Raw genomic sequence first — 115,343 nt, 5'->3', positions numbered from 1 at the left:
CGTCAGCAGCAATCATTTATAGAAGTTTTTCTATTCGTTTTGTTTTTTTATTAGCTGTATTTGCCATTGTTTTAACATTTTTATTGCGAGCTTTATGGCGCTTAACAATGGACCGTAGAGAAAACCTACCAAACGGTGAAGGGGTCTTTGAACCAACTTTACTTGTAGGTGCAGGTCGAGGTGGGAATACTTTCCTTAAACAATTTAAAAATGATGGAGCTTACCGATTCGTTGGCTTTGTAGATGATGATAAAGAGTTACTACATAAGAAAATGGATACTTTGAGTATCTTAGGTTGCATTAAAGATATTCCAAGTATTATCGAACAATATCACTTACAAAACATCATTATTACGGCACCAACCTTACCAAGTGAAAAGATTGAGCAAATCTTAGACTGGGGTATTGAATACGACGTGGATGTTCGTCAAATGCCTTCAGTTGAAAAAACGCTATTAGGTTATCAAATGGATACAGTATCTGGACCTAAAGAAATTGAAATTTCTGATCTTTTGGGGCGTGATGAGGTTGAGTTAGATGATGAAGATGCCTTCCGTCAAATTTCTGGTAAAGATATCTTAGTAACAGGTGCTGGCGGGTCAATTGGTTCTGAAATTTGTCGCCAGGTAGCTAAATTTGCGCCTCAAACGATTTATCTTTTAGGTCACGGGGAAAACTCAATCTACTTGATCAACCAAGAGTTCGCTCAAAAAGACTTACCAAATACTCGGATTATTCCAATCATTGCGGACGTTCAAGATAAAGAACATATTGAACAAATCATGCAAACCTACAAACCAGATATCGTTTACCATGCAGCAGCACACAAACATGTGCCGTTAATGGAAGCTAACCCAACTGAAGCAGTGAAGAACAATGTCTTCGGAACAATGAATGTTGCTCATGCGGCTAAAAATGCTGATGTAGATGTCTTCGTTATGGTATCAACAGATAAAGCAAATAATCCACCAAATGTAATGGGTGCTTCAAAACGAATTGCAGAGATGCTAGTTACTGGAATGGATAAAGTTTCAACGCATACAAAATTTGCAGCTGTACGATTTGGTAACGTGCTAGGCTCACGAGGATCTGTTATACCTGTCTTCAAGAAACAAATTGAAAAAGGTGGACCAGTTACAGTCACTGACTTTAGAATGCGTCGTTACTTTATGACGATTCCTGAAGCTAGTCGCTTAGTTATCCAGGCTGGCGCTAAAGCAGAAGGTGGGGAATTATTTATCTTAGATATGGGTAAAGAAGTCCTGATCCTAGATCTTGCTAAGAAAATGATTAAACTATCTGGATTTACTGAAAAGGAAATTCCAATTGTTGAAAGTGGTATTCGTCCTGGAGAGAAATTATATGAAGAATTACTGCTAACAGACGAAACAACTGGTCAAAAAGTTGATGATAAGATTTTTGTGGGTAAAATTAAGAGTCAACCAATTGAAGAAATCTATGAATTTGTTGAATCCTTAGATTTAACTGTTGTAGATGATGATCGTTTAAATAAAAAATTAGTTGAATTTGTTCATCGTGATGCTAAAACGTCGGAAAATGGATAATGAGAATCAAGTAAAAAATAATAAATATTAAATAAATCAATATCTTATTGAAAACTTAAAAACTGATATGGTAGACTGACATAGTTATGATAATATATTCAAATAGGAAGTAAATACTATAAATTATATTTGCTCGAGGAGGACGAGATGAACGACACCCAAGAAATCTCTTTAATTGAGATACTGAATATTCTTACTGCGAATATTTGGAAGATTATTTCAACCACTGTTATTGGGATTGTATTAGCAGCTTTAGTGACATTTTTCTTAATGACACCAAAATATACATCTACAACTGATATTGTTGTGAATAACACTGCTACCGCTACTACAGAAAATACAATCACTCAATCTGGCCTACAAGCGAACTTGACACTTTTAAACACTTATCAATCATTGGTAAGCCGTCCATTAGTGCTTGATCCTGCTATTGCAGCGGTACCTGAAGCAGAAGGCATGACTGCTAGTGAATTAGCAGAAAACGTCACAGTTTCTATGGATTCAGATTCATTACTATTTACAATCTCAGTAGAGAATGAATCACCTTATTTAGCTGCTAATTTAGCCAACGCAATTGCTGTATCTTTCTCTGAAATTGTACAACAAGTATTACAAGTAGAGAACGTTTCGATTGTAACCCCAGCTGAACCTGGTCAATCGCCAACTTCACCAAACGTGATTTTAAACATCATCATTGGTGCATTATTAGGATTGATTGTCGGTGTTGTATTGCAATTAGTCAATGCAATGTTAGATAATTCAGTTAAGAGCAGTGATATCGTTGAAGAGCTTGGTTGGACTTTATTAGGATCTATTCCACAAATGGATAAAAGTAAAGTTGAAGATACGCGCTTCAAAGGTAATGTAGTTAAAGATGGTTCTAGAAACCGTCGTCGTGTCTAGGAGGTTCAATTTTGTTTAAGAATAATAGAAAACATTTTGACAAGATGAATGCAGAACAACGCCGAGGCGCTAGTTTAATTACTGTTACGCAACCAAATGACGTCATTTCTGAATCTTTCCGTCAAATCCGTACGAATATCCAATTCTCAATGGTTGACCATGATTTTAAATCAATCATGTTCACATCATCTGGTGTTTGGGAAGGTAAATCAACTGTTACAGCCAATACTGCTGCTGTAATGGCGCAACAAGGCTTGCGTGTCTTATTAGTAGACGCTGATTTACGTAAACCAACAGTAGCCAAAACATTTAATATCAACACAACTGTTGGTTTGACTAGTTTACTAACAGATCGTGATGCAAACATCATGGATACTGTAAACTATGTTGCGGATGCAAATATTTACATTTTAGCAGCTGGTCCAATTCCGCCAAACCCATCTGAATTACTAGGTTCAAACCGTATGGCTGAATTAATCGGCGAATTAGAAGAAATGTTTGACTTAGTTATTTTTGATACACCACCGATCCTAGCTGTTACCGATGCACAAGTTGTTGCCACGCGTGTAGATGGCGTGATTGTGGTTGTTCGTTCAGGAATTGCTAACAAAAACGAAGTACGCAAAACGAAAGATTTATTGGACGTGGTAAATGCCAACGTGATTGGTGCCATATATAACGGGGAAGATGCCAATAAATTGGGTTATGGTTATGGATATGGCTACGGTTATGGCTATGGTCAAAGCGAAACAAGCAAATAATAGATTTCAAATTAAGGGATAGGGTTTCGGCTCTATCTTTTTTTTGCGCTTGCGCATCGGAGTAGTCCAGATGGCTAGGGATTTCGATTGCTTTTTGGACGGCTTTTGATAATGGTTTTGATTCTGGGTGTGTTATTCTAGTCAAAGAAGTAAAATAACTTGTGAATTTTGACAAAGGAGAATAAGCAAATGGATTATAGACGATTTGGCGATGTGTTAGTTGTACGACTTGATAGAGGCGAAGAGGTTATTTCTACGTTAGCAGAATTAGCTAAGCGTGAGAAAATCTCTTTAGCAACGGTTCAAGGGATTGGCGCTTGTGACCAGGTGAAATACAGCCAATACAATGTGGCAGAGCGTTCATACAGTCCCAACGAATTAAGTGAAGAGTTAGAGCTAACTTCATTGAACGGCAATATGTCGATGATGGACGGCGAACAATATAACCACCTACATGCTACATTTGGCCGTGCAGATGGGTCAGTAGTTGGTGGCCACTTGAACGAAGCCATCATTTCAGGTACTGGAGAAATTTTTGTTCATATGATTTCTGGTGAAGTGGAACGGTCAAAAGACCAAGCAGAAACCGGTTTGAACTTGTTCGATTTCAATAAATAAGGTCTTTATTCGTTTGATTGTAAAATGAAGAGTATCTGACTAACAGAAATTCCCTTAACTAACAAATTGTAAGCTAAAATCTTGTATGAATTCGAATTTGAAATTATAATAGAACAATGTAAAAATATATTCAAAAATGAACGGAGAATAACGATGACAACAATGAAAGAGAAGTTTGGTTTTAAACCAAATGAAGGCTTGCAATTTGGCCTGTATTCTTTAGGTGACTATGCCCCAAACCCACATACCAACCAAGGGGTAGGGGAACAAAGAAGAATTCAAGAATTAATCGAAACAGCTCAGCACGCTGAACAAGCAGGCTTAGATATATTTGCCCTTGGTGAATCTCACCAAGAACACTTTGTCTCTCAAGCACATGCAGTCATTTTAGGGGCCATTGCCCAAGCGACGAATAAGATTAAATTATCCTCTTCATCAACTGTTGTATCGACATCTGACCCGGTTCGAATTTACGAAAACTTTGCTACTTTGGATTTAATTTCTGACGGGCGGGTTGAATTAGTAGGTGGTCGTGCCTCTCGAATTGGTTTATTTGAACTATTAGGTTATGAATTACGCGACTATGAAGAATTGTTCGAAGAAAAATTTGAGTTATTAAATTACATCAACCAGCAAGTTGAAAAGGGTGAAAAAATCACTTGGGAAGGGCAATTCCGCCACCGTTTAAACCAAGCAGAAATTTTCCCTAAACCAAAAGACAACTTCATTCCAATTTGGCGGGGTGTAGGCGGCCCCTCAGCGTCAGCAGTGAAAGCTGGCCGGGCTGGTATTCCTATGGTTCTCACTACACTAGCTGGGCCGGCTATGGCCTTTTATCCGGCTGTGGAGGCCTACCACGAAGAGCTAGCGAATCTTGGTATAGACCCAACAACCTATCCGTTAACAACAGCTAGCCCTATGTATATTGCCCCTACAGGTCAAGAAGCATTGGCAGAGTTTTACCCACATGTGAAATCATCATTCTTACATTCAAATGGCTCTATTTTTCCTAAGCAACAATTCGCTCAATCAAGATCTGTTCAAGATACAATGATGGCGGGTAGTCCAGAAATGATTGTTGATAAATTGATTTACCAATATGAAGTCTATGGTATGGACCGGTATATCGGCCAAATTGATATGGGTGGCGTTCCGATAGATAAAATCAAACGAACCATTGATTTACTAGGTGAAAAGGTTATTCCTGAAGTGAAAAAATACACCAAAAACAACTAGTGTAAATCAACAATTGCAATATAAAATAACATGGAGCTGAATATCCCCAATTCAGCTCTTTTTCTTTGTTTAAAAGAATACAAACCACTATAAAGACAGATGTTTTTTGTCGTTTAATTATCATCGTAAGAACTTACAACAATATTTGCCAAGTAAATATTGAGATAAGATTGACGAAAATGAGATTTGCGCGTCACCCAATAATATGCCAGGTTACGACAAGGAATTATACAGGGACCGTCCATATACTTATCAAGATAATTAGGGCAACAAATATTCATACAGCTTTGGCTTAACCACTCATAAAGCTACTTTAATCAAAAACACTTAAATAAAAAGAGCAGGTGCACCCACTTAGTCTAAAAGGGTACACCTGCTTTATTTTTTTACTTGAGGTAATCATAATCAACAGTTGTTTGAATCATGGCCTTAAACTGGTTAAAATCTTCCGAATTCCCAAGCGCCCACATAGCCTTCATGACTAGGGCTTCGCTGGTGATATTCGCTGTTTCGATAATATGCTTTTTCCCTAGAATTGACTGACCAACTGCATAGACCTCATAATCAGATCCTTCCATTGGCACTTGAGTGGTTAAAATCACATATTTTCCATGGTTAACGGCTGCCCGAATTTGCCCTGCATAATCAAGAGATGTCAATTGTGGAATCCCGCCGATCCCAAAACCTTCAATAATGATGACATCCATCAACTGACAATAGGCTTCAATGACTTGAGCAGGAAGGCCGGGCGTTAATTTAATTAAGCCCACGCGCGGATTCAATTGGTTGTAGAATTCAACTGGCCCTAAATCACTAGATTGATTTAAGATAGGCAAAACCCTTTGTGACCGGACAACTGCACGGTTGGCGAAATCAATGGTTTGAAAGGCTTGGTAGGACCTAGACCGTACTTTGCGCGCCCGGGTGCCCAGTAAAACTTCCCCATGGAATACAATTGATACAGCGTAAGCTTGGTCAGAAATGGCGTAGGTTACAGCGTCTAGGATATTTTTCACGCCATCATTACCAATTTTTGATAGGGGCACTTGGGACCCAGTAAAGACAATCGGTTTGGCGCTATTTTGAACCAAGTAAGATAGGGCAGCAGCGCCGTAAGCCATGGTGTCCGTTCCATGCACCACAATAAAGCCATCATAAGCATCATATTGATCCTGGATTACTTGGGCCATCTGTAGCCAGTTTTCTGGTTGCATATTGGTTGAATCGATAGACAATAGGTTGACTGCATCATAAGTAAAGTCTAGTCCAGAAGATGCTAAGATTTCGGTTAGTTCTTGGTTGATGGTCCCGGCAACGAGGCCGTGGTCAGAATCTTGTGCCGAAATCGTCCCACCAGTTAGTATAAATAAAATGCGCTTGGTCATGTCATACTCCTCATAAAAATCATTTAGACCCATTATACCACGAAAAAACCTAGCAGACAGGTGTATCCGCTAGGGTCTCCTTACCGTATTACAATCGAATTGAATCTTATTGACGGATTTGCCCGTCGCCATAAATCACATATTTATAAGTCGTTAAAGCCTCAATCCCCATTGGTCCGCGGGCATGCAATTTCTGAGTGGAAATCCCAATTTCGCCACCGAAACCAAATTTATCGCCATCTGTAAAGCGAGAAGAGGCGTTAACAACCACCGCAGCAGCATCAATATCATCCACGAATTGACGGGCTACCGAGTAGTCCTGAGTTACAATCACTTCTGTGTGGGCAGATGAATAAGTTTGGATATGTTCAATCGCTTCATCATAGCCAGAAGTCACCTTGACCGCAATTTCATAAGCCAAGAATTCCGTCGCATAATCTTCGTCACTAACAGGTAAGATCTCGATCTTTCCTTGCAAGATTTCCTGCGTTCTTTGATCTCCGTGCACCACAACCTTGTCCGCCTTAAAGGATTCAACAATTTGTGGCAAAAAGGCTTCCGCAACTTTTTCGTCGACTAGTAGGTTTTCTAAAGCGTTACATACTGAAACCCGCTGTAGCTTGCCATTTTTCAAAATGTCTAAAGCCTTATCTAAATCAGCCGCTTCATGCACGTACAGGTGGTCGTTTCCGATACCTGTCTCAATTGTTGGCACAGTCGCACTTTTCACGACATTTTGAATCAAGGCTGCACCACCACGTGGAATTAAGACATCCAAATATTGATTCATCTGCATAAATTGAGTTGCTAAGTCCCGGTCAGGATTGTCGATCAAGTTGACCGCATCTGTTGTTACGCCAGCTTCAGATAATCCAGCTTTAATGGCTTCAATAATGGCCAAGTTGGATTGAATCGTTTCGCTACCCCCACGTAAAATGACCGCATTACCGGCTTTAAAGGTTAGGGCAGTAGCGTCTGCTGTTACATTTGGACGTGATTCAAAAATAATCCCGATAACCCCAAGAGGTACACGTTTCTTCCCAATCTCAATGCCATCTTCTGTAAACCACATTTCATCCGTTTGCCCGATAATATCCGGCAAATTCGCCACCTTTTCAAAACCAGCGGCCATATCGTCAATCCGGCTTTCAGTTAAGGTCATGCGCTCAATAAAGCTTTCGGGGCGTCGACCAGCCTCTCGTGTATTTTCAATATCGGCCTGGTTCGCCGCTAAAATAGCCGCTTGCTTAGCCCGCAAGGACTTAGCCATTGCTAATAAAGCCGCATTTTTTTGTTGGCTTGGCAACTTACCTAATTCCCGGGATGCTAACTTTGCAGCTTTACCAAGGGCGAGTAAACCTTGTGCATCAATCATGTTTGTACCTCCATTACATTAGAATTATGAGTATTTTCTCATGTTGTTCATTTATTATAACCATTGATCTTAAGAAAGGCTATTAGATTCGCTTATTTTGGCATGAAAAGAGTTCCAATTGATTCGCCCTTAACTAAGTCTAAAATCTGCATAGGATCTTCAGATGACATAATCACCGTCATTTGTCCGGATTTTAAAGACTCGTTAGCAGCCGTCAATTTCGTTTCCATTCCTCCAGTTGAAAAGGCCGAAACATCACCCTTAGCCATATCCATTAAGCCGTCAGTCACCTCATGCAAGACATCAAAGCGAACTGCACCAGGGTTTCGCTTCGGATTGTCATCATAAAAGCCGTCCACATCTGTTAGGAATATCAACAAGTCCGCGTCCATCGTTGAAGCAACCAAGGCAGATAGGGTATCGTTATCACCAAAACGGGTTTGGTGGTCCATTTCATCAACTGCTACCGCATCGTTTTCATTGATAATCGGTAAGATTTTTTGTCCTAATAAGGCATTCATGGCATTCTTGTAGTTGTTGTAAGAATCCGGGAAGTCGATAATGTCCCGTGTTAACAAGATTTGCCCGATAAATTGGCTGTAGTAGTTAAATGACCGACTATATAAATTCATCAAAGCAACTTGTCCAACAGCGGCAGTTGCTTGCTGCGACGCCATATCGGTAGGTCGGCTAGTTAAGCCCATTTTGACAGAACCAACACCAATCGCACCCGAGGTTACAAGAATCACTTCCTTACCTTCTTGAATTAAGGTAGAAAGGGCCAAAGCTAGGCGGTCAATCCGGTTATAATTGATTTGATTTTGACTATTCAAAAGAGAATGTGTCCCAATTTTCACAACAATTCTCTCTGCGCTTAAAATTCCTTCACGATTCATCTCATTCATCCTCATCTAAAAATTTTGTATATTAAAATTAGTTTTACTCTTTTTTAATCGAATTGAAATCTCACTCTGTTATTATAGCATAGAGGACCTGTGATTTTTAGGCAGGGATATAGACAAATGGGGAAAACAAGGAGTGACTTAAGTGTCAAAAATTAACATGAACCACTTTAACAAGGCCTACATCGCCATCGTACTGGCCTTTATTTTAGCGCTTGCTGCCTATGATATCAACTACAGCAAGACCAACGCCGAAACAGAAACCACCACAAACCAGCCCACAGATACAAAAACCACCGAAGAAAGTGCCTCTTCAGATGATGAGGAAAAGGCTGAAGCACGTAAAGCTGAGTTGGCAGAAACCATCACCACACCGGTTGCATCAAACGCCACAACTGATGAAGAAGCCAGTCAAATGGCCGAATTTTCAGCCGACTATGCAGATGACATCCAAACTTATTTTGTGAAGGATATCGCAACAAATGTAGCTGCTACGCTGGAGATGGACGAAACTGCAGCCTTGGCCCAGTTGCTGACAGACCTACCTAAAGAAGTTGATGTAGATTCAGCACAATATCAATTAGTCAATAAGCTTAACCCATTACTTACCGAACCAGTGATGGATTTTGCTTATGCAAGTTCAGGTAAACCCTATAACGCAGCGATTACAGATGCTTATACTGCTTTGATTGATGCAGCAGCAAGTGCCGGGTATACCTTGTCGACAATTTCTGCTCACCGGACCATTGCTTATCAAGCACAAAATGTGGAGAATGGTTTTCAAGATTACTTAGCTCAAGGCTATTCAGAATCAGAAGCGCGTGACCTAACAAATGCTTATTTTGCACCAGCAGAAGCCAGTGAACATTCAACTGGACTAGCCTTTGACTGGTTAGGAACTGAATGGACAAGTATCGGTGGCAGTTTAGATGAGGCGTATGCAGACCAACCATCAGCTCAATGGCTCTCAGAAAATGCCCAAGATTATGGTTTTATTATACGGTACCCACAAGGAAAAGGGCAGGTAACGGGGTATAGCTTTGAGCCATGGCACTACCGTTATGTCGGTGTAGAAGCTGCGCAATATATCACTAAGTATGACATCACATTAGAAGAATTCTTAGCCCTAGTAAACTATCAAACAGCATTAACAGAAGAAGGATTAGTTTAAAGTGCTGACTTAATTGTGAACAAATTAAAAGAATCCAGCAAAAAGCGCCCGAACATCATGATCGAGCGCCTTTTGCTGGATATTATTTTTAGAAATTAAAGTCCATAGTTGCGAAGTAGTCTTCTGGTGTTTCTGGGCGACGGATTTGTTTGAATGTGCCGTCTTCTTTTAACATGACTTCTGCTGAACGTAATTTAGCGTTGTATTGGTAACCCATTGAGGCACCGTGGGCACCTGCGTCGTGGATCCAGATGTAGTCGCCAATGTTTGTTTTGGGTAATTGACGGTCGATAGCGAATTTATCGTTGTTTTCACATAGACCACCTGTTACATCGTATGTTTGGTCGGCAGTTTCGTCTTCTTTGCCTAAAACAGAGATGTGGTGGTAAGCGCCGTACATTGCTGGACGTAATAGGTCAGAGGCTGATGCGTCTAATCCTAGGTAGTCTTTATAAGTGATTTTTTCATGTAGGACTTTGGCTACTAAACCACCGTTTTCAGCTAACATCCAACGACCTAATTCGGTAAAGATGGCGACGTCGCCTAGGCCAGCTGGTTGCATGATGTCTTCGTAAGCTTGGCGCACACCGTCACCGATGATATCGATGTCTGCTGGTGTTTCTTCTGGTTTGTAAGCCACCCCAACACCACCTGATAGGTTGATGAAGGCGATGTTTAAATCAGTTTGGTCTTTTAATTCAACCGCTAATTCAAATAATGTACGAGCTAATTTTGGATAGTATTCGTTTGATGTCGAACCTGAAACTAAGAATGAGTGGATACCAATGTTTTTCACGCCGTAGTCTGCTAATTTTTGGAAGGCTTGGCGGGTTTGTTCTGGTGTCATACCGTACTTAGCGTCACCAGGATTATCCATGATGCCATTCGCAACTTCGAATGTCCCACCTGGATTGTAACGAATACAAACAGTTTCTGGGAATTCACCTACATGTTCTTTGAAGAAATCGATATGGGTGATGTCATCAAAGTTAATGATTGCACCAAGTTCAGCGGCTTTCTTGAAGTCGGCTGCTGGCGTAACGTTAGATGAAAACATAATGTCGTGGCCAGAGAAACCAACTTTGTCAGCTAATACAAGTTCTGTATAAGATGCACAGTCGACGCCCATACCTTCTTCTTGCATAATTTTCAATACGTGTGGATTCGGTGTGGCTTTAACAGCGAAATATTCATGGAAGTTAGGGTTCCATGAGAAAGCTTTTTTTAGACGGCGGCAGCGGTCTCTAATACCGGATTCGTCGTATAAATGGAATGGTGTAGGGATTTCAGCGGCAATTTCTTCAACTTTTGCCAGGCTAGTAAATGGACGTTTATTTTGCATGAATTGTTGTCTCCTTTAAATTTAATCTTACTCTCATTATGAAGAAAAAAGGTAGTTTATGCAAGCCTAGAATCTTTGTCTGATAATGACCTTATAAAAATACAACTATATGAAAAATCTATGTGAATTGGCTTGACAATTTTTTTAATTAAATCTATGATAATGCTATTGAAAGACGCAACTAGATGAATGGTAGCCGTATTCGAGGGGATTTATTGATGAAAATGAACAGCCTACATACGAATAATCGCTTTTACTTTAGCTATTTTAGGTAGTTTGTATTTATGAAATCTGTTTTAGATCATAGATACAAACGTCAGTAAACAACTGAACCGTATCTATGATGGCTAAACATTTTGTTGCGTAACAAGTGGCCACGTAGAGATAAAATCTATTGTGGCATAGCTAGATATTTTAGCGCTATAAGCACCTATTTAGATTTTATCTGGATAGGTGCTTTTTTCTTTGGATTGATTATAAAGGGGAGTAAATAATGAAAAGATTAAGCTTAAAGAAAAGCTTGGTAGCTTTACTAGCCAGTTTGGCTATTTTTGTGGCTGGCTGTGAGAATTCTGAAGATAATGGCATTATAGATATCGGTATTTTGTCGATTATGGACCACAATTCCTTAAATGATGCGGAGCAAGGTTTTATTGATGGGATGACCGAACTGGGGTATGAAGAGGGCGTTGACGTGGTTTACCACCGGATGAATGCCCAAGGTCAGCAAGCCAACTTGTATCCAATGGCAGGACAACTGTTGAAGAATTCTGAGCTAGTTTTAGGTATCGGAACACCAACGATTCAGGCACTGGCCGTGACGGAAGAGGAGAAACCACTCCTTTTTACAGCCGTAACTGATCCTTTAACAGCAGGTTTGGCGGAATCACTAGAGGGTTCGGGCCGAAATGTGACGGGAACAAGCGACCAGATGCCGGTTGAGCAGCAAGTTGAGCTCTTAATGTCGATTAAACCTGAAGCGGAAAAAGTTGGCATCATCTACAACACGGGTGAGGTCAACTCGCAGATTCAAGCAGAACAAGCTGAAGCAGCTATTGTAGCGGCTGGTAAAATTCCAGTCATTCGTACGGTCACCTCAACTAATGATGTACAACAAGCCTTGAATTCTGTGATGTCTGAAGCGGAACTATTATATATTCCAACAGATAATATCATGGCAGGGGCAGCGTCAACGGTTGGTGCAGTTTCTGAACAATACCAAGTGCCGGTAGTTGCTGGATCAATTGACCAAGTGGAAGATGGTGGACTAGCGACTTACTCATTAAACTACTATGAATTGGGCCGTCAAACAGCTGTAATGGCAGCACGTGTAATTGAAGGTGAAGATCCTTCGACCATGCCGATTGAGCAAGCTGAAGAATTAGAATTATACGTAAATGAAGACATGGCGGAAGCGCTGGGCATTGATCCTGATAGCATCCAAGTGGCAGAATAAAGGGAAGAGAGAGGATTTTAACATGAGTGTTATTTTAGGCAGTATATCAGAAGGATTGTTATGGGGGTTATTGGCGATGGGGGTTTACTTGACTTACCGGATCCTAAACGTAGCCGATATGACCGTTGAAGGGTCGTTTTCTTTAGGGGCAGCTTTGGTATCACGGTTAATTTTTGAATTTGCCATGGAACCTTGGATGGCCACCTTACTATCATTTGTCATTGGGGCAGGTGCTGGACTAATCACTGGTTTATTACACACAAAATTAAAAGTGCCAGCTTTGATTGCGTCAATCATTACCATGACAGGTTTATACTCTATTAATCTACGTATTTTAGGTCAAGCTAACTTACCATTATTAAGTCAAAATACTTTGGTGACGCAAATGCGTCAATTGATTGAAGACAAGACTTCAGCAGTTATCGTTATTGGGTTAATCGTTGTTATAGCTATTATCGCCTTACTTAAATGGTTCTTCGATACGCAAATCGGTTTAGCCATCCGTGCAACAGGTGATAACTATATGATGAGTGAAGCCAACGGAATCAATACAGACTGGACAAAGATTATCGGCTTCATGGTAGCCAACGGATTAGTTGGTTTATCAGGTGGTTTATTAGCGCAAAACAACGGCTATGCAGATGTCAACATGGGTGTTGGGGCAATGGTTATCGGTTTAGCCTCAGTAGTCATTGGCGAAGCCATCGGGAAAAACATCACCTTTGTAAAACGCTTATTAGCGATTGTATTAGGGTCAATCATTTACCGGTTACTATTACTATTGGTATTAGAATTAAACTTCAATCCAAATGACGTCCGTTTATTCTCAGCCTTAATCCTAGCCGTAGCGCTTGGGGTGCCAGCTGTTCGTCAACACGGTAAAAAAGTTGTGAAAAATTCAATCACAAGTAAAGAAGCGTAGAAAGGAGTTTGACCAATGACTAGCGTATTAACATTACAAAGTGTACATAAAACATTTGAAGCTAAAACACCAAACGAAAACCACGTATTAAAAGGGATCGACCTAAAGGTGGAAAAAGGGGATTTCATCACCATTATTGGGGGTAACGGGGCTGGAAAATCGACTTTCCTAAATGCCATTGCCGGTTCGCTATTGGTAGACCAAGGGACTATTAAAATTGAAGATAAAGATGTGACTAACCTAAATGCCAACAAACGTGCAGGCCTAGTATCACGCGTATTCCAAGACACACGGATGGGGACTGCTAGCCGCTTAACTATCGAAGAAAACATGGCTATTGCAGACCGTCGCGGACACTCATTTGGATTTGGACGAGGGGTCAACAACAAGCAACGTGAACAATTTAAAGAAGCCTTGAAACTATTGGACTTAGGCTTGGAGAATAGATTAACTGCTGAAGTTGGCTTGCTTTCTGGTGGACAACGTCAAGCATTAACATTATTGATGGCGACTTTGAAAAAGCCAAAAGTCTTACTATTAGATGAGCATACAGCAGCCTTAGACCCTAAAACATCGGACATGGTTTTAAAATTAACTGAAGAAGTAATCCAACGAGATCAATTAACAGCCTTGATGATTACACATGATATGGAACAAGCCATACAAATGGGTAACCGCTTGTTGATGATGGACAATGGCCGCATCTTGATTGATATCTCTGGTGAAGAGAAGAAGCAATTAACCGTACAACAATTATTAGACATGTTCAAAAAACAATCAGGACGTGCATTAAACGATGACGCTTTAATACTAGGGTGAGAGCGAGACCGTATATAAAATGATATTCCATAAATGATTATTTTTGATACAAGAATAATAAATAGAAAAATAGAACCTCTTCTGATTTTACGACCCAGAAGAGGTTCTATTTTTTTTCTTAGTTATTTCTTTTTGATTTAATACGATAAGGCAGACATTCCTCTAGTGATGTTATCTCTCTATAAACTTTTTTCAAAATCAATCGCTCCAGCAGGAAAATATCCAATTGTCTATAAGTTTGCCTTCTCGTATAAGGCATAGATTTGATTAAGAGCGTAACAAGCCAGAGATTATGTAGTTTTTTAATCGGGTTAATTAGTTTTCGCTTTTAGCATGCAATGGTTCAGTCTTTTCTTGGTGAGTAGTGACCAATTTTGAATAGGTTTCATTATTCAACTTATTTACTATTTGTGACAAATCGGTTATTTTTTTTAGTGCTTCTATTGCTTGGTCTCTTTCTTTCTTGTCATAAAGACGGATTAAGTTTTTTAAAAATAAATAAGCCAGTTCATTCCGCTCACTGGTATATAAATTTTGTCGACTTATCCGCATGTCTTCAATAGCTATTTTTGCTCTATTGAGTTCTTTTTCTTCCAAAGTTAAATGGATAAAATTGACATAAAGATGAGAATGCCAGTTTGAAAATTCACTATTAACGGCTGCTAGTCCTTTGCTGTTGTCGAAAAAAAATTGTGCTTTTTTGAAATATTGGTTTCTTTTCTTAGAAGGGACTATAGACATAATATTATTAAATAATTTTGTTTCAAAAAAGGTCCAGCTGCTTATTCTGTCTAGATAGTTAAAGATAAAGTCGAAACTTAAATCACCATCTGACTCTTTAGATAAAATAAGTTTGAATAATAGTGCAACTCTGCTCAAAAAGACTTCTGTTTGATTGGACGAAAAGCGTAATTTGTTATGGAGGTTGGTTAAAGAATGTGGATCTTGATTCCAGTAAGCGTTAAAAATAGTCACTAAAAAATCATCTGTGGTAAAGAGTTTCCCATGATGTTTATACATAAATTCATCGTAAGATACATTTATCCTATTTAATAATTCTTGAAATTTTTCTACAGAAATAGAGTGTAGTCCTTTCTCAAATTTTTGAAAGAAAGATCTAGAAACAATGCCTGTGTAAACTTCTTTTTGTGAAATGTTTTTCTGCATACGTATTTTTCTAAACGTTAATCCTATCAACTGATGTACCTCCGTATTTTTTGGGTAGTTTATGACCCATATCATAACATAAAGAGTGCTCGAAATAAGATAAAATAACAGTACAAACGGATACGGAGGGATACAAATGATTAAATTTTATAATAAACAGTACCTAGCTGCAGCTTTTATTTTCATTGGACTTGCAGCAGTAGAGACTACTTTTAATGCCGCTACTTATGCGTATATTTTTAAGGTTATTGAGGAAAAAGACACCTCTCTATTATTAAAGTACATTATTCTTGTTGTCTTGGGTTACATATTGTTTTCTATTATTACTTATTTAAAAGATTTTTGGACAAATAAGAATATTGCTTTTTTTAACACGTCTTTAAAGACTGAATTAATAAGGAAAATTTTAGAAAAAGAGACTTCTTTAAGTAAAACCGAAGGAGTATCAAGTAATACATCATTTTTTATGAACGATCTCAAGTTACTTGAAGAAAATTACGTAAAGCAACTATTCAATGTCGTCAGCTATTTAGTTACTCTAGTTGTTATTTTGACTTTTTCTATGAGCAATAGTTTTTTAATGACCGTTATCTTTTTAGTGTTTACATCAGTAACACCACTGTTTACAAACATTTATAAAGAAAAAATAGAAGAAAGTAATAGTCATTGGACAAAAGAGAATAAATCCTTTTGTTCTATGCTAAAGGATATCTTAAGTGGGGCTGAAACAATAGCTTCATATAAATCCGAAAATTATTTCATTAAAAAATTTTATCAGAAAGTAAAAGGTTTAGAAGAGAGTACTAAAGATATGAATAATGCCATCTCATTGTCGAATGCATTGGTCATCGCTTTATCATATTTATTTATGTATTTTCCGATTGGCATGGGTATCTACTTTACTATTCAAGGGCGAATTTCGTTAGCGTCTTTTGTAGCTGTTCAATACTCCAGTAGTTGGATCATAAATAATTTTTTAGGATTATCGCAGTGTATAAACAAGTTAAACAGTATAGGAGAAATCAAGAAGACGATAATTAATACATTGGAATTCAAACAGCCAGATGATACCAATGTATTAAGGAACCAGAAGATTGATTCGGTTGTTTTTCAAAATGTTTCATTCAATTATGAGGACAAGAAAATTTTTGAGCATTTAGATTTAACATTAAATTCAAACGATGATGTACTTTTAGAAGGAGCTTCAGGTAGTGGTAAATCGACATTTTTAAAATTACTGACAAAAGAATTAACCCCAACTAATGGTAAAATTTTCATTAATGGCGAAGATATGAAAAGCATTAGCAAAAATGAATTATACAATTATGTAAGTTTAATTCCCCAAACGGTTGCTATATTTAATGACACACTGAGAAACAATATTACATTAGGAAAAGAAGTAAGCGAAGAAAAGTTAAGTGAAGCAATTAAAAAAGCAGGGTTAGAAGAATTAATACAGCAAGTAGGTTTAAATTATCTAATCGGAGAAGATGGAGAAGGATTATCAGGAGGACAATTGAAAAGAGTAGAAATTGCAAGAGCAATTCTGTTTGATAAACCAATACTCTTAATTGATGAAGGAAATGCTTCACTAGATAAACAGAATGCTTTAGCCATAAACAAAACAGTGGCTAATTTAAATAAGTTAGTTATAGACGTCGAACATTATGTCCCGGAAGAGAGTATGAAAAATTACACTAGAAAATACTATTTAGAAAGTAGAAGAGTACAACCAAGTTGATATCAATTTGCAAAGAAGGGACGCAAAAAGACCGCCAGGGTTTTCCTAGCGGTCTTTTGATTTCTAAATTATGCTTCTACGGTTAGTTCTTCACCGATTGCTGCTAAACGTGCAACGATTTCATCGTGAGACCAACCTTTAGCTTGTACGTAACGGTTGCGTGGGTGAACACGGCATTCGTGTGTACAACCACCAAGATGTTTTTCTTGGTTTTCTTCTGAAGCTAAGATTTGTTTGTTACATTCAGGGTTACCACAGTTTACGTAACGTTCACATGGTGTACCGTCGAAGTAGTCTTTACCAACGATTGATGGGTCAACATGGTTGATTGGTACAGAGATGCGGTCGTCAAACACGTACATTTTACCTTCCCATAAGTCGCCACGAGTTTCATCGTCTTGACCGTAGTTTTCAATACCACCGTTTAATTGGCTAACGTTTTCGATACCTTCACGAATCATCCAACCTGAGAATTTCTCACAACGTACGCCACCAGTACAGTAAACAAGGACTTTTTTGTCCATGAATTTTTCTTTGTTTTCGCGTACCCATTCAGGTAATTCACGGAAGTTACGGATATCAGGGCGGATAGCGCCTTTGAAGTGACCAAGATCATACTCATAGTCGTTTCGTGTATCTAATAAAACAGTATCTTCATCTAACATTGCTTCACGGAAATCAGCTGGATCTAAGTGGGTACCAGATAATTCGTTAGGGTTTAAATCTTCTTCTAAGTTTAAAGAAACGATTTCTTCACGGTAACGTACGAACATTTTTTTGTGTGCGTAGTCATCCGCTTCGTTAATTTTAAACCATAGGTCAGAAAATTCTTCCATAGCATGCATGTGTTCCATGTAGCGTTCAGTCGCTTCTTTTGGCCCAGATACAGTACCATTGATCCCTTCATCACCAATTAAAATACGGCCTTTTAAGCCGAGTGATTTACAGAATTGTAATTCGTCTTTGGCGAATTGTTCTGCATCTTTAATAGGTACATATTTATAGTAAAGTAGTACCTGGAATTCGTTATTATTCATTTATTATTCCTCCATCATATTGCAGGTATGACTGCGAGTTTTTACGGATTACATTATAAGGCATAAACCAGGGATAAACAAGTACTAAATTTGTTTCGAATGTTTAAAAAGTTCACAATCCTATTTTTACATTAGAAAAACATGCTATAATAGATTGTGAAATATGAATCGATTACATGAATTTTCAAGTAAATCGTTAGTAGGGGTTAGTTATGAATCATAAAGGAACCAAGACAATAGAAACGCAACATCTATTGTTACGTAAGTTCAAAACAAGTGATGCCAAGGACATGTTCAAGAATTGGGCAGGGAATACGGCAGATACAGAATTTGTTACATGGGACAAGCACCAATCCGTTTCTGATAGTAAAAGCATTTTAGAGAAGTGGGATAAACGCAAGGACAGAAGTAAAACCTACAGATGGTGTGTGGAAGACAAATCTTCTGGAGAAGCGGTAGGAGAAATCGTAGTGACTGAAGTGCATAAAGATACTCAGGCTGCAGACTTAACCTTCTGTATGGGTCAAGCCTATAAAGACCAAGGTTTGGCGAAGGAAGCTTTAGAAAATATTGTGCATTTCTTGTTTAAAGAAGTGCAAATGAACCGTTTGTCTTTTGATCAAGATAGTCGAAATGAAGCTGACAGACAACTGGCTTTAGCCTTAAACTTCGAATATGAAGGGCTACGAAAAGCAGCTTTAGCCAATAATTCAGGTATTTCGGACAAAGCCTTGTATGGTGCTGTAAGATAGAATTTGAAGTGAATAAAGAAAAAGGTATGTGATAGAAAACATCACATACCTTTTCTGTCGTTATTTATTATAAAACTTTGTCTAAGAATTCTTTTGTACGGTTGTGTTGTGGGTTACTGAAGATGTCTTCAGGTTTACCTTCTTCGACAACGTATCCGCCGTCCATGAAGATTACGCGGTCAGCTACTTCACGGGCAAAGCCCATCTCATGTGTTACAACGACCATGGTCATACCTTCTTTAGCAAGGTCTTTCATTACGTTTAATACGTCACCAACCATCTCTGGGTCAAGTGCTGATGTTGGTTCATCAAACAACATGATATCAGGATTCATTGCTAAAGCGCGGGCGATGGCCACACGTTGTTTTTGTCCACCAGATAAAGAGTTTGGAAAAGCTTCTGCTTTATCCGCTAAGCCTACTTGTTCTAATAAAGACAAAGCTTGTTCTTTGCTGGCATCTTTTTGTGTCTTACCTAATTCAGTTGGCGCTAAGGTAATATTCTCCAAAACGCTTAAATGTGGGAATAGGTTAAAGTGTTGGAATACCATGCCGATATTTTGACGTGCTTTATTAATATCAATAGATTTGTCGGCAATATTTGTGCCATCTACTAAAACTTCACCACCGTTAATGTCTTCTAAACGGTTTAAACAACGTAAGAATGTTGATTTACCAGACCCTGATGGTCCGATGATACAAACTACCTCACCTTGGTTAATGGTTAAGTCGATCCCTTTAAGGACCTCATTTTTACCGAAGCTTTTCTTTAAATCATTTACAATAACTTTTGCAGTTGCTGTTGTTTCAGCCATTTTCTCATCCCTCTCGGATTTCATTCTTATTCATCTACTCGTATATATTCGATTGATAAATTTAATGGTATTTTAATTTGAAATGGTCACTTTGTCAACTTTTATCACAAGCTTTAATTATAATGTAAACTCTGAGGGGCACTGATTGATTGCCCTAGGGTATTTTGTTATATTTTGTGTATTAGATTGGACAAGAAAGAGAGGTAGTAAATTGAAAAAAGTATTAGCTGCTTTAGATATTCAGCAATTATTCATCATCACTTTAGGGACTTTAAGCATGACCATCGGTTTGTATTTCTTCTTAGTACCTGATTCCCTTGTCGGTGGGGGCGCTGGAGGTATGGCCCAGGTGTTGGCACCCTTTATTCCGCTACCTTATTCAGTGATCCTTTTTGCCATTAATATAGTCTTACTGGTCATTGGGATTAAAGTGATTGGTAAGGAGTTTGGTGGGACAACCCTGTACTCTGTCATCCTCTATTCAGGCTTTTATGCCGTATTTGAACGGTTTGCGCCTGTGACAGGGGCAGTTGCAGATGATCCATTGGTCAACTTGATTTTGGGACAAGTCCTCCTTTCAACTGGTGTCGGTCTAGTTTTTAATGCCGGTGCCACAACGGGTGGGGTAGATATTATTGCCAAAATAATGAACATGTACCTACCTGTCACCTTTGCGACAGGGGTTATGATTTCTGATATGACCATCTTGTTTGCGAATATGCTAGTGTTTGGGATTGAACGTGGTTTATATGCCGCAATTGGGGTCCTCCTAGCCAATGTCGTTGTTGACCGCGTAATCACTGGGGGTTCCGCACGTTACAACGTGAATATTACGTCAGAAATTGCAGGGGAAATCAACGATTTTATTTTGACAGAATTGGCTCGTGCGACAACCATCTATACGGCTAAGGGTGGCTATACCAAGAAATCACGTGCTGTGATTACAACAGTTGTTGACCGGGAAGACTTACTGCGGCTGAAAAACCAAGTAACTGAAATGGATGCGAATGCTTTTATGTATGTGTCGCCAGTATCTGAAGTGACTGGACGCGGATTCTCCTTTGAAGTCAGGAGAAAGCAGTCTCGAATTGCTAAACTAAGAGAGCGTGCATTGAAAGGAAAAAATTCTAGTATCAAGAATTAGCCTTTTTGTTCCAATAATCATGTATAATAAATATATATATCATAAGAATGATAGCAATACGAACGGAGGGCTAGTGTGAGAACAGATGAATTATATTCAAAGTTGATCAATTTAGGATTTATAGAAAACTACTATGTAGCTAGCAAAGAATACAAGGATGGGTCAAAACATCGGATTTTGAAAATTTATGATGATGATTCCAAACTGGCCGAAGTAGCTTTAGACCAACCATACATGATTCGCACAACCTATGAAGGGTTTGAGGCTAGAAATGAACTTGAAAAACAAGCCTTATTAAACTTACTCATCAACTATGCACAAACACCAATTGAAGGACGACAGTCAGCCCTATATTTTGCCTATTACCATGATTTAAATAATATTGTGCATTTTATCAAACGTCTACGAAACAAACGTTTAACGGACGATATGATTCCATTAGCTTATTTTACTACACTAACACCAGAACAAAGAGAGAGCTTCTTATTCTCAATGTCTGAATTTGATGATTTCCCGGAGGCATACCGACCACGATTTACACCAGATTCATTTGTCAAAGTGATTTCTTATGAAGAATTCTCGCAAAATATCCATGACCGCTATAATCTGGACATGCCTGAGGCAGAACCATCATACAGTAGAGCTGATGAAGAGGAAGATGACGTTAAAGAAGACGGCGATAACAACAACCAAGACAGCGACACGACACTTGGCGACGTCCATGATATCTTAGATTTTAGAAAAAAATCTGACGATGACCAACCTGACCAATAGGATTTATAACAAAAAAACCACTCTATCAGCGCTAGTCGGCATGGATAGGGTGGTCCTTCTTTATGTTAAATTTTAAAGAATAGTCTGCGTATTTTGTTGTGCATACTTCTTCGGAGAGGTGTTGAATACCTTCTTGAATGAACGGTAAAAAGTAGAATAGTCACCGAATCCGGATGCGTCGGAAACGTCTTGTAAGGACATTTTGTTGGTGCTCATATGATTGATTAATTGTGCAGCATAGTTGGCACGTTTCTCAATCAAATATTCGTGGAAATTTTGGTTCATTTCTTTACGGAATAATTTTGATAAATAATATGGCGAAATATCAAATACTTGTGTAATCCGGTCTAATTGTAAGTCAGATTCTTTAAAGTGTTGATCGATATAGTAGATGATATGACTAAAGTGTTTGTCCTCTTTATAATCACCAGACATAGACGGGATTTTCTTCGCATGGTAGACATTCATCAATGAATGGTATAGGTGAAAAGCAGTTACGAAGGTAGTTTCTTCTACTTCTTCATCACTATAAGTAAGAATTTTATTTAAATGAGTAATTGTCTTATCCAGATTTTCTTTATCTAAACGGTAATGCCCTGGTTCATTATAAAAGCGAATAATATCTTGATAAAGATTATCATTTACCATAGCATATTGATCAATCAACATCTCAGGCACCATGCAAATAAAACGAGTATTATTAATACCTTCTTCACTAGTCATTAAATGCGGAGTGTTAGGTGGAATGATCAGAATATCACCATTGTAAAGTGTGTAACTGATATCATTAACGATAAACTGACATTGATTACCTAAGTAAAATAGAATTTCAAAATGGTCATGATAATGCATACTGGCAGTAATTCTAGAGTATTCTGCAAGATCCATACCAATGAGCTCAAGCGAAGGGATATTATTATAAGATTTAAGCATCATTGTGCGTCGTTCATCATGATAGCTAATAGATAAATGTTTCTGAAATGTATTAACGGCAATTGCTTCCAAGAGTTCACCTTCTAATTTAACTTTCGTCATAATAATTTATACTTTGCAATATTTAACTTATGTCTATAGTGTACTAAACTTCTACAAGCGGTTTCAATACTTTTTATAATTTAATTTTAAGAAAGGCATTGTGCCGTAAAAAACCTATAATATATGGTATAATTTAGGGGAAAATGAGGTCTTTGATAACCAATGCCAGTTACAATCAGATATCATATAGTATTTTATGATAGTTAGGAAAAATACACTTTTTAACACTGCACAACTTTAGAATCTAAATTGAAAGAGTATTTTAAAGGGTTTTTGGTTTCAATAGCACAAAAAAAACAGTACAATAAATTTTGGTGTAATGAAGAACCAATTTTATGCTGAAATTTATTGCTTTAGGAGACGAGCTTATGGATAAGGACCAAGAAAAACTTATACAAAGAATTCAAGCTGTGCCAACTGATGATTACAGCTACTGCATTCAAGTTATCTCTAAAATTTTAAGAGATAACCACAAACACACCAGCGATGATGAATTTATAAAAGCCTTTAATGAAGTGATGACGGAAAAATTCCCGAATCAAGCAACAGATTACAATCAAATGATTGCTGAAATTAAAATGCAAGATGATGTCGAATTCGTTAAACGCATTCGCAATATTATGGCAATCGACCCAGTCCGTGCCAATTTTGAAATGTCATTATATATTCGCCGGATGGAAGACGATTTTGACCAATTCACACCTAAGAAAAACATAAAAAACTTAAGTATCTATGAGGAATTAGACTTATTCCAGTTTATTTACCATAATGAACCAGGTCTAGAATTAGAACCAACAACGCGTGACTATGCTGGGATGTATGTAGAATATGCCAAGGTGCAAATTCAAGCCAATGAATGGCGTGAAGCGATTGACTCATACCAACAAGCCTTATTATGGAATCCCTATGATGTAGACACTATCTATGCCTTAGCGGAACTATACCAAGAAATGGAACAGTACGGGATGTCTTACCCAACCGTTCTTAATGGTTTGAGTTATTCACTTAGAGTAGAGGACCTAGCTTATGGTTTTGCCTTGATTGGGGACTTCTACTACCATAAAGAAGACTTTGAGAAAGCCTACATGTTATACCATATTTCACTGATGTGGAATGAAAATGATAATGCCAGAGCAGGTTTAGAGGTCTTAGCAGAATTAGACCGTGAGTGGCCAGAAATTCTTGAAGGTAAGGAACAAGAAGCTTTCCTTGAGGATCTGGGCTTAAACGACTACCCATCAGTGGATATGTTAACAGCTTTAAAAGAAGCAGCATTCCGCTTTAATGAGCACGGGCAATATGAAGCGGCCTATGAATATTTAGCCATTTATGAAGATATTCTAGGTAACGTTGACCCGCAAGTGACGGCAGTTTTAGACCAACTAGAAGCTGACCATCCTGATTTATTGATGGAAGAATTGGACCATAATCACGATCATGACCACCATCACCATTAGCCATAAAAATTATAGAGACGAGACCAATTTGAGATTCAATATTGGGACTCGTCTTTTTTTGCGAAAAATAATCACTGCCAGAAAGCTGGCATGTGATATAATTGTTGCGTACAAAAATTGAGCGCGTGCAATAAAGGAGAATGTTATGATACCTAGATATACCCGTCCTGAAATGGGGCAAATCTGGTCACAAGAAAATAAATATGCATCTTGGTTGGAAGTTGAAATTCTTGCAACAGAGGCATGGGCTGCCTTAGGGGAAGTCCCTAAGGAGGATGCGCAAGCTATTCGTGAAAAGGCCACTTTTGATGCAAAACGAGTGGAAGAAATTGAAAAAGAAACCCGTCATGATGTGGTTGCCTTTACCCGTAATGTGTCTGAATCATTGGGCGAAGAACGTAAATGGGTGCATTATGGCTTAACGTCTACTGATGTTGTGGATACAGCTCAAGGTTACCAATTAAAACAAGCAAATGATTTAATTCGTAAAGACTTAGACCGATTCTTGCAGGTGTTAAAAGCACGTGCGATTGAACATAAATACACGGTTACAATGGGCCGTACCCATGGTGTTCATGCTGAACCAACGACTTTTGGTTTGAAAGTAGCGCGTTGGTATTCAGAATGTAAACGAAATATCCAACGATTTGAAGCAGCTGCGCGCGGTGTTGAAGCAGGTAAAATTTCTGGTGCAGTAGGTACTTACGCCAATGTACCGCCATTTATTGAAACTTATGTATGTGAACACTTAGGCATTAACCCACAAGAGATTTCAACGCAAATCCTACCACGTGACCTACACGCTGAATATATTTCATCACTCGCTTTAATTGCTACAATGATAGAAAATATTGCGACCGAGGTCCGTTCGTTACAAAAATCGGAAACGCGGGAAGTGGAAGAATTCTTTGCAAAAGGGCAAAAAGGTTCAAGCGCTATGCCACATAAGCGTAACCCAATCGGTTCAGAAAACATGGCTGGGCTTGCTCGTGTCGTTCGCGGACATGTGATGACAGCTTACGAAAACGTGACTTTATGGCATGAAAGAGATATCTCTCATTCATCTGCCGAAAGGATTATCCTACCAGATACAACAATCTTAGTAGATTATATGTTAAATCGTTTTGCAAACATCATGGAAAAACTAACCGTCTTCCCTGAAAACATGAAACGCAACATGGATGCTACTCACGGTTTAATCTACTCACAACGTGTATTGCTAAAATTGGTTGATGCAGGCTTATCACGCGAAGTAGCCTACGATTTGGTTCAACCATTAACAGCAATCGCTTGGGACGAAGGCAGGCACTTTAAAGGGCTTGTAGAGGCCAATGAAGAAATCGCTAGTCACCTAGATCAAGCAGCTATTGATGACGCCTTTGACTACCACTACCACATCCAAAAAGTGGATGACATCTTCGAAAAATTAGGACTAGTTGAAAACTAACTTAATGTAAAACCGCAATGACGGCATGTAAAAGGTCACAGTACTTAACCCAGATTAGGGCAAGTACCGTGACCTTTTTTGTTGATATACGCAAAACTTGTTGCCCGTAGTAGGACTCATCATGATTTTTGTACGAGGCTGGACCGTGATTTTCATCCTACTTTTAAGGAAATGAAATGTAATAAGACAGTAGAAGGGTGAATATAATCAAAAAAGGAGATGCTTACGATTCTCCTTTTTTTGGTACCTCATGCGGTCTAATATGATAATGCTTAATAAAGGCTCTATAGAAGTTACTATAATCATTAAAGCCTGCTTTTTGCCATGACTCCGTGATAGACAAACCACTTTCAATCAAGGTATAGGCATAGCCCAACCGCAAGTCCAAGATGAACTGGTAAATGGTTGAATGGAAGTAAGGCTGGAATACCCGGTTGACAGTTGACGTTGAAATGTCGAACTTGTCTGCGATGTCTTGAAGGGTTAAGTCTTTTCGGTAGGAATCAACGATAAAATGTTTAATTTCGTAGGCTAAAATCTCTCTTTCAGACATTTCTAACCGGTTTTGGTTTGAAGCAGAAGAAAGTCGATACAATTCAAGGAATATGGTCGATACTATACTAAAGACCATTTTCTTTTGAATGTTGTCTTCAGGCCGTTTCAATTCTAACTGTAATTGAATCAAAGTTTGTAGTAGATGTTGCCAAGTGACGAAAGAGAAGCTGAAGACATGTGGTTCATCAAAAATGTGTTTAATTTCAGGTGTTTCCACAAAATCATTGGCAATGGCATCTATGTATGGTTCGCCTAGGGATAAAATATAGGCGTATATTTTTTCTTCTGTTGGTTTATGGTCGTCAACTTGAGGACTACAATCTTTTTCCGGTAAGATTAACCGTCTCATAATCGGTTCAGGTAAGACAACAATTTGGCGCACAGAGACGTCAATTTTCTTGTCGGCTAACTCAATAGAGAAGGGTCTAAGGGGAATCAAGAGTTCATTTCGATGGAAAGAAGAACGATTATAAATGTCAACCATTTGCTGATCAACTTTTTTTAGCTTGATTCGAAATGGTGGTGTTTCAGTTGGCATAAATCAAAACTCCTATTTTAAATATTCAATCTATCACCTATCAACTGCAATAAAAGAAAGGGCGTGCACTGATAAGTTACACACCCTTTAATATACCACAATTTACTTTAGAATTGAAAAGACTATATCAAATTCAATCGTTTCATTTCAGCTTCTAGCGCAGCCACTGTTTCTTCTTGGGCAGGGACTAGTGGTAGACGCACTGAACCTGTATCGAAACCAAGCATGGACATGGCTTTTTTGATTGGAATTGGATTTGGCTCACTGAATAAAATGTCGATTAATGGTTTAAAAGCCGTTTGAATTTCAGCCGCTTTTTTAAAGTCGCCATTTAAGGCATAATGCGTCATTTCATGTACTTGTTTTGGTGCAATATTAGCCAAAACAGAAATCACCCCGTGGCCACCCAAACTCATCAATGGAATAACCGTATCGTCGTTTCCAGAGTACACATCAAAATCAGGACCGACGTGGTAACGCGCATCTACTGCATTGGCTAAATCACCAGTTGCATCTTTAATGGCGACAATGTTGTCGATGTTTTTAAGTTCCGACAATGTTTTAGGGGCAATAGACATTCCTGTACGACCTGGTACATCATATAAGATAATCGGCGTCGTTTTCACAGCATCTGCAATGGCACTATAATGCGCCAATAAACCAGCTTGGCTCGTTTTTAAATAATAAGGCGTTACAGATAGAATAGCATCTGCACCTGCGGCTACACAGTCTTTCGTTAATTGGATTCCGTGGGCAGTATCATTAGAACCAGCACCAGCTATCACGGGCACCCGGCCATTGACTTTTTCCACGCAGAATTTTACTAATTCAACTTGTTCTTCGTCAGTTTGTGTTGAAGCTTCACCAGTTGTTCCTGCAACGACAATGGCATCTGTACCATTTTCAATTTGAAATTCAATCAACTCCGCAAACACATCGTAATTGATATTTTGTTCTAATGAATTATCATAAGGGGTAACGATGGCTACCGCGGAACCTTTAAAAATTGTCATGAGAATCCTCCTATATTGTGCGCATTTTGTAATTGTTTTTATGAAAAAACGATCAGATAGCTTGAGTATAAAAAAAGGCAGACAAGAGCATCACTCTATGTCTACCTAGGAAAACGTGTCAAAAAATACTGATAGCATTCAATAACCCTAACAGTTTTTAATCCCTAGCATAAGACAAGCGCTCCGCACCTTAATGGGCATTAAGGTTTGACAGGGATAACCCTCTTAGGTATTACCCCCAACACAGAAATTCTGCATTTCGGCACAACCACCTTTCACCATCGGCTACTGATTGGTTGCGCATCCTCTATATCTATACTTTCTATTCGTATAATCGTTAGTTTAAAACTAACATGACTACCCACTAAAGGCAAGGGCTAAATGAAAAAACTATTAGATTTCGCAATCATTATTTGATTTTCTTTTTCTTATTAGACTTATAGACTCTGGGCAATCGTTGGCTTAAATTCGTCAGGACTTCATGGGCAATCGTTCCAGCATGACTAGCAACGTCCACCACATCAACAGTTTGGCCACCATTTGTCCCAATTAAGGTCACTTTAGCGCCAACAGGCATCTCGTGGGGGATGCGAATAATCATCTGGTCCATACAGATCCGGCCTACACTCGGACACCGCTCACCGTCAACAATGGCATCCAAGCCCAAATAACTTCTTTGCCAGCCGTCCGCGTAGCCAATTGGTAGGGTAGCCACCCATTCATCCGAACCGGCCACATAATCAGCCCCGTAGGAAATCGTATCGCCCGCACGCATTTGTTTGACGTAGATAATTTCCGTCTCCAAGGTCAATGCTTGCTTGAAATCAACAGGCGACGTCACATCTTCCATACTTGGAATGGAACCGTATAAGCCCAGGCCAAGTCGCGCAACATCCAAAGTTTTTTCCGGGTACCAAAGGCTTAAGGCAGAGTTTGATTGATGGAAAAGGGGGGTGTACCCTAATGCTGAGTAGTCCAATTGACCAAGTAAATCTTCAAAAAAGTCCGATTGGGCTTGAACCTTATCCTTACCATGGTCAGTGAAAGAATCAGCTGTAGCATAGTGGGTAAAGACTGAAGCTAACTTAAATTTCTTAGGATGTTTGGCAATGTAATCAATGATTTTTTGCGCTTCTTTAGCAGACCGCACGCCAATCCGTCCCATTCCAGAATCCACTTTAAGGTGGACATTCAATTGATGAAGGCGAGAAAAGTCTTTATCGTGTTTCTTGGCGTATTTTAAATAGTCTAAGCTAGACACTGTCACACCAATTTCTAAATTGGCTAAAAGCCAAGCGTCGTCTGGATCAGTCAAGCCTAAAATCATGATAGGGGCAATAATCCCAGCGTCTCTTAATTCTAAAGCTTCATCCGCAACCGCGACTGCAAAACTGTCGGCACCGCGAGATTGGAGGGCGTCGGCTATTCTGACGGCACCTAGACCATAGCCGTCAGCCTTAACAACTGCCATGACAGCTTTCTTACCGATATGCTTTTTAATAGCGAAATAATTATGAATAATCGCATCTAGAGACACGATGGCCTTACTAGGGCGATGATAACCAATGGTCATAGTTTAAACCTCTCTTTATCACATGGATTAATCGAAATAGATAGTAAATGACGTGAATACCGCGCATTTCACTTCTCATTTATTATACCACTTGTGGGTAAAAACTCGAAAGAAGGGTCTCTAACTTAAGGAAAAGCTAAGTTAGTCCAATCCTAAGGGCACCTTAGTGGTCATTTAAACATCATCAGAGGTAGAGATTTGTAGAAACTTCGGTACATAACTATTGTAAGTAAGGATCCAAGGAACAACTCGGTCTCTTGGAAAAATGTACTCGATACCAACAGCGACAATGGCTCCCAAGAAGGTATCTAACACCCGAAGTAGGGCATAGACATATTGGTTGTGCTCTGGAATATTGAAGACAATGACAAGGAAAGTGGCGCTACCACCAATAACCCCTTGTGGATTCTTAACGAGAAGGTTAGTTTGAATCGTAATTAAAATACCTAAACCGGCTAAAAGTGCAGTAATCAAATAATGGTCAGGCAATAACTTATGTAAAAAAATATAAACTAATGAGGCAAAAGCTCCACAAACAATGGCTAAGGTTCTGCGCAAACCAAAAGAAAGCGACGAGGTGACGTCAGCCCTTTGTGAAAACACCGCTGAAAGCGCAGCAATTTGCGGGTCAATAGGGATAAACGCTGAAATAAAGACAATCATAAAGACACTCAAAGAAGTCTTTAGGGTCCGCATACCAACATGAAAATTTTGTTTCACTGAAATAGGCTCCTTTAATTAAGAGGGAAAGTTGAAAAAATCCCCTTCTCTACAATTTGAATTTTCTTGTAAATAGATTATACTAGGAATACTGGATAAAATGAACTAAATAATAAAGGAGGTGCACTAGGTGAAGCGGCAAACATATCGCCAAGCGAAAAAAGCGCTTGAACGCGAGAAGAAGAATAACCAAAAAAAGTATGGAAAAGCTTTTTCAGATGACATTAAATTCTCAGTCCCTGAGACAACACTCACACAGGATACTGCTGAATTTAACGTCGAAACGTTTGCGGAAACGCCTGTGCCAAAAGAAACCTTCCAAGACTTAGACACCAATGAAATCTTCTTTGAAAGACAAAAACAAAAACAGTACTTTTGGTCAGGTTCAAGCAATCATTCCCGCAAAGTACTGGTATGGATTATTTTGGCCCTCGCTATCCTAGCGGTAGCCTTGCTTGGACCGCGCGTTTTCGAATTCTTCCAAATGCTCTTTAAGTAGAAAAAGTGCGCCAGAAGTCGTTTAGAAAAACACTAGAATAAAAGTAAAAAGCGCCCTTCACTTGTCGTGATGGGCGCTTTTTTGAAGCTTATAATTTAAATATTTAGCATCATAAAATGAAAAATAGGGCATTGGTGGACTGTGTAACCAGTATCATTTTGGTTGAATAATAATCATATCTTTGGTGAAGTGGTTCAAGTTTTCAGTGCCCCCATCATGCGCAATCACTAAATCTTCAATACGAACGGCTGTGTTACCAGTCAGGTAAATACCAGGTTCGATTGAGAAGATATTGCCATCTTTAATGGTAGCTGTATTAGCTTTTGACACATCGCCTTTTTCATGAACTTCGCGTCCGATGAAATGGCCTAGTCGGTGGGTAAATTGGTCACCATATCCTTGGGCTGTGATGTAATCACGCGCTGCATCGTCCACATTCGCCAAAGTTTCGCCAACCTTGACCGCGTCAATACCGCGTAAATTGGCTTCGAGCACGATGTCATATACCCTTTTGGCCTCAGCACTAGGCTCACCGTAATAAACGGTACGGGTCATGTCGGAACAGTATTCTTCATGTTTACAGCCGATATCAATGACAATCGAATCACCCAGTTTCGGCGAGGTATGATCAGATTCATGGTGTGGGTCAGCACCGTTTGGACCGTAAGCAATAATGGGTTCGAATGAAAAACCGGCATCTGCGCCTTCTTCATCGTAAATACGGGCTAATTCATCTACTGCAGCCAATTCGTCCAAGCCAAGTGGTAAGACTTCCTCGATTAAACGAGCCATGGCCCGGTCGTTAATGTCTGAAGCTTTACGCATTTTTTCTTGTTCTTCAGGGGTTTTAATGGCTCTTTGGGCATCAACTAAGTCAGAACCTACTTCAAAAGTGGCTTGGTTGTATGTTTTGGCGATGGCTAACAGTTGGTCAGCCCGCCACAATTTATCCACGCCGATTCTTAGTGGGGCGTCGGTTGCTGGGAAGTCCGCTAGATTTGCGAAGGCTTCAGCGATTGTGTCGTTATCATCTACCCAAGTAACGTCAACTTCAGCTAATTCGTCGAATACAAATAGCTTGTTAGCGATAATTTGTGGACTTTTGTCCGGTTGGATAATCAATAACCAAAAACGTTCCATGGGGTCAAAATTGACACCGGTGTAGTAGTCGATGGATGCCTTGTCGCTAATGACTAGGGCATCTAAGTTGTGGTTTTTAACTTGTTGTTGAATGGTTGTTAGTCGGTTGCTATGTTCTTGATCCATATATCCTCCATCTCTTCTTACAGATAGCCGTCAGAAGAATCTTCATTATATTTCTCTTCAGCTTCTGGATGTTCCTCAATATATTCCTCAAATTCATGTAAGGTCATACCATCATGGGTTTCAAGGAAGTCCTCACGGCGATCTTTACGGTATTTGACCATTTTCTCTTTAAATATTTCACCAGTAGTCGGTGGGGTCCAGGAAACGGCGTTAGCGCCAGCTTCGATCACCTTACGAATGGTGTCTTCATTTTGACCACCAGTTGCGATAATCGGCACATCTGGGAAATCCCGGCGAATCCGTTCAACGATAGCGGCTGTTTCTTTGCCACCTGAAACGTTTAGGATATCCGCACCGGCAGAAATTCGTGCTTCAATATCGTTATAGGCAGAGACAACTGTTGCTACAATCGGGGAGTCGACGGTGTGTTCAATATCTAGAATATTCTCTGCGGTCATCGGGGCATTCACCACAACCCCTTGAACCCCTGTCGCTTCCGCGAAAAGGGCAATATCTACGCTACGCTTACCCTGAGTTGTACCGCCACCAACGCCGGCAAATACAGGCTGACTGGCTACCGATGTTACTGCTGAAATGATTGCAGGATGCGGGGAGAATGGATAGACAGCTAAGACGGCATCCGCATTACAGTATAGGATTGTAGCGACGTCAGTTGTAAAGACGAATGATTTTAAAGTTCTTCCAAACACGCGAATACCGGACGCTTCGTTAATAACTTCTGGCACCATCACCATATCGCTTCTAAATTGCGAAGAGATATTTTGAGAGCCGTTTTTTGGTTGATTCAACGCTATAACCTCCATTTAATTGATTGAATGGGTGTTTCAGATAGTTCTATTCTTATTATAGTACTTATATAAAAAGAATGACAATTCAAAATCTCGACAGGGCGTCATATCAAGTAAAGAAGTGTTCAATTAATTCGATTATGAAATATAAAATAACATTGATACCGAAACATGTTAAGAAATCTATCAAAAAAGTTGACACTTGCTTAAGAAATGATTAGAATTATTTTATCTTTATGCAAGAATCCTGTTTACATTCAAGTTTATTGCAATTGTATTCAAAAGGAAAAATTAAATAAGAAGAGGTGCGATGATGATTACATTTGATCATGTTGAAAAATATTATGGTAAATTCCACGCGTTGAAAGACATTAATCTGAAGATAAATGAGGGTGAAGTTGTGACCTTGATTGGACCTTCTGGTTCTGGTAAATCAACTTTGATTCGGACGATAAATGCTTTAGAGAAGGTAGACTCAGGCCATTTAATTGTTGACGGTAAAGATATTACAGACCGCAACACTGACATCCGTCAAATTCGCCGCGACTGCGGTATGGTATTCCAACATTTCGAATTATATCCTCACATGACGGTGTTAGAAAATGTGACATTAGCGCCTTTAAAAGTCTTGAAGAAAACCGATAAAGACGCCCAAGATAGAGCAGAGCGTTTATTACAACGTGTAAACATGTGGGATAAACGTGATGCTTACCCAGGTCAATTATCTGGTGGGCAAAAACAACGTGTGGCCATCGCTCGTGGCCTAGCTATGCGTCCGAAAATTATGCTATTTGATGAACCAACTTCAGCCCTTGACCCAGAAATGGTTGGGGAAGTGTTGGATCAAATGAAACGTATCGCCTTTGAGGACAACATGACTATGGTTGTCGTAACGCATGAGATGGGCTTTGCCAAAGAAGTATCGAATAGAACCGTCTTTATGGCAGACGGGGAAATTTTAGAAGATCGTCCATCAAAAGAGTTCTTCGAAGATCCTCATGATGAACGTGCCGTGCAATTCCTAAGCAAGATCATAGTCTAATCACCAAGTCACGCTTAAGGAAAGAGGGAAATACCATGAAAAAACTATGGCGAATTGTTGCGCTAGTGGCTTTTGCTTTCTTGGCTACGGCCTGTACAAGCACTGCTGCTAGCCAACAGGATATTGCTGAGCGAATCGACAGCGAAGCCTACCCGGTCATCACTTGGGGGGTAAAAGTCGATACCAACTTATTTGGGAAATATAATATTGAAGAAAACCGGATCGAAGGTTTTGATATCGATATGGCGAAAGAGATTACTAAGCGTGTCGGTGGGGAAAACGCCGAAGCAGAATTTGTTGAGGTAACCTCTAAAACCCGTATTCCTTTACTGAAAAACGGGAACGTAGATGCTTTGATTGCAACCATGACCATCACAGAAGATCGGTTAAAACAAGTTGACTTTAGTCAAGTGTACTTTGATGCCGGGCAAGCCTTGATGGTACCTGAAGATTCTGATATAGAAGGTGTTGAGAGCTTGACGAGTGAACATACCGTTTTGGCGGTAAAAGGGTCTACATCAGCCCAACGAATTAAAGAAGCAGCGCCGGATGCGAATATCTTAGAGTTAGAAAACTACGCTGAAGCCTTCACGGCCTTAAAATCAGGTCAAGGGGACGCGATGACCACGGATAATGCTATTTTATTAGGGATTATGGAACAAAATCCAGGTTACAAAATTGCTGGATCAACCTTTACAAAAGAACCATATGGTATTGCCATCAACAAGGGCCAAGATGACTTCTTAAATGAAGTAAACCAAGCCATTGATGACATGGTAGCTGATGGTACGTATCAAGAAATATATGCAAATTGGTTTGGTGACGATACTGAGTCATCAATTGCAGAGTAGGGAGGTTGACCACATGTTTGAATTATTAACAAATTATTCTGATTTAATTATTGAAGGATTTATCAATACCTTGATTGCATCAGTGATCGCTCTGATTGCTTCCTTAATTCTTGGTGGTTTAGTGGGAATTATCCAAACCTTAGAAAACAAGGTTTTAGCTAAAATTGGCGATATCTTTGTAGAATTTTTCCGTAATATTCCTTTATTGATTATTGTGATGTTTTTCTATGTAGTTATTCCTTTATACGGGATGGATATTACCGGATTCCAATCAGGGATTATCGGTTTAACGCTTTATACATCAGCCTTTATCGCGGACGTTGTGCGTTCAGGGATTGAAGCTGTACCTAAAGGTCAAAGAGAAGCAGGTATTTCACAAGGGATGACTTATGTACAAACGATGCAGTACGTGGTTTTACCACAAGCTGTGAAAATTGTGATTCCGCCATTAGGTAACCAATTTATCAACTTAGTGAAAAACTCTTCTATTCTAGCTATGGTGGCTGGGTTAGATTTAATGTATTACGGTGATTTAATTGCCAGTGAAACCTTTAATACTTTAGGGACTTACACAATGATCGCGTGTATTTACTTGATCATTACAGTACCTTTAACTTTATTAGTTTCATATATTGAAAAACGATTAGCACAACAGGACGTACGTTAGAAAGGAGCGGTAATAGATGGATTTTGCAGGTGCATTTCAATGGATGAATATCCAGTTTTTACTTGATGGTCTATGGGTTACGCTTCAAGTAACGTTTTACGCTATCATATTCTCGTTAGTTTTAGGTGGAATTTTTGGGGTTATTCGATTTATGGGAATTCCAATTTTGTCTAAAGTTTTAGGGCTAATTATCGATATTATTCGTAATTTACCTTTACTATTAATTATCTTCTTTACTTATTTTGCTTTGCCACAATTAGGGATTCGCTTAAATATTTTCTGGGCAGCAGTAGGGGCTTTGACTATATTTGAATCAGCCATGATTTCAGAAATTATTCGTGGTGGATTGAATGCTATTCCAAAAGGGCAGACAGAAGCAGGGATTTCAACCGGTTTAACTCATGTACAAACCTTGGTGTATATTTTATTACCACAAGCTGTGCGGTCAATGGCACCTTCGATTGTGTCGCAATTGATTGCCTTGATTAAGGATACGTCGCTTGCAACAATTATTTCCTTACCGGAATTGACGCATAATGCGAAGATTATCTATAACCAAAATACAGCATATGTGATTCCAATGTTTGTGATTATGACCTTCTTATATTGGTTGGTATGTTATACCTTGTCTAAATTTTCAAAATACCTATCAAACCGACGGTCTGACAAGGCTACAGCAAAAGATGGCGCTTTGAAAACACCGGCATAGCACAGTTCAATCCGTTGGCTATGGCATTTGCTATCATGTCCTTTGAACCAGTAGGATAGTTTTTTACATAGGCCCTAAATGGTTTCATTAATCTAAACACAGGTTAGGGATTCAAAGAAACTGAGTCTATGTTGGATAATTTTTTAATATTAACAAGGGGTCGAGACTTTTTCTCGACCTTTTTATTTGCCCAAACAATGTGATAAATAAAGAAAAATGAAAAAACTATGATAAAATAACACCATCATGAAAAACGTGAAAAGAAGGAGGCGGTCGCTTGGCTCAAGCAATGAACGCACAGAATAAACAAGGCGGGCTTTCGGGTTCTACCTTGAAATGGATCGCCATGGTCACCATGATTATTGACCACATGGGTGCAGCCATTTTACTGCCGTTATTAAATAATGGACAACTGGAAAGTTTTCATTATTCCCTGGCTTATACGGCTTATACCAGCTTTCGCCTAATTGGGCGGATTGCTTTTCCGATATTTTGTTTCCTATTGGTTGAAGGTTTCTTCCATACCTCTAATAAACAAAAATATGCTATAAGGTTAGGGATTTTTGCCTTGATATCAGAAATTCCATTTAACCTAGCCATTAGCCAGCAATTTTTTGATTTGGCCCATCAAAATGTATTCTTTACTTTATTGTTGGGGCTATTAGCAATCTGGTTGGCTAGTATAATGAAATACCGCTGGCTAGCTTTTATTCCTATCGTCTTATTAGCAATCGCTGCTGAGTATTTCAATACGGATTACGGCATGTTCGGCGTTATTTTAATCGGTGTCCTTTATGTCACCCAAGACCAACGATTCATCCAATCCTTTGCTGGGGCTGTACTCGTGCTATGGGAAGTGACTGCACCGATATCTTTTGTAATGACTTACTTCTACAATGGATTAAGGGGCCGTTACAACGCCAAATGGCTGTATTGGATTTACCCTATTCATCTGCTGATATTCGGCATAATTGCCCGTTATTTCATCGTGTAGCCCATTCATATAACACACAAGATTTAAAATTTAGAAAAAACTAGGAGAATAATATGTTAGATAAAATAGATTTCGCACAATATATCCCGCAATTAATCGAAGACATCCAAGGTTTGGTCCGAATCCCATCTATTCGCGATGATGAGGCGGCTACAGCAGATGCCCCTTATGGACCTGAAGTCCGCAAAGCGCTAGATTTTATGCACGATTTAGCTGTCCGTGACGACATGAAAGTTGGGGATGTTTACCCATATACCGTTCACATGGAACCCCAAAATGCGGGGACTAACCACCGGGTGGATGTTGCTAGTCATATTGACGTCGTACCCGTAGGGGCCTTGTCAAATTGGACCAAAGAACCATTTGGCGCTGAAATTATCGACGGCCGGATGTATGGTCGCGGAACATCAGATATGAAACGGAATGCCGTTTTGTCATACTATGCCGTTAAAATCTTACAGGATTACCAAGTTCCCTTAAAAAATGCCATCCGTATCGTAATTGGGTCTGACGAAGAATCAGACATGACGGACATTCCGCAATACGTCATCAAAGAGGGGGCACCTGATTTCGCCATCACACCAGATGGGCAATTCCCGCTACAAATCGGGGAAAAAGGGGCTACAACTTGGAACTTCAAAGGTGATTTGAAGCTAGATACCATTATTGAAAGTGTAGTTGGTGGTGCCGGATCAAATGTAGTACCATCAGAAGCGACATTCGTCATCGCTGATGCACTAAATCCTGGACTAGAAGCCTATGCCAAAAATAAACAGTGGCCAATCGCCATCAAAGAAGAAAATGGCCAAACAACCCTAACTGTTTACGGGATTTCTGCCCATGCCTCAACACCAGAAGCAGGAGATTCAGCCATCACCCGTGGTTTTGAAATCATTGCCAATACTTATTCAGATGAATTGGCCAACAAGTGGACACGCCTATTTCGTCCTTATGATGGGTCAGGATTTGACGTAGCCCGTAACCACGACATCATGGGTCCGTTGACATTAAACCAGGGTGTCATTGAGAAAACGGCAGACGGTAAAATTGCCTTTACTATTGATGTTCGCTACCCAACTAATATTACTGAACCAGAATTGACAGACGCCTTCACCAAAGAATTCGCGGATATCCCATTTGTGAAATCATTTGATACAGCGCCAATACTTTCTGACGTGAATTTACCAGCCAATCAATTATTGTTAAATACCTTCCACAAACATTTCCCAGACCACGCTATTGAACCTATTATCTCTGGTGGGGTATCATATAGTAAAGTAATGCCAAATTGTGTGTCATTTGGGATGAACTTCCAACATGATGCACATGTGGCCCACCAAGCCGATGAATACATCGAAATGGATACACTAGAAGATTTACTAAAACTATATACAGATGCTTTTATCCAACTTGGTCAAGCAGACCAATTAGGATAGGGTGCCAGACAAAGGAGTCATATGGTGAACGAAAAAGAACTCGTTGGGGTTGCAGCAGCCCAATACGTTGAAGATGGTATGGTCGTTGGATTAGGCACAGGCTCAACAGCCTATTACCTGATTACAGAACTAGGCAGACGGATGAAAGAGGAAGGCTTAGCCTTTACCGGTGTACCAACCTCCATACAGTCAGCCGATTTAGCAACCAGTCTAAACATTCCAATAGCCTCATTAAATGATGTCCCAGCCATTGATTTAACAATTGATGGCACAGACGAATTTGATCCACAATTAAATGGGATTAAAGGGGGCGGTGGTGCACACCTGATTGAGAAAATTATTGCAGTGAATAGTGAACGCGTCATTTGGATATGCGACCACAGCAAGCAAGTAGACCAATTAGGTGCCTTTCCACTGCCAATTGAGGTTATTCCAGCGGCCAGTCAACACCTATTCTATGCATTTGAGGATAAAAACTATGCACCAACATTCCGTCAATTACCGGACCGCAGCAAATTTATCACCGATTCAGGCAACTTTATTATTGACCTTCATTTAGAAAAAATAGTAGACGCAGTCAAGTTGGCTGACGAGTTGATTCAAATGGTCGGTGTTGTTGAACATGGCTTATTCTTAGGAATTGCGGACAAAGTCTTAATGGCTAATAATGGGCAAGTCGTAGAATTTAATGGGTAGTATGTGAGTTAATATCGAGTTAGGCATTTTCCTAGCTCGATTTTTTTGTAGTTATTATTAAAGGGGAGAATATAAATTTAGACCGAAAATGAGTGAATATAGGTGGGGGAATTTAAGAAGAAAAAGGTACTTTCAAAAAATGATAGGTATTCATAAAAAAACGTCAAAAAACAAAAAAACCGTTTTTTGACGTCTTAATCATAGTATATTCAATTGGCTATGCCTGATCATCATCTGAAATTAGAAAACCTTGTACAATCGTAAAAATGATTAAAAATAGATACCATAGTATTTTACGGTTTCTTTTTTTCTGTGCCTTACTAGTTGGCATAAGCTTAACCCCCTTACAGATAAATAACTTTTTTGGTATGTCTTATTATACCATGAAAAAGATTAAAGTTTAAAGTGATAGCTTATAAATATGTATCCCCTTACATTCTTATGGAAATGAATTTTGAATAGTATGGACAGGACGATCCTGTTACATTGCAAGCAATCCGTGAAATCCCAGGGTATGCGTTGAACGCGATGAGATTTCTAACGATGAAGCGTTGTTAGGGAACGTAATCACTAACGTTTCGTGCAACAATCCAGTAGCGTATTTTGGCGCTGCTGACGTCGTATGAAAATAATTCCTTTGATACCTGATTCCCCATCACTAAAGCATTAGCTCAATTGAACAGACAGTTTCTATCTATGAGACGCACGTCAACTTTGTTGTGTCTCTATTTTTTACGAAAAAAATATGTTCAGAATTTCCTAAGAATGCGACAAATACGGATAGGGAGGAGGAACTATGATAAAATGATAGGTGATAAATGACGTTTTACGTATAAAAGTGATGTTGGGAGAGTAACGAATATGAATATTGGTATAGATAAACTGCATTTCTTCACACCACATGTCTATGTGGACATGGAAGAACTGGCTGAAGCTAGAGATGTTGATCCGGCGAAGTTTACAATTGGTTTAGGTCAAACCCAGCAAGCAGTGGCACCCTTAACCCAAGATCCAGTTTCAATGGCAGCTAACGCAGCTTGGCCAATTTTAACAGCGGAAGATAAAGAAGCGATTGATTTCATTATTGTGGGGTCAGAATCAGGTGTCGATCAATCAAAAGCAATGGCAGTCCACGTGCACCAGCTTTTGGGGATTAACCCATTTGCCCGTGCTATTGAAATGAAAGAGGCATGTTATGCAGCAACTGTAGGACTTCAAACTGCGGTATCCCATATTGCCCGTCATCCAGAGTCAAAAGTCTTGGTGATTGCAACTGACATAGCTAGATACGGCTTGAATACTTCAGGAGAATCAACACAGGGTGCAGGTGCAGTAGCTATGCTAATCAGTAAAGACCCTCGTGTGGCTGTGATCAATGACGATGCTGTTTCTTACACTGGAGACATTTACGATTTTTGGCGTCCAAATTATTCTACATATGCCCAAGTAGATGGTAAATTCTCTAATGAACAATACCTCTTTTACTTAGAGACAGTGTGGACTGAATATAAAAAACGGACCAATAAAACTTTAGCTGATTTTAAGGCTTTAGCCTTCCATTTACCCTATTCAAAAATGGGCTTAAAGGGCTTGCGTCAATTATTGCCGGAGGTGGATGAAGCTAAACAAGCAGCCTTAACAGACCAATTTGAAGCCAGCCGCATTTACAATAAACGGGTTGGAAATATCTATACAGGTTCTTTATATTTAAGTTTGATATCCTTATTAGACAAAAGTCAAAATCTTGAAGCTGGGGACACTATTGGATTGTATTCTTATGGGTCAGGTGCAGTTGGTGAATTCCTCTCCATTTCTTTAGTAGATGGCTTCAAAGATATGCTCGCAGTAGAAAGACATGTAGCAATGTTAGACAATCGTGTACAATTATCCGTTGCCGATTATGAATTGATTTTCCAGGAAGAACTACCGACTGATGGAAGTCAATTAGTGCTAGCTGACGATGAAGAACAATTCCAATTAGCTGGTGTTGAAGATCATAAGCGACTATATAAATAAAGAAAATCGTTACCTACAAGAAGTAAACTTCACTTCAAGTGGGTAACGATTTTTTTAGGCATTTCGTAATTTTTCTAATAATTCTTTAGCGGTCGCCAAGTTTTTGTGATCAGCTTTTTCTAATGCTGATAGTAATTGGTTGATTTCATGATCATCTTGTGCACCTGCTTGAATGGCTAGGGACTTGGCTTGTAGTTCCATATGTCCAGCTTGAATACCTTCAGATACAAGTGCTCGAATTGCTGCAAAGTTTTGGGCTAACCCAAGTGATACAGCAATTTCCATCAATGTTTTAGCGTCTGCTTGACCTAGTATGGACTTAGTCACTTGAACAGTTGGATGGATACCAATAGACCCGCCAACAGCACCTAAAGCTAAAGGTAGGGTGAGTTCACCAGTTAGCACTTCACGGTCAACGTCGTATGACCAGGTAGCCAATCCACGGTATTGACCGTCTCTGGCCGCATATGCATGCACACCAGCCTCAACTGCCCGCCAGTCATTACCTGTAGCTAATACAAAAGCATCTACACCGTTCATAATGCCCTTGTTGTGAGTAGTTGCCCGGTATACATCCACTTGAGCTAACTGACTAGCTAATGCTATTTTTTTAGCAACTTCACTTCCTAAAACTTCCCCCTTATCCAGTAGGTGGGCTGGAATCTCACAAGTCGCCGTTGCCGTAGCTTCCACTGCATAATTCGATAGAATAGCCATCAACCCATCTAGACCAGGAATAAAATCCACATGATGTAAGATATAAGCCTTCAAAGCCTCCAACATGGTATTCATCATATTCGCACCCATCGCTTCTTTGGTATCAATGGTTAGATATATAACGAAAAAAGGGGCATTACTATCGGTTGCTGGATAGTAATGAGAATGGATTGTTCGCGCACCGCCACCACGTCCAACGATAGAAGGATAGGCAGCGTTGGCAACAGCTAGTAAGTCATCTGCAACTTCATTCACCCAGTTTTCAAGACCTAGGGCTTGGGTATCATTTTCAACCCCCGTAAAAGCAATTTGTCCAGTCATCAGACGCTGGTTAACCTGTGCCATAAATCCACCAGCTTGCTGAATCATTTTCCCACCATTTGATGCAGCTGCAATTACAGATGGTTCCTCAGTAACCATTGGAATTTGGACCTCTCGATTGTTGATTAGGAAGTTGAGTCCTAGACCATAAGGGAGCCGGTAGGTAGAAAGGGCATTTTCAACCATATTATCGGCGATTTCAACACTTAAGCCCTGACCATTCTTTAAAAATTCTCCTTGGTCACCGGTAATTTTTTCCTGGTCTACTAAAATATCAATACGTTCTTGCCGAGACTTTTTATAATACGCTTGGAATTGGTTTTGAGACATATTTACTCCTTCTTCAATAAATAAACGGACCAGTATACCTAGCCCGTTTAGTTTAAGAATTATAAATTATTGCGCTTTCTGTAGGTATATGTTATCGTTCATCACCTGGCCGTCGACGATTAACACAAAGACTTGTCTGAAATCATCGAAGTCAATACGGTTGTCATGGCCTAAAAATTTTAAGGCATTCTTTCTCACGTGAATTTGGCCAATATGGGTCTCTAAGACGTCATCATAAGCAGAAAAATCTGTTTCATTCGTCCGTATAACCAGGTCAATTTCTTGTTCATCAGAAATATGTAAATACTGTGTATCATTTAAACAAATATGTTCAAATTGTGATAATGATTGTAATTTATTGATCGCTTTATTTGAAAAAAATAGCTTCAAATTTCATCCCCCCATAGGCCTCAAAATAAAAGAATGCAAAAATATGTTCATAAAAATATATCATATTGATAATATTAATACAATAGTGTGGTTTCGATGCACCAGCGCTCAATTCTATTATACAATAAGACTAAGTGATTATAAAATGTTTGGGTTAACTCTTGCTAAAGATGCAAGAGTAGCATATACTGAAAGAAATAATATACTTGTATGCACTAGGGGAGCTTTTGCTGAGATGTTTAAAAACAGACCCTCATAACTTGATCCGGTTTATACTGGCGTAAGGAAGTGTTCAATAGCCATTTGTTGGTGAATGATTTAATGCGTTAAATCGTTGAATACATTGAGAGGTCGTGTTTGTCACAATTGTGATAGATGCGATTTTTTATTTACTTTGATAATATTTCAAAATAGCTTGCACTGTGCCTACAAAAGAATGGAGAAGAAGAAATGAGATCAGTTAAGTTGAATGAAAATATCGAGGCCGCTATTGCAGCAGTAATTGCTTTTATAGTATCGATGATACCGATAGAAATCGGCCCAAGTTTTGGGGTTCAAATTTCACTAGCCATTATTTATATTGTGGCGTTTAGAAGAGGGATTCGTGTTGGTTTATTGTCAGGATTCTTGTTAGGACTGATTAAATTTATTTCTGGATTTGCCAGTATTTTAACCCCAGTACAAGGTATTATAGAATATATATTTGCCTTTGCCTTAGCTGGATTAGCGGGTATTTTTGCCCTACAAATTCAACAAGCAGCAAAGAATAATCATGAAAAAAATCTTTTCCTATATGTTGGATTGGCTACTTTCATCGCCATATTTGCAGAATACTTTGTTCATTTTCTAGCCGGTGTAGCCTTTTGGGGCCAATACGCACCAGAAGGCATGAGTCCATGGGTGTACTCAGCTATTATGAACGGCATGTCGGGACTTGCGACATGGGGCGCGTGCTATGCCATCTCTTACCTACTAATCAAAACTAATAAGAAAATTATCCTAGTTGAAAAATAAATATCCACTAGCAAAACAGGGCAGTGATCTAGCAATCACGCCCCTTTTTTGATGCATGTAGTGATTTGGTAAAGTATATGTCGAAGTTTTTCTAATTTTAAAGAAAACAAAAAAACCAGAGTGAATTAAATCACTCCGGTTTTTATTTGATGAAAGAAATTGAAAAATCTTAATTTTCAGTATCTTCGACAATTTCGCCTTCTTTTTCATCGATTACTTCTGGTTCAGCAACCTCTGCATCTGGGTCAACTTCTTCTGGCTCTTCAACCGGCGCAGAAATAGATACAACAACCTCTTCAGCATCTGTTACTAATTCGATGTCGCTAGCAAGTTTTAAGTCACCAGCAGTTACTGAGTCACCAATAGCTAAGCCTGTAACGTCAACTTCAACTGAGTCTGGCGCGGTTGCTGGGTCAGCAACAACATCAATTTCAAGTGTTGTAGTAGAAGCTACACCTTCTTGATCTGCTAAAGCATCTTCGTTAACAATAACGATAGATAATGGCATTTCAAGTTTTTGACCTTTTTTAATCGCTTGTAAAGAAATGTTGTAGATAGTTGGTTTCAACGCTGATTGTGAAATTTCACGTACGTAAACTGTATGTGTTTTACCATCTAACTCTAAATCAAATACTGAGTTAAGACCTAATTCACGACGAATTTGTTCTACATCAGAAACTGATAATGTGATGTTAATTGGATCTAAGTCACTTGCGTATACAACGCCTGGAACTAAATCTTCTTTACGTAATTGTTTAGCTGCTGAAGTACCAGAGCCATCACGTTTTTGAGCTGTAAATTTCATTCGAATACCTCCTGAGTATATACGTTTGTATTTACGTTTCCTACAATTAAAAAATTTAGGAACACACTTAATGTTAACATATATGAGTAATAAAATCTATTTTAAGCTATAAACATGCAATAATTCGTATGAATTTTCTAATAGAAAATTATGAGAAAAATTAGTCCTTACTGCCATAAATGTACCTTCTATGGTAGAATAAAGCAAATATAAAGAGTGACTGACATAGATAAAAATGATCAACAAGGTAATAGGAGTCGCTTAGGAGGATTAAGATGCAATTTAAAAGTACACGTAACCAGAACAATGTTGTCACTGCTTCACAAGCCATTGTTCAAGGATTAGCAACTGATGGCGGGCTATACGTTCCAACAGAATGGCCTAGTATTGACCTTGATTGGTCTGAATTAAAAGAGATGACCTACCAAGAATTGGCTTATTTTGTTATGTCTATCTTTTTTGATGACTTTTCAGAAGCAGATTTAAAAGCATGTATCGATGGGGCATACGATGAAAAATTTGATACGGATGTGATTGCACCGTTAGCAAAAGTTGGCGATGACTACTATTTAGAATTATTCCACGGTCCAACGATTGCCTTTAAAGACCTAGCGCTACAAATCTTACCGCATTTAATGAAAAAATCAGCTGAGATGAATGCTAATGACAACGAGATTGCCATTTTGACAGCTACTTCTGGCGACACTGGTAAGGCAGCAATGGCTGGATTCGCAGATGTACCAGGTACAAAAATCATTGTCTTCTACCCGCAAGGTGGGGTTTCGACTATTCAAGAAAAACAAATGGTAACCCAAAAAGGGGACAACACCTTCGTGGTGGCGATTGAAGGGAACTTTGATGATGCACAAACAGAAGTGAAACGCTTATTTAACGATGAAGCTTTACGCGCTAATTTAGCGGCAGAAAACATTCAATTCTCATCAGCCAACTCAATGAATATCGGGCGCTTAATTCCACAAGTCGTGTACTACTTCTACGCATATGCTCAATTAGTGAAACATGAAGAAATTGAAGCAGGCAGTCCGGTCAACTTTGTGGTCCCAACAGGAAACTTCGGGGACATCTTAGCTGGTTACTATGCACAAAAATTAGGTCTACCAGTTGGTAAATTGGTTTGTGCTTCTAATGATAACACTGTCTTATACGACTTCTTTAATACAGGTGTTTATGACAAAAATCGTGAGTTCAAGTTAACGATTTCACCGTCTATGGATATCTTGGTTTCAAGCAATTTCGAACGGATGTTATTCCACGCCTTAGGAGATGACGTAGCCCAATTATCAGCCTTGATGAATGACTTAGATGAAAAAGGGCGGTACGAATTCCCAGCTGACGTGAGCGAGAAATTTGCATCCTTCCTTGGCGAGTTCGCGGACGAGGACCAAACTAAAGCTGAAATTGACCGCGTATACAAAGCATACGACTATTTAATGGATCCGCATACTGGGGTAGCATCAGCGAGTCTACAAAAATTGAAGGCCAAAGATGCCCTAAGTGGACCAAGCGTTGTTGTGTCAACAGCTAGCCCATACAAGTTCCCACAAGCTGTTTTGAATGCGATTGGACAAGATGTTGAAAATGCGACTGACGATGAATTGGTAGCCAACATTCAATCTGCAGGAAACCTCGATTATCCAAATGCCATCAAAGAAATCCAAACTGCTGAAGTACGCCACAACCGTGTATCTACTGTAGCGGATATGAAGGCAACAGTTGTGGATATTTTAACTGGAGAATAAGTCAATTGGAAAGCGGAGGAGACCATGCTTAAAGGATTAAATTTAACAGTTGTTGTCACAGGTGGCATCGCGGCATATAAAATCCCAGATTTTGTCCGTACCCTCATTAAAGCAGGGGCTAATGTGCGTGTGGCCTTGACACCGTCTGCTAAGCAATTTGTCACACCATTTACCTTTGAAGTCCTAACCAAATATCCACCATTAGTTGAAGGGGGCAATGGCCCCGATACTGTGGCCCATATCGCTTTAGCCGATTGGACTGACTACGCTATCGTTATGCCAGCAACCGCCAATACCATGGCAAAATTTGCTAATGGCATTGCGGATAACGAAGCATTGTCCATGATGTTGGCCTTGAAATCGCCACTCTTATTCGTGCCAGCGATGAACGAGAAAATGTGGGCCAACCAGGCTACTCAGCGTAACGTCGAACAGCTCCGTTTAGACGGCCATATTGTGGTTGAACCAGATACCGGATTCTTGGCAGAAGGCTATGAGGGTAAAGGCCGGATGCCAGCCCCTGGAGCCGTATTCCAAGCCTTATTAGCCTATATTGCCATCGATAAGCAGGCTAAAAATCTTGATTTAACCGGCCGTAAACTACTGATCTCAGCCGGCGGGACTACTGAGAGATTAGACCCCGTCCGTTTCTTGACCAACCGTTCTTCTGGCAAAATGGGTTTGGCTATCGCCAATGCCGCCGCCCTTGCTGGCGGACAAGTGACCCTAGTCCGCACTGACCATGCTAAAAATCTGCCTGTTCTACCTGGCATAGAAGTGGTCACTGTGGCATCTGCACAAGATTTGTATGACACCATGCACGAACATGTCCAAGACAAAGATATTGTCATTATGTCTGCCGCTGTTTCTGACTACCGGTCTGCCCATCCAGCTGATCAAAAAATGAAAAAAAACCAACTATCTAATCAGGATGGGTTGACCATTCAATTGGCCGAAAATCCTGATATTTTAGCTAGTCTGCCTAAAGAAGGGCATTATACCGTTGGTTTTGCTGCTGAAACACAAAATGTCATTGAATATGGGCGCGATAAGTTGGTTAGAAAAGGCGTCGACATGATTGTAGCAAATGACGTTTCAGACCAAACAATCGGCTTCAATACAGATGACAATCAAGTGACTTTGATCACTAAGGATAGTGAGCATCCTTTAGAAAAACAAAGTAAAATCGGTGTAGCAGTTGAACTGTTAGCCTGTATACAAGACGAAATCAAATAACGCAAAAAAATGATGCCGGAATCGAAATCCGACATCATTTTTCATATATAGGTAAATAATTAATCTTAAATTACTCGTCGCCTAACAAGTGGGTATGCTCGTCAAGGGCGAATGGTGTTTCTTCACTGATGTGGTCGTAGAACATGATGCCATTTAAATGGTCAATTTCATGTTGCAATACGATGGCTGGGTAGCCAGAGAAACGTTTCTTATATTCGTTACCGTCAATATCGTTATAAGTAACTGTAATGCGGGCGTGACGAGGGACATAACCTGGTACGTCGCGATCAACAGATAAACAACCTTCACCTTCACGAAGACAAACACCTTCAACAGAATGGCTGACAACGCGTGGATTTAAGAATACACCGTTTAATAATGGCTCGGCATTTTCTGGATCCACCAAGTCGGGCACTAATAGGGCAGTCATTTGAATAGATACATCTAGTTGTGGCGCAGCAATCCCAACACCACCACGTAAACCATATTTTTCAGCTAATTCTTCATCTTGGCTATTGCGTAAAAATTCCATCATATCATCAGCTAACTGACGAATTTCATCAGAAACTGGGAAAGTAATTTTTTCAGCTTTCTTTCGTAAGGTAGGATGTCCTTCGCGAATAATGTCTTCCATAGTAATCATCTGAACAACTCCTTTTCTTCTATCATAACTAATATATTTTCTCATAAAAAGACTTTGAATGCAAAAATACGATACTAAGTTAATAAATTCACTATATGAAACAGAAGTTCAAATATTACTAGTACAGTTTAAGAAACACTTATAAAACAATCTATTTCTATTTAATCGAAAATGGCTTGGTTGTGGTAAAAGATTAAATTTGCTATAAAATTAACAATGGAAGGGTTTTCTTTTGATAGTTTCTGTATTATAATAGATTTTGTTGCAAAAATTGCGAAAAGATTGAAAAGGTTCACATGATTTGATAAAGTAAATCAGTAAGGTAAATAAAATGACACAGATGAACGATAATATGTGAAATTTTTATAAAAGAGAGGAATGTGTTACAAATGGCTAAATTACCAGTGGATTATGAAGCGCAGCTAGATGCTATCAGTGCTCAATTTCAAATGGTTCAAATTTTAGATGAAGATGGAAATGTTGTTAACCCTGACATCATGCCTGATTTATCAGATGAAGAATTAGTTGAGTTAATGAAACGTATGGTTTTCTCACGTACACTTCATGAACGCTCAATGGCATTGGCAAAACAAGGTCGTTTAGGTTTCTACGCGCCTACTTTAGGTCAAGAAGCTTCTCAAATGGCAAGTTCTTATGCATTTACAAAAGATGACTGGTTGTTCCCAGGATATCGTGATATCCCTCAATTAATCGCTCACGGTTTAAAAATCTCTCAAGCTTTCTTATGGTCTCGTGGACATGTTGAAGGTAACAACTACCCAGCTGATTTAAATGCAATGCCACCACAAATTATCATTGGTGCACAATACATCCAAGCGATGGGGTCTGCTCGTGCACAAAAATTAAATGGTGACAAAGCTGTAACATTTACATATACAGGTGACGGTGGTTCATCTCAAGGTGATGTATACGAAGGTATGAACTATGCTTCTCGTTATAAGGCACCAGTCGTATTCTTTATTCAAAACAACGGTTTTGCGATTTCAACACCTCGTTACAAACAAACAGCTGCTGAAACTTTAGCACAAAAAGCTGTATCTGTAGGTATCCCAGGTATTCAAGTAGACGGTAACGATGCTTTAGCAGTTTATGCTGTATCTAAACAAGCACGTGAATGGGCATTAGCTGGTAACGGTCCTGTTTTAATTGAAACAGTTACAAACCGTTTAGGCGCTCATTCTACTTCAGGTGATGATCCTAAGATCTACCGTACGCAAGAAGACATGGACAGCTGGACTAAACGTGAACCGTTAATCCGTATGCGTGCATTCTTAGAAGGAAAAGGCCTATGGTCTGAAGAAATCGAAAATGAATATGTAGAACAAGTTCGTGAAGAAATCAAAGAAGCTGCGAAAGAAGCTGACATGGCACCTAAACAAACAGTTACTCAATTCTTAGAAAACATGTTCGAAGCGCCTGGACAAAATATTCAAGAACAAATTGAAGCATATTCAGCAAAGGAGGCTAAATAATTATGGCTAACTTAACAATGATCGAAGCAATCACTGAAGCGCTAGACCAAGAAATGGCTCGTGATGAAAAAGTATATATTTTTGGTGAAGACGTTGGTAAAAACGGTGGGGTTTTCCGTGCTACTAAAGGTTTATTCGATAAATATGGTGAAGAACGTTTAAGCGATACACCATTATCTGAATCAGCTATCGGTGGTATGGCGATTGGTATGGCACTACATGGATTCCGTCCAGTAATGGAAATCCAATTCTTCGGTTTCGTATTTGAAGTATTTGACTCAATTGCTGGTCAAATGAACCGTACACGTTTCCGTATGGGCCAAACACGTAACTTACCTATCACTATCCGTTCACCATTTGGTGGTGGTGTGCATACACCAGAAATGCATGCGGACTCATTTGAAGGTCTAATGGCACAGACACCTGGCTTGAAAGTTGTTATTCCATCAAACCCACGCGATGCAAAAGGTTTATTAACAGCTGCTATTCGTGATAACGACCCAGTATTATTCTTAGAACATATGAAACTTTACCGTTCATTCCGTGAAGAAGTTCCTGAAGAACAATACGAGTTAGAAATTGGTAAAGCTAACCTAGTTCAAGAAGGTTCTGATGTAACAATCATTGCTTATGGCTACATGGTTCGTGAAGCAATCAAAGCGGCTGAAGAATTAGGTAAAAATGGCGTTTCTGCTGAAATCGTTGACTTACGTACAATTTCTCCAATAGATATGGAAACAATTACAAAATCAGTTGAAAAAACTGGTCGCGTAGTAATCGTACAAGAAGCACAACGTCAAGCAGGTGTTGCCGATAAAGTGGCTTCAGAAATTTCTCAACGTAGCATTTTATCTCTAGAAGAACCTATTAAAGTTGTAGCTGCGCCTGATACAGTTTTCCCATTTGGTATGGCTGAAAATGCTTGGTTGCCAAATGCAACTGATATTGTTGCGGCTGCTAACGAAATTACAGGTAAATAGTAATTAGGGGCGTGACACTGATGTCACAGCCCCCTTTATTACTTGTTAAAATATAAACTTTAAGCTCAAATTAGAAGGGATGAATAACAAATATGGCCTTTGTATTTAATTTACCAGATGTCGGCGAAGGTATGGCGGAAGGCGAAATCGTTTCATGGCTAGTAGCTGTAGGCGACCAAGTCAACGAAGAAGATCCAATCGTTGAAATCCAAAACGATAAATCAGTAGAAGAAATTTACTCACCAGTTTCAGGTAAGGTAACTGAATTACATTACAGTGAAGGTGATGTTGCCATTGTTGGTACACCATTAATCACTTTTGAAGGTGAAGGATTAGAAGACAACGCAGCTGCATCAGCACCTGCAGAAGAAGCTGCAGCACCTGCACCAGCAGCGGAAGCACCAGTTGCACCTGCAACAGGTGGCGGCGTATACCAATTCACTTTACCAGACGTTGGTGAAGGTATGGCTGAAGGTGAAATCGTTTCTTGGTTGGTTGCTGAAGGCGACGAAGTAAATGAAGAAGATTCATTAGTTGAAATCCAAAACGATAAATCAGTTGAAGAAGTAGCTTCTCCTGTAACAGGTAAGATCGTTCGTATCTTAGTGGAAGCTGGAACAGTTGCTAACGTTGGTGATGTATTAGCTGAAATTGATGCACCTGGTCATAGCTCAGAAGCATCAGCACCAGTCTCTACTCCAGAATCACCTGCACAAGAAACTAAAGCGGCAGATCCAGCAGCTGGCGTATCTACAAACGCATCAGCTGGTAACGTACCAGTTGCTTCAGATCCTAACAAACGCGTATTAGCAATGCCTTCTGTACGTCAATTTGCTCGTGAGCAAGGTGTTGACATTACAGCTGTTGCTGGTACTGGTAAAAATGGTCGCGTCTTACGTGAAGATGTTGCCAACTTTAACGGCGCAGCAACTGTTGCACCTGAAGTATCTGCTACTGAAACTGCACCAGCAGCAACGAAAACAGAAGCACCAGCAGCTAAACCTGCTAAGAAAGCTAACGCAGTTGCTGACAACTCAGACCGCGTAGAACGTATCAAGATGACACCAATGCGTAAAGCAATCGCTAAAGCAATGGATACTGCTAACCATACAGCACCATCTGTTACATTGTTCAAAGACGTTGAAGTTTCTAAATTATGGGATCACCGTAAGAAGTTTAAGAACATTGCGGCTGAACGTGGTACTAAATTGACATTCTTACCATACGCAGTTAAAGCTTTAATTGCTGCAGTTAAGAAATACCCTCAATTAAACGCCTCAGTTGATGATGCAAGCCAAGAGTTTGTACATAAACATTACTATAATATTGGTATCGCAACAGATACAGATGCTGGTTTATACGTACCAAACATCAAGAATGCAGACACTCGTTCAATGTTTGATATCGCTGATATCATCAACGAAAATGCTGCTAAAGCACACGCTGGCGAACTTAAAGGTCCAGAGATGGCTGACGGTACAGTTTCTATTTCTAACATCGGTTCTGTTGGTGGAGAATTCTTTACACCAATCTTAAACTACCCAGAAACAGCGATCTTAGGTTTCGGTGCAATCAAATCTGAACCAGTAGTTAACGCTGATGGTGAAGTTGTTGCTGGTCGCGTATTGAAATTATCATTAACATTTGACCACCGTATCGTTGATGGTGCTACTGGTCAACAAGCGCTTAATGAAATCGCTCGTTTAATGGCTGACCCTGAATTATTATTAATGGAAGGATGATTTTAGAATGGTAGTAGGCGCATTCGCAATTGAATTAGATACAGTTGTTGTTGGTTCTGGACCTGGTGGCTATGTAGCTGCCATCCGTGCCGCACAATTGGGGCAAAAAGTAGCTATCGTTGAACGTGAGTTTATCGGTGGTGTTTGCTTAAACGTTGGATGTATTCCATCTAAAGCCTTGATCCAAGCTGGTCATGCTTACCATAACGCTAAAGGTGGCGACGCTGTCTTTGGTATAACTTCTGGTGACGTTAAATTAGACTTCGCGCAAACACAAGACTGGAAGAACAATACAGTAGTCAATACATTAACTTCTGGTGTTGAGATGTTACTTAAAAAGAACAAAGTTGAGATCATCCGTGGTGAAGCTTACTTCAACAACGAGAATGAATTTACTGTAATGGGTGACGATGATTCTCACCAATTATACTCATTCAACAACGCAATCGTTGCAACAGGTTCTACACCAATTCAAATCCCTGGATTCAAATTTGGTGGTCGTGTTGTAGATTCAACAGGGGCTTTAAACTTTGAAGAAGTTCCTGAAAGCTTAGTTGTTATCGGTGGTGGGGTTATTGGTTCTGAATTAGGTATGGCATACGCTAACCTAGGCTCTAAGGTAACAATCTTAGAAGGTTCTCCTCAATTATTACCAACATTTGAAAAAGATATGGTAAAAGTTGTAGAAAAAGAAATGAAGAACATCGGTATCGCAACAACTGTCAACGCGATGGCGAAAGAAGCTGTAGACAATGGTGACTCAGTAACAGTTAAATACGAAGTGAAAGGTGAAGCTAAAGAAATCACTGCTGACTATGTATTAGTATCTGTTGGTCGTCGTGCGAATACAGCAGATTTAGGGTTAGAAGCAATCGGGGTTGAATTAACAGAACGAGGTTTAGTAAAAGTTGATAATCAAGGCCGTACTTCTGTGAAAAACTTCTTCGCAATCGGTGATATCACACCTGGTGCTGCTTTAGCGCATAAAGCATCTTACGAAGGTAAGATTGCTGCAGAAGCAATCTCTGGTAAACCAGCAGCTATCGATTACAAAGTGATGCCATCTGTAGCTTACACTACACCTGAATTAGCTTCTTATGGATTAACTGAAAAAGAAGCAAAAAATCAAGGTTTAGATGTGAAAACTGTGAAATTCCCATTAGCGGGTAACGGTCGTGCATTATCATTAAATGCTGGCCAAGGTTTCATCCGCTTAGTAGCGACTAAAGAAGATGACGTATTAGTTGGTGCGCAAATGGTTGGTATCTCTGCTTCAGACGTTATGGCTGAAGTTGGCTTAGCAATCGAAGCAGGCATGAACGCAGAAGACATCGCTTTAACAATTCATGGCCACCCAACTTTATCAGAAGCTGTAATGGATGCAGCTGAAGGATTATTAGGTATGCCAATTCACATGTAGTCTATTTTAATAAGTCATAATTTGAATATTCAGACGAAAAAATCCCGTGTAAGTTTGACTTACGCGGGGTATTTTTTTGACTTTATACCAAATGAGTTTTATCAGTATTATATTTTGAAAAAGGCGGTAGTATTCTAAAGACAGCACTTTTTTCCATATATAGTCTTATAAAGTTTGCGCAAGCTGTATATCGGCAACTTTATCAATTGAAAATTAAAGAACAGTGAAAACTTGAAAAACTGATGGCTAAGTTATCTCTTTTACATATTTTCCGCTATAATAAATATGAAAACGAAAGCGGAGGAATACGATGTCTAACAATTACCAATATCCAATCGATTTGGATTGGACCAGTCAGGAAATGGCGACAGTAGTGAAGATGTGGAACGGCTTGGAGCAAGCGTATGAATCAAGCATCAACCGTGAGGAATTACTGAACCGGTATAAAGCATTTAAGGAAGTTGTCCCAAGTAAGATGGAAGAAAAACAGTTAGGCAACAGTTTTGAGAAAATTTCTGGTTATCAGCTTTATGGCACCATCAAAAAAGCAAGAAATTCGGAAGCAAAAACCATTTCAATGCCGTAAGGCGAACAAGTTGAATCATTAAAGGGTGAAGTAGGAGGCATGTAAATGTTAGAAGCGCGGGCAGCGTTGGTGAAAGAGTGGGTTGAAGAAGCAACAACCTATATCCACGACCAACTGAATAGTGAAATCGAAATAGAAAGTAAATCCAACCGAAAAGATCTGGTTACCAACGTAGATAAAGATGTTGAATTACTATTTAGAAACAAGATTGCAGCCAATTTTCCAGACGACCGTTATATCGGTGAGGAGAAAATGGGTGACACCCCGTCCAATCTGGCTGGCGGTGTATGGATTGTAGATCCCATCGATGGCACAGCCAATTTTGTCCTACAGCAAAATCACTTTGCCATCATGGCTGCTTACTACGAAGACGGAATTGGAAAGCTAGGGGTTGTGTACGACGTGATGAATGACGATTATTTTGAAGCCATCGCTGGTCATGGGATTAAACGAAATGGCCAAGTCTTTCAACCACCATTCAAGGACAAAATCCTAAAAGACTCCTTGATCGCGGTCAATGGGGGCATGGTCATGACTGACGCTTATAAAGTACAAGAACTAGTCAAAGAATCAATGGGTCTTCGCATTTATGGGTCAGCGGGCATTGAAATTATTGCCTTATTGAAGGGTGAAATCGCCGCTTACGTATCACCAAGGCTGCAACCCTGGGACATTGCTGCCGGCCAAGTCTTGGCAAACGAAGTGGGCATTAAAGTGTCGCAATTTACTGGCGAACCGGTTGATTTGTTGAACCGAAATCGGGTATTAGCAGCCTACCCGTCAGCATACCGACGAATGATTGAAAATTTGAAGGGTTCAAGATAAGCAAGCATTGTACTTTTCATATCAAGAGGGGCTTGAACTTTGTGATTTATTTGGTAGACATAATCGAAAAAACTAGTAATTTCAATTGATAAGTGATACGATATTATGGCGGTTTTATTACGAGAAACTTTGTTAAAGTTTATAACTAGGGGTTTTAGGGTAAAACGGTTTCATAAACTTGACAAATAATTGATACAAATTTTGTATTTGTTATATAAATGGAGGAATTTTTAAAAATGGCAAAACGTGAAGATATTCGTAATGTTGCAATCATTGCCCACGTTGACCACGGTAAAACTACTTTGGTTAACCAATTGTTGGAACAATCAGATACTTTAGATGAACGTACAAAAATTGATGAGCGTGCAATGGACTCTAACGATATCGAGAAAGAACGTGGTATCACCATTCTAGCTAAGAATACAGCTGTAAACTACAAGGGTCACCACATTAACATCATGGATACTCCAGGACATGCGGACTTCGGTGGTGAGGTTGAGCGTATCATGACAATGGTAGACGGTGTAGTTTTAGTTGTAGATGCTTATGAAGGTACAATGCCGCAAACGCGTTTTGTATTGAAAAAAGCGTTCGAAGCAAACTTAACACCAATCGTTGTTGTAAACAAAATTGATAAACCAGCAGCTCGTCCATCAGAAGTTGTAGACGAAGTTTTAGACTTGTTTATCGAATTAGGTGCAGACGATGAAATGTTAGACTTCCCAGTAGTATACGCTTCAGCTTTAAGTGGTACTTCAAGTCTTTCTGACGATCCAGCTGACCAATCAGAAACAATGGACCCAATCTTCGATACAATTCTTGAAGAAATCCCAGCACCAGTTGATAACTCTGAAGAAGGTTTACAATTCCAAGTATCGTTACTAGACTATAACGACTACGTTGGTCGTATCGGTATTGGTCGTGTATTCCGCGGTACTATCCGTGTTGGTGACCAAGTTACCTTAATGAAGCTTGACGGAACTGAGAAAAACTTCCGTGTAACAAAATTATTCGGTTTCTTAGGTTTAGAACGTGTTGAAATTAACGAAGCGAAAGCCGGAGAACTGATTGCCGTTTCTGGTATGGAAGATATTTTCGTTGGGGAGACAGTTGTAGATTCGAGCATCAAAGAGGCTTTAGAGCCATTACGTATTGATGAACCAACATTACAAATGACTTTCTTAACAAACGATTCACCATTTGCAGGCCAAGAGGGTAAACACGTAACTTCTCGTAAACTTGAAGAACGTTTACGTTACGAATTACATACTGACGTTTCATTACGTGTAGACAATACGGAATCTCCGGATGCATGGATTGTTTCAGGTCGTGGTGAGCTTCACTTATCTATCTTGATTGAAAACATGCGTCGTGAAGGTTACGAGTTACAAGTATCTCGTCCAGAAGTTATTATCCGTGACATCGACGGTGTGAAATCTGAACCATTCGAGTTGGTTCAAATCGATACACCTGAAGAATACCAAGGTTCAATTATCGACGCCTTAAACCAACGTCGTGGTACTATGGTAGACATGATCTCTACAGGTCTAGGTACAACTCGTTTAACTTACCATGTACCAGCACGTGGTATGATTGGTTTCACTACTTACTTCATGTCATTAACACATGGTTACGGTATCTTGAACCATACATTTGACCACTACGCACCATACATCAACGAACCAATCGGTGGTCGTCGTAACGGTGCCTTAGTATCAACTGATACTGGTAAAGCAACTACTTACGGAATCATGCAAGTTGAGGACCGTGGTACAATCTTTGTTAACCCAGGTACACAAGTATACGGTGGTATGATTGTTGGTGAAAGTACACGTGAAAAAGATATTGTTGTAAACATTATCCGTTCTAAAAACTTAACTAACGTTCGTTCTTCAAACAAAGACCAAACAGCTTCAATCAAAACACCGAAACTAATGACACTTGAAGAATCATTAGAATTCATGGATGAAGATGAGTACTGTGAAGTAACACCAGAAAGCATTCGTTTACGTAAAGCAATCTTAAACGAATCTGAACGTGCAAAAGCAGCTAAAAAGAAAAACTTAGGTTAATTTAATTAATGCGCTATAGCGTACCTAAATAATTTTTTAAGACGTAGACTTTCTGTCTGCGTCTTTTTTTACACAACTTTTGTTGATTGGTAACGAATGCTTTCAAGGTAATGATATATAAAGCGAAAGCTGAAGGCTTTCTGTAAAACAATACAAATATGCCTTAAGTTTCTTCTTTTATTTTTCTATAAAATGCAATAGGTTTACGCTAATGCACTAGGTGATTATGCTATAATGGATTACTGAGTAATAGGTAAAAATACCTATGCTAACTTCTAGAATCATCGGATGTTTAACATCACTTAAAATCCATAAAGGAGGGCTATTGTGTCTATAGAATCTAATGAAAATAAAGCCCAAGCAAATGCCAAAAAACAAAAAGAAATAAATGCCTTAGATAAAGCAAAAGCAAAAAAACAAAGTAAAAAAGACCGCAAGCAAGCTAAAAAGGATCAAAAGCAAGCTAAAAAAGAAAGAAAACATGAAGGGCCAACATGGTTTAAACGGGTCCTTGCCCATTTTGAAGATTTTAATGGGAAGATTTTTAGCTTATATGGTTTATTACTAACTATCGGCTTACTAATGGTCACAACAGCTTCATCATATTTAGCAACCTCGGCTAGTCAACCAACTTATTATTACTTAGTACGGCAATTAATGTTTGCGGTTATTGGATTATTCGCCATTATTTTAATCTATATCACCAAGCCAGAAATGTGGCGTCACAGGATCTTTCAAACCTCAACCTATCTTGGGATCACAGCCCTTTTAATCTTTACCACTATCTTTGGGGAAACCATCAACGGTGCCCAAGGTTGGATTGGGGTAGGGGCTTTCTCTATTCAGCCAGTTGAGTTCGCAAAACCAGCATTAATCATACTCGTGGCCAACTTTCTAGCCAAAGATGAAGTTCAAGGCGCGATTGCGCAAACTGAAAATCCGGTGCAACTCTTAACCAAGTATTGGAAACAAGCTGCTACGATTGCCCTTTGGTTAGGCTTGGTACTCCTTTTCCCAGATGTGGGTGGGGTATTAATTCTAGGATCCATACTTGTTATCCTCCTATTAAATTCAGGGATGGCGGTGAAATGGCTGACGAGAACCATCCTGGGTGTAATCGTTGCTTATGTATTAATCGTCATTGTCTTAAATGTGGTGGACTTGTCCCACGTCGACAACTACCAAATTGAGCGGTTCACTTCATTTATTAATCCGTTCGCAGATGCCCAAGATACGGGGATGCAACTGGTGTACGGCTATTATGCCTTATCAAACGGGGGTATTCTTGGCCGTGGGGCGGGGAACTCGATTCAAAAACTGGGTTACCTACCGGAAGCCCATAATGACTTCATTATGGCCATTATCGGAGAAGAATTCGGCTTGTGGGGAATATTATTAGTCCTAACCTTGTACTTTGGACTGGTTATTTACATCTTCCACAAAGCCATTAAGATGCGCCGGACCTTTGACCAAGCAGTTTTAGTTGGTGTCGCTTCTTACTTCCTGATCCAAGCCTTTGTAAACCTGGGTGGGATATTAGGACTGATTCCGTTAACTGGTGTTACCTTTCCGTTCATGTCCTACGGAGGTTCCAGTCTACTTGTAACCAGCATCATGATTGGGATTGCCTTGTCCGTTATTGCCTCAGACCAATCCTGGCGTCGTGACCTTCGGGCCAAAAGGGCGAAATCAAATCAAGCTGACTTGCCTGAACAAACTGAATAATTGATATCTAAGAACAGACCGTGTAAAACGGTCTGTTCTTTTTAATATGCACAGACCTGTTGAAGCAGTCTGTTCTTTCTCTATGTGTAAAAACGAAGTCAAGATGACCAATATATTTATCCCTTTTTTGTATACATGTTTGGTAATGGCGATCAAGATTGATATAATATTCGAATAGAAATGTAATCGGTTAGTTGTTGGTGTGCTAGCCTTTTGCAAAGGGAGGAGAGATGAAATGAAACGTTTAATTTCAGCTAGTGCCAGCGAGATCAATCAGATGGATGCTGGCCAATTAAAGAAAGCTATTTTTGCCAGTGAAGGACGGACCATTATTGCAGAAACCGTAGTGACATCGCCGCCTTTGATTCAAGGGCTGTCAAACCCTGAAGTGATGGCGACGTTTGGTGCAGATATCATTGTCTTGAATGAGTTAGATGTCTTCAACCCAGAAATTCCAGGTCTGGAAGCATTTGCGGGGTCAAAAGAAATCATCCGTGAATTAAAGCGATTAATCGGAAGACCGATTGCAATCAATTTGGAACCTGTTGATGAAGAGCAGGAATTGCTTGAAAGTCGGGTGTCTTTAAATCCAGGTCGCTTGGTGTCTAAAGCGAGTTTACAAGCGGCGAATGATTTGGGCGTAGACATGATTTTACTGACAGGGAATCCAGCTACGGGTGTGACTATGTCAGCAATCAAGGACGCAGTCAAAGAAACGAAAAAATATTTTTCAGGGCTAGTCTTTGCGGGTAAAATGCATGGGGCGGGGCTTACGGAGAGTATCGTCAATGAAGAGGCTTTGCTTGGGTTTATGGATGAGGGCGCTGACGGGGTCTTGATTCCGGCTGTGAATACGGCGCCTGGGGTGAATGAGCTTGAAAACCAGGCGGTCACGAAAAGTGTGCATGCACGTGGTGGATTGGTGATGGCGACGATTGGGACGAGTCAAGAGTCTGCCCAAGCTTCAGTGATTGAAACGATAGGTTTATCCAATAAACGTGTTGGCGTAGACTGCCACCACATTGGTGATGGTGCCTATGGTAGGATGCCTGATCCAGAAAATATCACCGCTTTGAGTTTGGCGGTGCGGGGTAAACGGCATACTTATTTCCGCATGGCTCAGTCTGTAAACCGTTGATAGATCATCAATGTATATTAAAAATTGTCTTTGTCAAAAGGGAGGATAAGATAATATGAAAAATTATTTACAAAATTTAGGAAAATCGATCATGTTACCGGTATCGATTTTACCTGTTGCGTCTTTATTAATGGGGATTGGTTATTGGATTGATCCAGCTGGACTTTCTGGTGACGGGTCTAACCAAGCGGCTGTCTTCCTGATTCAAGCAGGGACTGCCATTATCAACAATTTACCGATTCTATTTTCAGTGGGTATTGCTACAGGATTATCTAAGGATTCCAATGGGGCGGCTGGTTTATCAGGTTTAGTCGGTTACCTCATTGTGACAAACCTATTATCAACGGCTGGTTTAAGTGTCTTACTCAATATGTCTGTTGAAGAAGTACCGATGGCTTTCGGCGCAACACAAAATGTCTTTATGGCCATTATTTCTGGTTCAGTAGCGGCAGCCTTATATAACCGCTATTCAGGTACTAAATTGCCAACAGCGCTCGCATTCTTCTCAGGTAGACGGTTGATTCCAATCTTAACAGCAGGTGCTATGTTAATCATATCTTTATTGCTGTATTTCGTTTGGCCAGTAGCTTATGACGCTTTAGTAGGATTCGGTACGTTCATCTCAGGCCTTGGCGCGCTAGGTGCTGGTATTTACGGTTTCTTCAACAAGTTACTAATTCCAACTGGTTTACACCACGCCTTAAACTCAGTATTCTGGTTTGATTTAATTGGGATTAATGACATCGGAAACTTCTGGGCCTCTGAAGGGGTAAAAGGGGTTACTGGAATGTACCAAGCCGGCTTCTTCCCAATCATGATGTTCGGTTTACCTGGGGCAGCTTTGGCCATGTATAAGAACGCAGAATCAAAAGCGAAGAAAATTGCAGCTGGTACCATGATTGCTGGTGCTTTCGCTTCATTCTTTACAGGAATTACTGAACCTCTAGAATTCTCATTCATGTTTGCAGCGCCAGGATTATACTTGGTTCACGCCTTCCTAACAGGGGTTTCAATGTTTGTCGCAGCAACCTTCCACTGGACTGCTGGATTCGGGTTCTCAGCAGGGTTAGTTGACTTTGCCTTAAGCTTGAATGTGCCGATTGCTAACCAACCATTAATGCTGTTAGTTCTAGGTTTAGTCATGTTTGTGGTTTACTACTTTATCTTCGATTTTGCTATCCGTAAATTCGATTTTGCCACTCCAGGACGCGGAGAAAATGCCGTAACTGAAGCAGCGATTACAGAATCTGATTCAGAAACTACTGCTGGCAAAAAAGGTAGTGGATCTCAAGCTAGCGATGATAAATATTCACGCATGGCGATTGTCATCTATGATGCTGTTGGTGGACAAGACAACATCCGTAGCTATTACAACTGTGCAACCCGATTACGTTTTGAATTAGACGATGTTGACCAAGTCGATCAAGCAAGAATCAAAGGTCTTGGTGTACCCGGGGTGAACGTCTTAGATAAAAACCACTTACATGTTATTGTCGGAACAGACGTCCAATTCGTTGCCGATGAAATGAAAAAAATAGAAAATCAATAATATTTAAGAGAAGTTGGGGGTAAACCTCAGCTTCTTTTTTGATAAAAGGCATAATTACTAAATCATTATAGAAGAAAAAGCTTTCTTTTTAGCTCTAGACTAATTGATCATGAAGTACAAAACACCATAGTAGCCTATTGGTGAAAAGTAAAACGTTAACATCTGTTAATTATGATAATAAAATGAGATTTCTTTCATTTTTCAGTACCAAAATGATTCAAAATATGACAAACTATGTTACAATTGGCAAGTGGAAACAAGCGTCAAGATATGAGAGACGTAAGAGAGGGAGTTACTATATATGATAAATAAAGTGTTAGTTGCGAACCGTGGGGAAATCGCAATCCGTATTTTCCGAGCGTGTTTTGAACTAGGCATTAATACTGTCGCAGTTTATTCGCAAGAGGATGAAGGATCAGTTCACCGTTTCAAGGCGGATGAGTCTTATTTATTGTCTAAGGATAAAAAAGCTGTTGAGGCTTATTTAGATATCGAGTCAATTATTCAAATTGCGAAAGATGTGAATGCTGACGCCATTCACCCTGGTTACGGCTTCCTGTCTGAAAACACTGAATTTGCGCGTCGTTGTGAGGAAGAGGGCATCAAGTTTATCGGTCCTTCACACGAAATTTTAGATATGTTCGGGGATAAAGTAAAAGCCCGTGAAGCTGCTAAAAAAGCAAATATTCCATTGATTCCAGGTTCTGATGGACCAGTTGAAAGTCTTGAAGAAGTGGTTGAATTTGGTAAAACTGCTGGTTACCCAATTATCATCAAAGCTGCCCTAGGTGGTGGTGGACGTGGTATGCGTGTAGTGCGTTCAGAAGATGAAGTAGCAGAACAATACCGTCTAGCGGTTTCTGAAGCGACTAAAGCTTTTGGTTCAGGTGAAGCCTACGTTGAGAAATACGTTGAAGGACCTAAACATATCGAAGTTCAAATCATGGCAGATGAGCAAGGAAACACTATGCATTTATGGGAACGTGACTGTTCAGTTCAACGTCGTCACCAAAAAGTGGTTGAGGTTGCGCCAACTGTAAACATGTCAATGGAATTACGTAACCGAATCTGTAATTCTGCCCGTGACTTCTTAGATTCAGTGGACTACGCTAATGCCGGAACTGTTGAGTTCTTGTTAGATGGCGATGACTTCTACTTTATCGAAGTAAACCCTCGTGTCCAAGTAGAACATACAATTACAGAGCAAATCACTGGTGTGGACATTGTACAAACACAAATCCGTGTTGCTGCAGGTGAAAGCTTAAGTGAAATTGGTTTACCAGCACAAGAAGACTTACCATTAAATGGTTTTGCAATCCAATGTCGGGTAACGACAGAGGATCCAACTAACAACTTCTTCCCGGATACAGGTAAAATCAACACTTACCGTTCTCCAGGCGGTTTTGGTGTCCGTTTAGATGCGGGTAATGGTTTCCAAAATACGGTTGTTAGTCCATACTTTGACTCAATGATCGCTAAGTTAATTACTTACGGTACAAATTTCGAAGATACGGTAGCCAAAACAGACCGTGCCTTAAGAGAGTACCGTGTGCGTGGGGTTAAGAATAATATTCCGTTCTTGCGTAACGTTGTAAACCATCCTGTCTTCCAAGCAGGTACTGCAAACACTATATTCATTGACAATACACCAGAATTATTTGATTTCCCTAAAGAACGTAACCGTGACCGTGGGAACAAAGTCTTACAATATATCGGGGACATTTCTGTAAATGGCTTCCCGGGGATTGAAAAAGAAAAAGGGCAATTCGAGACCATCCCAACCCCTAAAATTGAGCTAGTAGACCGTACTGGCCTATCGGCTAAACAAATTTTAGACCGTGAGGGTGCTAAGGGTGTTCAAGACTTTATTAAAAATTCAAATGACCTATTATTAACGGATACGACAATGCGTGACGCACACCAATCGTTGATTGCGACTCGTATGCGTACCCGTGACATGGTGAAACCAGCTAAAGTGATGGAAGATGCTTTGCCAAACCTATTCTCTATGGAAGTTTGGGGTGGGGCGACATTTGATGCGGCCTTCCGTTTCCTAACTGAAGACCCTTGGAACCGTTTAAAACAACTGCGTGAAGCAATGCCGAATACCTTGCTACAAATGTTATTCCGTGGTTCAAATGCGGTTGGATATACTTCGTACCCAGATAACACGTTGAAAGCCTTTATCGACCAAGCTGCAGCTTCAGGAATTGACGTCTTCCGTGTGTTTGACTCATTAAACTGGACGAAACAAATTGAAAAACCAATTCAATATGTGAAAGATGCTGGTAAAATCGCTGAAGCGACAATGTGTTATACAGGTGATATCTTAAATCCAGAGCGAACTAAATATTCACTAGACTACTATGTGAAATTAGCCAAAGAATTACAAGCAATGGGTGCAGATATTATCGCGGTGAAAGATATGGCAGGTTTATTAAAACCTCAAGCTGCTTATGCATTAATTTCAGAATTGAAAGACAATGTAGATGTGCCAATTCACTTGCATACGCATGATACAGCAGGTAACGGTATCTTAACTTACACTGAAGCATCCCGTGCTGGTGTAGATATTGTGGATGTGGCATCTTCTGCCTTTGCTTCAACAACTTCACAACCATCTATGCAGTCACTGTATTATGCGATGGAGTATAACGACCGTAAACCAAATATCCATGTACAAAACGCTGAGAAAATTAACCAATATTGGTTAGGTGTGCGTTCGTACTATGATGAATTTACGTCAGGATTAGAAGGTCCAGAAACTGAAATCTACAATACAGAGATGCCTGGTGGTCAATATACAAACTTACAACAACAAGCGAAATCTGTTGGTTTGGGTAGTCGTTGGGATGAAGTAAAACAAATGTACCATGATGTGAACTTCTTGTTTGGTGATATCGTAAAAGTAACACCTTCATCTAAAGTTGTTGGTGATATGGCTTTATTCATGGTTCAAAACGACTTATCTATTGAGAAATTCTATAAAGAAGGGAAAAAATATGACTTCCCTCAATCTGTTATCGACTTGTTCAAAGGTAAGATTGGTCAACCAGAAGGTGGTTTCCCGCAAGATGTGTCTGACATTATCTTGAAAGGTGAAAAAGCTTCAACTGACCGTCCAGGTGAACACTTAGCGCCAATTGATTTTGAAGCAACTCGCCAAGAATTGATTGAACGTTTAGGGGACGAAGATGTTGACGATAAAGACGTTTTATCTTACATTATGTATCCTGATGTCTTTGTAGACTATCGTCATAAACTTGAACGTTATTCTGACGTTTCAATTATCCCAACACCAAGCTTCTTCTATGGTATGAAGACAGGTGAAACAGTCAATGTGGAAATTCAAAAGGGTAAAGTCTTATATATCCGCTTGATTCAAATTGGTGAACTTGATGAAACTGGTCAACGAATTGTCTTCTTTGAATTAAACGGTCAATCGCGTGAAATTATTGTACGTGACGCCAATGCACAAACAACGGCAGCTGTTCGTCGTAAGGCTGATCATGGCAATACAAATCATATTGCTGCAACCATGCCCGGTACAATCCTTGATGTTCAGGTGCAACAAGGTGATGAAATTGAAGAAGGTCAATTACTGTTGATTTCTGAAGCCATGAAGATGGAGACTACTTTGAAAGCACCGCGTAAGGCTGTAGTGAAAGAATTACTTGTTGCCAACGGCGACCAAGTAAATTCTGGTGACCTACTATTAGTATTGGAATAAAATAAAAGGTGAGCATAACGGGCCAGCAAGTTGAGGCCCGTTATTTTGCCATATAAAGGTTTAGAGGTTACGGGCTTTGGAATTCCTGTTATAATGAGATTAAAGCCAGTGATTAAAGGAAGTCGATAATATGAGTATTTATGATCAAGCACAGTCTCGGCAAGCATTGATTGTGTGGATGTATTCAAATAAAAAAGTCAAACAGTTACAAAAGTACGGTTTCGTTTATTATGTGTCGCGCAAGATGAAGTATGCGGTTTTGTACACGGATGTGTCAGAAGCGGACCATATTCAAAAGAATCTTGAGAAGTTGCATTTCGTGCGTCGGGTGGATGTGTCACCTAGACAGGCGATGGCGACAGATTATGCTACGGCCTTTGATGCCTATGCGACAGACTTGATGGCTAAGAAGGATTCGGATGATAAAGATCGTTTGAATGAACGGTATGCTTAATATATAATAAAATATATAGTGTATGAAAGTTTGAAGGGACCTTGGGATTGAATGTGCCCAAGGTCCTTTTTCAATCGTTGAAGGAGAGTCAGTATGGAGTTTGCCCCATTTTTCTATTTGGAACTGAAAGAACATATTTTAGATGTGCCTTATACCTTGGCTAAGCGGCGAATCCGTGTCCTCTTACCTAAGGACTATGAAGCACATCCGGACAAGCATTACCCCGTTGTTTATATGCATGACGGGCAGAATGTGTTTCATTCTAAGGAAGCTTTTTCGAAACATTCTTGGAAAACGATTCACGCGGTCAAGCGGAATCCGGATTTACCAAGCATGATTATTGTCGGTATCGATAACGGTGAAGAAACGCGTACCTTGGAATACCTGCCGTGGACGCTCAAGGATGCCTATGATCCAAGACTGTCTGGTCAAGGGGGACGAGGTGCTGAGTTTTCTGAGTTTGTGGTGACTATCGTCAAAGACTTTGTCGACAAACACTACCGGACTATACCAGACGCTGCCCACACGGCGATGATAGGGTCTTCTTTTGGGGCGACTATTTCAACGTATCTTGGCGCTGCTTATAAGGACAAAATTGGTCGGTTAGGGATTTTTTCATTAACCAATTGGGCAGTTGCACAAGATTTTGACCGTTTTATTGACCGGGTGGATTTGCCAAATGACCAACGGATTTATATCGAATGTGGGACTGAAGAAGGGGACGAGGTAGATGAGATGATCATCGGTCCTAATACCGAACAGGCTTACATTACGGATGCCATTAAATATAGCCAACAGGTGATGCAGGCGGGTGTGGCGCCGGAAAATGTGTCCTTAAATATTTTCTATGGCGATGAACATTCTGAAAAGTATTGGTCCAAACACCTACCTGATTGTTTACGATTTATCAGTCAAGGTTGGCCATTATAGAAGGTTTTATATGGAGGCGATATCAATGGATTTACATTTTGAAGATTTACAAAAATTGCTCAATAAAATTGATTCGGATGAACACCGCCGTCAGTTTACCCAAGTGATGACTTGGATTGCTAAAAACTACCCTGATTTCAATATGGCCATTAAATGGCAGCAAGCCCACTTTGAATACAATGGGACTTTTATTATCGGGTTGAATATAGCAAAACAGCACATGTCTTTTTTCATAGAAAAAGCCGGGGTTCGTCAATTTGAAGAAGCTTTAAAAAAAGCAGGCTATACTTACACGGAATCCCTTTATAAGGTGAAGTGGACGGATGAAATGGATTATGACTTGTTGAAAGCGGTCATTGATTTCCAAATTGCTGACAAAAGAGCTAATTCTGTAGCTTCACGAAAGACAATGTGATATTCGTCACAATTGAAATCCCAAGAATTTCACACTGGGTACACCAAGGATATCATGTGAGCGTTTATATATATATTTATAATAAAAGTATAAAGAAAAACAAATAAATTATAGGAGGCAATAAGATGAACAACCCAATTCATGTTACTTCAGAAATTGGTCAATTGAAGAAAGTTATGCTACATCGCCCTGGTAAGGAATTAGAAAATTTAATGCCAGACTATCTTGATCGATTACTTTTCGATGATATTCCTTATTTGGAAGAGGCACAACGTGAGCACGATGCGTTTGCGAAAATCCTTTCAGGTAACGGGGTTGAGGTATTGTACCTAGAGAAATTAGCGGCTGAAGCCATTGATCATGCGAATGTAAGAGAAACATTTGTTGATGAGTGGTTAGATGAGGCGGATGTTACCAGTCAAGCAGCTAGAGAGGCTATTCGCAACTACTTGTTAGCGATTGAAGATACATTTGAGATGGTCTTAAAAACAATGGAAGGCTTCAAAAAGTCTGAGTTAGATATTTGTGAGGGTAAAAACTTAGCGGATGATATCGAAACGGACTACCCACTTTTAGTAGACCCAATGCCAAATCTATATTTCACACGCGATCCTTTTGCAACTATGGGTAATGGTGTTTCCTTAAACCGTATGTATTCAGAAACCCGTAATCGCGAAACTATTTACGGTAAATATATTTTCGAACACCATCCAGTTTATGGTGGCGGCGCGGTTCCTTTATATTACGACCGCAACGAGACAACTCGTATTGAAGGTGGGGATGAATTAGTTTTATCTAAAGACACCCTAGCAATTGGTATTTCACAACGAACTGATGCACGTTCAGTAGAGAAATTAGCGAAAAATATTTTCGAACAAACTGATTTCACCCGCGTTTTAGGCTTTGTTATTGCATCAAACCGTAAGTTCATGCATCTAGATACAGTCTTTACCATGATTGACTACGACAAATTCACTATTCATCCAGAAATTGAATCAGGCTTGAAGGTCTATGAAATTACGAAAGGGGAAAATGGCCAAGTCAATATCGACTTAACGGAAGATACTTTGGAGCATGTGCTAGCCAATGCATTAGATGTTGAACAAGTGACCTTGATTCGTACCGGTGGTGACGACATCGTTGCCGCAGCCCGTGAACAATGGAACGACGGTTCAAATACCCTAGCAATTGCACCTGGTGTTGTTGTAGTTTATGACCGCAATACAGTAACCAACAAAAAGTTAGAAGATGCAGGAATTGAATTGCATAAATTACGCGGAAGTGAATTGGTTCGCGGTCGTGGGGGCCCCCGCTGTATGTCAATGCCATTCTACCGTGAAGATTTACCTGAAAAATAAGCCGGCAATCAACTAATAGGAGGAAATCATATGTTTCAAGGACGTAACTTTTTAAAAGAAATTGATTTTACAAAAGAAGAATTACATTACTTAATCGACTTTTCTATCCACTTAAAAGACTTGAAGAATCGCGGTATTCCACATGAATATTTAAAAGGGCAAAACATTGCCTTACTATTTGAAAAAACATCTACTCGTACACGTTCAGCCTTTACTGTGGCAGCCAACGATTTAGGGGCAGCACCTGAATTCTTAGGCGCTAATGATATTCAATTAGGGAAGAAAGAATCTGTTGAAGATACAGCTAAAGTTCTAGGTTCAATGTTTGACGGGATTGAATTTAGAGGTTTTAGCCAAGAAGTTGTTGAAGGTTTAGGGAAATATGCTGGTGTCCCGGTTTGGAACGGTTTAACAGACGAATGGCATCCAACTCAAATGATCGCTGACTTCATGACATTAAAAGAAGAGTTTGGTGAATTAGAAGGGCGTAAATTGGTTTACTGTGGTGACGGTCGTAACAATATGGCCAATTCATTATTTGTAACAGGTGCCTTACTTGGGGTAAACATCACCATCGCAGCACCAAAAGAATTATTCCCAGATCAATCAGTGGTTGATTTAGCGGAGAAATATGCTAAAGAATCTGGCGCTAAATTAGAAGTGACAGAAGACATTAAAACAGCTGTCCGCGATGCAGATGCCTTGTATACAGACGTTTGGGTATCAATGGGTGAAGAAGATAAGTTTGAAGAACGTGTTAACTTATTATATCCATACCAAATTAACAAGGAGTTGGTGGACAGAATTGAGGGAGATTATATCTTCCTACATTGCTTACCAGCCTTTCACGATGCTGAAACTAAATACGGTCAAAATATTCTAGACCAATTTGGCTACAGTGAAATGGAAGTGACTGATGATGTATTCCGAAGCGAACAAGCACGTCAATTCGAACAAGCTGAAAATCGGATGCATTCAATCAAAGCCATCATGGCAGCAACTAACGGTCACTTATTTATTCCAAAAGTTTAATTTACCCGAGTGTAAGATGCATTAAAAACTTTGGAAGCAACATAGTCATTCTATGTGTTCATTAGAAGTGATTCGACAAAATACGTAGATTTTTATAAGCAGGTAAGCAGACTTTTTAATATAAGGCTCTACAATATATAGGACTGACGACTTTTTAAAAAATAGTCTTTGGTTCTCTTTTTTTACAAAAAAAGAGGAATCTCCATTATCATAAAGTTAACGACAACCATGATAAGATAGGAGATTCCCCGTATGAATAAGTTTATCAATACCACGTTATAATTGAAAGATGAAAGTATTATTTTTGAGGATAACGTTGAAGAAATGATAGTGCGGAATCCAGATTTACCAAGTATGACTATTGTAGGCATTGATAATGGCGAGGAGACGCGGACCTTGGAATACCTACCGTGGACGGTTAAGGATGCTTATGATTCAAGTCTATCTGGTCAAGGAGGACGAGGTGCTGAGTTTTCTGAGTTTGTGGTGACCATCGTCAAAAACTTTGTTGACAAACACTACCGGACTATACCGGACGCTACCCACACGGCAATGATTGGGTCTTCCTTTGGGGCGACTATTTCAACGTATCTTGGTGCTGCTTATAAGGACCAAATTGGTCGGTTAGGAATTTTTTCATTGACCAATTGGGCAGTTGCGCAAGATTTTGACCGTTTTATCGAACGGGTGGATTTGTCAAAAAATCAACGAATTTATATTGAATGTGGGACAGAAGAAGGGGACGAGGTAGATGAGATGATCATCGGTCCTAATACCGAACAGGCTTACATTACGGACGCCATTAAATATAGCCAACAGGTGATGCAGGCGGGTGTGGCGCCGGAAAATGTGTCATTAAATATTTTCTATGGCGATGAACATTCTGAAAAGTATTGGTCCAAACACCTACCTGATTGTTTACGATTTATTAGTCAAAGCTGGCCATTGTAAACTTTTATGATTTGGTTAATTTTTGTTAGGTTCTCTAAAAGAATTTAAAATTATCATCTATATCAATTTAGATAAATGATAATTTTACAAGTAAAAGTTTACTCTTTAGGCCTTAATCGCATTTTAACGACTATGTCTTGGAAAATATTTATTGTCAAAAACGAATATTGTAAATATCAGTAGGAGGATCTACATGGTCGATTTAGTTTTTTAACTAAATCGACCATGTAAACCCTCTTTTTTTGCGAAAAATGTGAGCTAACTATTTTATTCTGAAAGATATTATCTCAATATCTAAAGTAGTTAATAGATATGAACAAAGCTAGCAAGTGCATAAAAGATCTACGGGGTATCCTTTATGATATAAAGGATTTAGACGGCCCTTTAGGCATGTATGACTTTTTATAGGAGATATATTTATCTTTAAAAATCAAAAAAATAAAAAAGATTCAATCAACCGTAAATAGTAAACTCTTATTCAAATATAATTTCCACTTCTGTTTCTAGGATAATAATTCATTTTTAAATATCACTAAAATAAAAAATTTAAACTTCTATTTTTATCTTATGCTTATAAAATTGATGCGCATCAATTTTATATCTCTCAAAATTGAATACACTGTAGTTGTACAAAAGTATAGGAGGGATTTATATGCAACAGATTATTTTGAGACATAAAAATCATATTACGGTTATTAGTGGTTTACTTATTATGATAGGATTTATTGGGCATTTAATTTTAAAAAATACGATTATCTTTGATAGTACTTTTATCATTGCATCCATATTGGGTGTTTTACCAATTGCGATACAGGCTTTTCAGGCTATGAAAGTAAAAGTAGTAAGTATTGATGTTTTAGTAACGATAGCTGTTATTGGTGCTTTCTTTATTCAAAATTACGAAGAGTCAGCTATTGTTACTTTTTTATTTTTATTTGGATCATATTTAGAGCAGCGTACACTTAAGCAAACACGATCTGCGATTAAAGAGTTGACAGAAATGGCTCCAGAGACTGCTTTTAAGCAATTGCACGAAGGAGAATTTGAAGAAGTAGATATTGATGAAGTAGAGGAAGGAGATATTCTCTTAGTAAAAACTGGAGCTAAGATTCCAGTAGATGGTAGGGTAACTACTGGAAAGGGACATGTAAATGAGGCTAATATCACTGGCGAATCTTTACCTCTAAAGAAAGAGAAAGGTGACGAAGTATTTGCCGGTACCATTATGGATAATGGGACTATACAGATAGTCGCTGATAGAATTGGGGAGGATTCTACATTTGGTCGAATTATTGAATTAGTAGAAGAGGCACAAGATTCTAAATCGGAAGCTGAGCGATTCATTGACCAGTTCTCTCGTTGGTATACACCTGTAGTACTTATCATTGGGTTATTAGTTTGGGTATTAACTAAAGATACGGCACTAGCAGTTACTGTATTAGTACTTGGTTGCCCAGGAGCCTTGGTCATTGGTGTACCGGTTTCAAATGTAGCGGGTATAGGAAATGGTGCAAAGAATGGTATTTTATTTAAAGGTTCTGAAGTGATTAGTCATTTTGCGAATATTGATACAGTCCTATTTGATAAAACTGGTACCTTAACTGAAGGAAAGCCTGAAGTTAGCGAATTCATTTACTATGGTAATAATCAAGAGGAAGATTTATCTCTTTTATACTCTGTTGAAAGGGAATCTGACCATCCTTTAGCTGTCGCAATTACAAATAAGTTAGCGCAATATAAGCTACGACCTGTAGAGCGGACACAGGTTATAAAAGGTGGGGGTATAATTGCTCACGTTGATGGCCACATGGTTGCAGTAGGAAATAAAATCTTAATGGAACAAGAAAGTATACCACTATCTGATGATGTGCTTAAAAAATTAGATATATTAGAAAGAGACGGTAGTTCAATTGTATTAACAGCAGTTGATCATCAGTTAATGATTTTAATGGGAATCCGTGACCAAGTTCGACCAGGCGTTAAACAAGACCTACAAAAATTGAAATCACTTGGTGTTAAAAATCTCATTGTATTATCAGGGGATAATCAAGGTACAGTTAATTTAGTTAAAAAGGAGCTAGGATTAACCGAGGCCCATGGTGATATGCTGCCTGAGGATAAGCAAGCATTTCTAAAGGAAAGACAGTCTAATGGTGAAATTGTTGCTTTTATTGGTGATGGTGTGAATGATAGCCCCTCTCTAGCCACTGCAGAAGTAGGGATAGCTATGGGAAATGGAACAGATGTAGCCATTGAAAGTTCAGATATTGTTTTGATGAATTCCAATTTTAATCGTCTCCCCCATGCTTTAGGTTTAGCAAAAGGGACATACGCGAATATGCGACAAAATATCCTTATTGCTGTTGGTGTGGTGATAATATTACTCGTTAGTTTAATATTCAGTGAATGGATGTCTATGTCAATTGGTATGTTAGTTCATGAGGCAAGTATTTTGGTCGTTATTTTAAATGCAATGAGATTAAGAGGTTATCAATTAAAATAATTGATCCATATCAATTATTTTTAAAAAAATACCTTATATAATTTATTTAAAGGAGTGATAGATATGACTAAAGCAACATTAAAATTAGAAACATTAACTTGTCCATCATGTTTACAAAAAATTGAAAGTGGTTTAAAGCAGACTGCTGGTGTAGAAAAAGACTCAGTAAAAGTGCTATTTAATGCAAGTAAGGTGAAAGTGGATTTTGATGAAGAACAGGTCAATTTGAGTACAATTGAGAACGCTATTGAAAACTTAGGATATTCCGTTATTAGTTCAAAAGTAAAGGAAGGATTATAAAATGACAACAGTAAACGAAAGACAAGAAAAATTAGCTGCTGAAAAAGCCTATAAAGAACACATTCACCATACCAGGATTAATGCTGCAGCTGTTACAGATCATGTACTGGCCAATATTCATACCTTACATGTAAAATTACATCAATATCATTGGTATGTAAAAGGGGCAAATTTCTATTCATTGCATGAGTTATTTGAAAAACTGTATAATGAGAATGAGACATGGTTTGATAAAATTGCAGAACGTTTACTAGCTTCAGGATTTAAGCCAGCATCAACAACTGCTGAATTTCAGGAATTTACAATAATTTCTGAAGATTCGTCTGAAAAATATTATACTGCTGAAGAAATGGTCTTGCAGTTAGTAGAAGATTTTAGAACTAATCGTGAATTTACCGTTCGTGCAACGCGTTTAGCTCAAGAAGAAGCAGATGATGCGTTAGAGGACTTACTAATTAGTTATAAAGATTATTTAGATGTAAATATTTGGCAACTTCAAGCCTTTGTTAATAAGGATGCGTTAGAAGACGATGACTATATAGATAAGGATTAATTAGGAGGAAAGTTGTATGGCACACCACCATCACCATAGTCATGTAGATTGTATACGGTTAGTACCAATTTTTAACCACCTAAATGAAGAACAAATGGGATTAATTGCACAATCAGCACATGAAGTACATTATGCAAAGAATGCGTTGTTATTTGGAAATGGTGATAAAGATGACACATTATATATCGTAAATAATGGGCGTGTACGTATTTATAACTTAAATGAATCCGGTCGTGAACAAACGGTACGCATACTAAATCCTGGTGATTTCATGGGAGAAGTGGCAATTTTTCAAACTGAAAGTTACCATTCTAATTATGCTGAAGCAATATCAGAAGTAAGCATATGTAGAATTCATAAAAAAGATATGGACAACTATCTAGATGCTTATCCAGAAATTATGAGACGAATACTTTCAGATGTTACGAAGCGTTTACAGGTATCGGAAAAGCAAACGATGCAGGTCAGTATGGAACAGGTAGAGTCTCGTATTATTAATTTTCTAGCAGAATATGTTGAAGATGAGGAAAATCATACTTATGTGACTCTACCAATGTCAAAAAAGGAGCTAGCTTCTTATTTAGGTACAACGCCCGAAACAATAAGTCGGAAATTCTCTTCGTTAGAGGATAAAGGTTTAATTAAACAACATACACATAAATATATTGAGATATTTGATCTAGATGAATTACTATTTGCATCGAATTAAAGTGATTGCTATCTAAAAATAGAATTAATAAGGAATATTATTTATTCATGAAAACTAATAACTTTTTAGAAATTATAGGAATATGATTAAAGTGCGGAAAAAAACCGTAAGAGAATAATACTCTCACGGTTTTTTTGGGCTCGACAACAGTATCAGTTTTCAAGAAAGTCCTTAATAGTCTTTATATTCCTCATCCATCAATATGGATGTTATAAGGCATTAGCACAACATAGAAGAATATTACCTAACATCAATATACTTAGTCTAAATATCAGTACTTATACTGCTAGTAGTATTTTTTTCTTCAAGAACTAATCTAACTAAATTTGAAACCATGTATTGAATGAGCTGCTTGACATTTTTGGTGAATTCTTCACTTGAGATATATTTCATTAATTGATTATAAATGATTACTATAATAGCTTTCCTAGCTTTTACAGCAAATTCAGAAAGTTTATTTTTCATTTCTTAGCCTCCCTTTTTAAGTCTCTCAGGATTTTCTTCAAGAATTTGTTCTTGGTATTTTTTTCCAAAAATTCATAGGCAGACAACGTGAGTTCTTGTTCAGTAATGTCATCACTTAGTTCAACTTTTGATTTTAGGTTGTAGTAAAGAGCCTTTGGTTTTAGATCAATCTCTTGTTTAAACTCACTTATTTTGTTATCAATCTCTTGATTTATTTGATAATCGGGGCCATTTAGAAAAATATCACTTGGTAGAGAGGACTTGTAGGAACTAATTTCATTTTGAATATTATCGCGAAGTATTACGGCATTCTCGTCTTTAAATTCATCTACTCTTGCAAGAACGTTACCTAGTACTGTGTTATTTTCTTCCATTATATAACCCCCAATTTTAGTCGATTATTTTATAAGTCCTTATTTCTTTTATTATAGTTGAAAAGCGATGGGGAAAGTAGCAAAAAAGAAGAATTAATCGTTAAACTTTACGACCAATTAAAAGAGATTTATTAAAAGTAGCAAGATAAAAAAACAACCCCTCTACAAATCTAGAGGGGTTTCGTATTGGCTAAATTACTAGTAGTCTATATCTTTGAAGTGGGACTTGATTTCCCTATTAGTTAATATTCCGGCTTGCATATCCACAGATGAGTTCCTGAAATAAACTAGCTCAATAAGTATATGTAACAATTACAAAATTAACTTTAAAACGTGCTGCAATTTTATATATATATTTTTAAAACAGGTAATAATTAAACCTAGCATAGCTTCAAAATAAGCTTTCGGACATTAAATCATTTGGTAAATATTCGGTTATTGATTGTCATATATGAAAAACTCGAATGGTTCCGTTGATTCTGAACCATCAAATTGTTCAAATAAACCTGATTGATCAAATGATAAACTGCCAGCGCGACGCATTCCTTTGTAATCATAGAAAGGATAATTACATGAAGAGTCAGTGAATAGGTAATAATTTGCCACATTTTTAGCTTCAAAATAATCTTTAGCGGCTTGGAATAATTTGCTGCCGATTCCTAGACCTTGAAAATTTGGATCCATAATAAATAGCACAATACGGCCATCGTAAGCTACATCTTTTTTAGCATTTTCTAGCAACTTTGCATCGTATTCATTTTCTATTTTCATCCGGTCGTAAAAATAGTCGGCAACTTCAGAACCTTGAGCATGAATCGTTGCAGCTGCTTCAGCTGTTGACCGCATTAACATCCGGCCGTATTTAGGTTCTGAATCAGCAGACGCTAAGATAACACCAGCGATTTGTCCATCGACCTCAGCTACTGTTGCCATTGAGGCATCACTCAATGAGTTGTTTAAGTTTAAGTCAACGTAAGCGTCAGTTGCCTCCGGGTATTTCTCATAGTCTGATTTAAACCAAGCGCCTCGGTTTAATGCGTGTAATGCTGGATAGTCTGCAGCTTGGGCAGATCTTAAAGTAACTTCTTGTGTCATAAAACACCTCCACTTTCCATTCTAACCGATGGGCATACTAAGTTCAAATGATACAAGGTGCCCGTTATGCGGGGCTTTAAAGGGACGAATGAATGCGTTTCCCATAACTTAGATGCAATTGCTTTTAGATAGTTTACCGCTTATAATGAATGAGAGATTCTAATCAAAAATTAATATAAAATACAAGCAAAAGACCTTGAGCGGAGGAACTTACATGAATTTTATTGTGACATCACCTTTTTATCCAGAGAATTTTCAATTATTTACAAACCGGTTAAAACAGCAAGGATTTAATGTGCTTGGCATCGGTCAGGAACCTTATGACCAATTACCCCAATCTTTAAAAGATGATTTGACTGAATATTACAAAGTCAACGACTTAGAAAATACTGAAGAGGTTAAAAAAGCTGTTGCTTACTTATTTTTCAAGCACGGGAAAATTGACCGGATTGAGTCGCAAAATGAGCATTGGTTAAATTTAGAAGCTGAGATTCGTGAACAGTTTAATATTCCTGGCAACAAGCCAAAAGACTTGCGCAAGGTAAAATTTAAGTCTGAAATGAAGAAATTGTTCACCAAGGCGGGGGTGCCGGCAGTTCCTGGAAAAGTGGCCAATAAAAAGGGGACCGTCAACCGAATCGTCAAGGAACTAGGACTTCCTTTAGTAGCCAAACCCAATTCAGGCGTGGGTTCATCAGGAACTTACAAGTTAAAAGATCAAGACGCGGTCTACAAATTTTTAGAGGAATGGGACGAGAAAGATGCCTACTTCTTTGAACCATATATTGAAGACGGGAAGTTATTGTCTTATGACGGCTTGATCGATCAAAACGGGGATATCGTCTTTGAAACTGGTTTATACTATCACGACCCAACCTTAGAAGTTTTGAAATACCAATTAGACTATGGCTATATCATCCAAAAGGAAATTCCTGAAAAATTACGTGAGTACGGTCAAGCTATCGTCAAACAATTCGGGATGAAGGAGCGGTTCTTCCATATTGAATTCTTTGAAAATGGGGACGACTACCTAGTGGTTGAATACAATAACCGAGTGGCCGGCGGTTATACCATTGATATGTATAACTATGCCAACCATGTGGATTTATTCCGTCAATTTGCCCGCATTGTGGACGGTCAACCTTTTGAAACGCCGACTGAACCCGCTCGTCACTGCGTGGCGATTACCCACCGCGATCAAAATACTTATGCTCACGATGAAGCGGCTTTACGTAGTCATTACGGCGACCGCTTTGTCTTCTCAAAACGTTTACCAGACGCTTTTGCAGCCTTACAAGGTAACCAATTCTATGGTATTTTAGCGGATACAGAAGACGAAATTGAAGAGATTTTCAACTACGTCCACAAACATAAAGAAAACTAGCTTTACACCGACTGTCATTTTACCCAAATCTGGAGGAAACCCCATGAACGCAGAATTCTTACATCATTATTCAGGTCACTTAAATCAAGAGATGTACTTAAATCGCTACGGCCACGCAGGTATTCCGGTAGTGGTATTCCCGTCATCTGGTGGGTCTAAAGATGAATTTGCGGACTTCGGCATGATTGAATCTGCACATTATTTCATCGAAGAAGGAAAAGTCCAATTCTTCACCTTATCATCCTATGACCAAGAATCATGGTTACACAAAGGTAAGTCCCAACACGACCGCGCTGAAGCCCATAATGCTTACGAACGTTATGTCATTGATGAAGCTATCCCATTCATCAAGCACTATACAGGTTGGTTTCGCCCAATGATGACGACAGGTTGCTCGATGGGTGCTTATCATGCCTTAAACTTCCAATTGAAACATCCGGATGTCTTTAATAAAACCATTGCCTTATCAGGTATTTACGATGTCCGTTACTTTGGTGGTGATTTCGGTGGCGACCTCGCCGTTTACTACAACTCGCCAGTGGACTACATTTGGACCTTAAACGATCCATGGTTTATCGACCACTTGCGCCAAGCAGATATCATCGTTTGTACCGGTTTAGGCGACTGGGAAGCAGACGGTCTGCCCGGTTACTACAAGTTGCGTGAAGCTTTTGAGAGTAAGAATATCCCAGCTTGGTTTGCAGAATGGGGGCCAGATGTGTCTCATGACTGGATCTGGTGGCGCCAGCAACTGCCGTATTTCCTAGGTCATATGGTGTAGAATCATTTAAATATTGATTGGAAAAGGACGTTCCGTGGTAAAGCACAGCGTTCTTTTTTGAGGACATCTATATCAGAAAAAGCTCAGCTTAATTTCTAGGATCTCTTTTTCAAGGGGTCACTTATAGGTGGGTGGTCTTTGATATGGTAAAATATAGACAAATTTTAAATCGTGGGGTGACAAGTCTATGCGCGTCATAGCTGGAAAATTTGGGAAGCATCGTTTAAAGGCGGTGCCAGGGGATAATACCCGACCAACTACAGATAAAATCAAAGAATCATTATTTAATATTATTGGCCCTTATTTTGATGAGGATACAAGGGTTTTAGACTTCTATGCGGGGTCTGGAGCACTTGGGATAGAAGCTATTTCTAGAGGGGCAGCAGTCGTTTACGGTTTTGAAAAGAACCGGCAAGCACAAGCAACGATTAAGGAAAATGTTGCTGCTGTGCGGATTGAGGACCAGTATGTCATGAAGGCAGGGGACAACCGAAAGGCCATCCAACAATTACGTCAAGCAGATAAGGACCTGCAATTTGACTTGGTATTCTTGGACCCACCTTATAAAGGGCAACAATTAGAAGACGTGATTAATGGCTTTTTAGCGGATAATTGGTTGGCGCCGGATGCCCGACTAATTTGTGAATTAGACAAGCGGGATACACTACCAGAAGCCTTTGGACCACTTAAACTGATCAAAGATGTGACTTACGGAATCACTAGAATTTTAGTATACCGAATGGAGGAAGACTAGATGACAACAAAGGGAAGAGCCTTATACGCCGGGTCTTTTGACCCCTTAACCATGGGCCATGTGGACATGATTGAGCGGGCAGCCAAGATGTTTGACTACGTCTACGTTGCCGTCGCAACAAATACCACAAAAACCTCTTTATTTACTGGCGAGGAGAAATTAGTCTTAGCCCAAGAAGCCACTCAACACCTAGAAAATGTGGAAGTAATCTACTTAAAATCTGGCCTAACAGTGAATTTCGCTAGAGAATTGGACTGCGGTATTTTGATCCGCGGTTTGCGTAACGGCAGTGACTTTGAACAAGAAACCAATATCGCCTTAATGAACAAGCATCAAGCACCAGATATCGAGACCGTTCTCATGTTATCAAGCGAGAAATACCGCTTTGTTTCAAGCTCCATTATTAAGGAAGTGGCCAAGTTTAACGGGGATGTATCAGGCGTTGTACCACCAAATGTCAACCAAGCCATTAAAGCCAAATACGCTGAATTAAATGGTTAAATCTTTTGAAAAATGATCCGACGCTTTTAACAAATCTTACCGTATATAATAGGTGAGGTGATCATAATGAATCAGTTACGGGCGTGGCTAAGACAATTTGCATTAGATACCAAAGAAAAGAATATCCAACAGGTATGGTTCTTGTATAGACCCTACTTGCTGGGTATTTTTGTCGTCTTTTTGACTGTGAGTGGACTAGGCATTTATGGACTTAGTCAGCTATTTCAAGGCAGTCCATATCAAGCCAATGCTCTAGTGGTAAAGGGCGAAGAAGAATCTAACTCGCTAAGCTCAGAAGATAGTTTGTCAAAAAAATCTGCGATTTCATCAAGTGTGGTGAGTGGTACAGCAAGCGAAAGCTCTAGAGAAGAAGCTGGTGAAAAATCCGGAACTAACGCTAGTAGCGCAGCCAATGAAACCTGGTATGTAGACATTAAAGGAGCGGTAAAAATCCCGCAAGTTGTCCCAGTGACCCCAGGTATGCGGGTTCATGATGTGGTTGAAATGGCGGGTGGGGTAACTGCAGAGGCTGACCAAAGTCAGGTGAATTTAGCGCAGTTAGTGACTGATCAAATGGTGATTTATGTCCCTAAAGTTGGCGAAGAGGTCAGTCCTTCAACTGAAGCACTAGTAGCCGACTCTCAGGTCACAGAAAGTGCTATTTCCGAGGGCTCTGAGGACACTTCAAGTGAAGGAGACTTGGTCAACATCAATACAGCAGATGCCACAATACTTCAGACCTTATCAGGTATAGGTGAGAAGCGGGCAGCTGATATTATTAACTACCGGGAAACGAATGGTCTATTTGAAACCGTCGATGACCTAGACCAGGTTTCGGGTATCGGGGAGAAAACCATGGAGAAGTTACGACCTTTAATTACGGTGGATTAAGATGGAATATAAGTTAGTCCTCCATAGTTTAGGTATACTTCTACTTGCTATTGTAGCCCTGACCAATAGTCCTTGGGCCTGGCTTTGTTATGGCTTATTTATGGTCCGGATGCTCGCTTTGAAAGAGGGAAAATTTCTGCTACAACTAGGGGTTGTACATTGTATACTTGGCACTTATTTTGTCTATCAAGATGCAAGCCGACACAGTATCCTAACTGATTCAGAAGAAACGTTGGTTATGGACGTGGCCATTACTGAATTGAAAGTTGAAGGTAATCTCCTGTCTTTTCAAGGGACCGCGCGTTTAGACGGACAAAATGAAAAGGTGCAAGTATTTTATATGCTGGACGAAGAAGAGGACCAGAAAGCTTGGTTAGATAAAGACCAATCTTTTCGAGCTGAAATTACGGGCACTATGGAAATGGCCAATGAAAACCAAAATTTTCACCTGTTTAACTACCGAACTTATTTAAAAAGGCAGGATATTCATTGGATCATGTCACCGGAGGCAATTAACATTAATGGGGATTTGAATCACGGGCAATTCTGGTTAGCCAACCAAAGACAGGCCATAATTAATTGGCTGACAACCATTCAAAATCCGGCCGTATCAGCCTATACCTTATCCCTCTTTTTCAATGAAATGGATGCCCTTGAAGGGGAAGTATTAGATGCCTATCAAGCAATCGGCCTGATTCATTTATTTTCTATTTCCGGTTTTCACGTCCAATACTTCCTGACTTTTTTCAAGAAAATCCTTCTTCGATTAGGCGTCACAGTAGAATCTTTTGATTATTTCGCCATTACCATCCTACTCATATACACCGTCTTTTTAGGTTGGCCCTACGGCATGATTCGGTCCTTCGTGGCCTATACCTATAACGTCCTCAAGAAGCGGTGGGGCGGGGAACCTTCATCACTCGTAGGCACTTCCTGGTCCATGATCCTACTCTTAATCATAGACCCACGCATTATCTTTACCCTGTCCTTTCAATTGACCTATGCCTTGTCCTATACCATTTTATTTACCGGAAAATTTATCCAAGTCAAATGCCGCCACTCACTGCAAGTCGAAATCTGGCAAAGTTTTATCTGTAGTTTAGTCACCATTCCCTTTTTAACCATGACCTACTTTGAATTCTCCTGGGTGTCCCTTATCTTAAATTACGGCTACTCTTGGCTATTCGCCACCTTTTTATTTCCCGGACTCATATTGATTTTAATCATTCAAATCACCAGCTTAGGCACTTATTTCACCTGGCTACAAGCTGGATTAGCTTACTTGATTGAGGGGATAGAAATGCTAGCTCTTTTCGCTGAAAAATGGACTTGGTTCCAGTGGGTGACGGGTAGGCCACAAAGTGCGGTCTTAGTATTTTTTGTGGTTGCTTTACTTATGTATCTAGCAGGTCTTTCAAAAGCGAAAGTCAGTAAAAGTTTGCATGGACTATTAGCGCTCAGCTTGGTTTTACTGTATTTTAACCCTTATTTACACAGATACGGGCAAGTAGCCATGCTAGCGATAGGGCAAGGGGATACCTTTTTCCTAGAAATGCCTTACCAAAGAAAGGTCTATTTAATCGATTTAGCAGGGAAAATCAACTTCACCACACTTTTAGCTGACCAAGATCCATCCAAATCCTGGCAATTACGGGACAGTGAAAGTGTTGCTGAAAGGCAAATTATTCCTGCCCTTAAAGCAGCGGGGACAAGGACAATCGATGGGGTGTTTTTAACTCACGGCGACTTTGACCATATCGGATCATTCGGTGAAATCGCCAAGGCCTTTAAAATCGAAACCTTATATTTACCCATCGGAATGGACGCGGACACAGAATCCTTAACCACATTGCAGGAGGCAATCGAGTCGGGAAAAAATCCTAAAATGAAGATTGTCTGGCTCAAATCTGGCGACCAGGTGGCCCTTGACCAAACAACTAATTTACAAGTTTTAGCGCCGGATAAATCAGGTGCAGGAGAAAATGCGGATTCTTTAGTCTTATATGGTAGAATAGGACTTCATGACTTTCTATTTACGGGAGATATAGATGGGGCAGCGGAGGATGCACTGCCGACTGTTCCGGTCGATATTTTAAAAGTTGCCCACCATGGATCAGACAATTCAACGCCAACTGACTTTATAGAGAGGATTGACCCAAAAATCGCTTGGATTTCAGTGGGCAAGGACAACCGGTATGGCCATCCAGCTGACCGGGTGGTGGCTGAATTAGAAGCCAATCAAACAAAAATATACCGGACGGATACAATGGGCGCTGTCCACTATATTTATTGGCCCAAATCCGCTAAAATAGACAGTGTGCAATCAAATTAGGAGGTAGGTTATGGAATTACAAAAGGCATTACAGGCGCTAAATAACGGGCAAATTGACCCCATATATGTACTACAAGGGCCTGAAACCTACTTAATCAACCGGTTTTTAACGGCCATTGAAAGCCTGTACTTACAAGAAGACGCCAACGCCATGAATTACATGTCCTTTGATATGGAAGAAGACAGCTTGGCGGACGTTATGGTTGAAGCGAATACCATTTCATTTTTCAATCAACCGAGACTGATTTTAATGCGGCAACCAGCTTTTCTAACTGGGTCACAGAAGAAGAATGCCATCAAGCAGGATGACGCGTCCTTACTCGAATACCTGGACAATCCAGCTGATGATGTGGTTTTAGTCATTGTGGCGGATTATGAATCCTTAGATGGACGGAAGAAAATTGTGAAACAACTCAAGAAGAAGGCCACATTTGTGGATACCTCTATCATGGCCGAACCTCAAGTGAAGGACTATATGCAACGGTACGTGGCTTCAGAAGGCGTCGATATGACTAGAGAAGCCATGGCCCTATTCTTGAAACGAACCAATTTCCAGCTTACCCAGTCCATTCGTGAGATGGACAAGTTGATTTTATATGTAGGGGATGAGAAAAGGATCACCCAGCGAGATGTTGACTTGTTGGTGACACCGTCATTGGATGACAATATCTTCCATCTGACGGACCATATAATGCGTCAAGATTCGGCCGCTGCTTTAAGGTTATATCGCGAACTGATCGCACAGAAAAATCAACCCATCGCTATTCTTGGTTTACTTCAGTCTAACTTCCGCTTGTATACGCAAATTATCCAATTGAAGAAAGCGGGTTATGACCAAGGATCAATGGCTGAAACTATTGGTGTCCACCCATACCGGATAAAAATGGCTGGCCAATCGATTCATCCTTATTCGCCGAACTTACTTATGGTGGGTTATATGAAGTTGATTGAATTAGACTTTGATATCAAACAGGGGAAAGTAGACCAACATCTTGGGATTGAGTGGTTTATTTTAGACTTTTGTGCAGGTAGGGCTACTAGTTGAGACAAATAGATCAAAAAAATAGGCAACAAAAAAAGCAGGAAAATGCGTACGTCATTTTCCTGCTTTTTATAATGATCGTTTTTGGTAACACCATTTACCAAGGTCGATTATGCTTTTTTAGCTAAGCGAGCTTTTTCACGAGCAGCTTTGTTAGCGTGGATTAATCCTTTGCTAGCAGCTTGATCTAACATTTTAGAAGCGTTACGGAATAATTCATCTTTGTTGTCTGCATTTTCTGCAGCCGCTTGTTCAAAACGTTTAACAGCTGTACGTACAGAAGCGATTTTCGCACTGTTACGAGCGTTAGCAGTTTCGTTTTGACGAGCACGTTTGATTGCTGATTCAATATTTGGCATTAAAAACACCCACTTTCCTGTCAAATTATAAAAGTGAACTTGTCACTAACAGACAATATTATACAGAAATTATAAGGGGTAAGTCAAGGTAAATTTAATGAGTCTTGTCTAACTATGTGATTAACAAGTGATAATGTTTTAAGTATTCATAAGGGAAAATGTCTTAGATAGGTCAAACTTGGTGGAGATAGCAAGCAAACAGCTATCATCATGAATATGACTTGTCTTATATAGGAGACTTTTGGTCAAAAATCACGAGAAATTTAAAGGAAAATAAGGAGTCTGATTTTGAAAACTGATAGCAGTTTCAATTCAACCGTCAGCCAAGTCGCGAACCCCCTTTTTCCAAGGGCTAAGGTTTCGGCTTTTATCACTTAGGTGGTATAATATGAAGGTATGTAATTGTGTATTTTAAAAGGAAGAGAGGTTCATGATGATAAACCAATTTGATTTAGTTTCGGAATATGAACCGAGTGGTGACCAACCGGAAGCCATTAGAAGAATTGTGGAACAAGTGGAGGCTGGCGATAAGGCGCAAGTCTTACTAGGTGGTACGGGGACTGGGAAGACTTTTACCATGGCGAATGTGATTGCGCAAACCAACCGACCAACTTTGGTTTTAGCCCATAATAAGACACTTGCTGGGCAATTATACGGGGAATTAAAGGAATTCTTCCCGAATAATGCGGTAGAGTATTTTGTATCTTACTACGACTACTACCAACCGGAAGCCTATGTGCCGTCAAGTGACTCCTATATTGAAAAGTCAGCGTCCGTGAATGATGAAATTGATAAGTTGCGTCATTCGGCGACATCTTCTATTTTGGAGCGTCGTGATACGATTGTCGTAGCTTCTGTTTCTTGTATTTATGGGTTGGTGAATCCTACAGAATATCGTGATCACGTGATTTCTGTTAGACAAGGACAGGAATTATCTAGAGATGCCTTTATGCGTCGTTTAGTTGAAAATCAATATGAGCGAAATGATATTGACTTCCAGCGTGGAACTTTCCGTGTACGCGGGGATATTGTGGACGTTTTCTTATCATCTCGCGATTCTTCATCAATTCGGGTGGAGTTTTTTGGTGATGAAATTGACCGAATTCGTGAAGTGGATGCTTTAACAGGGGAAATTCGGTCTGAAGTAGAGCACTTCCCGATTTACCCAGCGACTCACTTTGTGGTAGACCATGAACAAGTGGAAAAATCAGTTAAATCCATCGAGGCTGAATTAGAAGATCGTTTGAAAGAGTTGAACGATGAAGGGAAGTTGCTTGAAGCGCAACGTCTAGAACAACGTACCCGCTATGACATCGAAATGCTTCTTGAGATGGGTTATTGTAACGGGATTGAAAACTATTCTCGTCACATGGACGGCCGTCAACCAGGGGAAGCACCTTATACCTTGCTAGATTTCTTCCCAGATGATTTCTTATTAATGGTGGATGAGTCACATATGACCATGCCACAGGTACGCGGAATGTTTAATGGAGATAAGGCAAGAAAACAAGTTTTAATTGACCATGGATTCCGTTTACCTTCAGCCTTGGATAACCGACCATTAAAATTAGAAGAGTTTGAAGAAAAATTAAACCAGACCCTATACGTGTCCGCAACACCAGCGGATTATGAAGTAGAGAAAGCTGGGGAAGATAATATTGTCGAACAAATCATTCGACCAACTGGCTTGCTTGATCCTACTGTGGAAGTGCGACCAATTGAAGGTCAAATTGACGACATTATTAGTGAAATCAATGACCGAATTCAACGTGAAGAGCGGGTATTTATCACCACTTTAACCAAACGAATGGCAGAAGACTTGACTGATTACTTGGAAGAAGTGGGCATCAAGGTAAAATACCTGCATTCAGATATTAAGACGTTAGAGCGGACGGAAATTATTCGTGACTTGCGTTTAGGTGTGTTCGATGTGTTAATTGGGATCAACTTGCTACGTGAGGGGATTGATGTACCTGAAGTATCTTTAGTCACGATATTAGATGCAGACAAAGAAGGCTTCTTGCGTAATGAGCGGTCACTTATCCAGACCATTGGACGGGCAGCTCGTAATCAAAATGGGCATGTAATTATGTATGCTGATGGGATCACCGATTCTATGCGCCGGGCGATGGATGAAACGGCTCGTCGTCGTGCTATCCAACAAGCGTATAACAAGGAACATGGGATTGTACCGCAAACCATCAAGAAAGAAATTCGTGATGTTATTCGGATTACTCATGTAAACTCTGAAGAAATGAGTAATTCCTTAACAGAGCAATTACGGGCTTTAAAACGTGATGATAGAGAACAAGCCTTGCGGAATGTGGAATTAGAAATGAAACAAGCTGCTAAGGACTTGAACTTTGAAAAAGCCGCAGAACTTCGTGACATTATCATGGAATTGAAAGCGGAAATGAAGAAATAGCTATTACATGTCTTAGCTATAAAGCAAGCGTAGCTTGCGTTAGATAGTGCATAAAATTTTTAATAACAAAAAAGGCATCGCTTTGCCGGCGGTGCCTTTTTCTTTGATTATTCTTCTTTTTAGTGACGATCCTTTACTTCATTTTTCAATTTTTTTATCTGCTATAAAAAGGTTAAAGTAATTCAAGCAGAGGATTAACCAAGTAGCGCCTATAGACCAACCGGCGATGATGTCAGATAGGTAGTGGACACCAAGGTATAAGCGAGATGCACTGATGGCAACCACCATGAAGAAAGCAAAGCCAATTAAATAGGGCATCATCTTTGGATACTGATCTTTAAAATAATACCAAGTTAAGAAAGCTAAGGTTCCCCATGCGACTACTGCACCAGTTGCATGTCCAGAAGGGAAGGAATAGCCACCTTGGTCGACAAGGTGCGAGACATAACTCGGGCGCGGCCTTTGGATAATATTTTTAATTAGGTCAACAAGAGGGCCAACGCTAACTAGAATAGTGAAAACTATCCAAAGTAAAACTTGCCATTTTCGGCTGATATAATAGAAAATAACAGCTATCATCATCGTGAGCGGAATGATTCCTTGGGCATTACCAATGAGGGTGAACGATTGTACAAAAGTTGTAAAAGGTGCTGGGCCCCATTGATAGAGATGTTGGCCAATATTTTGGTCGATGACAGTTAAAAAATCAACGTCAATCATTGCTGTCAAACAGATTAGAATAAAGGGTATTGCGGTGATGGCGGATGCTATTAAATAAGGTTGCATTGGATCTTTTTTCATTGCTTGCCTCCATGTCGATGTTATGCTTTATTGTATATATTGTTTGGGCATTTCGCAAGGGACTAAAGGCTGATGATTTTTTGGAGAATCCATTTGCATTATAAGTTGATTGTGTGTATAATGTCAGATGACCGTTTACTTCGCGAGTTGAATCACCAACGCTTGTCGCAGTTTACGGCGAATATTATGAAAGAGGTGTTGTCACATGGCAATTTCAAAAGAACGTAAAAACGAATTAATCCAACAATTTGCACGTCACGAAGGAGATACTGGTAGCCCAGAGGTACAAATCGCTATCTTAACTGAAGATATCAACTCTCTTAACGAACATGCACGTACACACAAAAAAGACCACCATTCTTACCGTGGTTTAATGAAAAAAGTTGGTCACCGTCGTAACTTGTTAGCTTACTTACGTAACAAAGATGTTCAACGTTACCGTGATTTAATCAAAGCATTAGGCTTACGTCGTTAATTCTTATAAATATGATCTTAAAGCGGGATACATTTGTGTCTCGCTTTTGTTGATTTTTAACCCTTTTTATAGGAAAATAAACTGGTATGGAATAAAAGCGCCAACAGTTGTTCACTACTATGCAAATTTGTGAGTATCAAGTCTTGATCTTAGAAATTTGTTTAGTAGCAAACTTGTTGGCAGTAAGCGAATAAAGGAGCATGTTAGAACATGGAAGAAAAGCAAGTGTTTAAAATGAATTGGGCCGGTCGCCCATTATCAATCGAATATGGTCAGGTAGCTAAACAAGCCAATGCAGCGGTGTTGGTTCGTTATGGCGATACTGTCGTATTAACTGCCGTAGTAGGGGCAAAAGAAGCTAAGCCAGGGCAAGACTTCTTCCCACTACAAGTAAACTATGAAGAAAAAATGTACTCAGTAGGTAAAATTCCTGGTGGTTACATTAAACGTGAAGGTCGCCCAAGTGAACATGCCACTTTAACTGCACGTTTAATTGACCGTCCAATCCGTCCAATGTTTGACGAAGGGTTTACCAATGAAGTTCAAGTGATCAATACTGTTTTATCAGTAGACCCAGACTGCTCGCCAGAAATGGCCGCGATGTTTGGTTCATCAGCAGCTTTAACAATCTCTGATATTCCTTTTGACGGACCAATTGCAGGGGTAAATGTGGGTCGTGTGAATGGTGATCTCGTAATCAACCCAACTGTAGAGCAGCAAGCACAATCTGATTTAGAATTGATCGTTGCTGGTTCTAAAGATGCTATCAACATGGTAGAATCTTCAGCTGCTGAATTATCTGAAACAGAAATGCTTGAAGCCCTAATGTTTGGACATACATCAATTCGTGAATTGTGCTACTTCCAAGATGAAATCCGGGAAAAAGTCGGCCAAGAGAAAATGGACGTCCAATTAAATACACCGGACAATGTATTGGTTGCTGAAGTAACAGCACAATACAACCAACAAATGGTTGAAGCAATCCAAACTTTTGACAAATTGGAACGTGAAGAAAATATCGAAGCAGTTAAAGCTGCGATTATCGACCACTACAGCGAATTATATGCAGAACATGAAGATGTTGCGACATTAATGGATCAAGTACGTCAAATTGCGAATCAATTAGAGTACAAGGAAGTTCGTCGTTTAATCACTGACGATAAAGTACGTCCTGATGGTCGTAAAATTGACGAAATCCGTCCGTTAGCTTCAGAAGTCGGCTTATTACCACGTACACACGGTTCTGGTTTATTCACTCGTGGACAAACTCAAGCCTTATCAGTAGCGACATTAGCACCCTTATCTGAAGAGCAACGTATTGATGGTTTATCTGGTGACGTTACCCAACGTTTCATGCACCACTACAACTTCCCCCAATACTCAGTAGGTTCAACCGGTCGTTACGGATCACCTGGTCGTCGTGAAATTGGTCACGGTGCTTTAGGTTACCGTGCCTTAAACGAAGTATTGCCGAGTGAAGAAGACTTCCCATATGCAATCCGTTTAGTTGCTGAAGTATTAGAATCTAACGGTTCATCCTCACAAGCATCTATTTGTGCGGGTACTTTAGCGCTTATGGACGCGGGGGTACCAATTAAAGCGCCCGTTGCTGGTATCGCTATGGGTCTAATCATGGATGAAGACGAAGAAAACTACACAGTCTTAACCGATATCCAAGGTTTAGAAGACCACTTAGGTGATATGGACTTTAAAGTAGCCGGTACAGAAAACGGTATTACTGCGCTACAAATGGATATCAAGATTAAAGGAATCACGGAACAAATTCTACGTGAAGCTTTAGACCAAGCCCATAAAGCGCGGGTTGAAATCTTAGGCCACTTAGCGACGGCAATTGACGCACCGCGTGCTGAATTAAGTCCTTATGCACCAAAAATTGAGCAAATGCAAATTGACCCAGATGACATTAAAGTGGTTATCGGTAAAGGTGGCGACACCATCAACAAAATTATCGATGAAACAGGTGTTAAGATCGATATCGACCAAGAGGGTGGCGTAAATATCGCTTCAGATAACGCGGCAATGATTAAACGTGCGAAAGAAATTATCGCTGAATTAACCTTGAAAGTTGAGGCAGGACAGTTATACGACGGGACTGTAAAACGTATAGAAAAATTCGGTGCCTTTGTAGAAATCGCTAAGGGTAAAGATGGTTTAGTACACATTTCGCAACTACAAGAAGAACGTACCAACAATGTTGAAGACATCGTTTCAATGGGCGATAAAGTCCGCGTGAAAGTGACAGAAATCGACAACCGTGGTCGTATCAACTTGACAATGAAAGGCTTAGACGCTGAATAGCTGAATAATATTCAGATAATTTTTGAAAAGGGCACTCAGTGAATCTGCTGGGTGCTTTTTTATATTAATTGAGTATTTTCTCATTTTTATTTCATAATACTGTCATTTTCATTGAGAAAAAGGCTAAGCTCTGATAAAATGAAACAGCGAGTGCGAATAATATCGAATATAAACAAGAGGATGAATCAATTATGGCAAAAGAGTATAATGTAACAATTGTCGGGGCAACAGGGGCAGTTGGCGAACAATTACGTCACTTAGTTGCAAAAGCAAATTTCCCAGTAAAAAATGTGAAACTATTAGCCTCAGCGCGTTCAGCGGGTAAAGAATTACCAGTGGGCGATAAAAACTATGTTGTTGAAGAATTGACAAAAGATGCTTTTGAAGGTGTGGATATTGCCTTTTTCTCAGCTGGTGGAGACCGTTCAATCGAATTTAGCCAAGCAGCCATTGATGCTGGTGCAGTTGTCATTGATAATACTTCTGCCTTCCGTATGGATGAGAATACGCCTTTAGTAGTACCAGAGGTAAACCCACAAGCATTGAAAAATCATAATGGCTTGATTGCTAATCCTAACTGTTCAACAATCCAAATGGTTGTGGCTTTAAATCCAATCCGTGATGCCTTTGGGTTAGACCGTGTGATTGTGTCTACTTACCAAGCGGTATCAGGTGCAGGGGCTACAGCTATTGAAGAAATGCGTCAACAATACCGTGATATTGAAGCAGGTAATGACATCCAAGAACCAGGAATCTTGCCAGTTGGTGGGGACGAGAAACATTATCAAATGGCTTATAACGTATTGCCGCAAATTGATAAGTTCCAAGACAACCATTATACATTTGAAGAAATGAAAATGACCAACGAAACTAAGAAAATCTTAGGCGATGACACAATTGGTGTTTCTGCGACATGTGTGCGTGTACCGGTTGTTTACGGCCATTCAGAGTCTGTTTACTTTGAAGTGGATAAAGATGACGTGACACTTGAAGATATCCAAAATGTTTTACGAAACGCACCTGGTGTTGTTTTAGAAGATGATATCAACCAACAACTTTATCCTCAAGCAGTGAATGCTGAGAAGAAAACTGAAACATTTGTTGGCCGTATCCGTAAAGACTTAGACTTCCCACGTGGATTCCATATGTGGGTTGTTTCTGACAACTTATGGAAGGGTGCCGCATTGAATTCAATTCAGATTGCAGAACAAATGGTAGCTGATAAATTAATCTAGTTTATGTTATACTTAAGCTAGCGATGTGCGGGCAATATGGCGAGTCGTCATTGCACCGCACTTTTTTTGAGTAAACAATATATCCGACCTGACTAACAATTTGCGTCAGCTTGGATACAGGCTGCACTAACTATTTAGCGTGCAACCAGACTTTATAACAATAAACCCAATATATTAGGAGGCAATAATATGAGTGATATTAATATCATCGCTCTGGGTGGTGTCCGTGAAAACGGGAAAAACATGTACCTAGTCGAAGTTGACGAAGCGATCTATGTCTTAGATTGTGGTCTTGTATACCCACCAGATGAATTATTAGGAATCGATATGATGATTCCAGACTTTACATATTTAAAAGAAAATCAAGACCGTGTAGCAGGGGTATTTTTAACCCACGGTCATGCGGATGCTATCGGTGCTTTACCATATTTATTAAAAGATATTCAAGTACCCGTATTTGGTACAGAATTAACGATTGAATTAGCGAAAATTCAAACCAAGAAAATTGGCTTGAAGAATTATCAAGACTTCCACGTGATTTCAGAAGACAATGAAATCGATTTTGGTAATGTCGTGATTAAATTCTTTAAAACCACTCACTCTGTACCTGAATCAGTAGGGATTGAAGTCTCTACACCAGAAGGCTCAATCGTTTATACAGGTGACTTCAAGTTTGATATGACAGTTTCAGATGCATATAAAACAGACTTTTCTCGTATTGTTGAAATCGGTCGTGACGGTGTATTCGCCTTACTATCAGATTCCAATGCAGCAGAAAATATGAAACCCAACGCCACTGAAATTGAAATTGAACAAGGTTTGTTGAAAGAAGTGCGCAATGCTAAAGGTCGTGTTATCGTTGCGGCGGTGGCTTCAAACTTAATGCGTATTCAACAAGTTTTAGATGTTGCAAGTAAACTGGGTCGTCGAGTTTTCTTAGACGATACTGAATTGGAAGAAATTATTGACGTAGCTATTCGCTTAGGCAAACTATCAATTCCGTCAAAAGACCTGATTGCCAACTTAAAAGACCTTGGCCGTTTTGAAGATCATGAAATTATTTTCCTAGAAACTGGAAAATCTGGTGAACCTTTAACAACTTTACAAAAAATGGCTTCAAGTCGCCACACTACAGTGAATATTAAAGATGGGGACAAGGTCATCATCGTGACTACACCTTCTTACGATATGGAAAAAGTGGTAGCAGAAACTAAAAATGATGTTTACCGTGCAGGCGGTGAAGTGGTTGAATTAGCTCAGGCGTATGCATCAAGTGGTCATGCAAGTCCAAAAGACTTACAATTAATGATCAGCTTATTGAAACCAAAATATGTGGTCCCAATTTCAGGTGAATACCGTCTCATGTCTGCCCACAAACACTTGGCAACTGAGGTAGGTATTCCAGAAGAGAATGTCTTCTTATTAGACAAAGGGGATATCTTGACCTATAAAGATGGCAATATCCATATCGGTGGTGCCGTACCAGCTTCAAACGTATTGATTGATGGATCAGGTGTTGGAGATATTGGCAATATTGTTCTTCGCGACCGCCGTATCTTATCTGAAGATGGTATTTTCTTAGTTGTCCTAACTATTTCGCGTCGTCTAGGTAAAATCTTATCTGGTCCAGAAATTATTTCTCGTGGTTTCATCTATATGAAGGCTTCTGAAACCTTATTAGATGAATCAAAAGACGTTGTCGTTGAAGTGACTGAGGAAAATCTTAAAGACAAGAACTTTGAATGGTCTAAATTAAAAGGTGACATCCGTGATGCGCTAAGTAAGAAATTATATAGTGAAACTCAACGCCGTCCGATGATTTTACCAGTCATTATGGAAGCTTCAAACTACCATCCTGACAAAAAAGATAAGAAAAAAGGGAAACAAAACTAAGGGGGTCCGGCATGAACGCGTCACAAAAATTAGTAGTCTGGGTTGAAGGATTATTATTTGTCATCCTGGCTTTATTAATTGAAAGTATCTTCCCAGTAACCATTACAAGTTACAATATTACCGTAGCGATTTCATTAACCCTATTGGTTTTCTATTCATATAGAAGAGGATCAACAGCAGGCTTTATCGCTGGTGCAGTACTTGGAGCAGTAGTGGGGTATTTACAAGTAGAGAATGTACAGACAGAGTGGATGGTGCTAGTGGCTAGTGCAATCCAAACAGCTATGGTTGGGTTATCAGGTAAATTTGCCCGAAACTTACAGCGGACGTTATTCAACCGCCGTATGTCTAGTGTATACCTAAACCTAATTACCGGGACAGTTATGACTTTTGCCGCATTCTTCATTTTAAAATTTATCTTTAATCAATATGTGCTAAATGTTGGTCAAGTGGCTGACGGTACATATGCGATGAGTATGTTATGGTCATTCTTGGCTAACTTAGCCATAGCTTTAATCATCCTAGTAATCATCTTGAACGTATCATCGAAATTTTGGATTCCAAAGAATACGCCATATATTTCGCGCAAAGAACGTTCGCGTTTATTGAATGACTAACTCGTTCATCATATCTTGTAACAATAAATAGTAAGTAAGAGCAAACAACTAGTCCTTGGCATTTTCAATCGACCATTTTGTTTGCTCTTTTACTTTTAAAAAGGGGAAAATATGGGCTTATATATTTTTTATGGGATTTTAATTCTTTTCGTGCTAAATACCATCGCCGCAGTTATTACCGTCCTTAGACAAGACCGTCCTGTGGCGACTATTTGGGCTTGGTTATTGGTGCTAATATTATTACCAGGTGTTGGGTTTATTATTTACTACTTTGTAGGCCGGAAAATTTCCGACCAAAATATCTTTAGGATCCGAAACCAAGAAGTTTATGGATTGAACGGATTAAAAGATAAGTACCTAAATGACAAGGGTAAACAGAAAAATGTCAACCACTATCCACGAGGCATTCAAAAGATGATGCGTGTCTTGTTTAAGAGTGACTATTCAATCTTGACTGAAAACAATCATGTCGAAATCTTTATTTTAGGCCAAGAAAAAATGGACCGACTAGTAGAAGATATTTATGCCGCAACAGATTCAGTGCATGTCCAATACTACACCTTTACTGATGATGAAGTGGGTATGCGGGTAGTAGACGCCTTAATTGACCGGGCCGAAGCGGGATTAGAGGTCAAATTGATGGCTGACGCAGTGGGTAGTCGTCGGCTAAGTAAGAAATCAGTCAAACGCATGGAAGAGGCAGGGGTACAGTTTGAAAGTTTCTTCTCAAAAAGTCCCTTCTTTATTTTTGATTTTCGCCTAAATTGGCGTAATCACCGTAAGATTGTAGTAATCGATGGTTTAGTCGGTTATGTAGGAGGTTTTAATGTAGCCAAAGAGTATATTGGAACAGGGCCTCTAGGATACTGGCGCGATACTCACCTCCGTCTAACAGGAGATGCTGTCAAAACCTTACAAAGTCGTTTCATGGTAGACTGGTTCGCTTCTAAAAAAGCCAAACCAAGTGACTTTGACCATGAATATTTCCCAGACCCAGAAGTAAATGGTGAAACAGCCATGCAAATTGTTTCATCTGGACCAGATGAAGAGTCAGACCAAATAAAAATGGGTTACCTGCAGATGATTAATATTGCAGAAGAGTATATTTATATTCAAACACCTTACTTTATTCCAGACGAAGCCATCTTTGAAGCAGTTGAGATGGCAGCCTTATCAGGTGTGGAAGTACATATCATGATTCCTTCCAAACCCGACCATCCACTAGTTTATCGCGCAACCGAATATTACGTAAAATCCTTATTAAAGTCTGGGGTACATGTCCACAAGTATCGTGATGATGGTTTTTTACATGCCAAAACCTTGTGCGTTGATGGTCATATAGCTAGCGTTGGTACAGCAAACTTTGATATCCGAAGCTTTGCTTTGAATTTTGAAATTAATGCCTTTGTGTATGACCGTAAACTTGTCGCCAAACTAGAAGGCATTTTTCAAAATGACCTAAAAGAATCTACACAAGTAGATATGGATTATTTTGAAAACCAAACAAAATGGAAGAAATTCCGTCAAGGGTTCTCAAGATTGTTCTCACCAGTCTTATAATAGGCACAAGAAAAAACCAGCTATCTGAATAGCTGGTTTTTTTCGGTGTTATGGAATTGTTAGTGATAACGATGCTTAATTTAATCATCATAAACAGAACGAACAGCCATGATTTCATCTACTTTAATAATCCGCATCACATCGTTATCAACGTCCTCAAACAGTACGATGTCTTTATCCGTATATTTTGACCGGAAGATACCAAATAAAATATCTTTGGTGTTTATAGAACCGATTTGACGGGTAACGGTAATATATAGGGGGTCACCTAATTCGTTTGAATAGTTTATCTGTTTGATAATGTCTTTGATTGGCATAATAGTTGTCAATACGTTGCTTTCCTTTTTCACGTTGCGCTCTTCACTATTGAAAGAAAGGATATTTGGCTGGCTAGATTGTTCAGCTTCAAGCAACATTGGATCAACTGGGATGAATAAACTACGGATTGATTGATAAGATAATGGGTTTTGCATGATAAGCCTCCTTATATTGAACAGTGGTTAGAACGATGGATACGCATTGACGTAACTTGATTTAGCAAACATTTGTTCGCTTGACAATTTATATTATAAAGAACAGGCGTTCGGTATGCAAGTCTTTTTTCGAACGTCTGTTCACTTTTTACTTAAAGGAATAAATATGGTATGATTCTAATTGAAAATTAATCCGAACATTAAAGAAAATCTTCAGGTCTTTGAGAAAAATAGTAAAATTTGTGGTACTATTAATGCTATATAAAAATGTGAAGGGTGAAAGGTGTTCTATGAAATCGAAAGGACTATTAGTTGTATTATCCGGTCCCTCTGGTGTGGGGAAAGGAACAGTGCGTCAAGCGCTGTTTGAGACTGATACGAATCATGATCAGTTTTATTATTCAGTTTCTGCAACAACCCGACAACCGCGTCCAGGAGAAGAAGATGGTAAAGACTACTTCTTCGTTTCGCGCGATCAATTCGAAGGTATGATTGAAGATGAACGTTTATTGGAGTATGCTGAATATGTAGGTAATTACTATGGAACACCGCTTCAATACGTTGAAGAAATGACTGAACAAGGTAAGGATGTTTTTCTTGAAATAGAGGTTCAAGGTGCCTTACAGGTGAAGCGACGTATGCCTGAGGGTGTATTCATTTTTCTTGCACCACCGACTATGCATGAGTTAGAATCTAGAATAGTGAACCGGGGGACTGACGCGCCAGATGTGATTGAAAAACGGATGAAGCAAGCGCGGGAAGAGTTACAATTAGTCACTCAATATGATTATGTTGTAGAAAATGATAATGTAAACTCAGCAGTTGAACGAATCCAAACCATCATAAATGCTGAGCATTTAAAGACAGACCGTTTTATCGACGATATTGTAGAAAATTACTTAAAGGAAGGCGACGAATCATAATGATTATCTATCCATCAATTGACAAATTATTAGACCGTATCGATTCAAAATACTCACTAGTATCCATTGCTGCAAAACGTGCAACGGAATTACAAGTTGAGAAGAACCCAATGTTAAATGAATACCAATCAACTAAATTTGTAGGTCAAGCCTTAGAAGAAATCGCTTCAAATGACTTAGTGATTGATCCAGATTCATTATCCCAAAGCTAATGATCAGTTTTAGAAAAATATAAACTTCATTAAGCCAAGTAGCTTTCCGTTGCTTGGTTTTTTTGCTTGTTCAATCTAGCTATAGGAAAGGCCTTAGCTAATGAAACATATGAAAAAAGAAGTATGACCAATAAAATGGGCACACCTCTCATTATCAATTGACTATTATCTTTCACAGACTAATTTACCTTGAACATATACTTGTTGGATATTGGCTTGGTTAGCTAAGTATAGGATTTTTTCAAAGGTTTGTCCTAGGTCTTCAAAGACACCAAAACCCTGGATACGATTTTCTTTGACTTTGGTATCAATGACTTGGAAATCAGCTGCATAACCTTCTTTGATGACGCCGATTGGTAAGTCAAGGGCTTCACCACCACCAAGAGTTGCAAGAGAAAAGGCTTCTACAACAGAAATGCGTGAATTTGGCACACCACGTTCGGCTTGCGGTAAGCGAGTATCGACCCCATCTTCTAATTGACGTGAGCTCATTACAGCTTGTTTAATCCCGTCATATAAAGACGGTGAGAAACCACCAGAAATATCTGTTCCTAAGCCAATTTGTACATCTAATTCTTTTAGGTGTTTAATGGGAATAATACTGTTAGCAAAATAAACGTTAGAAATCGGACAGTGGGCAACCGCTGTTTGGTTTTCAACATAAATGGTTGCATCATTGTCATTGATAAAATTAGCATGGGCCATAACTGATTTTTTACCGAATAAACCAAAGTCTCTAAGGGCTTCAGTGTCAGTTTTACCAAAGCGTTCATAAGTAAAATCATGTTCCCATTGGCCTTCGCTACAGTGAGTATGGACATGGGTATCGTATTTTTGAGCTAAAGCGCCTAGACCTACCAAGGCTTCGTCGGTACAAGACGGGGCAAAGCGGGGCATGACAACCGGGTAAACGCCTTGAATAACGTCCTTACCAAAGGCACGCACTTCTTGGATAAATTCTTCCGTTTCTTGTAGGGCAATCTCAGTTGACGCATCTCGGTAAAAGTCAGGGTTACCTTGTGGGTCATCCATAACTACTTTACCAACTAAGGCGCGTTGACCTTTTTCTGCAGCAATCTTAACCAATTCAAATGACGATTCTTTGTGAATAGTCCCGAAATAAAGGGCAGTAGTGGTGCCACGAGCGAGTAAGGTTGCTACTAAGTCTGCGTAAACTGCTTTCGCGAAGTCAACGTCTTTATATTTAGCCTCTAATGGAAAAGTGTGTTCATTTAACCAAACATCTAATGGGGCGTCTAAAGCAATCCCTGCCTGTGGCCATTGAGGGGCATGGATATGGGTATCAATGAAACCTGGTAATAAGTATTGACCGTCTGTTAGACGAATTAAAGTGCCACGTTCTTCAAATAAGGCGATTAGCGGTTGGTAGTCACCGTCATCTTGAGGGACAATTCGGTCGATGACCCCATCTTGGTTGATGGTTATCAGTGCCTGTTCTTGGTATTCAAGTTGGCCGTGGGTTGGTGTGTGAAAATAAGTTGCGACAATGGCTTTTTCTAATCCGATCATTTTTTGCTCCCTTTAAATAAAAATATTTCCTTCTTTCTCATTTTAAGACAAATTAACGAACAAGTAAATAGATTTAAAATTAAATGTTCGTAAATAAACTATAATATTTCACATTAATCAGTATTTAGTTATAAAAAGGATAAATTAACGAACAAATATACAAAGCAAAAGTGAAAATATATGCCATAGGCAATTAATGTTAAATTCCAACCAATTACTATACAATAGATAGATGAATACGATGAAGGAGGCGACTAGAATGGTTGAGGCAAATGTTATAGAAGTGATCGTGGACGTCCCCACCATGCAGACGGACCATCCTTTTGAATACCAAATCCCTGAAGAAATGGTGAATATTATTCAACCAGGCATGCGGGTACAAGTCCCATTTGGCAGTCGTAACCTCTTGGGTTATGTCATTTCACCAGCTAAAACCGAGGCTGATTTTGAAGGCGAATTGAAGCCGATTACTGCACTTTTAGATGACGAACCAGTATTAAATGAAGAGATGTTGCAATTAGGTAAGGATATGGCCAAGCAAAACTTTTGTTTCTTAGTTGAAGCCTATCACACCATGCTGCCTAACTTGCTCAAGGTAAATTATGAAAAGTTCTTCTTGCCAACCCCTGAAATTTCCTATCTGGACCATCAGCAATACTTTGATGACCTCAGTGAAATCGGCTGGTCTGAAGCCGAAAAAAGGGGAATTCTCACCGAGTTGATAGCTCTTAAAAACAAAGGTCACCTGTCCATAGACTATCGGGTAGAAGACCGTAAACGCTATAAAACGGAAAAATGGGTACAACCACTGATGGACTTTGACCAACTAGAGGAAGAAGTCACCAGCATTCGAAAAACAGCTAAGAAGCAACTTGCCTTGGTGGAAGTGTTAATGGAGCTGGATGGTAAGAAAGTACCTGCTAAATACCTAAGAGATGAATTTGACTTGCACACAGCTACGCTTAAAGCAGGGGCTGAAAAAGGCTGGCTGAAACTATACGATCAACAAGTTAACCGTGATCCCTATGCAGATATTGCGATTGAAAAATCAGAAAAGTTACCCTTACAAGCCCAACAAGAAGCTGCCTTTAATGCTGTAAAAGAAGCCATGGATAGCCAAGAAGACCGGGTATTCTTACTACAAGGGGTAACAGGGTCAGGGAAGACTGAGGTCTACCTGCAACTGATTCAAGAAGCCTTAGATAAAGATAAAGAGGCTATTTTACTAGTGCCAGAAATTTCCTTAACCCCGCAAATGGTCAACCGGTTGAAAAGTCGCTTTGGGAACAAAGTAGCGGTTTTACACAGTCAATTATCAACAGGGGAACACTTTGATGAGTGGCGCAAATTAAAAAAAGGTCAAGCTAGAATCGCCGTTGGAGCTCGGTCATCTATATTTGCACCATTAGACAATATCGGTTTGATTATTTTAGATGAAGAACATGAATCTACCTACAAACAGTCAGATAATCCTCGTTATCACGCAAGGGAAGTGGCCAAATGGCGGGCAGCTTACCACCATTCGCCAGTTATCCTAGGGTCAGCAACCCCTAGTCTAGAATCTAGAGCACGAGCCCAAAATGGGGTTTATCAACTACTTGAAATGCCGGAACGGTCAAATCAAAAGCCACTACCGCCTGTTGAAATTATTGATATGCGTGAAGAATTTAAACATAAAAATTACTATCAATTCTCACGGCAATTACGTGACCAAATGCAGGATACAATGGACCGGGGCGAACAGGTTGCTTTGATGTTAAACCGTCGTGGTTTCGCCAATTTCATGCAATGCCGAGACTGCGGTTATACCTTTCAATGTCCAAATTGTGATGTATCACTGACTTACCATTATCATGACAAACAGTTGCAGTGTCACTATTGTGGCTATAACGAGGCCAGACCGCAACGTTGTCCAGATTGTGGTCAAACCCACTTACGTGAATTTGGTACGGGGACGGAAAAGGTGGAACAAGAAATTAATGAGCTGTTCCCCAATAAAACTGTGGCTCGGATGGATATGGATACTACCCGGCGTAAAGGAAGTCATGAACGGATATTAAAGCAAATTGCTGATAAAAAAGCAGACATTTTACTAGGTACCCAGATGATTGCCAAGGGGCTGGATTTTCCAAACATTACTTTAGTAGGCATTATCAATGCAGATACCACACTCTATCTGCCAGATTTTAGGGCAGCTGAACGGACTTTCCAGCTCTTGACCCAGATGTCAGGACGGGCTGGCCGTGGGGACCTAGACGGGCAAGTCTTGATTCAAACATATAATCCGGACCATTATGCCTTAACCTTGGCTAAAGATCATGATTATGACCGTTTCTATCAAACAGAAATGCAATACAGGAAGCTCAACCAGTATTCACCTTATTATTATACTGTTCGATTCACTATTTCCAATTTTGATGACCATACCGCCCAGGCAACAGCCGCTAAGGTGGCTGCAATTTTAAAGCAGGCCGATATCCAAGCAACTAAGGTGATTGGTCCTGCTCAGTCGACCATTTCAAGAATTAATAATCAATACTATTACCAACTCTTATACCAGCACCGAGGCAACCAGGACATCCAAGCTGTTTTGCAAGACATCCAAGATAAGGCGCAAGATTGGGCTAAGGATAAAATTTACGTTTCCATTGATGTAGACCCACAATCTTTCATGTAAAAGGGTTCGTCATTTCAAGCTAAATCTGACAATGATCAGATAAAATCTCAGGTTGTAATCATGGTATAATAGGAAGAAAGCACAGGATTTATTTAAAGGAGACACATTTGAAAAGAATTGTATTTATGGGGACACCCGCATTTTCAGTGAATATATTAGACGCATTAGTTGCGCAAGATGACCAGTATGAAGTGGTTGCAGTTGTGACGCAACCCGACCGTCCAGTAGGGCGCAAACGGAAATTAACACCATCACGAGTGAAAGAAGCGGCTTTAAAACACGACATTCCAGTTTACCAACCGGAAAAAATCGGCCGGGACCAAGAAATCAAAGACTTATTAGCTGAGGACATCGATTTAATCATCACTGCAGCCTTTGGTCAATTCTTACCGACGAGCATATTAGCGGCGCCAAGATACGGCGCGGTAAATGTACATGCATCATTATTACCTAAATACCGCGGGGGCGCACCAGTTCACTATGCCATTTGGAATGGTGACAAGGAAACAGGCGTGACCATCATGCGCATGGTGAAAAAAATGGACGCAGGGGATATCTTAACCCAAGTGGTCGTCCCAATTGAAAGTGACGATACCGTTGCGACTATGTTCGATAAATTATCAGTTGCAGGGACGGACCTATTGATAGAAACATTGCCGAAATTATTTGCCGGTGAAATTGAACCGCAAGCCCAAGTTGAGGAAGAAGCGACATTTTCCCCAAATATTACGAGCCAACAGGAACAAATTGATTGGCGTAAAGAAGCGCAGCAAATTGACAACCAAGTGCGGGCCTTTAATTCTTGGCCAGTAGCCCATACGAAAGTGGACGGACAGCGGTGGAAAATTTGGCAGGTAGCACCAGTCAAAGAAGAATCGACTGACGAAAAACCAGGCACAATTATTAAAATTCAAAAGAAACCGGCTCAATTATGGGTAGCAACAGGCAACAAAACTGTTCTAGCTATTGAACAATTACAACCAGCTGGTAAGAAACAAATGGAAGTTGCAGCCTTCATTAACGGTGGGGCCGGCAACTTAGCGGTTGGCGATAGCTTTGACCAAGTGGAGGACGATATAGATGAAGAATAATCAAGTAGAACCAGGGTCAAATGCCCGAAATGGCGGCCATAGTGGGGGCTACCAAACACCTCTAAAATTATCTGCTCGTTTTCAAGCGATGGAGTCAGTTAATCAGATTATCCGCCACAACCAATTCATCAACCAAGAAGTAAATCGGGTGTTAACTGAAGAAGCTGTGGCCGAAGCAGACCGTAACCTCTATACGAACTTGGTTTATGGGTCTGTTCAAAACTACTATACATTGGACGCTTTTGTCCGTGATTTTGTAGCCAAGCCTAATAAGGTGAAATCATGGGTTTGGTCTTTACTCATTGTTTCGGCCTACCAAATGTATTATTTAGACAATATCCCAAATTATGCCGTAGTTGACGAAGCGGTTAGAATTGTCCGTAAACGAGGCAATCAGACCCTGGCTAAATTCGCTAACGGGGTCTTACGGAATTTCACCAGACGTTATGAAACAATGGCCGATTTTATCCAAACCAAAGAAGATCCAAGAGAGAAATTAACCCTAGAGGCCTCATTACCGCCTGTATGGGTAGATTATTTTGTGGACCGTTTTGGCTTAGATGAAGCCGAAAAATTGGCTAATTCACTCAATCAAACGCCATTTATTACGGTACGTGCCAACAATAAATTCAATAATTTAGATAACGACAAGATGACTGAATATCAAGAAATTCTTGAGGCAGAAGGATTTACTGTAGCGCCTAGTCCTTTGTCACCATTTGCCTTAAGGGTAACTAAGGGGAATCCAGCCCATTCATCCTTATTTATGAACGGGGAAATGACCATTCAAGATGAATCAGCACTTCTAGCTGTAGAAGCTTTAAACCCGAAACCAGGGGAAACGGTTCTTGATGCTTGTGCCGCACCGGGTGGAAAAACTGTGCAAATCGCTGAAGCAGTTGGTCGTACTGGGCATGTGATTGCTTGTGATATAGCGGAAAATAAATTGCCTTTAATTCAAGAAAATGTGGACCGGATGCAGGTGGCTGACCACGTGGAAATTCTCCATCAAGATGCAACTGCCTTGTTAGACCGTTTTGGGGAAAATGGTAGCGAACCGACAAGCTTTGATAAGGTTTTAGTCGACGCACCATGTTCAGGTGTGGGCCTATTCCGCCGTAAACCAGATACTAAATACCACAAAACGTTGCAAGATTTGGATGCCTTACATGACATTCAAGTAACAATTATGAACCAAGCATTACCATTATTGAAAAAGGGTGGCGTGATTACCTACTCTACATGTACAATTACAAGAGAAGAAAATGAAGATGTGGTCAAAGCTATTTTAGACCAACATCCAGACCTAACATTGAAGTCATTTAAACATTGGCGAGACAATCTTGATCAGTCAATAGGTGCAGATGGAACAATTGAAATCCTACCGCATACCTATATGTCTGACGGTTTCTTTATCGCCAGCTTTGAAAAAAACTAGCGAAGGAAAGTGAGCATACATGGAAATCGCAAGCAAAACTGATGTCGGTGTTGAAAGAAAACAAAACCAAGACCAAGTAGGCATTTTTTACAACCAAGACCAAGCAACAATCTTATTGCTTTGTGACGGGATGGGTGGCCACAACGCTGGAGACGTGGCTTCAGAAATGGCTATTTATCATGTAGGAAATGCTTGGGAAAGCACTGAAAACATGACGGACGCCAATATCATTTCTGAATGGTTGACTGATCAAATCCAAGCTGCCAATGACCATATATTTGAAAAAGCCAACCAATACCATGATTTATCAGGTATGGGTACAACAATCGTCGCAGCTGTACCATTAGAAGATTTGGCACAAGTGGTTTTAGCCCATGTAGGGGATTCACGTATCTATATTCATCAAGCGGATGCGCTTAAACAGATTACCAAAGACCATTCTTTTGTCCAAGAATTATTAGATATGGATATGATTACTAAAGAAGAAGCTCAGGTTCACCCACAAAAGAATATCGTGACTCGGGCAGTGGGTATTGCTACTGACGTTGATGTAGATATTAATGTTGTAGACTTTTTAGAAGATGAAACATTACTATTATGTTCAGACGGATTAACCGATATGATTGAGGAAACAGAAGCCTTGGCTATTTTGAGTGATGAAAGACTCACTATTGAAGCGAAAGCTGACCAATTAATTGCTGTTGCTAACGACCGTGGGGGCCGAGACAATGTTTCGGTGGTTGTCGCACATAGAACACCAGCAAATTTTAAAAAGGAAGAAACATTCGAACATGAAATTGAAAATGAAAGAGGTGAATTCTAATGAAATCTGGTCAAATCATTGATGAACGCTATAAAATTGTGAACCATATCGGTTCAGGTGGTATGGCGGATGTATACCTTGCTTATGATCCTATTTTAGAACGTGATGTAGCCATTAAATTCTTGCGTGTAGGAAAAACAGATGCCATGGATGCCACCAAACGATTTGAGCGTGAAGCCCTATCCGTATCAGAATTGAACCATCCAAACGTAGTCAATTTATTTGACGTGGGTGAAGATGAGGAAGGCAAGTTTATCGTGATGGAATATGTGGACGGTATGGACTTAAAAGACTATATCCGTGAAAACCACCCAATTCCAGTAGATATTATCCAAAACTTGATGATTCAAATCTTATCAGGTGTTCAAGCTGCCCATAATATCGGTATTGTGCACCGTGACTTGAAACCACAAAATATTATGGTCAACCACGATGGTACAATTAAAATTATGGATTTTGGGATTGCTATGGTGACTTCTGAAACAAGTATCACCCAAACCAATTCGATTATTGGTTCAGTCCATTACCTATCGCCAGAACAAGCACGTGGTTCAATGGCCACAAGTCTTTCAGATATTTATTCATTAGGCGTTGTTTTATTTGAAATGCTAACAGGCCGTGTACCATTTGACGGTGAATCAGCAGTCTCAATAGCCTTAAAACATTTCCAAGAGCCACTACCACCAATCGAAGCTTACCGGGAAGACGCGCCACAAAGTTTAATTAATGTGGTGGCCAAAGCAACAGCTAAAGAACCATCTGCTCGTTATCAAACCACACAAGAAATGATTGACGACTTAGAAACGGTCTTTTCTGATAACCGGAAAAATGAGCCTGTATTTATCCCAGCTAACATGGCCAATGAAACAATTGTCATGGCAAAAGAAGACATCGAAAATCAAATGCGTCTAGCAGAGTCCGATGAAGTAAAGTTAATGGCAGCTGGTGAAAAAGCAGTTGATGACGATACAGCACCGGATACAACCGATGAAAATCCTGAAGATACTGTTTTAGATGATTCAGATGAACATGATATTGCAGATAAGGCTGTTCTAGCAGCAGGCGCTGGTTTAGCTGGAGCCGCCTTAGCGGGTCCGGGAACGGCTGCAGCTGGAGGCGCAGGCGCTGCAGGTGTTAGTGATTTACAAGCAGACCCATCTCCAAGTCTTAGTGGTAATAGTACCGATCAGAGCGGTGGTAACAAGCCAACAAGCAATCCTAATAAACAAGGTGGCAAACCAAGTAATAAACAGCCGAAAAGTCGCAAACCAATGGCCATTATTGCAGGCGTTATTATTGGACTCATTTTAATTGCTTTCCTAGGCTATAACTATATGGCAGGCCGCAATATTACCGTACCTGACTTAGCGGGTATGACAGAGCAAGAGGCATCCTTAACTTTAGAAAGCTTAGATTTAGTTCTAGGAGATGTAACAGCAGTATATGATGAAGAAGTGGAAGCTGGTCGTGTGATTAACTCAAGTCCATCAGCAAACACAGAAGTGAAACATGATACGGAAGTCGATGTCAATATTTCGCAAGGTCCTGAGCCGTATGAATTAAAGGATTACTCTGGTCAACCATTTACGAAAATTGAAGAAGAATTAATGGCATTAGGCTTTACCGTAACCCAAGAAGAAGACTACTCTGATTCAGTTGAAGCAGGCGACATCTTGAGTCAATCTATCGAACAAGGCGAAGCAGTCATACCTGGTGAAACAACCATTAACTTTGTTGTTTCTGCGGGTGTTGAAACCTTTACGATGGCCGATTTATCTGGTTGGAATAGAGCATCAATTCAACAATATGCTGAATCAAATGGTCTAGTTGCTTCATTTGATTCACAATATTCAGGTTGGGTACCGGATGGTGTGATGATTTCGCAATCAATTACACCAGGTACGGAATTTGTAGCTGGAGATGAATTATATGTTGTGATGTCTGATGGACCGGAACCAGTATCTAGTTCATCAAGTTCAAGCTCTTCATCTTCATCTTCAAACTCATCATCCAATGACGATGATGACGACGAAGACGGTGATAGCTCATCATCAAGTTCATCATCTAATAGTAGTTCAAGCAGCTCAAGTTCTTCATCGTCAAGTTCATCATCGAGTGCTAGTTCATCATCTAGCCAACGTGAAAGTTCAAATGTAGAAGATTAGATAAATCAATAAATCAAGAGAAAGGTGTAGACAGTTTGTTTACGCCTTTTTTGCCATTTTAAAGACCCTTCCAATGAATAAAAATTGTTGGAGTGTTTTTTATTGGCTTTTTGGGTTAAAATAGGGCATAAGTATGCAGACACAAATTTTTATATCTATTCAGGATATATACAATTGAAACAATAAGGAGGTATTATTCAAAAGCATGAAGAGAAAAGATGATTATACTCAACCGAATGCGCCGACATACACGGGCCAGATTATTAAGGCTTTGTCTGGTTTTTATTATGTAGAAGAGAAAGAAAGCCAAGTGATTTATACCACACGGGCACGTGGTCAATTTAGAAATACGCAAACAACACCATTGGTGGGCGATTTTGTGGAATTTCAAGCCAACAATACCAAAGAAGGCTATGTGATGAAAATCTTACCACGCTATAGCCAAATGATTCGACCGGCAGTAGCTAATGTGGACGTGGCCTTGTTGGTGGCATCGGTTACTGAGCCTCAAATTCAGCCAAAATTATTAGACCGTTTTCTAGTTTATTTAGAGTCAGAGAATATTGAACCCATTCTTTACTTTTCCAAAATAGACTTAACTGACCAAGCTAGTCAAGCGGATAAAGATCGGATCGACCAATTCATCAAGGCCTATAAGGAAGTCGGCTACCAAGTCATTTTATCAACAGACCTAGATGGAAATTTTGATCAATTGAAGGACATCGTGGCTAATCGGACCATGGTGGTTGTCGGCCAGTCAGGGGTTGGAAAATCTACCTTGCTTAACCGATTATTACCAGATTTAGCGATTGAAACAGGGGAAATCTCAACATCGCTAGGACGCGGTCGTCATACTACCCGCCATACGGAATTACATGATATCTTTGAAGGGAAAGTGGCGGATACACCAGGTTTCTCTAGTATCGATATCGACCAGTTGGATAAGGTTTTACTGTCAAATTATTTCCCTGAAATGCGGGCCATTCAAGACCAATGTAAATTCCGTGGTTGTACCCATATTCAAGAACCTAAATGTGCAGTGAAAGCCGCCTTAGATGCCGGTGAGATCGCACAAAGTCGCTATGACTCTTACCTACAAATCTTCCAAGAAATTGACAATGCAAAACCCAAATATTAGAAAGTAGGAATGTATATGTATATTGCACCATCTATTTTATCTGCGAATTTTGGTAAATTTATTGACGAAGTAAATCGAATCGAAGGCGCCGGCGCTGACTGGGTTCACATTGACGTCATGGACGGCCATTTCGTGCCCAATTTAACCTTTGGTGCTGGCGTCGTTGAAGCTTTGCGCCCAAACACCAAGATGACCTTAGACTGCCATTTAATGGTATCTAACCCAGAAGCCCATGTGGAAACCTTCGCCAATGCCGGTGCGGACTATTTCACTGTTCACTATGAAGCAACTAGCCACCTGCATGGCTTGATCCAAACTATTCACAAACATGGTATGAAAGCTGGTGTGGCCATTAATCCAGCGACGCCCGTATCAGCCATTGCACCAATCCTAAAAGACGTCGACATGATTTTAGTCATGACCGTAAACCCTGGATTTGGCGGTCAATCATTTATTGAATCAACTGTTGATAAGATGGCTGAATTAAGTACTTTCAGAGCAGAAAATGACGCTAATTTCCTAATAGAAGTAGACGGTGGAATCAATGCTGAAACGGCTAAAATCTGCGCAGAAAAAGGGGTAGACGCCTTCGTAGCTGGTTCATACATCTTCAATAAAGACGACGTGAAGCAACCAATTGATGCATTAAAAATGGCCATTAAGTAAACTTTAGTACTTGAAAAAGTTTTTTAACTGGCAGTCACTAGAAGGAAGTGGATACATGCAAGTTTATCTCATCGGATCAGGACCCTTTGATCCCGATTTCTTTAAAGGCTATGTCGAGCGACAGAAAGTCGTCCACAATGATTCAGAAACAGCCTTTGTGGGTGTCGATTTAGGCGCCAAACAACTCTTAGACATGGATTTTCCAATTGATTTGGCTGTAGGAGACTTTGATTCTATCGAGGATAAGGTCTATCAACAAGTAGCCAAAAAGGCCGCATCAATCGAAAAACTAGAACCTATGAAAGATGAAACCGACACAGAACATGCCTTGGGATCAGTCGCTGACTTATACCCGAACGCAAGATACCATCTATTTGGTATGCTAGGGGGTAGGGTAGACCATTTATTATCTAACTTATGGCTTATCTACCAAGAACGTTTTGCGCCGATTATTGATCGTATTCACTTAGTAGAAGAAAACAATGCTGTTACATTCTTAAGACCAGGGCAACATCAAGTTGACCGCCTAAAAGAGATGAAATATCTGTCATTTGTGGCCATGACCCCAATCACAGATTTAACCCTTAAAAATGTGGTCTACCCATTAGATAACTATCAAATGCCAACGCCACTAGCTTTAATTTCAAATGAGTTTCTACCAGGTCAAAATACCATGAAAATTGCCTTTAGTGATGGTCTTATCCTCGCTATTCAAGCCCGAGATTAAGTCTAATCATCATTTTTATCATAAATAAGTTTGATTTATGACGTTAAGTATAGTAATATGTTATGGTATGAAAATTTGTAGAGGAGGATTATGACAATGGCTAAAGAATGTTATTACACAGGACGTAAAGCGACTTCAGGTAACAACCGCTCACACGCATTGAATGCTACAAAACGTACATTTAAAGCAAACTTACAAAAAGTTCGTATCATCGACGAAAATGGTAACAAAAAGCGTGTATGGGTTTCTGCACACGCAATCAAAGCTGGTTTAGTAACCCGCGCGTAATCCATTTATGATTATAATCAAATAAGGTCGTAGTTTTCCAGTGAGGGAAGACCACGGCTTTTTTTGTGCATAGTTAAGCATTAATAGAGTAAAGAATGCGCAATTTTATTAATTGTTTAAATGAACAGAGTCAAGTATAATTTATATAGTCACAGATAAGGGGTGAGTTCATGTACGGTAAAGTAATAGCTAGTGAAAAAACACAAAATATTAATGGTGAATTACATGTTGTGAATCCTATTGTTGCACTTCAAGTGCCATTTTTACCTACTACTATATCATTTGCAATTTCTTGTAGTTTTTTTGTTAACTCAATTCAAAGAAAATTTGATATAAAATTAGAGGTTATTGATCATACCGATTACCTGCTTGGAGCTCTAGAAGGTGGCGTATCCGCAGACAATTCTGATAGTGAAAATTCAACTTTAAGTTTTGATTTTAGTTTATCAAATGTTATTTTTAAAAATGATGGTCTGCATAAAGTGATTTTGTATGTTGAAGATGAACAAGTTGCAGAGTATTCTTTCACTGTTTTCAATCAGAATATAGAAATATAGGAGGAGAGTACCGATGTCAGCAAAAATTAAAACACCTAAATTAGTGCCAACTTTAGCTATGACAGGGTCCTTATCATACTCTTCATCGTATATGTCAGATACGGATTCTAGAGTTCAGCTTTATTCAAATTCTTTAGAAAGAGATATTACGCAACAAGCTGATGCAGATTTTATTAATACTCAAGTTATTGAAGAAGAAGTCTCAAGGTTTATCCAAGAAAATTTACATAAGTCATTACCTTTTCATTTAAATATTTATAAAGATGAAAATGATTATGTATATGTAGACTTAACAGTCAATGAAGATAACGCCATAGAAATCTATAATTATTCTAAAGCGTTAAATGAACTTGCTAGCCAAAAGCAGAAAAACTTTATTTTTGTAATTGGTGAATAGATATGTATCTATGGGAGAATCATTTAGCGTTTAGTAGTTACCTATTAGAAAACTTTTCTAATATCGATGCTAAACATAGAGAGGCTGCATTACGAACGATTATTCATAATGATTACTATGCTTGCTTTCACAAAGTTAAACAATTAAACGAGCTACATGGATATTCCACGGTAGGTGGTGGAAATAATTCTCATAATGACGTGATAGATAAAATTAGAAACTATAATGTGGATTTAACTTTAAGAGAGAAACAAAAAATAATTAGAGAATTAAAGGAAATGAAAGACTATAGGCGTAAAGCAGATTACCAAGAAGGTGCTAGTTACATTTTTAAAATCGAAATTGTTACCGATTTACACCAAAAATCAATCAAATTATTTGAGTCATTAAGAGATTTTGAATCTAATAAAAATCAAAATTAAGGTCGTAGTTTTCCAGTGAGGGAAGACCACGGCTCTTTTTGTGTCTATTATAGGGTTTGCGACTTGTCAAATATTTAGGTATAATAGCCTAGTATGTGGTAAAATGAGTGTTATAAATGAAGTTATATTTGTTTAGAACGATAAAGTTCTAGATTAATCTAGCATGACAACCCTTCAAAAGGAGGACATTTTTTATGGCATTAAAAATGCAAACAGACTTCGGTGAAATTGATATTACAAATGAATCTATCGCAACAGTCGTAGGTATGGCAACAACACAAAACTACGGTGTCGTTGGTATGGCAAGCAAGCATCAAATCCGTGATGGTATCCAAGAAATTCTTAAGCAAGAAAACTATACCAAAGGGGTACTTGTTTCAGTAGATAACAACGATTTAGTAGTAGTGGATGTATACATTATCGTCAACTACGGTACGAAAATTTCTGAAATTTGTCGCAATGTACAAAGTTCTGTGAAATACGAATTAAGTCGTCAATTAGGTATTGCTGCAAACGTAGTGAATGTGTACGTACAAGGCGTCCGTGTGATTGAAGACTAGTTGCGGTAATCAAGGAGGATTTTTAGGTGAAAAGAACAGTATTAGACGTTGAAGCGTTCATATCTATGCTTGAAGTTGGAGGTAACCGACTTTCAGAGAATGCTGAATACGTGAATTCATTAAATGTTTTCCCGGTGCCAGATGGTGATACCGGAACAAATATGAATTTAACATACACGTCAGGTATCGAACGAGTGATTAAACAAAATTCAGATACCGTTGGTGAGGTTGGAGAAGATTTAGCTAAGGGATTATTGATGGGGGCACGCGGTAACTCAGGCGTTATCTTATCCCAATTATTCCGTGGTTTCGCTAAAGCAATCGAAGGTAAAACAACCATTGAAGCCCAAGATTTAGCGAATGCTTTCCAACGCGGTATTGATACAGCTGTAAAAGCTGTTATGAAACCCGTAGAAGGTACTATTTTAACAGTAGCACGTGATTCAGCAGCAGCAGGTATGCAGAAAGCTGAACAAACAGATGACATCATTGAAGTGATGACAGCTGTATTAGAAGAAGCACAAACATCACTAGAAAACACACCTAACTTACTACCCGTGTTAAAAGAAGTGGGCGTTGTCGATTCAGGTGGTCAAGGATTAGTATATATCTATCATGGCTTCTTAGAATCATTAACAGGTGAATCTATTCCAGTTAAATCAGCTGATCCAAACAAAGCGAATGTCACAGAATTAGCTCACCAAGAAAACTTCTTTAATACATCTCATTCAGTAGTATCAGAAGATATTCATTATGGTTATTGTACTGAAATTATGGTCAAAATCGGTGAAGGTGAAACAGTTACTGATGAATTTGATTATGATACATTCCGTAACCACTTAGATGGTATCGGAGATTCATTATTGGTTGTATCTGACGATGAGATTGTAAAAGTTCATGTACATACAGAAACACCAGGTGAAGTCATGAACTATGGTCAAAAGTTTGGTTCATTAGTGAAAATTAAAGTAGATAACATGCGTCTACAACATGACGATATCTTAGATGGCAAAGGATCAAACCAATCCGAGTCAACGCCAGTAGTGGAACGGACGAACCTAGCAATTATCGCTGTTGCAGCCGGTGAAGGAATTGAAAACCTATTTAAAGATATGGGCGTTAAATCAATTATCTCTGGTGGTCAAACGATGAACCCATCAACAAATGATATCTTAGATGCTATCAACAAAGCGAATGCAGATAACGTGATTATCTTACCAAACAATAAGAATATCATTATGGCTGCTAACCAAGCTGTTGAAGTTTCAGAAATTCCAGCTGCCGTAGTTGAAACTACATATATCTCTCAAGGATTAACAGCTATGCTTGGATATAACCCTGATGGTACATTAGAAGACAATAAAGCAGCAATGGTTGCTGAAATGGCCAACGTAACTAGTGGTCAAGTCACAGTGGCTGTTCGAAATACAACAGTTGATGGCTTAGAAATCCATAAAGATCACTTTATGGGCATCATAGACGGTAAAATTGTTTCTGAAGATGCTGACTTAGTCAAAGAAACCATCAATATGGTGAATGCAATGATTGATGAAGACAAGGAGTTAGTGACCTTAATCTTTGGTGAAGAAACCGACCAAGCAACAGCAGAATTAATCGCTGAAGCAGTCGAATCGGCTAACGAAGATATTGAAGTTGAAATTGTAGACGGTGGCCAACCGGTTTACCATTTCCTAGCATCAGTAGAATAATAATCCTATATAAAGATACATACATCAACTACTCTCTGTTAAAACAGAGAGTTTGTCCTAAACATGGTGGTTGTACAAACGATATAATATCTCCAACCGTTTAAAGACACTAAGGGATGGTTGACTGGCACCCCATCAGTAAGCGGTCTGTAGACACTTACCGAATATTGTTTTACGTTTAATAATTTTGTATGGGCACAACTTTTTCAAACCGCGGGTTTTTCTCACTCGACAGATATCGGTGACCCAATTCTTGAATATTGATAGCTGCCACACGGTCATCATTTGATTGATACCCACAATTTTGACAAGTAAACAAGTGCTTATCTTGTTGTCTATTAGCTCTATCAATTGATTCGCATTTCGGACAACGTTGGGACGTAAATTGTGCGGATACTTTTAAAACTTGCGAACCACTTTCTAAAGCTTTATACATTAACTTTTCTTCAAAATCGAAGAATCGCCAAGAATGGTGTTCATACCGTGCATCTTGCTTACGGTGGTGAGTCGTGTTAAAAGTAACGTTCGTAAGATCTTCCACCACAAACAAGGTATTGGCCCCGTATCGGTCAACGAGTGTCTTTGATAATTGATGGTTCACATCATTCATCCAGCGGTTCTCTCGTCTTTCAATTGTTTTAAGGCGTCTACGACTTGATTTGGTGTTCTTCGCTTGTAAGGACTGGCGCAATTTCTTAAAACGCCGTCTTTTCTTAATCAAGCTTTTACCCGAATAGAAGGTAGTATGAGCTGTATCATCCGCAATAGTTAGTATCTGTCTTAAACCACGGTCAATGCCTACAATCCTTTGAATATTACCTTCTTCTGGGCTGTCTATCTCTTTACTTGCGGACACGTGTAAGAACCACTTACCCTTACGACAGAGTAATTCAGCTTGACCGAACTTGTAAGCATTCTGGCTAAATTGTTGAAGATAATCGATATGTTGCTTATCACAAGACACTTTAATTCGTCCTTGATTGGTCGTCAGTGAATAGGTATTGTTTTGGTGATAAGCGTAGTTACGATTACGTACGAACACAGCGACTGGTTGCTTAAACCCTAGGGGTTTCGTTAAATGGTAAAGGTCTTTATATAGCGTATGATATTTACCTGTATGGATATCTTTATAACGCTTAGGTTTTTGTTTAAACTGTGTTTTCACGGTCTTATATCTCGCGATTACCGTACGCATCACGGACTGGGCTATTTGCGCGATTGTAGCCCAAAATCCTGACGTATCTGATGATACAAGGCGTTGTGCAAAGTCGTTTGACCTAATTCAAAGTCATGGTCAAAGATATATGTCGAAACAAAATTACAAGCGTTTAAAAACTGTTGTTGCGTTTCTTCGAA

At 39.4% G+C, this 115,343-nt stretch carries 104 protein-coding genes and 2 riboswitches (1 of these 106 running past the window's edge); of the genes, 78 read left to right on the top strand and 26 right to left on the bottom strand.

Annotated features, from left to right (window positions below; translation table 11 throughout):
• The 5 genes from B2V22_RS07990 to B2V22_RS07970 all read left to right on the top strand — a co-directional run.
• On the top strand, positions 1-1,565 hold the 3' portion of the coding sequence (locus tag B2V22_RS07990; RefSeq protein WP_290491760.1) for a polysaccharide biosynthesis protein. 271 nt of this gene lie to the left of the window's left edge; only the last 1,565 of its 1,836 coding nucleotides appear in the window; its start codon lies beyond the left edge, outside the window; the stop codon is at positions 1,563-1,565.
• Between the two features lie 147 nt (positions 1,566-1,712).
• Complete coding sequence (locus B2V22_RS07985; protein ID WP_290491758.1) at positions 1,713-2,468, top strand: YveK family protein; 756 nt, start codon at positions 1,713-1,715, stop codon at positions 2,466-2,468.
• A gap of 11 nt (positions 2,469-2,479) precedes the next feature.
• Entirely contained in the window at positions 2,480-3,229 is a 750-nt protein-coding gene (locus tag B2V22_RS07980; RefSeq protein WP_290491756.1) for a CpsD/CapB family tyrosine-protein kinase, read from the top strand.
• 189 nt (positions 3,230-3,418) lie between these two features.
• On the top strand, positions 3,419-3,847 hold the full coding sequence (locus B2V22_RS07975; RefSeq protein WP_290491754.1) for a PPC domain-containing DNA-binding protein: 429 nt from the start codon (positions 3,419-3,421) through the stop codon (positions 3,845-3,847).
• 153 nt (positions 3,848-4,000) lie between these two features.
• Positions 4,001-5,083, top strand: coding sequence for an LLM class flavin-dependent oxidoreductase (locus B2V22_RS07970; protein ID WP_290491752.1), 1,083 nt, complete (start codon positions 4,001-4,003; stop codon positions 5,081-5,083).
• Between the two features lie 386 nt (positions 5,084-5,469).
• On the opposite strand, the gene B2V22_RS07965 is transcribed toward B2V22_RS07970, so the two are convergent.
• From B2V22_RS07965 to proB, 3 genes are all read right to left on the bottom strand, one after another.
• A complete protein-coding gene (locus B2V22_RS07965) occupies positions 5,470-6,468 on the bottom strand; it encodes an asparaginase (RefSeq protein WP_290491750.1) in 999 nt (332 codons plus the stop codon).
• A 106-nt stretch (positions 6,469-6,574) separates the two neighbouring features.
• Entirely contained in the window at positions 6,575-7,843 is a 1,269-nt protein-coding gene (locus B2V22_RS07960) for a glutamate-5-semialdehyde dehydrogenase (protein ID WP_290491748.1), read from the bottom strand.
• Between the two features lie 92 nt (positions 7,844-7,935).
• Positions 7,936-8,739, bottom strand: a complete 804-nt coding sequence (proB, locus tag B2V22_RS07955; RefSeq protein ID WP_111857399.1) for a glutamate 5-kinase — start codon at positions 8,737-8,739, stop codon at positions 7,936-7,938.
• Positions 8,740-8,890: 151 nt separating this feature from the next.
• Here proB and B2V22_RS07950 point away from each other — a divergent pair, with 151 nt between their 5' ends.
• On the top strand, positions 8,891-9,916 hold the full coding sequence (locus B2V22_RS07950; protein WP_290491744.1) for a M15 family metallopeptidase: 1,026 nt from the start codon (positions 8,891-8,893) through the stop codon (positions 9,914-9,916).
• A gap of 88 nt (positions 9,917-10,004) precedes the next feature.
• Here the strand turns inward: B2V22_RS07950 and B2V22_RS07945 are convergent, their stop codons facing one another.
• A complete protein-coding gene (locus tag B2V22_RS07945) occupies positions 10,005-11,258 on the bottom strand; it encodes a diaminopimelate decarboxylase family protein (RefSeq protein WP_290491742.1) in 1,254 nt (417 codons plus the stop codon).
• Between the two features lie 493 nt (positions 11,259-11,751).
• On the opposite strand from B2V22_RS07945, the gene B2V22_RS07940 reads away from it, so the two are divergent.
• From B2V22_RS07940 to B2V22_RS07930, 3 genes are read left to right on the top strand one after another with little or no spacing between them, the layout of a single operon-like run.
• A complete protein-coding gene (locus B2V22_RS07940; protein WP_290491740.1) occupies positions 11,752-12,714 on the top strand; it encodes an ABC transporter substrate-binding protein in 963 nt (320 codons plus the stop codon).
• A 22-nt stretch (positions 12,715-12,736) separates the two neighbouring features.
• Positions 12,737-13,636, top strand: a complete 900-nt coding sequence (locus tag B2V22_RS07935; RefSeq protein ID WP_290491738.1) for an ABC transporter permease — start codon at positions 12,737-12,739, stop codon at positions 13,634-13,636.
• 15 nt (positions 13,637-13,651) lie between these two features.
• On the top strand, positions 13,652-14,455 hold the full coding sequence (locus tag B2V22_RS07930) for an ABC transporter ATP-binding protein (protein WP_290491736.1): 804 nt from the start codon (positions 13,652-13,654) through the stop codon (positions 14,453-14,455).
• Between the two features lie 315 nt (positions 14,456-14,770).
• Here B2V22_RS07930 and B2V22_RS07925 read toward each other — a convergent pair whose 3' ends face one another.
• Positions 14,771-15,652: a helix-turn-helix domain-containing protein gene (locus B2V22_RS07925; protein ID WP_290491734.1), complete on the bottom strand. Its 882-nt coding sequence runs from the start codon at positions 15,650-15,652 to the stop codon at positions 14,771-14,773.
• A gap of 106 nt (positions 15,653-15,758) precedes the next feature.
• Between B2V22_RS07925 and B2V22_RS07920 the strand changes: the two genes are divergently transcribed.
• Positions 15,759-17,363, top strand: coding sequence for an ATP-binding cassette domain-containing protein (locus B2V22_RS07920; RefSeq protein ID WP_290491732.1), 1,605 nt, complete (start codon positions 15,759-15,761; stop codon positions 17,361-17,363).
• A gap of 68 nt (positions 17,364-17,431) precedes the next feature.
• On the opposite strand, the gene B2V22_RS07915 is transcribed toward B2V22_RS07920, so the two are convergent.
• Positions 17,432-18,400: a rhodanese-related sulfurtransferase gene (locus B2V22_RS07915; RefSeq protein WP_026466463.1), complete on the bottom strand. Its 969-nt coding sequence runs from the start codon at positions 18,398-18,400 to the stop codon at positions 17,432-17,434.
• Between the two features lie 212 nt (positions 18,401-18,612).
• Between B2V22_RS07915 and B2V22_RS07910 the strand changes: the two genes are divergently transcribed.
• Positions 18,613-19,152, top strand: coding sequence for a GNAT family N-acetyltransferase (locus B2V22_RS07910; RefSeq protein ID WP_016896445.1), 540 nt, complete (start codon positions 18,613-18,615; stop codon positions 19,150-19,152).
• 67 nt (positions 19,153-19,219) lie between these two features.
• Here the strand turns inward: B2V22_RS07910 and B2V22_RS07905 are convergent, their stop codons facing one another.
• Entirely contained in the window at positions 19,220-19,966 is a 747-nt protein-coding gene (locus B2V22_RS07905) for an amino acid ABC transporter ATP-binding protein (RefSeq protein WP_016896446.1), read from the bottom strand.
• Between the two features lie 211 nt (positions 19,967-20,177).
• On the opposite strand from B2V22_RS07905, the gene B2V22_RS07900 reads away from it, so the two are divergent.
• A complete protein-coding gene (locus tag B2V22_RS07900; RefSeq protein ID WP_290491728.1) occupies positions 20,178-21,110 on the top strand; it encodes a YitT family protein in 933 nt (310 codons plus the stop codon).
• A gap of 75 nt (positions 21,111-21,185) precedes the next feature.
• Positions 21,186-21,884: a hypothetical protein gene (locus B2V22_RS07895; RefSeq protein WP_290491726.1), complete on the top strand. Its 699-nt coding sequence runs from the start codon at positions 21,186-21,188 to the stop codon at positions 21,882-21,884.
• 72 nt (positions 21,885-21,956) lie between these two features.
• Here the strand turns inward: B2V22_RS07895 and B2V22_RS07890 are convergent, their stop codons facing one another.
• Positions 21,957-22,919, bottom strand: coding sequence for an AraC family transcriptional regulator (locus B2V22_RS07890; RefSeq protein WP_290491724.1), 963 nt, complete (start codon positions 22,917-22,919; stop codon positions 21,957-21,959).
• A gap of 368 nt (positions 22,920-23,287) precedes the next feature.
• On the opposite strand from B2V22_RS07890, the gene B2V22_RS07885 reads away from it, so the two are divergent.
• Together B2V22_RS07885 and purB are read left to right on the top strand one after the other, a co-directional pair.
• Positions 23,288-24,376: a hypothetical protein gene (locus B2V22_RS07885; protein WP_290491722.1), complete on the top strand. Its 1,089-nt coding sequence runs from the start codon at positions 23,288-23,290 to the stop codon at positions 24,374-24,376.
• 145 nt (positions 24,377-24,521) lie between these two features.
• Entirely contained in the window at positions 24,522-25,823 is a 1,302-nt protein-coding gene (purB, locus tag B2V22_RS07880; RefSeq protein ID WP_290491720.1) for an adenylosuccinate lyase, read from the top strand.
• Positions 25,824-26,046: 223 nt separating this feature from the next.
• Here the strand turns inward: purB and B2V22_RS07875 are convergent, their stop codons facing one another.
• The 4 genes from B2V22_RS07875 to B2V22_RS07860 all read right to left on the bottom strand — a co-directional run bounded on the left by B2V22_RS07875 (position 26,047) and on the right by B2V22_RS07860 (position 30,222).
• On the bottom strand, positions 26,047-26,916 hold the full coding sequence (locus B2V22_RS07875; RefSeq protein WP_290491718.1) for an AraC family transcriptional regulator: 870 nt from the start codon (positions 26,914-26,916) through the stop codon (positions 26,047-26,049).
• Positions 26,917-27,038: 122 nt separating this feature from the next.
• On the bottom strand, positions 27,039-27,929 hold the full coding sequence (dapA, locus tag B2V22_RS07870) for a 4-hydroxy-tetrahydrodipicolinate synthase (RefSeq protein WP_290491716.1): 891 nt from the start codon (positions 27,927-27,929) through the stop codon (positions 27,039-27,041).
• A 169-nt stretch (positions 27,930-28,098) separates the two neighbouring features.
• Positions 28,099-28,247: riboswitch (Lysine riboswitch) on the bottom strand.
• Positions 28,248-28,338: 91 nt separating this feature from the next.
• Entirely contained in the window at positions 28,339-29,502 is a 1,164-nt protein-coding gene (alr, locus tag B2V22_RS07865) for an alanine racemase (RefSeq protein ID WP_290491714.1), read from the bottom strand.
• Between the two features lie 174 nt (positions 29,503-29,676).
• Positions 29,677-30,222, bottom strand: a complete 546-nt coding sequence (locus B2V22_RS07860; RefSeq protein ID WP_290491712.1) for an FUSC family protein — start codon at positions 30,220-30,222, stop codon at positions 29,677-29,679.
• A gap of 130 nt (positions 30,223-30,352) precedes the next feature.
• Here B2V22_RS07860 and B2V22_RS07855 point away from each other — a divergent pair, with 130 nt between their 5' ends.
• Positions 30,353-30,721, top strand: a complete 369-nt coding sequence (locus tag B2V22_RS07855) for a hypothetical protein (protein WP_290491711.1) — start codon at positions 30,353-30,355, stop codon at positions 30,719-30,721.
• Between the two features lie 153 nt (positions 30,722-30,874).
• On the opposite strand, the gene B2V22_RS07850 is transcribed toward B2V22_RS07855, so the two are convergent.
• Together B2V22_RS07850 and B2V22_RS07845 are read right to left on the bottom strand one after the other, a co-directional pair.
• Positions 30,875-31,987 (bottom strand): M24 family metallopeptidase, encoded by a 1,113-nt coding sequence (locus B2V22_RS07850; RefSeq protein ID WP_290491709.1) that lies wholly within the window; start codon positions 31,985-31,987, stop codon positions 30,875-30,877.
• 17 nt (positions 31,988-32,004) lie between these two features.
• The gene (locus B2V22_RS07845; RefSeq protein ID WP_396158994.1) at positions 32,005-32,796 is read right to left on the bottom strand and encodes a hydrolase; all 792 of its coding nucleotides are present in this window, start codon (positions 32,794-32,796) and stop codon (positions 32,005-32,007) included.
• A gap of 313 nt (positions 32,797-33,109) precedes the next feature.
• Here B2V22_RS07845 and B2V22_RS07840 point away from each other — a divergent pair, with 313 nt between their 5' ends.
• From B2V22_RS07840 to B2V22_RS07805, 8 genes are all read left to right on the top strand, one after another.
• The gene (locus B2V22_RS07840; RefSeq protein ID WP_290491934.1) at positions 33,110-33,838 is read left to right on the top strand and encodes an amino acid ABC transporter ATP-binding protein; all 729 of its coding nucleotides are present in this window, start codon (positions 33,110-33,112) and stop codon (positions 33,836-33,838) included.
• 35 nt (positions 33,839-33,873) lie between these two features.
• Entirely contained in the window at positions 33,874-34,689 is an 816-nt protein-coding gene (locus B2V22_RS07835; RefSeq protein WP_290491705.1) for a glutamate ABC transporter substrate-binding protein, read from the top strand.
• Positions 34,690-34,702: 13 nt separating this feature from the next.
• Positions 34,703-35,356, top strand: coding sequence for an amino acid ABC transporter permease (locus tag B2V22_RS07830; protein WP_290491703.1), 654 nt, complete (start codon positions 34,703-34,705; stop codon positions 35,354-35,356).
• 16 nt (positions 35,357-35,372) lie between these two features.
• Complete coding sequence (locus B2V22_RS07825; protein ID WP_290491701.1) at positions 35,373-36,065, top strand: amino acid ABC transporter permease; 693 nt, start codon at positions 35,373-35,375, stop codon at positions 36,063-36,065.
• A gap of 277 nt (positions 36,066-36,342) precedes the next feature.
• The gene (locus tag B2V22_RS07820; protein ID WP_290491699.1) at positions 36,343-37,059 is read left to right on the top strand and encodes a TraX family protein; all 717 of its coding nucleotides are present in this window, start codon (positions 36,343-36,345) and stop codon (positions 37,057-37,059) included.
• Between the two features lie 53 nt (positions 37,060-37,112).
• Positions 37,113-38,495, top strand: coding sequence for a Sapep family Mn(2+)-dependent dipeptidase (locus tag B2V22_RS07815; RefSeq protein WP_290491697.1), 1,383 nt, complete (start codon positions 37,113-37,115; stop codon positions 38,493-38,495).
• A gap of 21 nt (positions 38,496-38,516) precedes the next feature.
• Positions 38,517-39,191, top strand: coding sequence for a ribose-5-phosphate isomerase RpiA (rpiA, locus tag B2V22_RS07810; RefSeq protein ID WP_290491695.1), 675 nt, complete (start codon positions 38,517-38,519; stop codon positions 39,189-39,191).
• Positions 39,192-40,052: 861 nt separating this feature from the next.
• On the top strand, positions 40,053-41,207 hold the full coding sequence (locus B2V22_RS07805) for a hydroxymethylglutaryl-CoA synthase (protein WP_290491693.1): 1,155 nt from the start codon (positions 40,053-40,055) through the stop codon (positions 41,205-41,207).
• A 54-nt stretch (positions 41,208-41,261) separates the two neighbouring features.
• Here the strand turns inward: B2V22_RS07805 and B2V22_RS07800 are convergent, their stop codons facing one another.
• Positions 41,262-42,575, bottom strand: coding sequence for a hydroxymethylglutaryl-CoA reductase, degradative (locus B2V22_RS07800; protein WP_290491691.1), 1,314 nt, complete (start codon positions 42,573-42,575; stop codon positions 41,262-41,264).
• A 66-nt stretch (positions 42,576-42,641) separates the two neighbouring features.
• Positions 42,642-42,965 (bottom strand): iron-sulfur cluster biosynthesis family protein, encoded by a 324-nt coding sequence (locus tag B2V22_RS07795; RefSeq protein ID WP_290491690.1) that lies wholly within the window; start codon positions 42,963-42,965, stop codon positions 42,642-42,644.
• A gap of 207 nt (positions 42,966-43,172) precedes the next feature.
• Positions 43,173-43,269, top strand: a riboswitch (TPP riboswitch).
• A gap of 146 nt (positions 43,270-43,415) precedes the next feature.
• On the opposite strand from B2V22_RS07795, the gene thiT reads away from it, so the two are divergent.
• Positions 43,416-43,979: an energy-coupled thiamine transporter ThiT gene (gene thiT / locus B2V22_RS07790; protein ID WP_290491688.1), complete on the top strand. Its 564-nt coding sequence runs from the start codon at positions 43,416-43,418 to the stop codon at positions 43,977-43,979.
• Between the two features lie 169 nt (positions 43,980-44,148).
• Here thiT and B2V22_RS07785 read toward each other — a convergent pair whose 3' ends face one another.
• Positions 44,149-44,784, bottom strand: a complete 636-nt coding sequence (locus B2V22_RS07785; RefSeq protein WP_290491686.1) for a 50S ribosomal protein L25 — start codon at positions 44,782-44,784, stop codon at positions 44,149-44,151.
• Between the two features lie 269 nt (positions 44,785-45,053).
• On the opposite strand from B2V22_RS07785, the gene thrC reads away from it, so the two are divergent.
• Both thrC and coaBC read left to right on the top strand, forming a co-directional pair.
• Positions 45,054-46,544 carry a threonine synthase gene (gene thrC / locus B2V22_RS07780; protein ID WP_290491933.1) on the top strand — a complete coding sequence of 497 codons (1,491 nt, stop codon included), beginning with the start codon at positions 45,054-45,056 and terminating at the stop codon, positions 46,542-46,544.
• Positions 46,545-46,568: 24 nt separating this feature from the next.
• Complete coding sequence (gene coaBC / locus B2V22_RS07775) at positions 46,569-47,780, top strand: bifunctional phosphopantothenoylcysteine decarboxylase/phosphopantothenate--cysteine ligase CoaBC (RefSeq protein WP_290491684.1); 1,212 nt, start codon at positions 46,569-46,571, stop codon at positions 47,778-47,780.
• 70 nt (positions 47,781-47,850) lie between these two features.
• On the opposite strand, the gene def is transcribed toward coaBC, so the two are convergent.
• Positions 47,851-48,423 (bottom strand): peptide deformylase, encoded by a 573-nt coding sequence (gene def, locus B2V22_RS07770; protein ID WP_290491682.1) that lies wholly within the window; start codon positions 48,421-48,423, stop codon positions 47,851-47,853.
• Between the two features lie 389 nt (positions 48,424-48,812).
• Here def and pdhA point away from each other — a divergent pair, with 389 nt between their 5' ends.
• The 21 genes from pdhA (at position 48,813) to B2V22_RS07665 (ending at position 74,888) form a co-directional block, all read left to right on the top strand.
• Positions 48,813-49,916, top strand: coding sequence for a pyruvate dehydrogenase (acetyl-transferring) E1 component subunit alpha (pdhA, locus tag B2V22_RS07765; protein ID WP_271735609.1), 1,104 nt, complete (start codon positions 48,813-48,815; stop codon positions 49,914-49,916).
• A gap of 2 nt (positions 49,917-49,918) precedes the next feature.
• Positions 49,919-50,896, top strand: coding sequence for an alpha-ketoacid dehydrogenase subunit beta (locus B2V22_RS07760; protein WP_290491679.1), 978 nt, complete (start codon positions 49,919-49,921; stop codon positions 50,894-50,896).
• Positions 50,897-50,988: 92 nt separating this feature from the next.
• A complete protein-coding gene (locus tag B2V22_RS07755) occupies positions 50,989-52,638 on the top strand; it encodes a 2-oxo acid dehydrogenase subunit E2 (RefSeq protein ID WP_290491677.1) in 1,650 nt (549 codons plus the stop codon).
• Between the two features lie 7 nt (positions 52,639-52,645).
• Positions 52,646-54,058 (top strand): dihydrolipoyl dehydrogenase, encoded by a 1,413-nt coding sequence (lpdA, locus tag B2V22_RS07750; RefSeq protein ID WP_290491675.1) that lies wholly within the window; start codon positions 52,646-52,648, stop codon positions 54,056-54,058.
• A 310-nt stretch (positions 54,059-54,368) separates the two neighbouring features.
• Positions 54,369-54,644 carry a UPF0223 family protein gene (locus B2V22_RS07745; protein WP_003141868.1) on the top strand — a complete coding sequence of 92 codons (276 nt, stop codon included), beginning with the start codon at positions 54,369-54,371 and terminating at the stop codon, positions 54,642-54,644.
• A 45-nt stretch (positions 54,645-54,689) separates the two neighbouring features.
• Positions 54,690-55,469, top strand: coding sequence for an inositol monophosphatase family protein (locus B2V22_RS07740; protein ID WP_290491673.1), 780 nt, complete (start codon positions 54,690-54,692; stop codon positions 55,467-55,469).
• A gap of 236 nt (positions 55,470-55,705) precedes the next feature.
• On the top strand, positions 55,706-57,541 hold the full coding sequence (gene typA, locus B2V22_RS07735) for a translational GTPase TypA (protein ID WP_290491671.1): 1,836 nt from the start codon (positions 55,706-55,708) through the stop codon (positions 57,539-57,541).
• A gap of 327 nt (positions 57,542-57,868) precedes the next feature.
• Positions 57,869-59,266 (top strand): FtsW/RodA/SpoVE family cell cycle protein, encoded by a 1,398-nt coding sequence (locus B2V22_RS07730; RefSeq protein ID WP_290491670.1) that lies wholly within the window; start codon positions 57,869-57,871, stop codon positions 59,264-59,266.
• A gap of 235 nt (positions 59,267-59,501) precedes the next feature.
• Complete coding sequence (locus B2V22_RS07725) at positions 59,502-60,404, top strand: haloacid dehalogenase-like hydrolase (RefSeq protein ID WP_290491668.1); 903 nt, start codon at positions 59,502-59,504, stop codon at positions 60,402-60,404.
• Between the two features lie 55 nt (positions 60,405-60,459).
• Entirely contained in the window at positions 60,460-61,953 is a 1,494-nt protein-coding gene (gene nagE / locus B2V22_RS07720) for an N-acetylglucosamine-specific PTS transporter subunit IIBC (protein WP_290491666.1), read from the top strand.
• Between the two features lie 301 nt (positions 61,954-62,254).
• Entirely contained in the window at positions 62,255-65,683 is a 3,429-nt protein-coding gene (locus B2V22_RS07715; RefSeq protein ID WP_290491664.1) for a pyruvate carboxylase, read from the top strand.
• A 130-nt stretch (positions 65,684-65,813) separates the two neighbouring features.
• Positions 65,814-66,137, top strand: coding sequence for a YlbG family protein (locus B2V22_RS07710; RefSeq protein WP_290491662.1), 324 nt, complete (start codon positions 65,814-65,816; stop codon positions 66,135-66,137).
• 93 nt (positions 66,138-66,230) lie between these two features.
• Positions 66,231-67,067: an alpha/beta hydrolase gene (locus B2V22_RS07705; RefSeq protein ID WP_290491660.1), complete on the top strand. Its 837-nt coding sequence runs from the start codon at positions 66,231-66,233 to the stop codon at positions 67,065-67,067.
• 25 nt (positions 67,068-67,092) lie between these two features.
• The gene (locus B2V22_RS07700) at positions 67,093-67,482 is read left to right on the top strand and encodes an iron chaperone (RefSeq protein WP_290491658.1); all 390 of its coding nucleotides are present in this window, start codon (positions 67,093-67,095) and stop codon (positions 67,480-67,482) included.
• Positions 67,483-67,607: 125 nt separating this feature from the next.
• Positions 67,608-68,840, top strand: coding sequence for an arginine deiminase (gene arcA / locus B2V22_RS07695; RefSeq protein ID WP_290491656.1), 1,233 nt, complete (start codon positions 67,608-67,610; stop codon positions 68,838-68,840).
• 30 nt (positions 68,841-68,870) lie between these two features.
• Complete coding sequence (gene argF, locus B2V22_RS07690; protein ID WP_290491654.1) at positions 68,871-69,872, top strand: ornithine carbamoyltransferase; 1,002 nt, start codon at positions 68,871-68,873, stop codon at positions 69,870-69,872.
• 324 nt (positions 69,873-70,196) lie between these two features.
• Complete coding sequence (locus B2V22_RS07685) at positions 70,197-70,823, top strand: alpha/beta hydrolase (RefSeq protein ID WP_290491652.1); 627 nt, start codon at positions 70,197-70,199, stop codon at positions 70,821-70,823.
• Between the two features lie 652 nt (positions 70,824-71,475).
• The gene (locus tag B2V22_RS07680; protein WP_290491650.1) at positions 71,476-73,326 is read left to right on the top strand and encodes a heavy metal translocating P-type ATPase; all 1,851 of its coding nucleotides are present in this window, start codon (positions 71,476-71,478) and stop codon (positions 73,324-73,326) included.
• Positions 73,327-73,389: 63 nt separating this feature from the next.
• On the top strand, positions 73,390-73,626 hold the full coding sequence (locus B2V22_RS07675; protein ID WP_016896718.1) for a heavy-metal-associated domain-containing protein: 237 nt from the start codon (positions 73,390-73,392) through the stop codon (positions 73,624-73,626).
• A 1-nt stretch (position 73,627) separates the two neighbouring features.
• Positions 73,628-74,179, top strand: coding sequence for a Dps family protein (locus B2V22_RS07670; RefSeq protein WP_290491649.1), 552 nt, complete (start codon positions 73,628-73,630; stop codon positions 74,177-74,179).
• A gap of 16 nt (positions 74,180-74,195) precedes the next feature.
• Positions 74,196-74,888 carry a Crp/Fnr family transcriptional regulator gene (locus B2V22_RS07665; RefSeq protein ID WP_290491648.1) on the top strand — a complete coding sequence of 231 codons (693 nt, stop codon included), beginning with the start codon at positions 74,196-74,198 and terminating at the stop codon, positions 74,886-74,888.
• A 264-nt stretch (positions 74,889-75,152) separates the two neighbouring features.
• Here the strand turns inward: B2V22_RS07665 and B2V22_RS07660 are convergent, their stop codons facing one another.
• The 3 genes from B2V22_RS07660 to B2V22_RS07650 form a co-directional block, all read right to left on the bottom strand.
• A complete protein-coding gene (locus B2V22_RS07660; RefSeq protein ID WP_290491647.1) occupies positions 75,153-75,353 on the bottom strand; it encodes a hypothetical protein in 201 nt (66 codons plus the stop codon).
• The gene (locus tag B2V22_RS07655) at positions 75,350-75,727 is read right to left on the bottom strand and encodes a hypothetical protein (protein WP_290491645.1); all 378 of its coding nucleotides are present in this window, start codon (positions 75,725-75,727) and stop codon (positions 75,350-75,352) included. Before B2V22_RS07655 ends, B2V22_RS07660 begins: the two co-directional genes overlap by 4 nt.
• 435 nt (positions 75,728-76,162) lie before the next feature.
• Positions 76,163-76,822 carry a GNAT family N-acetyltransferase gene (locus B2V22_RS07650; protein WP_290491643.1) on the bottom strand — a complete coding sequence of 220 codons (660 nt, stop codon included), beginning with the start codon at positions 76,820-76,822 and terminating at the stop codon, positions 76,163-76,165.
• 214 nt (positions 76,823-77,036) lie between these two features.
• Here B2V22_RS07650 and B2V22_RS07645 point away from each other — a divergent pair, with 214 nt between their 5' ends.
• The 7 genes from B2V22_RS07645 (at position 77,037) to holA (ending at position 84,510) form a co-directional block, all read left to right on the top strand.
• A complete protein-coding gene (locus B2V22_RS07645) occupies positions 77,037-78,206 on the top strand; it encodes an ATP-grasp domain-containing protein (protein ID WP_290491630.1) in 1,170 nt (389 codons plus the stop codon).
• Between the two features lie 43 nt (positions 78,207-78,249).
• Positions 78,250-78,987, top strand: coding sequence for an esterase family protein (locus B2V22_RS07640; protein WP_290491629.1), 738 nt, complete (start codon positions 78,250-78,252; stop codon positions 78,985-78,987).
• A gap of 187 nt (positions 78,988-79,174) precedes the next feature.
• On the top strand, positions 79,175-79,741 hold the full coding sequence (rsmD, locus tag B2V22_RS07635) for a 16S rRNA (guanine(966)-N(2))-methyltransferase RsmD (protein ID WP_290491628.1): 567 nt from the start codon (positions 79,175-79,177) through the stop codon (positions 79,739-79,741).
• Positions 79,742-80,242 (top strand): pantetheine-phosphate adenylyltransferase, encoded by a 501-nt coding sequence (coaD, locus tag B2V22_RS07630; protein ID WP_290491627.1) that lies wholly within the window; start codon positions 79,742-79,744, stop codon positions 80,240-80,242.
• 66 nt (positions 80,243-80,308) lie between these two features.
• Positions 80,309-81,133: a helix-hairpin-helix domain-containing protein gene (locus B2V22_RS07625; RefSeq protein WP_290491625.1), complete on the top strand. Its 825-nt coding sequence runs from the start codon at positions 80,309-80,311 to the stop codon at positions 81,131-81,133.
• 1 nt (position 81,134) lies between these two features.
• Complete coding sequence (locus tag B2V22_RS07620) at positions 81,135-83,465, top strand: DNA internalization-related competence protein ComEC/Rec2 (RefSeq protein WP_290491623.1); 2,331 nt, start codon at positions 81,135-81,137, stop codon at positions 83,463-83,465.
• 10 nt (positions 83,466-83,475) lie between these two features.
• Positions 83,476-84,510 (top strand): DNA polymerase III subunit delta, encoded by a 1,035-nt coding sequence (gene holA / locus B2V22_RS07615; RefSeq protein WP_290491621.1) that lies wholly within the window; start codon positions 83,476-83,478, stop codon positions 84,508-84,510.
• A 107-nt stretch (positions 84,511-84,617) separates the two neighbouring features.
• Here the strand turns inward: holA and rpsT are convergent, their stop codons facing one another.
• Complete coding sequence (rpsT, locus tag B2V22_RS07610; protein ID WP_003143716.1) at positions 84,618-84,866, bottom strand: 30S ribosomal protein S20; 249 nt, start codon at positions 84,864-84,866, stop codon at positions 84,618-84,620.
• 430 nt (positions 84,867-85,296) lie between these two features.
• Here rpsT and uvrB point away from each other — a divergent pair, with 430 nt between their 5' ends.
• A complete protein-coding gene (uvrB, locus tag B2V22_RS07605) occupies positions 85,297-87,291 on the top strand; it encodes an excinuclease ABC subunit UvrB (RefSeq protein WP_290491618.1) in 1,995 nt (664 codons plus the stop codon).
• A 138-nt stretch (positions 87,292-87,429) separates the two neighbouring features.
• On the opposite strand, the gene B2V22_RS07600 is transcribed toward uvrB, so the two are convergent.
• Positions 87,430-88,092, bottom strand: a complete 663-nt coding sequence (locus tag B2V22_RS07600) for a phosphatase PAP2 family protein (protein ID WP_290491617.1) — start codon at positions 88,090-88,092, stop codon at positions 87,430-87,432.
• Between the two features lie 205 nt (positions 88,093-88,297).
• Here B2V22_RS07600 and rpsO point away from each other — a divergent pair, with 205 nt between their 5' ends.
• The 6 genes from rpsO to cls all read left to right on the top strand — a co-directional run bounded on the left by rpsO (position 88,298) and on the right by cls (position 96,191).
• On the top strand, positions 88,298-88,567 hold the full coding sequence (rpsO, locus tag B2V22_RS07595) for a 30S ribosomal protein S15 (protein ID WP_016896738.1): 270 nt from the start codon (positions 88,298-88,300) through the stop codon (positions 88,565-88,567).
• A 210-nt stretch (positions 88,568-88,777) separates the two neighbouring features.
• Positions 88,778-90,886, top strand: a complete 2,109-nt coding sequence (gene pnp, locus B2V22_RS07590) for a polyribonucleotide nucleotidyltransferase (protein ID WP_069286348.1) — start codon at positions 88,778-88,780, stop codon at positions 90,884-90,886.
• Positions 90,887-91,077: 191 nt separating this feature from the next.
• Positions 91,078-92,121: an aspartate-semialdehyde dehydrogenase gene (locus tag B2V22_RS07585; protein WP_290491615.1), complete on the top strand. Its 1,044-nt coding sequence runs from the start codon at positions 91,078-91,080 to the stop codon at positions 92,119-92,121.
• Positions 92,122-92,310: 189 nt separating this feature from the next.
• The gene (locus tag B2V22_RS07580) at positions 92,311-94,014 is read left to right on the top strand and encodes a ribonuclease J (RefSeq protein ID WP_290491613.1); all 1,704 of its coding nucleotides are present in this window, start codon (positions 92,311-92,313) and stop codon (positions 94,012-94,014) included.
• Between the two features lie 11 nt (positions 94,015-94,025).
• Entirely contained in the window at positions 94,026-94,631 is a 606-nt protein-coding gene (locus B2V22_RS07575; RefSeq protein ID WP_290491611.1) for an energy-coupled thiamine transporter ThiT, read from the top strand.
• 111 nt (positions 94,632-94,742) lie between these two features.
• Entirely contained in the window at positions 94,743-96,191 is a 1,449-nt protein-coding gene (cls, locus tag B2V22_RS07570) for a cardiolipin synthase (RefSeq protein ID WP_290491609.1), read from the top strand.
• Between the two features lie 80 nt (positions 96,192-96,271).
• Here cls and B2V22_RS07565 read toward each other — a convergent pair whose 3' ends face one another.
• Positions 96,272-96,664, bottom strand: coding sequence for a hypothetical protein (locus B2V22_RS07565; protein ID WP_290491607.1), 393 nt, complete (start codon positions 96,662-96,664; stop codon positions 96,272-96,274).
• Between the two features lie 290 nt (positions 96,665-96,954).
• Between B2V22_RS07565 and gmk the strand changes: the two genes are divergently transcribed.
• Both gmk and rpoZ read left to right on the top strand, forming a co-directional pair.
• Entirely contained in the window at positions 96,955-97,587 is a 633-nt protein-coding gene (gene gmk / locus B2V22_RS07560; protein WP_290491605.1) for a guanylate kinase, read from the top strand.
• The gene (gene rpoZ / locus B2V22_RS07555) at positions 97,587-97,799 is read left to right on the top strand and encodes a DNA-directed RNA polymerase subunit omega (RefSeq protein WP_290491603.1); all 213 of its coding nucleotides are present in this window, start codon (positions 97,587-97,589) and stop codon (positions 97,797-97,799) included. Before gmk ends, rpoZ begins: the two co-directional genes overlap by 1 nt.
• Positions 97,800-97,964: 165 nt before the next feature.
• On the opposite strand, the gene guaD is transcribed toward rpoZ, so the two are convergent.
• Positions 97,965-99,329, bottom strand: coding sequence for a guanine deaminase (gene guaD / locus B2V22_RS07550; protein ID WP_290491601.1), 1,365 nt, complete (start codon positions 99,327-99,329; stop codon positions 97,965-97,967).
• A gap of 259 nt (positions 99,330-99,588) precedes the next feature.
• On the opposite strand from guaD, the gene priA reads away from it, so the two are divergent.
• From priA to B2V22_RS07480, 14 genes are all read left to right on the top strand, one after another.
• Entirely contained in the window at positions 99,589-102,006 is a 2,418-nt protein-coding gene (gene priA, locus B2V22_RS07545) for a primosomal protein N' (protein ID WP_290491599.1), read from the top strand.
• Positions 102,007-102,113: 107 nt separating this feature from the next.
• On the top strand, positions 102,114-103,097 hold the full coding sequence (gene fmt, locus B2V22_RS07540) for a methionyl-tRNA formyltransferase (RefSeq protein WP_290491597.1): 984 nt from the start codon (positions 102,114-102,116) through the stop codon (positions 103,095-103,097).
• Complete coding sequence (gene rsmB, locus B2V22_RS07535) at positions 103,087-104,535, top strand: 16S rRNA (cytosine(967)-C(5))-methyltransferase RsmB (protein ID WP_290491595.1); 1,449 nt, start codon at positions 103,087-103,089, stop codon at positions 104,533-104,535. The genes fmt and rsmB overlap by 11 nt, the downstream gene beginning before the upstream one ends.
• Before the next feature lie 19 nt (positions 104,536-104,554).
• Positions 104,555-105,358 carry a Stp1/IreP family PP2C-type Ser/Thr phosphatase gene (locus tag B2V22_RS07530; RefSeq protein WP_290491593.1) on the top strand — a complete coding sequence of 268 codons (804 nt, stop codon included), beginning with the start codon at positions 104,555-104,557 and terminating at the stop codon, positions 105,356-105,358.
• The gene (pknB, locus tag B2V22_RS07525) at positions 105,358-107,523 is read left to right on the top strand and encodes a Stk1 family PASTA domain-containing Ser/Thr kinase (protein WP_290491591.1); all 2,166 of its coding nucleotides are present in this window, start codon (positions 105,358-105,360) and stop codon (positions 107,521-107,523) included. The genes B2V22_RS07530 and pknB overlap by 1 nt, the downstream gene beginning before the upstream one ends.
• 205 nt (positions 107,524-107,728) lie before the next feature.
• Entirely contained in the window at positions 107,729-108,661 is a 933-nt protein-coding gene (gene rsgA, locus B2V22_RS07520) for a ribosome small subunit-dependent GTPase A (RefSeq protein WP_290491589.1), read from the top strand.
• A gap of 15 nt (positions 108,662-108,676) precedes the next feature.
• Positions 108,677-109,327: a ribulose-phosphate 3-epimerase gene (gene rpe, locus B2V22_RS07515; RefSeq protein WP_396159028.1), complete on the top strand. Its 651-nt coding sequence runs from the start codon at positions 108,677-108,679 to the stop codon at positions 109,325-109,327.
• Between the two features lie 55 nt (positions 109,328-109,382).
• Positions 109,383-110,054, top strand: coding sequence for a thiamine diphosphokinase (locus tag B2V22_RS07510; protein ID WP_290491585.1), 672 nt, complete (start codon positions 109,383-109,385; stop codon positions 110,052-110,054).
• Between the two features lie 96 nt (positions 110,055-110,150).
• Positions 110,151-110,342 carry a 50S ribosomal protein L28 gene (rpmB, locus tag B2V22_RS07505; RefSeq protein ID WP_016896758.1) on the top strand — a complete coding sequence of 64 codons (192 nt, stop codon included), beginning with the start codon at positions 110,151-110,153 and terminating at the stop codon, positions 110,340-110,342.
• 170 nt (positions 110,343-110,512) lie between these two features.
• Positions 110,513-110,899: a DUF6941 family protein gene (locus tag B2V22_RS07500; RefSeq protein WP_016896759.1), complete on the top strand. Its 387-nt coding sequence runs from the start codon at positions 110,513-110,515 to the stop codon at positions 110,897-110,899.
• Positions 110,900-110,912: 13 nt separating this feature from the next.
• Positions 110,913-111,296, top strand: coding sequence for a hypothetical protein (locus tag B2V22_RS07495; protein WP_016896760.1), 384 nt, complete (start codon positions 110,913-110,915; stop codon positions 111,294-111,296).
• Positions 111,297-111,298: 2 nt separating this feature from the next.
• The gene (locus B2V22_RS07490) at positions 111,299-111,718 is read left to right on the top strand and encodes a hypothetical protein (RefSeq protein WP_290491580.1); all 420 of its coding nucleotides are present in this window, start codon (positions 111,299-111,301) and stop codon (positions 111,716-111,718) included.
• A 194-nt stretch (positions 111,719-111,912) separates the two neighbouring features.
• Entirely contained in the window at positions 111,913-112,278 is a 366-nt protein-coding gene (locus B2V22_RS07485) for an Asp23/Gls24 family envelope stress response protein (protein WP_290491578.1), read from the top strand.
• A gap of 26 nt (positions 112,279-112,304) precedes the next feature.
• Positions 112,305-113,987 (top strand): DAK2 domain-containing protein, encoded by a 1,683-nt coding sequence (locus B2V22_RS07480; RefSeq protein WP_396159033.1) that lies wholly within the window; start codon positions 112,305-112,307, stop codon positions 113,985-113,987.
• A gap of 178 nt (positions 113,988-114,165) precedes the next feature.
• On the opposite strand, the gene B2V22_RS07475 is transcribed toward B2V22_RS07480, so the two are convergent.
• Complete coding sequence (locus B2V22_RS07475; RefSeq protein WP_290491577.1) at positions 114,166-115,152, bottom strand: transposase; 987 nt, start codon at positions 115,150-115,152, stop codon at positions 114,166-114,168.
• Positions 115,153-115,343 lie beyond the last annotated feature (191 nt).

The organism is Aerococcus sp. UBA6277 (assembly GCF_002440555.1).
GTDB lineage: Bacteria > Bacillota > Bacilli > Lactobacillales > Aerococcaceae > Aerococcus.
This window is presented reverse-complemented; position numbering and strand designations above follow the sequence as displayed.

Coding starts and splice junctions, on each gene's coding strand:
- B2V22_RS07685 (WP_290491652.1), top strand. CDS start 70,197: ATGATAGTGCGGAATCCAGATTTACCAAGTATGACTATTGTAGGCATT.
- B2V22_RS07710 (WP_290491662.1), top strand. CDS start 65,814: ATGAGTATTTATGATCAAGCACAGTCTCGGCAAGCATTGATTGTGTGG.
- priA (WP_290491599.1), top strand. CDS start 99,589: ATGGTTGAGGCAAATGTTATAGAAGTGATCGTGGACGTCCCCACCATG.
- B2V22_RS07700 (WP_290491658.1), top strand. CDS start 67,093: ATGGATTTACATTTTGAAGATTTACAAAAATTGCTCAATAAAATTGAT.
- B2V22_RS07675 (WP_016896718.1), top strand. CDS start 73,390: ATGACTAAAGCAACATTAAAATTAGAAACATTAACTTGTCCATCATGT.
- B2V22_RS07840 (WP_290491934.1), top strand. CDS start 33,110: ATGATTACATTTGATCATGTTGAAAAATATTATGGTAAATTCCACGCG.
- B2V22_RS07600 (WP_290491617.1), bottom strand. CDS start 88,092: ATGAAAAAAGATCCAATGCAACCTTATTTAATAGCATCCGCCATCACC.
- B2V22_RS07740 (WP_290491673.1), top strand. CDS start 54,690: ATGTTAGAAGCGCGGGCAGCGTTGGTGAAAGAGTGGGTTGAAGAAGCA.
- B2V22_RS07665 (WP_290491648.1), top strand. CDS start 74,196: ATGGCACACCACCATCACCATAGTCATGTAGATTGTATACGGTTAGTA.
- argF (WP_290491654.1), top strand. CDS start 68,871: ATGTTTCAAGGACGTAACTTTTTAAAAGAAATTGATTTTACAAAAGAA.
- B2V22_RS07585 (WP_290491615.1), top strand. CDS start 91,078: ATGGCAAAAGAGTATAATGTAACAATTGTCGGGGCAACAGGGGCAGTT.
- B2V22_RS07500 (WP_016896759.1), top strand. CDS start 110,513: ATGTACGGTAAAGTAATAGCTAGTGAAAAAACACAAAATATTAATGGT.
- B2V22_RS07510 (WP_290491585.1), top strand. CDS start 109,383: ATGCAAGTTTATCTCATCGGATCAGGACCCTTTGATCCCGATTTCTTT.
- B2V22_RS07715 (WP_290491664.1), top strand. CDS start 62,255: ATGATAAATAAAGTGTTAGTTGCGAACCGTGGGGAAATCGCAATCCGT.
- B2V22_RS07575 (WP_290491611.1), top strand. CDS start 94,026: ATGAACGCGTCACAAAAATTAGTAGTCTGGGTTGAAGGATTATTATTT.
- B2V22_RS07640 (WP_290491629.1), top strand. CDS start 78,250: ATGAACGCAGAATTCTTACATCATTATTCAGGTCACTTAAATCAAGAG.
- B2V22_RS07655 (WP_290491645.1), bottom strand. CDS start 75,727: ATGGAAGAAAATAACACAGTACTAGGTAACGTTCTTGCAAGAGTAGAT.
- B2V22_RS07885 (WP_290491722.1), top strand. CDS start 23,288: ATGGATAAGGACCAAGAAAAACTTATACAAAGAATTCAAGCTGTGCCA.
- rsmB (WP_290491595.1), top strand. CDS start 103,087: ATGAAGAATAATCAAGTAGAACCAGGGTCAAATGCCCGAAATGGCGGC.
- B2V22_RS07490 (WP_290491580.1), top strand. CDS start 111,299: ATGTATCTATGGGAGAATCATTTAGCGTTTAGTAGTTACCTATTAGAA.
- nagE (WP_290491666.1), top strand. CDS start 60,460: ATGAAAAATTATTTACAAAATTTAGGAAAATCGATCATGTTACCGGTA.
- B2V22_RS07805 (WP_290491693.1), top strand. CDS start 40,053: ATGAATATTGGTATAGATAAACTGCATTTCTTCACACCACATGTCTAT.
- B2V22_RS07835 (WP_290491705.1), top strand. CDS start 33,874: ATGAAAAAACTATGGCGAATTGTTGCGCTAGTGGCTTTTGCTTTCTTG.
- B2V22_RS07985 (WP_290491758.1), top strand. CDS start 1,713: ATGAACGACACCCAAGAAATCTCTTTAATTGAGATACTGAATATTCTT.
- B2V22_RS07875 (WP_290491718.1), bottom strand. CDS start 26,916: ATGCCAACTGAAACACCACCATTTCGAATCAAGCTAAAAAAAGTTGAT.
- B2V22_RS07975 (WP_290491754.1), top strand. CDS start 3,419: ATGGATTATAGACGATTTGGCGATGTGTTAGTTGTACGACTTGATAGA.
- dapA (WP_290491716.1), bottom strand. CDS start 27,929: ATGACAATTTTTAAAGGTTCCGCGGTAGCCATCGTTACCCCTTATGAT.
- B2V22_RS07910 (WP_016896445.1), top strand. CDS start 18,613: ATGAATCATAAAGGAACCAAGACAATAGAAACGCAACATCTATTGTTA.
- B2V22_RS07645 (WP_290491630.1), top strand. CDS start 77,037: ATGAATTTTATTGTGACATCACCTTTTTATCCAGAGAATTTTCAATTA.
- proB (WP_111857399.1), bottom strand. CDS start 8,739: ATGAATCGTGAAGGAATTTTAAGCGCAGAGAGAATTGTTGTGAAAATT.
- rpsT (WP_003143716.1), bottom strand. CDS start 84,866: ATGCCAAATATTGAATCAGCAATCAAACGTGCTCGTCAAAACGAAACT.
- holA (WP_290491621.1), top strand. CDS start 83,476: ATGGAATTACAAAAGGCATTACAGGCGCTAAATAACGGGCAAATTGAC.
- B2V22_RS07970 (WP_290491752.1), top strand. CDS start 4,001: ATGACAACAATGAAAGAGAAGTTTGGTTTTAAACCAAATGAAGGCTTG.
- B2V22_RS07800 (WP_290491691.1), bottom strand. CDS start 42,575: ATGTCTCAAAACCAATTCCAAGCGTATTATAAAAAGTCTCGGCAAGAA.
- B2V22_RS07935 (WP_290491738.1), top strand. CDS start 12,737: ATGAGTGTTATTTTAGGCAGTATATCAGAAGGATTGTTATGGGGGTTA.
- rsmD (WP_290491628.1), top strand. CDS start 79,175: ATGCGCGTCATAGCTGGAAAATTTGGGAAGCATCGTTTAAAGGCGGTG.
- B2V22_RS07680 (WP_290491650.1), top strand. CDS start 71,476: ATGCAACAGATTATTTTGAGACATAAAAATCATATTACGGTTATTAGT.
- B2V22_RS07945 (WP_290491742.1), bottom strand. CDS start 11,258: ATGCAAAATAAACGTCCATTTACTAGCCTGGCAAAAGTTGAAGAAATT.
- uvrB (WP_290491618.1), top strand. CDS start 85,297: ATGATGATAAACCAATTTGATTTAGTTTCGGAATATGAACCGAGTGGT.
- coaD (WP_290491627.1), top strand. CDS start 79,742: ATGACAACAAAGGGAAGAGCCTTATACGCCGGGTCTTTTGACCCCTTA.
- B2V22_RS07625 (WP_290491625.1), top strand. CDS start 80,309: ATGAATCAGTTACGGGCGTGGCTAAGACAATTTGCATTAGATACCAAA.
- gmk (WP_290491605.1), top strand. CDS start 96,955: ATGAAATCGAAAGGACTATTAGTTGTATTATCCGGTCCCTCTGGTGTG.
- pknB (WP_290491591.1), top strand. CDS start 105,358: ATGAAATCTGGTCAAATCATTGATGAACGCTATAAAATTGTGAACCAT.
- def (WP_290491682.1), bottom strand. CDS start 48,423: ATGATTACTATGGAAGACATTATTCGCGAAGGACATCCTACCTTACGA.
- B2V22_RS07890 (WP_290491724.1), bottom strand. CDS start 22,919: ATGACGAAAGTTAAATTAGAAGGTGAACTCTTGGAAGCAATTGCCGTT.
- typA (WP_290491671.1), top strand. CDS start 55,706: ATGGCAAAACGTGAAGATATTCGTAATGTTGCAATCATTGCCCACGTT.
- B2V22_RS07495 (WP_016896760.1), top strand. CDS start 110,913: ATGTCAGCAAAAATTAAAACACCTAAATTAGTGCCAACTTTAGCTATG.
- B2V22_RS07930 (WP_290491736.1), top strand. CDS start 13,652: ATGACTAGCGTATTAACATTACAAAGTGTACATAAAACATTTGAAGCT.
- thiT (WP_290491688.1), top strand. CDS start 43,416: ATGAGATCAGTTAAGTTGAATGAAAATATCGAGGCCGCTATTGCAGCA.
- B2V22_RS07620 (WP_290491623.1), top strand. CDS start 81,135: ATGGAATATAAGTTAGTCCTCCATAGTTTAGGTATACTTCTACTTGCT.
- B2V22_RS07530 (WP_290491593.1), top strand. CDS start 104,555: ATGGAAATCGCAAGCAAAACTGATGTCGGTGTTGAAAGAAAACAAAAC.
- B2V22_RS07960 (WP_290491748.1), bottom strand. CDS start 7,843: ATGATTGATGCACAAGGTTTACTCGCCCTTGGTAAAGCTGCAAAGTTA.
- B2V22_RS07905 (WP_016896446.1), bottom strand. CDS start 19,966: ATGGCTGAAACAACAGCAACTGCAAAAGTTATTGTAAATGATTTAAAG.
- rpiA (WP_290491695.1), top strand. CDS start 38,517: ATGGTGAACGAAAAAGAACTCGTTGGGGTTGCAGCAGCCCAATACGTT.
- B2V22_RS07755 (WP_290491677.1), top strand. CDS start 50,989: ATGGCCTTTGTATTTAATTTACCAGATGTCGGCGAAGGTATGGCGGAA.
- B2V22_RS07830 (WP_290491703.1), top strand. CDS start 34,703: ATGTTTGAATTATTAACAAATTATTCTGATTTAATTATTGAAGGATTT.
- rsgA (WP_290491589.1), top strand. CDS start 107,729: ATGAAGAGAAAAGATGATTATACTCAACCGAATGCGCCGACATACACG.
- pnp (WP_069286348.1), top strand. CDS start 88,778: ATGGAAGAAAAGCAAGTGTTTAAAATGAATTGGGCCGGTCGCCCATTA.
- B2V22_RS07565 (WP_290491607.1), bottom strand. CDS start 96,664: ATGCAAAACCCATTATCTTATCAATCAATCCGTAGTTTATTCATCCCA.
- rpmB (WP_016896758.1), top strand. CDS start 110,151: ATGGCTAAAGAATGTTATTACACAGGACGTAAAGCGACTTCAGGTAAC.
- B2V22_RS07965 (WP_290491750.1), bottom strand. CDS start 6,468: ATGACCAAGCGCATTTTATTTATACTAACTGGTGGGACGATTTCGGCA.
- rpe (WP_396159028.1), top strand. CDS start 108,677: ATGTATATTGCACCATCTATTTTATCTGCGAATTTTGGTAAATTTATT.
- arcA (WP_290491656.1), top strand. CDS start 67,608: ATGAACAACCCAATTCATGTTACTTCAGAAATTGGTCAATTGAAGAAA.
- alr (WP_290491714.1), bottom strand. CDS start 29,502: ATGACCATTGGTTATCATCGCCCTAGTAAGGCCATCGTGTCTCTAGAT.
- coaBC (WP_290491684.1), top strand. CDS start 46,569: ATGCTTAAAGGATTAAATTTAACAGTTGTTGTCACAGGTGGCATCGCG.
- B2V22_RS07725 (WP_290491668.1), top strand. CDS start 59,502: ATGAAACGTTTAATTTCAGCTAGTGCCAGCGAGATCAATCAGATGGAT.
- guaD (WP_290491601.1), bottom strand. CDS start 99,329: ATGATCGGATTAGAAAAAGCCATTGTCGCAACTTATTTTCACACACCA.
- purB (WP_290491720.1), top strand. CDS start 24,522: ATGATACCTAGATATACCCGTCCTGAAATGGGGCAAATCTGGTCACAA.
- B2V22_RS07815 (WP_290491697.1), top strand. CDS start 37,113: ATGTTAGATAAAATAGATTTCGCACAATATATCCCGCAATTAATCGAA.
- lpdA (WP_290491675.1), top strand. CDS start 52,646: ATGGTAGTAGGCGCATTCGCAATTGAATTAGATACAGTTGTTGTTGGT.
- B2V22_RS07760 (WP_290491679.1), top strand. CDS start 49,919: ATGGCTAACTTAACAATGATCGAAGCAATCACTGAAGCGCTAGACCAA.
- B2V22_RS07920 (WP_290491732.1), top strand. CDS start 15,759: ATGATTAAATTTTATAATAAACAGTACCTAGCTGCAGCTTTTATTTTC.
- B2V22_RS07650 (WP_290491643.1), bottom strand. CDS start 76,822: ATGACACAAGAAGTTACTTTAAGATCTGCCCAAGCTGCAGACTATCCA.
- B2V22_RS07850 (WP_290491709.1), bottom strand. CDS start 31,987: ATGGATCAAGAACATAGCAACCGACTAACAACCATTCAACAACAAGTT.
- rpsO (WP_016896738.1), top strand. CDS start 88,298: ATGGCAATTTCAAAAGAACGTAAAAACGAATTAATCCAACAATTTGCA.
- B2V22_RS07580 (WP_290491613.1), top strand. CDS start 92,311: ATGAGTGATATTAATATCATCGCTCTGGGTGGTGTCCGTGAAAACGGG.
- B2V22_RS07915 (WP_026466463.1), bottom strand. CDS start 18,400: ATGAATAATAACGAATTCCAGGTACTACTTTACTATAAATATGTACCT.
- B2V22_RS07745 (WP_003141868.1), top strand. CDS start 54,369: ATGTCTAACAATTACCAATATCCAATCGATTTGGATTGGACCAGTCAG.
- B2V22_RS07940 (WP_290491740.1), top strand. CDS start 11,752: ATGAAAAGATTAAGCTTAAAGAAAAGCTTGGTAGCTTTACTAGCCAGT.
- B2V22_RS07705 (WP_290491660.1), top strand. CDS start 66,231: ATGGAGTTTGCCCCATTTTTCTATTTGGAACTGAAAGAACATATTTTA.
- B2V22_RS07670 (WP_290491649.1), top strand. CDS start 73,628: ATGACAACAGTAAACGAAAGACAAGAAAAATTAGCTGCTGAAAAAGCC.
- B2V22_RS07825 (WP_290491701.1), top strand. CDS start 35,373: ATGGATTTTGCAGGTGCATTTCAATGGATGAATATCCAGTTTTTACTT.
- cls (WP_290491609.1), top strand. CDS start 94,743: ATGGGCTTATATATTTTTTATGGGATTTTAATTCTTTTCGTGCTAAAT.
- B2V22_RS07485 (WP_290491578.1), top strand. CDS start 111,913: ATGGCATTAAAAATGCAAACAGACTTCGGTGAAATTGATATTACAAAT.
- B2V22_RS07660 (WP_290491647.1), bottom strand. CDS start 75,353: ATGAAAAATAAACTTTCTGAATTTGCTGTAAAAGCTAGGAAAGCTATT.
- B2V22_RS07785 (WP_290491686.1), bottom strand. CDS start 44,784: ATGAAATTTACAGCTCAAAAACGTGATGGCTCTGGTACTTCAGCAGCT.
- pdhA (WP_271735609.1), top strand. CDS start 48,813: ATGGCTAAATTACCAGTGGATTATGAAGCGCAGCTAGATGCTATCAGT.
- rpoZ (WP_290491603.1), top strand. CDS start 97,587: ATGATTATCTATCCATCAATTGACAAATTATTAGACCGTATCGATTCA.